This window comes from Bradyrhizobium sp. BR14999 (assembly GCF_056106085.1).
Window position 1 is genome coordinate 6,713,583 of record NZ_CM148536.1, and the last position, 115,343, is coordinate 6,828,925.

At 63.6% G+C, this 115,343-nt stretch carries 103 protein-coding genes and 2 pseudogenes (2 of these 105 cut by a window edge); 33 read left to right on the plus strand and 72 right to left on the minus strand.

What is annotated here, in order from left to right:
• Together ACR9YP_RS31460 and ACR9YP_RS31465 are read left to right on the plus strand one after the other, a co-directional pair.
• Positions 1-505, plus strand: the final stretch of a protein-coding gene (locus ACR9YP_RS31460) for a hybrid sensor histidine kinase/response regulator (RefSeq protein WP_474217816.1). The gene continues 2,189 nt to the left of window position 1, outside the view; only the last 505 of its 2,694 coding nucleotides appear in the window; its start codon lies beyond the left edge, outside the window; the stop codon is at positions 503-505.
• 265 nt (positions 506-770) lie between these two features.
• Positions 771-938 (plus strand): hypothetical protein, encoded by a 168-nt coding sequence (locus tag ACR9YP_RS31465; protein ID WP_438109606.1) that lies wholly within the window; start codon positions 771-773, stop codon positions 936-938.
• 207 nt (positions 939-1,145) lie between these two features.
• Here the strand turns inward: ACR9YP_RS31465 and ACR9YP_RS31470 are convergent, their stop codons facing one another.
• A complete protein-coding gene (locus ACR9YP_RS31470) occupies positions 1,146-1,622 on the minus strand; it encodes a hypothetical protein (RefSeq protein WP_370988683.1) in 477 nt (158 codons plus the stop codon).
• Between the two features lie 212 nt (positions 1,623-1,834).
• Positions 1,835-2,761 carry a LysR family transcriptional regulator gene (locus ACR9YP_RS31475; RefSeq protein WP_438109607.1) on the minus strand — a complete coding sequence of 309 codons (927 nt, stop codon included), beginning with the start codon at positions 2,759-2,761 and terminating at the stop codon, positions 1,835-1,837.
• A gap of 129 nt (positions 2,762-2,890) precedes the next feature.
• On the opposite strand from ACR9YP_RS31475, the gene ACR9YP_RS31480 reads away from it, so the two are divergent.
• Positions 2,891-3,829, plus strand: a complete 939-nt coding sequence (locus tag ACR9YP_RS31480) for a ring-cleaving dioxygenase (protein WP_474217817.1) — start codon at positions 2,891-2,893, stop codon at positions 3,827-3,829.
• Positions 3,826-4,452 (plus strand): alpha/beta hydrolase, encoded by a 627-nt coding sequence (locus ACR9YP_RS31485; protein ID WP_474217818.1) that lies wholly within the window; start codon positions 3,826-3,828, stop codon positions 4,450-4,452. The genes ACR9YP_RS31480 and ACR9YP_RS31485 overlap by 4 nt, the downstream gene beginning before the upstream one ends.
• Before the next feature lie 41 nt (positions 4,453-4,493).
• On the opposite strand, the gene ACR9YP_RS31490 is transcribed toward ACR9YP_RS31485, so the two are convergent.
• The 6 genes from ACR9YP_RS31490 to ACR9YP_RS31515 form a co-directional block, all read right to left on the minus strand.
• The gene (locus ACR9YP_RS31490) at positions 4,494-5,468 is read right to left on the minus strand and encodes a magnesium transporter CorA family protein (RefSeq protein ID WP_474217819.1); all 975 of its coding nucleotides are present in this window, start codon (positions 5,466-5,468) and stop codon (positions 4,494-4,496) included.
• Positions 5,469-6,003: 535 nt separating this feature from the next.
• A complete protein-coding gene (locus ACR9YP_RS31495; protein ID WP_474217820.1) occupies positions 6,004-6,810 on the minus strand; it encodes an aldo/keto reductase in 807 nt (268 codons plus the stop codon).
• Positions 6,811-7,062: 252 nt separating this feature from the next.
• Entirely contained in the window at positions 7,063-7,494 is a 432-nt protein-coding gene (locus ACR9YP_RS31500) for an Mth938-like domain-containing protein (protein WP_438109610.1), read from the minus strand.
• Complete coding sequence (amrS, locus tag ACR9YP_RS31505; RefSeq protein WP_438109611.1) at positions 7,491-8,591, minus strand: AmmeMemoRadiSam system radical SAM enzyme; 1,101 nt, start codon at positions 8,589-8,591, stop codon at positions 7,491-7,493. Before amrS ends, ACR9YP_RS31500 begins: the two co-directional genes overlap by 4 nt.
• A gap of 494 nt (positions 8,592-9,085) precedes the next feature.
• On the minus strand, positions 9,086-9,652 hold the full coding sequence (locus tag ACR9YP_RS31510) for a hypothetical protein (protein WP_370988691.1): 567 nt from the start codon (positions 9,650-9,652) through the stop codon (positions 9,086-9,088).
• A gap of 431 nt (positions 9,653-10,083) precedes the next feature.
• Positions 10,084-10,395, minus strand: a complete 312-nt coding sequence (locus ACR9YP_RS31515) for a hypothetical protein (RefSeq protein ID WP_245473470.1) — start codon at positions 10,393-10,395, stop codon at positions 10,084-10,086.
• 169 nt (positions 10,396-10,564) lie between these two features.
• Between ACR9YP_RS31515 and ACR9YP_RS31520 the strand changes: the two genes are divergently transcribed.
• Positions 10,565-11,608, plus strand: a complete 1,044-nt coding sequence (locus tag ACR9YP_RS31520) for a medium chain dehydrogenase/reductase family protein (RefSeq protein WP_438109612.1) — start codon at positions 10,565-10,567, stop codon at positions 11,606-11,608.
• A gap of 194 nt (positions 11,609-11,802) precedes the next feature.
• Here ACR9YP_RS31520 and ACR9YP_RS31525 read toward each other — a convergent pair whose 3' ends face one another.
• Positions 11,803-13,155 (minus strand): transposase, encoded by a 1,353-nt coding sequence (locus tag ACR9YP_RS31525; RefSeq protein ID WP_091880269.1) that lies wholly within the window; start codon positions 13,153-13,155, stop codon positions 11,803-11,805.
• Between the two features lie 323 nt (positions 13,156-13,478).
• Between ACR9YP_RS31525 and ACR9YP_RS31530 the strand changes: the two genes are divergently transcribed.
• Complete coding sequence (locus tag ACR9YP_RS31530) at positions 13,479-14,390, plus strand: SDR family NAD(P)-dependent oxidoreductase (protein WP_438109613.1); 912 nt, start codon at positions 13,479-13,481, stop codon at positions 14,388-14,390.
• A gap of 203 nt (positions 14,391-14,593) precedes the next feature.
• Here ACR9YP_RS31530 and ACR9YP_RS31535 read toward each other — a convergent pair whose 3' ends face one another.
• On the minus strand, positions 14,594-16,033 hold the full coding sequence (locus tag ACR9YP_RS31535; protein WP_474217821.1) for an IS1182 family transposase: 1,440 nt from the start codon (positions 16,031-16,033) through the stop codon (positions 14,594-14,596).
• Positions 16,034-16,469: 436 nt separating this feature from the next.
• On the opposite strand from ACR9YP_RS31535, the gene ACR9YP_RS31540 reads away from it, so the two are divergent.
• Positions 16,470-17,231, plus strand: a complete 762-nt coding sequence (locus ACR9YP_RS31540; RefSeq protein WP_438109614.1) for a class I SAM-dependent methyltransferase — start codon at positions 16,470-16,472, stop codon at positions 17,229-17,231.
• Between the two features lie 610 nt (positions 17,232-17,841).
• On the opposite strand, the pseudogene ACR9YP_RS31545 reads toward ACR9YP_RS31540, so the two are convergent.
• A pseudogene (locus ACR9YP_RS31545) lies at positions 17,842-19,278 on the minus strand (IS1182 family transposase).
• A 146-nt stretch (positions 19,279-19,424) separates the two neighbouring features.
• Here ACR9YP_RS31545 and ACR9YP_RS31550 point away from each other — a divergent pair.
• Positions 19,425-20,738 carry a serine hydrolase domain-containing protein gene (locus tag ACR9YP_RS31550; RefSeq protein ID WP_370990781.1) on the plus strand — a complete coding sequence of 438 codons (1,314 nt, stop codon included), beginning with the start codon at positions 19,425-19,427 and terminating at the stop codon, positions 20,736-20,738.
• A gap of 100 nt (positions 20,739-20,838) precedes the next feature.
• On the opposite strand, the gene ACR9YP_RS31555 is transcribed toward ACR9YP_RS31550, so the two are convergent.
• The 8 genes from ACR9YP_RS31555 to ACR9YP_RS31590 all read right to left on the minus strand — a co-directional run bounded on the left by ACR9YP_RS31555 (position 20,839) and on the right by ACR9YP_RS31590 (position 31,313).
• Complete coding sequence (locus ACR9YP_RS31555) at positions 20,839-22,278, minus strand: IS1182 family transposase (protein ID WP_474217821.1); 1,440 nt, start codon at positions 22,276-22,278, stop codon at positions 20,839-20,841.
• Between the two features lie 199 nt (positions 22,279-22,477).
• Entirely contained in the window at positions 22,478-24,121 is a 1,644-nt protein-coding gene (locus ACR9YP_RS31560; protein ID WP_438109616.1) for an amidase family protein, read from the minus strand.
• A 277-nt stretch (positions 24,122-24,398) separates the two neighbouring features.
• Complete coding sequence (locus ACR9YP_RS31565; RefSeq protein ID WP_438109617.1) at positions 24,399-25,895, minus strand: ABC transporter substrate-binding protein; 1,497 nt, start codon at positions 25,893-25,895, stop codon at positions 24,399-24,401.
• A gap of 54 nt (positions 25,896-25,949) precedes the next feature.
• Positions 25,950-26,960 (minus strand): ABC transporter ATP-binding protein, encoded by a 1,011-nt coding sequence (locus tag ACR9YP_RS31570; RefSeq protein WP_438109618.1) that lies wholly within the window; start codon positions 26,958-26,960, stop codon positions 25,950-25,952.
• Positions 26,957-27,970, minus strand: coding sequence for an ABC transporter ATP-binding protein (locus tag ACR9YP_RS31575; protein ID WP_474217822.1), 1,014 nt, complete (start codon positions 27,968-27,970; stop codon positions 26,957-26,959). The genes ACR9YP_RS31570 and ACR9YP_RS31575 overlap by 4 nt, the downstream gene beginning before the upstream one ends.
• A gap of 2 nt (positions 27,971-27,972) precedes the next feature.
• Entirely contained in the window at positions 27,973-28,860 is an 888-nt protein-coding gene (locus tag ACR9YP_RS31580) for an ABC transporter permease (protein ID WP_438109619.1), read from the minus strand.
• Positions 28,857-29,807 (minus strand): ABC transporter permease, encoded by a 951-nt coding sequence (locus ACR9YP_RS31585; RefSeq protein WP_438109620.1) that lies wholly within the window; start codon positions 29,805-29,807, stop codon positions 28,857-28,859. Before ACR9YP_RS31585 ends, ACR9YP_RS31580 begins: the two co-directional genes overlap by 4 nt.
• Before the next feature lie 84 nt (positions 29,808-29,891).
• Entirely contained in the window at positions 29,892-31,313 is a 1,422-nt protein-coding gene (locus tag ACR9YP_RS31590) for an amidase (protein WP_474217823.1), read from the minus strand.
• Between the two features lie 124 nt (positions 31,314-31,437).
• Here ACR9YP_RS31590 and ACR9YP_RS31595 point away from each other — a divergent pair, with 124 nt between their 5' ends.
• On the plus strand, positions 31,438-32,325 hold the full coding sequence (locus ACR9YP_RS31595; RefSeq protein ID WP_438109621.1) for a LysR family transcriptional regulator: 888 nt from the start codon (positions 31,438-31,440) through the stop codon (positions 32,323-32,325).
• A gap of 7 nt (positions 32,326-32,332) precedes the next feature.
• Here ACR9YP_RS31595 and ACR9YP_RS31600 read toward each other — a convergent pair whose 3' ends face one another.
• The 15 genes from ACR9YP_RS31600 to ACR9YP_RS31670 form a co-directional block, all read right to left on the minus strand.
• Complete coding sequence (locus tag ACR9YP_RS31600) at positions 32,333-33,268, minus strand: carbohydrate kinase family protein (RefSeq protein WP_474217824.1); 936 nt, start codon at positions 33,266-33,268, stop codon at positions 32,333-32,335.
• A gap of 5 nt (positions 33,269-33,273) precedes the next feature.
• Complete coding sequence (locus tag ACR9YP_RS31605; protein ID WP_474217825.1) at positions 33,274-34,917, minus strand: FGGY-family carbohydrate kinase; 1,644 nt, start codon at positions 34,915-34,917, stop codon at positions 33,274-33,276.
• Positions 34,918-34,954: 37 nt separating this feature from the next.
• On the minus strand, positions 34,955-35,728 hold the full coding sequence (locus ACR9YP_RS31610; RefSeq protein WP_438109623.1) for an SDR family NAD(P)-dependent oxidoreductase: 774 nt from the start codon (positions 35,726-35,728) through the stop codon (positions 34,955-34,957).
• Positions 35,729-35,758: 30 nt separating this feature from the next.
• On the minus strand, positions 35,759-36,766 hold the full coding sequence (locus tag ACR9YP_RS31615) for an ABC transporter ATP-binding protein (RefSeq protein WP_091892392.1): 1,008 nt from the start codon (positions 36,764-36,766) through the stop codon (positions 35,759-35,761).
• A 15-nt stretch (positions 36,767-36,781) separates the two neighbouring features.
• Positions 36,782-37,612, minus strand: a complete 831-nt coding sequence (locus ACR9YP_RS31620) for a carbohydrate ABC transporter permease (RefSeq protein ID WP_128934841.1) — start codon at positions 37,610-37,612, stop codon at positions 36,782-36,784.
• A 1-nt stretch (position 37,613) separates the two neighbouring features.
• A complete protein-coding gene (locus ACR9YP_RS31625; protein WP_370990770.1) occupies positions 37,614-38,486 on the minus strand; it encodes a carbohydrate ABC transporter permease in 873 nt (290 codons plus the stop codon).
• An 88-nt stretch (positions 38,487-38,574) separates the two neighbouring features.
• A complete protein-coding gene (locus ACR9YP_RS31630; RefSeq protein WP_091892386.1) occupies positions 38,575-39,888 on the minus strand; it encodes an ABC transporter substrate-binding protein in 1,314 nt (437 codons plus the stop codon).
• A 317-nt stretch (positions 39,889-40,205) separates the two neighbouring features.
• Positions 40,206-41,156 carry a sugar-binding transcriptional regulator gene (locus tag ACR9YP_RS31635; protein WP_370990769.1) on the minus strand — a complete coding sequence of 317 codons (951 nt, stop codon included), beginning with the start codon at positions 41,154-41,156 and terminating at the stop codon, positions 40,206-40,208.
• Between the two features lie 7 nt (positions 41,157-41,163).
• The gene (locus ACR9YP_RS31640; RefSeq protein WP_474217826.1) at positions 41,164-41,829 is read right to left on the minus strand and encodes an HAD family hydrolase; all 666 of its coding nucleotides are present in this window, start codon (positions 41,827-41,829) and stop codon (positions 41,164-41,166) included.
• A gap of 76 nt (positions 41,830-41,905) precedes the next feature.
• Positions 41,906-43,822 carry a nitric oxide reductase activation protein NorD gene (locus ACR9YP_RS31645; protein ID WP_438109626.1) on the minus strand — a complete coding sequence of 639 codons (1,917 nt, stop codon included), beginning with the start codon at positions 43,820-43,822 and terminating at the stop codon, positions 41,906-41,908.
• Positions 43,823-43,832: 10 nt separating this feature from the next.
• Entirely contained in the window at positions 43,833-44,642 is an 810-nt protein-coding gene (locus tag ACR9YP_RS31650; RefSeq protein WP_438109627.1) for a CbbQ/NirQ/NorQ/GpvN family protein, read from the minus strand.
• Between the two features lie 62 nt (positions 44,643-44,704).
• Positions 44,705-46,051 (minus strand): cbb3-type cytochrome c oxidase subunit I, encoded by a 1,347-nt coding sequence (locus ACR9YP_RS31655; RefSeq protein WP_128947426.1) that lies wholly within the window; start codon positions 46,049-46,051, stop codon positions 44,705-44,707.
• Between the two features lie 41 nt (positions 46,052-46,092).
• Positions 46,093-46,545, minus strand: a complete 453-nt coding sequence (locus ACR9YP_RS31660; protein WP_091892374.1) for a c-type cytochrome — start codon at positions 46,543-46,545, stop codon at positions 46,093-46,095.
• 115 nt (positions 46,546-46,660) lie between these two features.
• The gene (locus tag ACR9YP_RS31665; RefSeq protein ID WP_438110839.1) at positions 46,661-46,921 is read right to left on the minus strand and encodes a cytochrome C oxidase subunit IV family protein; all 261 of its coding nucleotides are present in this window, start codon (positions 46,919-46,921) and stop codon (positions 46,661-46,663) included.
• Positions 46,921-47,499 carry a cytochrome c oxidase subunit 3 family protein gene (locus tag ACR9YP_RS31670; RefSeq protein WP_474217827.1) on the minus strand — a complete coding sequence of 193 codons (579 nt, stop codon included), beginning with the start codon at positions 47,497-47,499 and terminating at the stop codon, positions 46,921-46,923. Before ACR9YP_RS31670 ends, ACR9YP_RS31665 begins: the two co-directional genes overlap by 1 nt.
• Positions 47,500-47,670: 171 nt before the next feature.
• Between ACR9YP_RS31670 and ACR9YP_RS31675 the strand changes: the two genes are divergently transcribed.
• Together ACR9YP_RS31675 and ACR9YP_RS31680 are read left to right on the plus strand one after the other, a co-directional pair.
• Positions 47,671-47,826 carry a hypothetical protein gene (locus tag ACR9YP_RS31675; protein ID WP_091892367.1) on the plus strand — a complete coding sequence of 52 codons (156 nt, stop codon included), beginning with the start codon at positions 47,671-47,673 and terminating at the stop codon, positions 47,824-47,826.
• A 144-nt stretch (positions 47,827-47,970) separates the two neighbouring features.
• The gene (locus tag ACR9YP_RS31680; RefSeq protein WP_091892363.1) at positions 47,971-48,396 is read left to right on the plus strand and encodes a cupin domain-containing protein; all 426 of its coding nucleotides are present in this window, start codon (positions 47,971-47,973) and stop codon (positions 48,394-48,396) included.
• A 158-nt stretch (positions 48,397-48,554) separates the two neighbouring features.
• On the opposite strand, the gene mmsB is transcribed toward ACR9YP_RS31680, so the two are convergent.
• From mmsB to ACR9YP_RS31760, 16 genes are all read right to left on the minus strand, one after another.
• Complete coding sequence (gene mmsB, locus ACR9YP_RS31685; RefSeq protein ID WP_091892361.1) at positions 48,555-49,745, minus strand: multiple monosaccharide ABC transporter permease; 1,191 nt, start codon at positions 49,743-49,745, stop codon at positions 48,555-48,557.
• Positions 49,742-51,319, minus strand: a complete 1,578-nt coding sequence (gene mmsA / locus ACR9YP_RS31690) for a multiple monosaccharide ABC transporter ATP-binding protein (protein WP_438109629.1) — start codon at positions 51,317-51,319, stop codon at positions 49,742-49,744. The genes mmsB and mmsA overlap by 4 nt, the downstream gene beginning before the upstream one ends.
• A 177-nt stretch (positions 51,320-51,496) precedes the next feature.
• Complete coding sequence (gene chvE / locus ACR9YP_RS31695; protein ID WP_091892357.1) at positions 51,497-52,567, minus strand: multiple monosaccharide ABC transporter substrate-binding protein; 1,071 nt, start codon at positions 52,565-52,567, stop codon at positions 51,497-51,499.
• A 71-nt stretch (positions 52,568-52,638) separates the two neighbouring features.
• Positions 52,639-53,517 carry an SMP-30/gluconolactonase/LRE family protein gene (locus tag ACR9YP_RS31700; RefSeq protein ID WP_438110841.1) on the minus strand — a complete coding sequence of 293 codons (879 nt, stop codon included), beginning with the start codon at positions 53,515-53,517 and terminating at the stop codon, positions 52,639-52,641.
• A complete protein-coding gene (locus tag ACR9YP_RS31705; protein WP_474217828.1) occupies positions 53,517-54,593 on the minus strand; it encodes an aldose epimerase family protein in 1,077 nt (358 codons plus the stop codon). Before ACR9YP_RS31705 ends, ACR9YP_RS31700 begins: the two co-directional genes overlap by 1 nt.
• Positions 54,594-54,595: 2 nt before the next feature.
• Entirely contained in the window at positions 54,596-55,522 is a 927-nt protein-coding gene (locus tag ACR9YP_RS31710; RefSeq protein WP_438109631.1) for a Gfo/Idh/MocA family protein, read from the minus strand.
• Positions 55,519-56,295 (minus strand): FadR/GntR family transcriptional regulator, encoded by a 777-nt coding sequence (locus tag ACR9YP_RS31715; protein WP_091892349.1) that lies wholly within the window; start codon positions 56,293-56,295, stop codon positions 55,519-55,521. The genes ACR9YP_RS31710 and ACR9YP_RS31715 overlap by 4 nt, the downstream gene beginning before the upstream one ends.
• Positions 56,292-57,272: a galactofuranose ABC transporter, permease protein YjfF gene (gene yjfF, locus ACR9YP_RS31720; RefSeq protein ID WP_438109633.1), complete on the minus strand. Its 981-nt coding sequence runs from the start codon at positions 57,270-57,272 to the stop codon at positions 56,292-56,294. The genes ACR9YP_RS31715 and yjfF overlap by 4 nt, the downstream gene beginning before the upstream one ends.
• Positions 57,269-58,261, minus strand: a complete 993-nt coding sequence (locus ACR9YP_RS31725) for an ABC transporter permease (protein ID WP_438109634.1) — start codon at positions 58,259-58,261, stop codon at positions 57,269-57,271. The genes yjfF and ACR9YP_RS31725 overlap by 4 nt, the downstream gene beginning before the upstream one ends.
• Entirely contained in the window at positions 58,258-59,802 is a 1,545-nt protein-coding gene (locus ACR9YP_RS31730; protein WP_438109635.1) for a sugar ABC transporter ATP-binding protein, read from the minus strand. Before ACR9YP_RS31730 ends, ACR9YP_RS31725 begins: the two co-directional genes overlap by 4 nt.
• 123 nt (positions 59,803-59,925) lie before the next feature.
• A complete protein-coding gene (ytfQ, locus tag ACR9YP_RS31735; RefSeq protein ID WP_091892341.1) occupies positions 59,926-60,891 on the minus strand; it encodes a galactofuranose ABC transporter, galactofuranose-binding protein YtfQ in 966 nt (321 codons plus the stop codon).
• 544 nt (positions 60,892-61,435) lie between these two features.
• Entirely contained in the window at positions 61,436-62,608 is a 1,173-nt protein-coding gene (locus tag ACR9YP_RS31740) for a fumarylacetoacetate hydrolase family protein (RefSeq protein ID WP_438109636.1), read from the minus strand.
• A 101-nt stretch (positions 62,609-62,709) separates the two neighbouring features.
• The gene (locus ACR9YP_RS31745; protein WP_474217829.1) at positions 62,710-63,687 is read right to left on the minus strand and encodes a HEAT repeat domain-containing protein; all 978 of its coding nucleotides are present in this window, start codon (positions 63,685-63,687) and stop codon (positions 62,710-62,712) included.
• Between the two features lie 2 nt (positions 63,688-63,689).
• Entirely contained in the window at positions 63,690-63,923 is a 234-nt protein-coding gene (locus ACR9YP_RS31750; protein ID WP_007593252.1) for a 4Fe-4S dicluster domain-containing protein, read from the minus strand.
• A 32-nt stretch (positions 63,924-63,955) separates the two neighbouring features.
• Complete coding sequence (locus tag ACR9YP_RS31755; RefSeq protein ID WP_438109637.1) at positions 63,956-65,698, minus strand: fumarate reductase/succinate dehydrogenase flavoprotein subunit; 1,743 nt, start codon at positions 65,696-65,698, stop codon at positions 63,956-63,958.
• 102 nt (positions 65,699-65,800) lie between these two features.
• Positions 65,801-66,574, minus strand: a complete 774-nt coding sequence (locus tag ACR9YP_RS31760) for a ferredoxin--NADP reductase (RefSeq protein WP_438109638.1) — start codon at positions 66,572-66,574, stop codon at positions 65,801-65,803.
• Between the two features lie 217 nt (positions 66,575-66,791).
• Between ACR9YP_RS31760 and ACR9YP_RS31765 the strand changes: the two genes are divergently transcribed.
• The 5 genes from ACR9YP_RS31765 (at position 66,792) to ACR9YP_RS31785 (ending at position 71,453) form a co-directional block, all read left to right on the plus strand.
• On the plus strand, positions 66,792-67,088 hold the full coding sequence (locus ACR9YP_RS31765) for a gamma-butyrobetaine hydroxylase-like domain-containing protein (RefSeq protein WP_176945803.1): 297 nt from the start codon (positions 66,792-66,794) through the stop codon (positions 67,086-67,088).
• Positions 67,089-67,299: 211 nt separating this feature from the next.
• Positions 67,300-68,076 (plus strand): Crp/Fnr family transcriptional regulator, encoded by a 777-nt coding sequence (locus ACR9YP_RS31770; protein WP_438109640.1) that lies wholly within the window; start codon positions 67,300-67,302, stop codon positions 68,074-68,076.
• A gap of 181 nt (positions 68,077-68,257) precedes the next feature.
• Positions 68,258-69,679, plus strand: a complete 1,422-nt coding sequence (locus tag ACR9YP_RS31775) for an ABC transporter substrate-binding protein (RefSeq protein ID WP_438109642.1) — start codon at positions 68,258-68,260, stop codon at positions 69,677-69,679.
• Positions 69,676-70,584, plus strand: coding sequence for an ABC transporter permease (locus ACR9YP_RS31780; RefSeq protein WP_474217830.1), 909 nt, complete (start codon positions 69,676-69,678; stop codon positions 70,582-70,584). The genes ACR9YP_RS31775 and ACR9YP_RS31780 overlap by 4 nt, the downstream gene beginning before the upstream one ends.
• On the plus strand, positions 70,581-71,453 hold the full coding sequence (locus tag ACR9YP_RS31785; protein WP_176945797.1) for an ABC transporter ATP-binding protein: 873 nt from the start codon (positions 70,581-70,583) through the stop codon (positions 71,451-71,453). The genes ACR9YP_RS31780 and ACR9YP_RS31785 overlap by 4 nt, the downstream gene beginning before the upstream one ends.
• On the opposite strand, the gene ACR9YP_RS31790 is transcribed toward ACR9YP_RS31785, so the two are convergent.
• The 8 genes from ACR9YP_RS31790 to ACR9YP_RS31825 all read right to left on the minus strand — a co-directional run bounded on the left by ACR9YP_RS31790 (position 71,450) and on the right by ACR9YP_RS31825 (position 79,272).
• Positions 71,450-72,673: an IS110 family RNA-guided transposase gene (locus ACR9YP_RS31790; protein WP_474217831.1), complete on the minus strand. Its 1,224-nt coding sequence runs from the start codon at positions 72,671-72,673 to the stop codon at positions 71,450-71,452. The two genes, ACR9YP_RS31785 and ACR9YP_RS31790, sit on opposite strands and share 4 nt — an antisense overlap.
• Before the next feature lie 307 nt (positions 72,674-72,980).
• Complete coding sequence (locus tag ACR9YP_RS31795) at positions 72,981-74,039, minus strand: YeiH family protein (RefSeq protein ID WP_438109648.1); 1,059 nt, start codon at positions 74,037-74,039, stop codon at positions 72,981-72,983.
• Positions 74,040-74,150: 111 nt separating this feature from the next.
• Entirely contained in the window at positions 74,151-74,369 is a 219-nt protein-coding gene (locus ACR9YP_RS31800) for a hypothetical protein (protein ID WP_091892324.1), read from the minus strand.
• A gap of 166 nt (positions 74,370-74,535) precedes the next feature.
• Complete coding sequence (locus ACR9YP_RS31805; protein WP_438109650.1) at positions 74,536-75,249, minus strand: ABC transporter ATP-binding protein; 714 nt, start codon at positions 75,247-75,249, stop codon at positions 74,536-74,538.
• The gene (locus ACR9YP_RS31810; protein WP_438109652.1) at positions 75,246-76,001 is read right to left on the minus strand and encodes an ABC transporter ATP-binding protein; all 756 of its coding nucleotides are present in this window, start codon (positions 75,999-76,001) and stop codon (positions 75,246-75,248) included. The genes ACR9YP_RS31805 and ACR9YP_RS31810 overlap by 4 nt, the downstream gene beginning before the upstream one ends.
• A 2-nt stretch (positions 76,002-76,003) precedes the next feature.
• On the minus strand, positions 76,004-77,023 hold the full coding sequence (locus ACR9YP_RS31815) for a branched-chain amino acid ABC transporter permease (RefSeq protein WP_370990742.1): 1,020 nt from the start codon (positions 77,021-77,023) through the stop codon (positions 76,004-76,006).
• On the minus strand, positions 77,020-77,922 hold the full coding sequence (locus tag ACR9YP_RS31820) for a branched-chain amino acid ABC transporter permease (protein ID WP_438109654.1): 903 nt from the start codon (positions 77,920-77,922) through the stop codon (positions 77,020-77,022). Before ACR9YP_RS31820 ends, ACR9YP_RS31815 begins: the two co-directional genes overlap by 4 nt.
• A 90-nt stretch (positions 77,923-78,012) precedes the next feature.
• The gene (locus ACR9YP_RS31825; protein ID WP_438109656.1) at positions 78,013-79,272 is read right to left on the minus strand and encodes an ABC transporter substrate-binding protein; all 1,260 of its coding nucleotides are present in this window, start codon (positions 79,270-79,272) and stop codon (positions 78,013-78,015) included.
• A gap of 172 nt (positions 79,273-79,444) precedes the next feature.
• On the opposite strand from ACR9YP_RS31825, the gene ACR9YP_RS31830 reads away from it, so the two are divergent.
• The 3 genes from ACR9YP_RS31830 to ACR9YP_RS31840 are packed head-to-tail and all read left to right on the plus strand — an operon-like array spanning position 79,445 to position 83,483.
• Positions 79,445-80,938, plus strand: coding sequence for an AMP-binding protein (locus ACR9YP_RS31830; protein ID WP_438109658.1), 1,494 nt, complete (start codon positions 79,445-79,447; stop codon positions 80,936-80,938).
• Entirely contained in the window at positions 80,935-81,576 is a 642-nt protein-coding gene (locus tag ACR9YP_RS31835; RefSeq protein WP_091892312.1) for a TetR/AcrR family transcriptional regulator, read from the plus strand. The genes ACR9YP_RS31830 and ACR9YP_RS31835 overlap by 4 nt, the downstream gene beginning before the upstream one ends.
• Entirely contained in the window at positions 81,573-83,483 is a 1,911-nt protein-coding gene (locus tag ACR9YP_RS31840; protein WP_438109660.1) for a flavin-containing monooxygenase, read from the plus strand. The genes ACR9YP_RS31835 and ACR9YP_RS31840 overlap by 4 nt, the downstream gene beginning before the upstream one ends.
• 228 nt (positions 83,484-83,711) lie before the next feature.
• Here the strand turns inward: ACR9YP_RS31840 and ald are convergent, their stop codons facing one another.
• Positions 83,712-84,827 (minus strand): alanine dehydrogenase, encoded by a 1,116-nt coding sequence (gene ald / locus ACR9YP_RS31845; RefSeq protein ID WP_370990738.1) that lies wholly within the window; start codon positions 84,825-84,827, stop codon positions 83,712-83,714.
• A gap of 144 nt (positions 84,828-84,971) precedes the next feature.
• Here ald and ACR9YP_RS31850 point away from each other — a divergent pair, with 144 nt between their 5' ends.
• The 6 genes and pseudogenes from ACR9YP_RS31850 (at position 84,972) to ACR9YP_RS31875 (ending at position 92,354) form a co-directional block, all read left to right on the plus strand.
• Positions 84,972-85,451, plus strand: a complete 480-nt coding sequence (locus tag ACR9YP_RS31850) for an Lrp/AsnC family transcriptional regulator (RefSeq protein ID WP_164934551.1) — start codon at positions 84,972-84,974, stop codon at positions 85,449-85,451.
• 142 nt (positions 85,452-85,593) lie between these two features.
• Entirely contained in the window at positions 85,594-86,085 is a 492-nt protein-coding gene (locus ACR9YP_RS31855) for a (2Fe-2S)-binding protein (RefSeq protein ID WP_438109662.1), read from the plus strand.
• Entirely contained in the window at positions 86,082-87,098 is a 1,017-nt protein-coding gene (locus ACR9YP_RS31860) for an FAD binding domain-containing protein (protein ID WP_438109663.1), read from the plus strand. The genes ACR9YP_RS31855 and ACR9YP_RS31860 overlap by 4 nt, the downstream gene beginning before the upstream one ends.
• A 7-nt stretch (positions 87,099-87,105) precedes the next feature.
• The gene (locus tag ACR9YP_RS31865; RefSeq protein WP_474217832.1) at positions 87,106-89,310 is read left to right on the plus strand and encodes a xanthine dehydrogenase family protein molybdopterin-binding subunit; all 2,205 of its coding nucleotides are present in this window, start codon (positions 87,106-87,108) and stop codon (positions 89,308-89,310) included.
• Between the two features lie 101 nt (positions 89,311-89,411).
• Positions 89,412-91,769, plus strand: a pseudogene (locus ACR9YP_RS31870) (Orn/Lys/Arg family decarboxylase).
• Between the two features lie 6 nt (positions 91,770-91,775).
• Entirely contained in the window at positions 91,776-92,354 is a 579-nt protein-coding gene (locus ACR9YP_RS31875; RefSeq protein ID WP_438109665.1) for a GNAT family N-acetyltransferase, read from the plus strand.
• A 95-nt stretch (positions 92,355-92,449) separates the two neighbouring features.
• Here the strand turns inward: ACR9YP_RS31875 and ACR9YP_RS31880 are convergent, their stop codons facing one another.
• Both ACR9YP_RS31880 and ACR9YP_RS31885 read right to left on the minus strand, forming a co-directional pair.
• Positions 92,450-92,662, minus strand: coding sequence for a hypothetical protein (locus ACR9YP_RS31880; protein WP_164934549.1), 213 nt, complete (start codon positions 92,660-92,662; stop codon positions 92,450-92,452).
• Between the two features lie 174 nt (positions 92,663-92,836).
• Positions 92,837-93,886, minus strand: a complete 1,050-nt coding sequence (locus ACR9YP_RS31885) for a hydroxyacid dehydrogenase (RefSeq protein ID WP_438109667.1) — start codon at positions 93,884-93,886, stop codon at positions 92,837-92,839.
• A gap of 243 nt (positions 93,887-94,129) precedes the next feature.
• Here ACR9YP_RS31885 and ACR9YP_RS31890 point away from each other — a divergent pair, with 243 nt between their 5' ends.
• The 3 genes from ACR9YP_RS31890 (at position 94,130) to ACR9YP_RS31900 (ending at position 95,769) form a co-directional block, all read left to right on the plus strand.
• Positions 94,130-94,696, plus strand: a complete 567-nt coding sequence (locus tag ACR9YP_RS31890) for a thiamine pyrophosphate-binding protein (RefSeq protein ID WP_438109669.1) — start codon at positions 94,130-94,132, stop codon at positions 94,694-94,696.
• 10 nt (positions 94,697-94,706) lie between these two features.
• Positions 94,707-95,315 (plus strand): thiamine pyrophosphate-dependent enzyme, encoded by a 609-nt coding sequence (locus ACR9YP_RS31895; protein WP_438109671.1) that lies wholly within the window; start codon positions 94,707-94,709, stop codon positions 95,313-95,315.
• Positions 95,316-95,391: 76 nt separating this feature from the next.
• Entirely contained in the window at positions 95,392-95,769 is a 378-nt protein-coding gene (locus ACR9YP_RS31900; protein WP_091892286.1) for a VanZ family protein, read from the plus strand.
• Between the two features lie 42 nt (positions 95,770-95,811).
• Here the strand turns inward: ACR9YP_RS31900 and ACR9YP_RS31905 are convergent, their stop codons facing one another.
• From ACR9YP_RS31905 to ACR9YP_RS31925, 5 genes are all read right to left on the minus strand, one after another.
• Positions 95,812-96,195 carry a DUF1236 domain-containing protein gene (locus ACR9YP_RS31905; protein ID WP_130219524.1) on the minus strand — a complete coding sequence of 128 codons (384 nt, stop codon included), beginning with the start codon at positions 96,193-96,195 and terminating at the stop codon, positions 95,812-95,814.
• Between the two features lie 114 nt (positions 96,196-96,309).
• Positions 96,310-97,212 (minus strand): 2-hydroxy-3-oxopropionate reductase, encoded by a 903-nt coding sequence (locus tag ACR9YP_RS31910; RefSeq protein ID WP_438110843.1) that lies wholly within the window; start codon positions 97,210-97,212, stop codon positions 96,310-96,312.
• 194 nt (positions 97,213-97,406) lie between these two features.
• Complete coding sequence (gene hyi, locus ACR9YP_RS31915; protein WP_438109673.1) at positions 97,407-98,192, minus strand: hydroxypyruvate isomerase; 786 nt, start codon at positions 98,190-98,192, stop codon at positions 97,407-97,409.
• A 12-nt stretch (positions 98,193-98,204) separates the two neighbouring features.
• On the minus strand, positions 98,205-99,995 hold the full coding sequence (gene gcl, locus ACR9YP_RS31920; protein WP_474217833.1) for a glyoxylate carboligase: 1,791 nt from the start codon (positions 99,993-99,995) through the stop codon (positions 98,205-98,207).
• A 151-nt stretch (positions 99,996-100,146) separates the two neighbouring features.
• Positions 100,147-101,949, minus strand: coding sequence for an adenine deaminase C-terminal domain-containing protein (locus tag ACR9YP_RS31925; RefSeq protein ID WP_438109677.1), 1,803 nt, complete (start codon positions 101,947-101,949; stop codon positions 100,147-100,149).
• 485 nt (positions 101,950-102,434) lie between these two features.
• On the opposite strand from ACR9YP_RS31925, the gene ACR9YP_RS31930 reads away from it, so the two are divergent.
• Positions 102,435-102,842, plus strand: a complete 408-nt coding sequence (locus ACR9YP_RS31930) for a hypothetical protein (protein ID WP_438109679.1) — start codon at positions 102,435-102,437, stop codon at positions 102,840-102,842.
• A gap of 59 nt (positions 102,843-102,901) precedes the next feature.
• On the opposite strand, the gene ACR9YP_RS31935 is transcribed toward ACR9YP_RS31930, so the two are convergent.
• The gene (locus ACR9YP_RS31935; protein WP_091892272.1) at positions 102,902-103,306 is read right to left on the minus strand and encodes an EF-hand domain-containing protein; all 405 of its coding nucleotides are present in this window, start codon (positions 103,304-103,306) and stop codon (positions 102,902-102,904) included.
• Between the two features lie 485 nt (positions 103,307-103,791).
• Between ACR9YP_RS31935 and ACR9YP_RS31940 the strand changes: the two genes are divergently transcribed.
• Together ACR9YP_RS31940 and ACR9YP_RS31945 are read left to right on the plus strand one after the other, a co-directional pair.
• Entirely contained in the window at positions 103,792-104,532 is a 741-nt protein-coding gene (locus ACR9YP_RS31940; RefSeq protein WP_438109681.1) for a Crp/Fnr family transcriptional regulator, read from the plus strand.
• A 685-nt stretch (positions 104,533-105,217) separates the two neighbouring features.
• Positions 105,218-106,726 (plus strand): amidohydrolase family protein, encoded by a 1,509-nt coding sequence (locus ACR9YP_RS31945; RefSeq protein ID WP_438109683.1) that lies wholly within the window; start codon positions 105,218-105,220, stop codon positions 106,724-106,726.
• 148 nt (positions 106,727-106,874) lie between these two features.
• Here the strand turns inward: ACR9YP_RS31945 and ACR9YP_RS31950 are convergent, their stop codons facing one another.
• The 5 genes from ACR9YP_RS31950 to ACR9YP_RS31970 form a co-directional block, all read right to left on the minus strand.
• Positions 106,875-108,374, minus strand: a complete 1,500-nt coding sequence (locus ACR9YP_RS31950; RefSeq protein ID WP_474217834.1) for a tripartite tricarboxylate transporter permease — start codon at positions 108,372-108,374, stop codon at positions 106,875-106,877.
• Complete coding sequence (locus ACR9YP_RS31955) at positions 108,374-108,859, minus strand: tripartite tricarboxylate transporter TctB family protein (RefSeq protein WP_438109684.1); 486 nt, start codon at positions 108,857-108,859, stop codon at positions 108,374-108,376. The genes ACR9YP_RS31950 and ACR9YP_RS31955 overlap by 1 nt, the downstream gene beginning before the upstream one ends.
• A complete protein-coding gene (locus tag ACR9YP_RS31960; RefSeq protein ID WP_474217835.1) occupies positions 108,856-109,824 on the minus strand; it encodes a Bug family tripartite tricarboxylate transporter substrate binding protein in 969 nt (322 codons plus the stop codon). Before ACR9YP_RS31960 ends, ACR9YP_RS31955 begins: the two co-directional genes overlap by 4 nt.
• A gap of 104 nt (positions 109,825-109,928) precedes the next feature.
• A complete protein-coding gene (locus tag ACR9YP_RS31965; protein WP_438109688.1) occupies positions 109,929-110,762 on the minus strand; it encodes an IclR family transcriptional regulator in 834 nt (277 codons plus the stop codon).
• Positions 110,763-110,983: 221 nt separating this feature from the next.
• A complete protein-coding gene (locus ACR9YP_RS31970) occupies positions 110,984-113,113 on the minus strand; it encodes an acetate--CoA ligase family protein (RefSeq protein ID WP_128934898.1) in 2,130 nt (709 codons plus the stop codon).
• A gap of 351 nt (positions 113,114-113,464) precedes the next feature.
• Here ACR9YP_RS31970 and ACR9YP_RS31975 point away from each other — a divergent pair, with 351 nt between their 5' ends.
• Positions 113,465-114,160, plus strand: a complete 696-nt coding sequence (locus tag ACR9YP_RS31975) for a GntR family transcriptional regulator (protein WP_162250091.1) — start codon at positions 113,465-113,467, stop codon at positions 114,158-114,160.
• A 62-nt stretch (positions 114,161-114,222) separates the two neighbouring features.
• Positions 114,223-115,343, plus strand: partial view of an oxalyl-CoA decarboxylase gene (gene oxc / locus ACR9YP_RS31980; RefSeq protein WP_474217836.1) — the 5' portion only. Its footprint extends 613 nt past the window's final position; 1,121 of the gene's 1,734 nt are visible here — the first part of the coding sequence; its start codon is at positions 114,223-114,225; its stop codon lies beyond the right edge, outside the window.

Consider the following 115,343-nt stretch of genomic DNA (forward strand, 5'->3'; position numbering starts at 1 on the left):
CGACGTGTCCAGCAGCGCCCGCGAACGGCTCGCCGGCGCCGACATCGCCAAGGTCGTCAGCAAGCCGATCCTGATCAACGCGCTGCGCGAGGCGATCGAGGATGATCCGGCGCTGGAGACGACCGCAACACAGCTTGCGGCCGGCGCGTTGATCGATCGGCATTTTCTCGACGACCAGAAAGAACTTTTGGGCCCGGCGCAAATCGAAAAGCTCCACCACTTGCTGGAAACGACGAGCGCAAAGCTGATCGAGGACATAGACAGAGCAGCGACGGCCGGCGATTCCAAGCGGCTGGCGCGATCCGCGCATCAACTCGGCAGTGCCGCCGGCGCGCTCGGACTCGTTCGCCTGTTCGAGCACTGCCGCGACGTCGAGCTGGCGGCGCCCTCAATGTCCCTGCCCGAGTGCGAGGACGCTGCCCGCGAACTCGCCGCGCTTCGAGAGGCGTCGATGCGCGCGCTGAACGATCTGCTCCGGCCGGCCGAGCAGCATTCGGGGAGCTAGCCGACCCCCGGGTCGACTGATCCCGAGTCATCAATCTGACCCTACCTCAGTATGGTCACGTCATACCCGCGCACAATGGCGACAACCAACTACGTCGTGCTAGCTATGAACGCAGAGTGAAAAGCAACGGAACCGGCCCCGCGAGCCGGCAGTTGCAGGACAAGTCCGGCGGCGTAACGCCCGCCGGCCTTTCTCCTGATCGAACGGCGCGATGCCGCTCCAGTACTTGATGTCTACTGTCACAGTTGGCTGCAGAGAGTACGCCATGAGAAACATCGCCGATCTCCTCGTGCGGTTTTGGCAAGGGAGCCAGCCCGCTTCCGATACTCAGGTTGCGGCTGTGGCCGAAAATCGAGATCGATCCAGCATGGCCGATTTTGTCCGCATCCTGCAGGCCTACGATCAGGATCAGTGGGGCGACCGCATCCGTTGACCACGACAGCTGAATTGCACATTGACCTCTGCGAGTCCCGGGCGCGCACCGCTGACGATGGTACGGTCAGCTGGCCAAGCTAGATCAATCTTACGATTCCAGTTGGTCCTTCAGCAGGTCGCCCGGCCGGCAAGGTGCCGCCGGCCGGGCCAACACGCCGCACAAGGGATCAACATCCTTCGTGTGGGGCCTGTGAACATTGCGCTGTCATGAGCCGGGCGTTTTAACGACGAGCTTTATGTTGAGCAGGTTGACGCCTTTGAATGGGTTCGGCGCGCTTTCGATTGTTCCCGTACCCGTGGCGTTCGCATAAGCACCTGTGCCCGACAGGATCGTGTACTCGCCCGTTGATTTGCCGTCTTTGGCCGAGCCGGTGTAGCGCGCGGTAATCGAGCCTTCCTCGAACGTGTAAGTGCTATAGCCGAAGAAGGGGCCCGACCCTTTGAGCAAATCCGAAGTGTTGACGAACTCCTTCACGCCGATACGGCCATCGCTGAAGACGGCGACTCCAAAGAATTTACCGGACACAACCGTCTGTCCTTCGACGTTTGCGGCCTCTATGACCTTGAGGTCGATCGGCTTTGTGACCAGCTTGAACTCGAGCACCCGCTCGCCGGCTACGGCGGTTGACGCCGCGACGGTCAATGCCACGCCAGAAAGGAAAAAGGTGAGAGACTTCCGCATGGGCTCCTCCTGCGCTTGTTGAAATCAAGTCGAGAAGGCCGGCGAGCTACACATCATGCCGCCGCTATTCGCAGCGGCACGAAGAGAGCCCTCGGCGACGCCCCGGCAGCGGCTGACGCTCTCTGGTCCTAAGCGCGAAGTCGGGACGCAAGTATGAGTCCCCAGCGATCGGAAGAAAGTTCAGCTTTCCGTCACGGTATAATAGTATCCGGTCACCTAGCCTCCGCACGTCTGCGTCCGCCGGCTTCGTTCTCGTCGCGGCCAAAACGTTCGACCAGAAAATCGATGAACAGCCGCACCTTCACCGACAAATGCCGCGTCGGCGGATAGACCGCATAGAGCGCGAGTGGCGGCGCGAAATAATTGTCCAGCACCGTCTGCAGCTCCCCCTTCCGCAAGGCATCGACGGCGACGAACTCGGGCAGCAGCGCGAGCCCCCTGCCCTTGATCGCAACGTCGCGCAGCACCTCGGCGTTGTTGACGCAGAGCGACCAGGCCGGCTGGATCCAGTGATCGCCGTCCGCGCCGGTCAGCTTCCACTGATTGCCGGTGAGCAGGAAACCGTAGGTCAGCGAGGCGTGCTCGCGCAGATCCTGCGGATGCTTTGGCGTGCCGTGACGCGCAAGATAATCCGGCGAAGCGCAGATCATGCGCGCGATCGGCATGATCTTGCGCGCGATCAGGCTGGAGGATTCCAGCTCCGCGATCCGCAAAGTGACATCGAAGCCGTCCTGGACGGGATCGAGCAGATCGTCGCTGAGCACGATCTGGAGCTGAAGCTCGGGATAGCGCGCCATGAAATCGGCAAGCACGGGACCTAACCGCATGGTGCCGAACGACATCGGCGCGTTGACGCGGAGCAGCCCCCGCGGAGCCGATTGAGCCTGCGTCACCGCCTGGTCGGCAGCCTCGATCTCCGAGAGGATCACGACCGCGCGCTCGAAATAGCGCTGGCCATTCTCGGTCGGGCTCGCGTGCCGCGTGGTCCGGTTCAGAAGCTGGACGCCGAGGCTCTCCTCGAGGTCGGCGATGTATTTGCTGATCGCCGAGCGCGACAGCCGCAACTGCCGGCCGGCTTCGGCAAAGCTGCCGCTCTCGACCACTTTTACGAAGGCCCGGAGGCTGCCGAGCTTATCCAAGAGCCGGCCCCAGCGATTGTTTCCAAATCATAGACATAGCCGTCATATTTGCATGGATTGTCCCCAATCCAAAGCGGAACGATATTTCCGGCCAGAGCAAGACCGCTCCCCGAATTTTGGAGGACGACAATGTCTGGACTGCACCATGTCACCGCGATCGCCGGCGACCCCATCCGCAATTTTGGCTTTTACACCCGGGACCTCGGCCTGCGCTTCGTCAAGAAGACGGTCAATTTCGACGATCCCGGCACCTACCACTTCTATTATGGCGACGAGACCGGCCGGCCCGGAACCATCCTGACCTTCTTCCCATGGGCGGGCGTTTCGGCAGGCCGTCGCGGCGTCGGCGAAACCCATCAGACCGCCTTCCGGGTGCCGCAGCGCTCGCTTGGGTATTGGACGCAGCGCTTTACCGAGAAGGGCATTCGTTACGAGGCGCTGGAGAAGCGGTTTGGCGAGTCCGTGCTGCCGTTCACCGACCCTGATGGCATGGCGCTCGCGCTGGTTGGCATCCCCGGTGCCGAGAACGAACCCGGCTGGAGCAATGGCGAGGTGCCGGCCGAGCATGCGATCCGCGGCTTCCACGGCGTGACGCTGCTGCTCGACAGCGCGGCGAAGACAGCCGCGGTTCTCACCGACGTGCTCGGCTTCAAGGAGACCGGACGCGAGGGCTCGGTGATCCGCTTCAAGGCGCCGGGCGATGCCGAAGGCAGCGTCGTCGACATCTACGAAGCCAAGGGCTTTTTGCGCGGGCATCAGGGCGGCGGCTCTGTCCATCACATCGCCTTCCGTGCAGCCGACGACGCCGAGCAGGGCAAGATGGCCGAGAGGCTCGTGAACAATCACGGCCTGCACCCGACCGAGCAGAGGGACCGCAACTACTTCCGCTCGATCTACTTCCGCGAACCCGGCGGCGTGCTGTTCGAGATCGCGACCGACATCCCCGGCTTTGCCGTCGACGAACCCGTCGCGACCTTGGGACGCGACCTGAAGCTGCCGAGCTTCCTCGAACAACACCGCAAGCAGATCGAGGGCGTGCTGCCGAACCTGGAAGAGACCGTGTCATGACCGAAAGTGCATTCATCCATCGCTTTGAGCCCGCGGCCAACGCGGGCTCCCCTCCTCTGCTGCTGCTGCACGGCACCGGCGGCGACGAGAACGACCTGCTCGGCCTCGGCCGCATGATCTCGCCCGGCTCCGCCCTGCTCTCGCCGCGCGGCCGCGTGCTCGAACACGGCATGCCGCGCTTCTTCCGCCGCCTCGCCGAGGGCGTGTTCGACGAGGACGATTTGCGCCGCCGCGCGAACGAACTCGGCGACTTCGTCACGGAGGCGCGGCAACGTTACAGCATCGCGGCGCCCGTCGCGGTCGGCTTCTCCAACGGTGCCAACATCGCCGCAGCGCTGTTGCTGCTGAAGCCGGAGGTGCTGGCAGGCGCGATCCTGTTGCGCGCCATGGTGCCACTGTCGGATCCTCCCAAGGCCGCGCTTGGCGGCAAGCCCGTTCTGCTCCTCTCGGGACAGGCCGATCCGATCGTGCCGGCGAGCAATTCAGCCCATCTCGCGGCTCTGCTCTCGCAAGCAGGTGCGAGCGTGACGCACAAGGTCCTGCCGGCAGGCCATCAATTGTCGCAAGCCGACGTGACGCTGGCCCGCGACTGGATCGGCAACATCGACGCCAAGGCAGCATGATCAAACAACGGCGCATCGTTTTCAAACGGTGCGCCGCCGCTTCAATCGAACCAGCCGCGCCGCTTGAACCAGATCAGCGGCAGCACGCCACTGGCAATGATCGCGAGCCAGGCCAGCGGATAGCCGAAGATCCAGTCCAGCTCGGGTATGTGCCTGAAGTTCATGCCCCAGATGCCGACCAGGATGGTCGGCGGCACGCCGACGACGGACACGATCGTCAGGATCTTGAACAGCTCGTTCTGCTGGATGTTGACGAAGCCGAGCACCGCATCGAGCAGCAGCTGGATCTTGTCGGACAGTCGCGTCTCGTAGTCACTGAGCGAAACGACGTCCTTCGACACCGCCTCGAGGCGCTTCTTCGACGCGGCCTTGATCCATTCGCTGCCGACATCGCCGGCAAACGAGGCGATGCGGCCGACGCCGAGCAGGACGTCGCGCGCCTTGGCCAGCCGATCGGCCAGCTCGCCGATGTTTTCCAGGGCCTCGCGCATCCTCCGGCTGGAGCGCACCGGCCGTTGGGTGCGAATCAGCCCGCCCTTGAAGACGCCCCGCGAGAGCCTGTCGACCTTGCCGCCGAGATGCTCGAGAACATCGGCGCCACGCTCGATCATGGCTTCGAGCAGGCTGGTGAACACGCACATGCCGTTCTCCAGGCTGTCGTCGGAGCCGATGCGCTTGCCGACGTCATCGAAGATCGGCAGCTCGGCGAAGCGCACCGTCACCAGCACGCGCGGGCCGATGACGAATCCCACCGGCGTGATCTCCGCCTCGTTGTCCTCGGAGAGCCGGACCGCCGGCGAGCTGAGATAGAGGGTACCGTGGTCGAGGATCAGCCGGCTCGACGCCTCGATCGCGCTGAGGGACTCCTTGGACGGAATACATATCCTGAGCAGCCGTTCGACGAACTGCTTTTCCTCTTCAGTCGCGTTCAAGAGATCAGCCCAGATGACCTCCGAGGGCATTTCCGCGCCGATGCTCTGCCAATCGTCGGATGGCCATCTGTACAGCTTGAGCAAGAACCGAACTCCGTGGCCGCATCGTCATGCCGGATGCCGCATCCGGCCGTCATCCGCCCGGCTAACGCATGAGGGTTCCAAACGTTCAATGTCCTTGCGGCGGCAGCGCCCTCCTCATTGGCCTGGACAGTCCGGCTTTTCGGTTTACTTCTTCATTTTGCCACACACGCTTTGGTAGTATCGAGAAAAGTTATCCTTCCAAATGACTCGACAAAGGGGGGCGGACATCCGGCTGGTCCGGACTTAGTCAGCATGAAAAAATGTCCGTACCTCCTGCTCGGTCCGAAGCGGGCCGGCTTTACTCATCGACGGCGAGGCGAAGCCCTTTGACCCTTCCGCCTTTCGTGCCTGCCTCGCCGCCGCGCCCGGCTACTCGATGGGATTTGACGCGGCGATTCGCGACAAATCGATCGCTGATACGGCTTCCTTCCTGCAACGAAGCGTGCGGCCGTAGAAAGAGCGGCGTATTTGTTGCACTTCCGACAGGGCGTAACACGATGCTCGCATCGGGTCCGAGGGACGAAAGGCGCCGGATTCATGTTCTACGCTTTGCTGAGGCTCGGTCGATCGCATCGAAATCGGCCTCACTCAAGCGCCAACCGAGTGCATCGAGATTGGCCCTGGCGTGATGAGGCTTGGTCGCGCCGGGGATGGGAATCACGTGACTGTCGCGCGCCAACAGCCAGTTCAGGGCGACCTGGCTGATGCTGGCGTCGTGCGCGCCGGCAATATCGGCGAGACACGTCTGCAGCGCTTTCGTGTCCATGCTGTCCGACGGCTGCGTGAGGCGGCCGGACGCAAGCGGAAAATATGCTACGAGTGCCACATCGAGCTCACGGCAAGCTTCGAGCACGCCATTTGTTTCCGCTGCTCGTCGGAGCAGGCTGTAGCTGACCTGATTGGCGGCGAGCGGAACGCCTGCCCTTGCGAGGTGATCGGCGATGCGTCGCATCTGGTCCGCATTGAAATTTGCCACGCCGACCGCGCGTGCCTTGCCGGACTTCACCGCTTCGACCAAACCTTCGGCGAACACTCCCACGTCGATCAAGGGCAGCGGATAGTGAACATAGTAGAGATCGATTGTCTCGAGGCCCAGGCGCGCGAGTGAACCGTCAAGCGCGCTCATCAGGCGGCGCGGAGAGGTTCGGCCCGGAAAGGGAAGGAATTTCGATGCTATCACCGCGCGGGTGGGACCGGCGCGCAAGCAGTCCCCCACAACGCGCTCCGAGAAATAGATCTCAGCCGTGTCGATCATGCACGGGCCGGCATCATGAATGGTCCTGTATGTTTCCAACACGGCCCCACGATCGGCACGCTGCCATTTGTTCGTGCCGATGCCCAAGGGCAGCACATCGATGCCGGTTCGACCCAAAGGGCGCGTACCATGGCGCGTATCATGATCTGCCGGCATCGCTGGACCTCTCACAGAGCGACAGCGCCGTTGGCTGGCTATAGTGTGATGACGCGGGCGTTTCAAGGTACGCCGTCGACTACGGCCGCATCATCTTCCGCGGCTACGTCCGTATCAGGACGACGCAAGCCGGATCAGGCTGGTCTGCCACTATCAACGGAACAGCTTGACCGAGCATTTCTTTCAACAGGTTACATGAAAGAGTCCGATTCTCTTTGCGCGTGAGCGGTTGAACATCCGGATTGCCTCGGGTGTCGGCTTCAACACGACCTCGCAGCCCTTTCTTTCGAAATAGGCTTCAGCTTCCGGTGATAGGTGTACGTTGCCCATCTGACCCGAGCCGATGACGACCTGGTCGCACCCCTTCTCGAAGAGAAATTTTGCCTCATCTTTTGAAAGCACGTGCGAGGTACCATACAGCTTCTTTGATAGCTTCTTTTTCCGCTTCACAATTTCGCCGGAAAGGCGAACGACGACGTCGTGCTCATAAGTCTTTCCATCAATCGTGATCGCGCCAAATATGGTGTTGTCAATCTTCATCGTGGCCTCCTGATCAGAATCCTGCTCCAACACGCAGTATTGAGGCGCCTCGACGCCGGCATCATCCTCACTCAAGAACGTTCCAGTCTGCCGATCCGGATCGGGACGCGCCGCTGCCCCCAGCTGCCGGGGCGTGCCTCGAACAAGCCGGGGATTGCGGTGGAGCAAACACCGCAGCGGCCGTCGCCTGTGAGCCGCCAAGTCGTGATGTCATACCAATCTCGACCGATGATCCGCTCACCACAGCTCGGACAGTACGTGCTTTGGCCTCTCTCGTCATGGACATTCCCGGTGTAGACGAAATGCAGTCCCACCTTGCGCGCGATATCGCGAGCGGTCGTCAGCGTGAAGGCCGGCGTCTGGGGTAGATCCAGCATCTTGTAGTCAGGGTGGAAGGCGGTGAAATGTAAGGGCACGTCAGGTCCCAGCCTTGTCATCACCCATTCGCTCAGCTTTTTCACCTCGTCCGGGCTGTCATTGTGACCCGGGATCAGCAGCGTTGTGATTTCGAACCAGACATTCGTCCCGTACTTCAGATACTCGAGCGTCTCGAGGACGGCGCCGAGATGGCCGGTGCACAGCCGTTTGTAGAATGCCTCGGTGAACGCCTTGAGGTCGACATTGGCGGCGTCCATGAAAGTGTAGAGCTCCTCCCGCGCCGCCGCGTCAATGTAGCCCGCTGTGACCGCCACGTTCTTGATCCCGCGCCGGCGCGCCTCCCTTGCAACGTCCACGGCATATTCGAGGAAGACGACGGGGTCGTTATAGGTGTAGGCGATGGAGCGTGAGCCCGTGGCAATCGCGGCCTCGACAATATCTTCCGGCGAGGCTGCGTCCTGGAGCCGGTCGAGCGCTCGCGCTTTGGAGATGTCCCAGTTCTGGCAGAATTTGCACGTCAGGTTGCACCCGGCAGTACCAAACGACAGCACGGGAGTTCCGGGCAGATAGTGGTTCAGTGGCTTCTTCTCTATTGGATCGACACAGAAACCCGAGGAGCGGCCGTAGGTCGTGAGCACGATCCGGTCATCCTGCCGGCCACGCACGAAGCACAGGCCGCGCTGGCCTTCGTTGAGCCTGCAATAGCGCGGGCAGATGTCGCACTGGATGCGCCCGTCTTCGAGCCGGTGCCAGTAGCGGCCAGGAACGCCTTCCAAACGCTCGGGTTCGGTCACAGCATTCGTCCTGTGGATCGCTGAGCAAACCTCAGATCTTTGCCAACGGGCGTCCGAGCTGCCACGATGTCTGGCCAGGCACGAACGCTCGCGGACGTCGGCTCATTTTATGCCTGATGGGCGGAGATGGTAAGCCGAACCGTTGCGGCGCGCCAAAATACGGCGCCGATGTCGCAGTTGGGTCAATCGCGTCGCTTTTGGCCAGTTTACCGGATGTCTGCTTCTCCCCTGACAGCGGCGGAATAGCGGACATCCCCTAACCGCTGCTTGGGGCCAACATCAGACGTTAATGCCCGCTTTGGTGTGCAGCAGGTTAGTATCGGCAACGCTAAGGGTGCCGCTCAAGCGACGCGGCCTGTTGCATTCTCTCTCTGCCGATGAGTATCGGCAGAAAGACGAGAGCCCGGCTGTTGGGCCGGGCTCCTCGTTTGGTTGGCTGAGCCGCGGGGTGTTCTAGGCACCCTGGCCTCAAAGGGGGCCTCGGTTTATCCGTATTATTTGATCTCCCATGAGGTGTTGTGCGGGATGTCCATCGCAAAATAATCGCCCGGGCCGGCCAGCGCAGGCATCGCGATGCAAGCAAATGGCTCGCTCCCGGAAATCCCCTTATATTTCCCGGTACCGCCGGTGATGATATGGGTGCCGCAATCCATCTTTGGCTGAGACTTGTCGAGGTCGCGGGTATCGAACGTCGAAAAAATCCTGTCCCCATCGACGTCGGTCAGCACGCAGGCGCCATCAATATATTTCTTCTCGCCGGATGCGACGTTGAGCGCCACGCAACGTGCCGACATCTTGTCCAGCATCTTCTCTCCCTTCATATTTTGCGTGGTCCCGACCGCCTCCAGCGTAGTGGCCTTACCAAGTTCGCCGGTGTCGACGCTCATCAATGGCCGAAAAATGAAATGCGTCACGTAGGGAGTAGTCCCCTTCTTTTCAATCGGCTCTCCCGCAACTGCGGCGGGGGCAAAGGACATGAACGCCGCAGCAAAAACTGCTATTTGGGCTAGTCTTAATGCTGCGGTAGATGCGGGGACGATGCTCAGGTTGGTGCAGTTCATTGGTTCCTCCTTAGGTCCAGCGGACGCTTCAGGCTTCTGCCGTAAAGCTGCCGTGAGTTGGGGATGACCTGCGTACGCCTTCTCCTGCAAATATCGAGTTCTGCGTGGGCTCACCGCCAACGCATTCCCGCTCTAATGATCCGAGAAATTCGAATGCTAGCATGAAACGTGGCGGGCGTCAGCATCATGTCTGGAAACGCAGCGTCAACCGTCCTGACCGATTGCGCTCAGTGGAATCCGAGCTCTCGCGTGGCCTTTCGATTGCAACATGGGGGCAAGCAATCGACGCAACCAATTTTCGCAGCCGCCCAAGTCCGAGTTGGGTCACAAGATGACCTTCCGCGGGCGGGACCGCGTGTCCAACAGCCGACATCGACTACGTAGCTAGAGACCGCCCGAGGGCGGTCTCGCATTTGGGCGAAGGCGCTCCGTCAAAGATCGACTTGGACGGCAACATTGGAGCGCACCCAATCCGATTGCCCGGCCTTCAGCCGCTTGGCTTGAAATTCAACGAAGGCCGGATCGGCGCCCAGTGACGCCAGGGTACGCCCATAAGCTTCGACACTATCGAAGCGAGCGACGAAGGCATAGTTCCCGATCTCGCCACCGATCACGGACCAATAGCTGACATCGGCCCCGTGTTTCCTCCAAAGTGACGCGCCGTCCTTTGCCAGCTGTAAGACGGTTGCAAGATCACTACCGGGTCTTGGATGCGAAACGAACTGCATAATGACTGCAGGCATTTTCCCCTCCGATGAGCAATGATGGCGCCAAACAACCGGGTTGGTCATTTGGCTAGAGGAGAATTCCAAAGAGTGCAGCCTCAAGCTTGATCTGGATCAATTCCATTGCTGCGGTCTGGCGGCAGCCTGACCGTTCTGCGCTGAAGGTCGGCATCCAAGGAGATCGGTCATGATGGAGCAGCGCAACCGAGTTGTTCAGGTCAGCCGCTTCGGTGATCCCGAGAGATTGGAGGTGGTGGACGCTCCCCTGCCGACCGCCGGTCCGGGCGAGGTGCGCGTTCGCGTACTCGCGTCGAGCCTCAACTACACCGAGGTGTTGATCAGGCGCCATCTATATCCGCAAACGATGCGCCTCCGGCCGCCGTTCGTAATGGGCTACGACGTGGTGGGGGCAATCGATCAGCTCGGCCAAGGCGTGCACGACTTTCAGATTGGCGATCGCGTGGCCGACATGACGGTAGTCGGGTCAAACGCCGACTATCGCACGCTTCGGGCGAGCAACGTGGCCCGCGTGCCGGTGGATGTGGACGCGGCTGAAGCGGCTGCGCTGATCCTGAGCTGGACGACTGCGCACCAGCTTCTGCACCGCGCGGCCAAGGTCCAGCGGGGCCAACGTGTGCTCGTGCACGGGGCTGCCGGCGCGGTCGGCCAGGCGCTGCTCGTGCTTGGGAGACTGGCCGGCCTCGAGCTGTGGGGCACTGTACGCCGCGAGCACATGACGCTCGTCCACGACCTCGGGGCAACGCCGATCGATTACCAGCATGAGGACTTCACGCTGGTTGTGCCGGGTGGGTTCGACGTCATCGTCGACGGCGTTGGCGAAGACGGCTATCGCCGCTCATACGCGGCGCTCAAACCGGGTGGCCTGCTCTGTGCCATCGGCTTTTCGGCGAGCGTGCAGGCACAGCGTCGAATGCTGCCTATCTTGATGGAGATCGCGCGCCTCTACCTGTGGAGACTGTTGCCCGGCGGCAAGCGAGCCCGCTTTTACTCGGTAAATGCCATGCGGGCGCGACATCCCGCTTGGTTCAAGGAGGACTTGGAGCAACTGTTCGAGCTTCTGGCAACTGGCGCCATCCGGCCGCGCATCGCCGAGCGGATCTCGTTCGAGGAGGTCGCCGATGCTCACCGTCGCCTCGAGGCAGGCGGTCTTGAAGGCAAGCTCGTTCTTTGCCCGGATCTCTCCTCGCGACGCAGCCAGCGCGCTGCCTGAGGCGGCGCGCCGGCACGTTACATCCGCATCTGCGCTCATGAGACACGAAAGAAGGCCGCAGCGGTGCAAGGTCGATTTGCAGCCCTCTGGCTGCCGCAAATATTTCCGCTTCGGGTCGATTCCGTTGAAAAAGGCCGGCAGTATTTCGTTGTAATAGCTCCGTCGCGACGTGGCCGGAACTGCTCTTACTGACCCTATGCGAGCGTCGGGGTGGGCATCGGGATCAGCTTGGCCATCTTTCGAAGGTTTTGGGCGGTGGCTGCGAGGATGAACTCGTCGCGCGCGCCGTTTGGACCTCGTAAACGCAAACGGTCGAGCTTGAGAATGCGCTTGAGGTGCGCGAACAACATCTCGATTTTCTTGCGGAGCCGGCGCGAGGTGCCTCCCTCCCACGATCTCGCGATCTGGCGCGCCATGTCGCGAGCGCCCTCGTAGATCGAGCGGGGCACTCTCCGTGAAGCCTGCTTGGGGCAGCATCGGGGCTTCAATGCGCATCGATCACAATCGCGCTTGCTGGCGAGGTAAAGCATGGTAGCACCATCATTCACCAACGTTCCGGTCGTGGTAAGAATGTTGCCACCAGGGCAACGATAGATGTCCCCAGCATGGTCATAGGTGAAGTCGTCGCGCGAGAAGATCCCGTCTGTGCGGGCCGACTTGTCGAAGACTGTAACGTGCGGCTCGATCCCGTGCTCATAGACCAGCCAGGCGAGCATCTCGGCCGAGCCATAGCCGCTGTCACCGAGCAGCCGGCTCGGATAGAGATCAAACCGCTCCAGCGAGCGCTCAATCATGCGCTTGGCGGCCAATACCTCCGCCTGCCGGATTGCCGTCGTTGCCTCAACATCGACGATGATCGCGTTCTCGATGTCGACCAGATAGTTCGTCGAATAGGCGAAAAACGCTTGGCCGCCGTGCGCCCCCGTCCAGCGCGCCGCCGGATCGGAAGGCGATACGAACTTCGGGGTAACCTCGGTCGCGGCTCCGAAAGCGGCATCATCAAGGCCGGCCAGATACTCATCGATTGCTCGGCTGGCAGCCTCCGGCGGAAGTCCCTTATCGCCTTCGATCCCCTTCTGCCGATTGGCATCGGCCTTGATTAGGCTCGCATCGACTGCAAATCCCTCACCGCCGACCAGTCGTTCCTCGATGCAGCGGCGCAGCACGCTCTCGAACACGCGACGGAAGAGGTCGCTCTGCCGGAAGCGGCCGTGCCTGTTCTTGGAGAATGTCGAATGATCCGGCACCGTCCCGTCCAGACCGAGCCGGCAAAACCACCGGTAGGCCAAATTGAGGTGAACCTCATCGCACAGGCGCCGCTCCGATCGGATGCCGAAGCAGTAACCGATCAGGAGCATCCGGATCATCAACTCGGGATCGATCGAAGGCCGACCGATGCTGCTGTAGAAAGGCGCCAGGTCCCGCCGGACCTGTTCAAGATCGACAAACCTGTCAATCAACCGCAGCAAGTGATCAGTCGGGATATGTCTTTCGAGCGAGAACTCATAGAACAACGCGGTCTGTTCGACTTGCCGATGCCCCATCATGATCTTCAGTCCTGCCAATTAGACAGACTGAATCACTGATATCTCTGCGTCGCAACAGCCGTCTTTTTCAACAGAATCGGTCACGAGCGGAGATTTGGGCCCGTGCCGATCACGTCGGGATCACCTCTGACAGCCGACATCGAGCAAGTTTCGTGGGCGGTCGAGAAGAGCCATAAGCGGACATCAGCGAACTTCCCGAAAGCGGACGCGTTGTCGATTGCGGGGACGTCAATCTGGCTTTGCCAAACGGAGATAGCGCCCCGACAGTTGGTGTCACGGTTGCGCGCAGACGCATTCAATCTTGCCGGAAGGAGGATTGCGAGATGACAGAACGAATTTCGTTGGAGGGAAAGGTCGCGGTTGTGACTGGCGCAGGTCGCGGGCTTGGGCGGGCCTACGTCGAACTTCTCGCCGAACGCGGCGCCCGGGTCGTTGTAAACGACCTGGGGACCGATGTATCGGGGTTCGGGAAGGATTCCACGATCGCGGAACAGGTGGCCGATTGCATTCGATCCCGTGGAGGCGAGGCAATCGCGAATGACAGCAATGTTTCCACCCCTGAAGGTGGCAGTGACCTGATCGCGACGACCATCGAGCATTTCGGGAGAATAGACCTCCTCGTGAACAACGCAGGTATCTGCGGAAGCCAGCTATTCGAGGACGCCACCCTTGACGATTTCGATCACTATTGGCGGGTGCACCTCGGCGGGCCGGTTAATACGGTGAAGGCTGCCTGGCCGTATATGGTCGCACAGCGCTACGGGAAGATCATCTTCACGACGTCAGTCAGCGGCCTGTTTGGATTACGTGGCCAAGCCACCTACGCTGCGGCCAAGTGCGCGGTAGTTGGATTGATGCGCATTCTTGCAATTGAAGGTGCTGAGCATGGGATTCTCGTGAACACCATTTCGCCAGCCGGGTACACGAGGATGCACCCAGCGGCGGTTGCGGATCCCGCTTGGCTGAAGCAGAGCGAAGCCACAATGCCGGTTGCGGCTGTTGCGCCAGCGATGGTCTGGCTGGCAAGCGATAGTTGTTCGGAGACGAACAGGATCTACAACGTGGAAGCCGGAGTAATCCAACGTATCGCTATCGTCATGGGACCTGGCTTCTACGATCCACATCTGACACCCGAGAGCATCGCCGAGAACTACGCAAAGGTCGAATCGATCGAGGGCTTTTTCGAGCCGGGTCCGTTCGAGCCCGGTCAGATACCCGCAACAGCGAAGTCTTGAGGAACGAGGTTACGCCATGGCGACGTTCGACTGTGGCAGACAGCGTTACTCTATGAACCAGTGCGCAAGTCATCAGCGGCCGCGCCGCGGCGGAGCTACACTGGCCGCCGAAAAGCAGACCTGCTGAAGGTCAGCTAAGGGTCTTGGCCGTGTAAAAACGGCTTCAAAGGGCATCGGTCCGGAAGCTAGGAACCGCGCCTGTCTCAGGCCGCGATCGCAGTGATCAGTGGCTTGGCCCCGACGATGTTCATGACCCGTGTAAGATTATAGGCCAAGACCGAGAGTGCCATCTCGGCCGCTACTTTTGGGAGCGTTTTGGTGAGGAAGTGTGTCGCTCCCATGCGGGCCTTCATCGTGCCGAACGGATGCTCGACCGTCTCCCGACGCTGACGCATGGCTTCTGGGTTTGCGTCAAGGCGCTGCTGCACAGCCTCAAGCAGATGCTCGTGCTCCCAGCGTGTAATTCGCCGCTCTGGTCCTGTCGTGCACTGCGATTTGAGCGAACAACTTTGACAGGCAGTGGTCCAGTAGCGCCGCAGCATCTTGCCGTCTTCTTCGTTTGTGTAGCGATACGGCAATCGCTCCCCAGCCGGACAGCGATAGGCGTCCTCCTCTGGCAAATAGGCAAAGTCCTGCTTACCGAAGCGCCCCTCCGATTTGGCACCCGACGTCAGCGGCTTGGGCAGAGTTACGGTGATGCCGGCCTCGTGGCACGCGAGGATCTCCGGGCTGTTGAAGTAGCCGCGATCGGCTACAGCTTCGAGCGTCTCGGTCTCGAGAACAGCCTTCGCCTGCTTGGCCATATTGGCGAGTTGTGCCCGATCTGAGCCGCTGTTCGTCACCTCGTGCGCTACGATCAGATGGTGCTCGGTGTCGACGGCGACCTGCACGTTGTAGCCAACGGTGCCGGAGCCCCGGCCGCTTGTCGCCATCGAACGGCTGTCGGGATCGGTCAACGAGATTTGCTGATCGGGTGACGCAAGCATCTGCTTCTCGTAGACGGCAAGCTTGCCCATTTCCTCCCTCAGCTTCGTCAGCTTCTCGGTTAGCCTCGTCACCTTGGCGGCCAACGCCTCGCTCGGCTCCTGCCGGTCGGCCGTGTCCAGTTGGCTCAGATAGCGCGCGACGCTCTCCTCCAGCTGCGCGCGCCGCCGCTCCACCTTCGCGCGTGTGAAGTTCTTGTCCCGGTTGTTCACAGCTTTGAACTTGCTGCCATCGATGGCGACGCTCGACGTCGCGAGGAGACCCATTTCACGGCAGAGTTCGACGAAGCGTGCGCATACCTTGCGGAGCGCCAGGCCATTGTCTTTGCGGAAGTCCGCGATCGTCTTGTGATCAGGTGCGAGCCGGCCCAGCAGCCACATGGTCTCGACATTGCGTCCGGCCTCTCGTTCGAGCCGCCGGCTCGACTGCACCCGGTTCAGATAGCCGTAGATGTAAAGCTTCAGGAGAACCGAGGGATGGTATGACGGCCGACCGGTCGCCGCCGGCTTCACCCCCTCGAAGCTTAGCTCGGCCAAATCGAGCGCATCGACAAACACGTCGATCACGCGAACAGGGTTGCTCTCGTCAATGAAATCATCGAGGCACTCGGGCAATAGCGTCGATTGCCCACGATCCGCCTCCGCAACGAAGCGCTTCATTCCAGCCCCCCGCAAATCGTGCGGGAATCATATCGCGCGAATCACATCAAGCGCAGCGTTTTCACACAGCCAGGGTCAGAGGCAGCCCTCGGCAGCTTACAAGAGCTTGGTCGGCTCACCTCCCGAAAGCGGCCGTCGCGGCGCTCTGAGCCAAGGTCAGTCCCGGGCCAGAGCAGACATGCGCGCAGCGAAAGAGGCGCCCGAGTTGGCTGCTCTCATGGCTTTCTACTGAGGCAGCGTAGATCGTGCGCAACAGGCGGAGCCTACTAGCGGGCGCGCCGCGATGCAGGCCGCGAAGATCGGCATTGGCGATGAAGCGCAACTTGGTTCCGGTCGAGATTCTCGTTTTGCGCCGGCTCGAGCCGGCGCTGATGGTCGGCCTCCACCTTGCCCATCAGCCGCGCACTGTGTTAATCTATGATAGAAAGGTGCCTCTATGCACGCAGATGTAGTATCAACTCTTTGGACCGACTATCGTTCTCGCGAAATCATCCGAGACCTTCATCCAAACGATCATATGTTCAACGCCGCGGTTCAAGGCTGGACTGATTACATGGGCGTTGGCGTTAGCGCGGTCCAGATCATTTGCTCCGCGCTTCTGACCGGCCCCGCCTACCACCTCGAAAAAGTGCTAGATTTTGGGTGCGGTCATGGCCGAGTAGCCCGTCATTTGCGCGCCTTCCTTCCAAAGGCGGAACTGTATTTTGCAGATATAGACGAAACCGGTTCACGCTTCTGCGCCGATACTTTCGCCGGCAATTACGTTCAATCCCATCACGACTTCGATCAACTCGATCTTCCGAAGGATCTGGACTTGATTTGGGTCGGATCAGTGTTCACGCATCTCGACTATGGCCGCATGAACAAACTGTTCAATGCCCTGATTGGGGCACTCCGGCCGCGCGGCACGTTGATAGCGACCTTCCGCGGAGAATCTCAATATCGCAGAGCGTTACAGGAAACAGACCCTAATCAAAGGCGAAAATGGAAGTCCCTGATTGATCAATACGAGGCCGGTGGAATCGGTTTTGGTTCCTATGGCATCGCCGATGATCCGGAATGGGGACTATCTTTATCTTCCATCAATAGCGTCATCGGTATGGGAAAGCGTCTGCCGAATGTCCGCCTGGTGTCCTACTCCGAAATCGGATGGGCCGCAGCGCATGACGTGGCAGCTTGGTCAATCTCTCCGGTCTAGCTATCCTTTTCGCAAAGCTCCAGTCAGCGCCTGCTTGGCTTCCTGCTGGCAGCGCCTTTGCCATGTTCCGTAATCCGTCCCGGTTGGTTCCTGCCGGCTCGTACTGGATGTTCTGATGGTAGAAATCGACCCGGTCGGCCATAGCGCCGGGCGGCGCCACCTCGAGCTCCAGGTCATCGATGATGGCGCGATAGCCCTCGCGCAGCGCCTGCGTCGGAGAGCCCAGCAACAGTTCATTGTAAGCGGCGCGCGCGACATAGACCGGCCGCGAACCGGAGTCGGAAACATCGGACTTGCGGTATCAACGAGGGCCGCGATTGCTGACGCAGCTCGGCGCGCCGGGCATCGGCCAAGCTTCAAGGCGCGCGCATTGTCGGCTCCCGGATATCGCGCTGTCCGTCCGTCGGCCCTGGGCTTGTCCGATTGTGACCGGATGCACGGACAAGACAAACGTCCGCTCCGGGTCCAGGCCGTGTGAAAATCCGGCAACTTGGGGCGCACCGGCGCATTGCGGCCGCCGAGCTTCTAATTCGGTGGAATCGACCTCCTGTCATCTCGGTGCAACCAGGAGCTTCGTGCAGGCGCTGATTTGGTCGTGCAGAGGCCGGCCTCACGCCTGCATCGCCTCCAGCAATCCGCCTACGCCCACGAGCATCATCACGCGCTTCATGTTGTAGGCGAGCACGTTGAGCGCCATCTCGGTGGCCACCTTTGGCAGCTTTTTCGTGAGAAAGTGCGTTGCTCCCATCCAACACTTCATCGTGCCGAACGGATGCTCCGCTGTCTGACGGCGGACACCCATTGCATTGGGGTTGTGGTCGAGCCGATCCTGAACTTTTTCCAGAACGGCCTCATGCTCCCAGCGTGAGATGCGGCGCTCGGGACCTGTCGTGCACTGAGCTCTTAGCGCGCAGGTCTTGCAGGTGCTTGTCCAATATCGGCGCAGTGTCTTTTCGTCCTCTACGTTCGTATAGTGATAAGTTAGCCGCTCGCCGGCGGGACAGCGATAAACATCATTGGCGGCGACATAGACGAAGTCCTGTTTGCCGAAGCGGCCAGCAGCCTTGGCGCCCGAAGTCATCGGCTTCGGCAACGTCACCGTGATGTCGGCTTCCTCGCAGGCCCTGATCTCCTCGCCATCGTAATAGCCGCGATCTGCCACGACTTCGAGAGTCTCGACAGCCATCTCGTCGCGAGCCTGCCTGGCCATGTTGGCGAGTTGGTGTCGATCGCTGCCCACGTTGGTCACCTCGTGAGCCACAATGAGATGATGCTGCGTATCAACTGCAATCTGCACGTTGTAGCCAACGATCCCGGTGTCCTTGCCACTTGTCGCCATCGAGCGCGCGTCAGGATCGGAGAGCGATATCTGCTTGTCCTCACTCTTTATCATCTCCGCGTTGATCGTGTTGAGCCGGATGGTCTCCTCCTTGAGCTTCTCGATCTTGCCCTTTAGCCGCTCAACCTTCGCCTCCGGCACCGCGTCGCCATGTCGATCGGCGGTCTCAAGCTGAGAGAAATAGCGGGCGATGCTCTCATCGATCCGCTCAAGACGTTTCTTCATCTTGGCCTCGGTGAAGTTCTTGTCCCGCGCATTGACAGCCTTGAACTTTGATCCATCAATGGCGACGCTTGCTGCACTGAACAGATCAAGCTTGCGGCACAGCGCGACGAACTCGCGACAGACCTCACGAATGGCCTTGCCATTGTCCTTGCGGAAGTCCGCGATGGTCTTGAAGTCCGGCGCCAGCTGCCCGGTCAACCAGATCATCTCGATATTGCGCTGGCATTCCCGCTCCAGCCGTCAGCTCGACGGAATCCGATTGAGATAGCCGTAGATGTACAGCTTGAGCATAGTGCTGGGATGGTAACTCGGTCGGCCAGTGTCGAGTGGCTGGACACCGACGAACCCCAGCTTGCCGAGATCGAGACCGTCGACGAACACGTCGACCGCTCGGACCGGATTATCCTCGCTCACATAGTCATCGAGCGACGACGGAAACAGTGTGCTCTGCCCCCGATCCAACCCTTCAACAAAGCGCTTCATCAGATGCCCCGCCAGATCGCCGGGAATCTTATCGCGCGAATCACTACAAACAGAGCATTTTCACACAGCTTGGGCCAATAGGAGACATACCCCTTGAAGTTTCCACCCAATTTGATCTCTACTTACGGGAATCTTTGGGGGACGTCGTGTCGGCGCCGCAATATTCCCGTCGCAAGGCTGTGTCATCGCTGGCCGCTACAGTCGCTTGTGCGTTTGCTGGTCCCGTTCCCGCAACCGCAGAACCAGTTTCCCCCGGCGCGACGCAAGACTGCGCCGGTCCGATTTTCTCCACAACAGGTCCAAACGCCGAGCTTTACGGCGCCAAAGATGGTTATCCTCTTCCCGACATTGCGGAGGCGCGGAGGCAAGGCGACCCTTGGGAGCCAAAATATCGTGTCGGCGCATTCACCCATATCGATCACATCTATCCAACGCGGCTCATCAGGCGAGCTGTGACACCCTGGAAGTTCAAGTGCTCACGGGCAGACGTTTACTACAATTTTCAGGGAAGCAAGTTTTCGCCCCTCGACTACATGTCGCGCAATCCGGCCACTGGCCTGCTGATCGCCAAGGACGACCAGATTATCTTCGAAGGCTATCAGTACGCGCGAACTGATCAAGATCGGTTCGTATCCCAATCGATGGTCAAGACGATAACCGGACTGTTGATCGGGATCGCCATCTCGGAGGGGGCGATTAAGTCGGTCGATGATATCCCCGAAAGTTATGTACCGGGTTTTATTGGCAGCGAGTACGGCAGGACGCCAATTCGCGATCTGCTGCACATGTCCTCAGGGGTCGATTTCGGTGAAACAAGAGACGGAGGACGTGACCTCAATCGCCTGTGGAACGGCATGGGGATCGCGTTCCCGGACTCCAAGTTGGGCACGGTTAAGAGCATTGTGCAATTCAATCAGCGTGTCGCCCCAGCGGGAACGAGATTTTACTACGCGAGCATAGAAGCCGACGTGCTCGGCATGGTGCTTCACGGTGCGGTCAACAAGTCAGCGTCTGACTATCTGCGCGAGAAAGTATGGGAACCGATCGGCGCGGAAGCGGATGCCAATTGGCTGGTAGACGCAGAAGGATTCGAACTGGGGCACTTTGGCTTCAATGCCGTTCTGCGCGATTACGCCCGGCTAGGACGTTTGCTGGCGCATGATGGCGCATGGGATGGCAAGCAGATCGTTCCGACGCAATGGATGATCGATGCGACTACCGTTCGAGCTTTGGATGACTATCTGCGACCGGTCGTGGCGACGAAGAGATTTGGCTACGGTTATCTCTTGTGGCTGTTTCCCGGTGAGAGGCGGCAGTTCGCGTTGTTAGGATTCAAGGGCCAGTATATTTGCGTTGATCCGACCTCTAAGGTCGTCATGGTGCACACTGCAATTGAGGACCCGGTACATCGAGGCGAACCATGGGCTCTATGGTCGGCACTGGTCGATCAGCTAGGCTGATACTAGCTCGGGACAAGCTCGACATCGACCGCTTCGGGTCTTGGCCGTGTAAAAACGGCTTCAAAGGGCATCGGTCCGGAAGCTAGGAACCGCGCCTGTCTCAGGCCGCGATCGCAGTGATCAGTGGCTTGGCCCCGACGATGTTCATGACCCGTGTAAGATTATAGGCCAAGACCGAGAGTGCCATCTCGGCCGCTACTTTTGGGAGCGTTTTGGTGAGGAAGTGTGTCGCTCCCATGCGGGCCTTCATCGTGCCGAACGGATGCTCGACCGTCTCCCGACGCTGACGCATGGCTTCTGGGTTTGCGTCAAGGCGCTGCTGCACAGCCTCAAGCAGATGCTCGTGCTCCCAGCGTGTAATTCGCCGCTCTGGTCCTGTCGTGCACTGCGATTTGAGCGAACAACTTTGACAGGCAGTGGTCCAGTAGCGCCGCAGCATCTTGCCGTCTTCTTCGTTTGTGTAGCGATACGGCAATCGCTCCCCAGCCGGACAGCGATAGGCGTCCTCCTCTGGCAAATAGGCAAAGTCCTGCTTACCGAAGCGCCCCTCCGATTTGGCACCCGACGTCAGCGGCTTGGGCAGAGTTACGGTGATGCCGGCCTCGTGGCACGCGAGGATCTCCGGGCTGTTGAAGTAGCCGCGATCGGCTACAGCTTCGAGCGTCTCGGTCTCGAGAACAGCCTTCGCCTGCTTGGCCATATTGGCGAGTTGTGCCCGATCTGAGCCGCTGTTCGTCACCTCGTGCGCTACGATCAGATGGTGCTCGGTGTCGACGGCGACCTGCACGTTGTAGCCAACGGTGCCGGAGCCCCGGCCGCTTGTCGCCATCGAACGGCTGTCGGGATCGGTCAACGAGATTTGCTGATCGGGTGACGCAAGCATCTGCTTCTCGTAGACGGCAAGCTTGCCCATTTCCTCCCTCAGCTTCGTCAGCTTCTCGGTTAGCCTCGTCACCTTGGCGGCCAACGCCTCGCTCGGCTCCTGCCGGTCGGCCGTGTCCAGTTGGCTCAGATAGCGCGCGACGCTCTCCTCCAGCTGCGCGCGCCGCCGCTCCACCTTCGCGCGTGTGAAGTTCTTGTCCCGGTTGTTCACAGCTTTGAACTTGCTGCCATCGATGGCGACGCTCGACGTCGCGAGGAGACCCATTTCACGGCAGAGTTCGACGAAGCGTGCGCATACCTTGCGGAGCGCCAGGCCATTGTCTTTGCGGAAGTCCGCGATCGTCTTGTGATCAGGTGCGAGCCGGCCCAGCAGCCACATGGTCTCGACATTGCGTCCGGCCTCTCGTTCGAGCCGCCGGCTCGACTGCACCCGGTTCAGATAGCCGTAGATGTAAAGCTTCAGGAGAACCGAGGGATGGTATGACGGCCGACCGGTCGCCGCCGGCTTCACCCCCTCGAAGCTTAGCTCGGCCAAATCGAGCGCATCGACAAACACGTCGATCACGCGAACAGGGTTGCTCTCGTCAATGAAATCATCGAGGCACTCGGGCAATAGCGTCGATTGCCCACGATCCGCCTCCGCAACGAAGCGCTTCATTCCAGCCCCCCGCAAATCGTGCGGGAATCATATCGCGCGAATCACATCAAGCGCAGCGTTTTCACACAGCCAGGGTCACAAGATGACCTTCCGCGGGCGGGACCGCGTGTCCGCATTGTCTGCAAAAGCAGACATCCGATTTTGTCAGTGCATGCCGTCCGGAGCACCTGCGCGCTAACAAGCGCGCAAGGTATGAAGTCTAAAGCGCACTCAACCCTGGCGGCGGCTTGCGCATGTTGGAGGCCTGCTCATAGGCGTAGGCCAGACGCAGCAGCTTGTGCTCGCTCCAGGCACGGCCTGCGAAGGTGACGCCGAGCGGATAGTCCGGCGTGTCCTTGCCGTCGGTCGTCCCCGAGATGAAGCCTCCGGGCACCATGACGCTGGGATAGCCTGCCCTGGCGGCGATCGCGGCGCCTCCGCTGCCGGGGAACAGCACAGCATCGAGTTTGTGCTGGTTCATGTAGGCATCCATGCCGCGGGTCCTGGCGCTGAGCAGGTCCATGGCAAGTGCCGACTTGTACTCGCGTTCGCGTAAGTCGCCTCTGGTGAGGTCGGCGGCGAGGAACAGGTCCTGGCCGAAATGCAGCGCCTTGCCTGCATTCGCCTCGTTGAAGGCCACGATGTCGGTGATAGTCTTGATGGCGGTATTGGTCGCCCAGTCCCTCAGGTAGAGGTTGAGATCTCGCTTCAGTTCGTAGAGGAAGACGATCCGCTGCGTGACTGGATTGCCCTTGTTAGCGCTCAGCGGATTGCGGTTGAGCACGGCCATGATCGTACCTGGTCCGCTCATCCAGCCGGCCGTCGGCATGCTGGCGCGCACGATCACGGCGCCGAGATCCTCCAGCACCTTGATCGCCTTCGCCATCACCTTCGCCCCTTTGGGTGGCAGCTTGCCGTAGAAGGGATCGTTCAGCGGGTCGGCGGGGTCGCTCGGCACGCCGATGCGCGCGCCCTTCATCGCATCCTGCGTCAGGCCGGCGATGTAATCGGCTGGCCGCCGCTGGAGCTCTGTCGCCGTATCGCGCGGGTCCTTCGCCGCCAGCACGTTAAGGAGCAGCGCCGCATCGCGCACGTTGCGCGTCATCGGCCCTGCGGTGTCCAGGCTATGCGCGATCGGCACGATGCCGGCACGGCTGATCAGCCCGACCGTCGGCTTCACGGTGACGAGGCCATTCTGGCTGGCGGGAAACAGCAGCGAGCCCGAGGTCTCGGTGCCGATCGAAGCCGCACACAGCCCGGCCGCCACCGCGACCGCCGAACCCGAGCTCGAGCCGCCCGGGGACACGACCGGGATGCCGCGATCGTCCACCAGCGCAGGCGCGTAAGGATTCTTCACCTGCCCGCCTAGCGAAGAGTAGCCCGCGGGCATGTCGATCGCGAGCATGTTGGAAAACTCGGTCAGGTTCGCCTTGCCCAGGATCACCGCGCCCGCGTCCCGCAGCAGCTTGACGATTGTGGCATCGTCCCGGGCACGTGCGCCTTCCAGCGCCAGCGAGCCCGCCGTCGTCGGCTGTTCGTCGCCGGTCGCAATGTTGTCCTTCACCAGGATTGGAATGCCCGCCAGCGGCCGCTTGGCCGATGGCTTGGTGCCGTCGAGCTTGCCCGCGATCGCGAGCGCATCGGGATTGAGCGCGCGCACGGCGTTGAGTGCGGGCCCGTTGCGGTCGTAGGCCTCGATGCGCGCGAGGTAAGCTTTGGTCAGTGCCGTCGCAGTGACCTGTCCACTGGCCAAGGCCTGAGCGATATCGCTCAGCGATGCATCGACGAGCTTCAGAGGGGTCGGCGCCTCGGCGCCAGGGGCCGCCGCGGCGATGCCAGCATCGCGGCAGGATGGCTTGTTCATGGCGTGCCTCGCCTGACGGCGCGTCCCGAACCATGAGGCCGCGATGATGGCATAATGCCGGTGTTTTGCCCGACGGGTCAATGTCTCAGCGCATAGCGTCGACCTTTGAGCCGCGCAAGGCGTAAACCATTGAGTAAACCATTGAAATGACTACCCCCGGCTACTGTGCATGGGGTTGTTTTTCAGGTTTTTGTTTTGGACCTGCCAAACGATTGGCCTCTCCACGATGGGGAGAGGCCAAAAATTGAAGCGACAGGCTCGACTTGATCGAGCGATCCTACTCCCAGGCCCAGGTCGAGAAATCGTTCTCGTATTGTGGCACGTCCTTCCAGACACCCTTCAGCTTCTTGTTGGTGATGGTGATCAGCTGGGGCTGGTAGAGGTAGGCGGAGACAGCGTCGGTGGCCAGCATGCGCTGGGCGTCGCCGAGCAGTTTTGCGCGGCCAGCCTCGTCGGGTGTCGCGACGATCTGCTTGTAGAGCGCGTTGAACTTCTCGTTGTTGTAGCCGAGGTAGTAGTCCGGCTCGGTGATCTTGACGAGGTCGAACGGCTCGACATGGCTGACGATGGTGAGGTCGAAATTATGCGGACCGTTACCGGCGAACACCTGCGACAGCCACTGCGCCCATTCGACGTTCTCGATCTTGGCGACGATGCCGACCTTGGCGAGCTGGGCTGCGACGATCTCGCCGCCCTGCCGCGCATAGGATGGCGGCGGCAGCTTGAGCGACAATTCGAGCGGCGTGGTGACGCCGGCCTCGCTGAGCAGCTTCTTGGCCTTCTCGGGGTCGTAGGGGTTGATACCGGTGGTGTCGACATAGCCGAGCGCGCCCGGCACGTAGAAGCTGCCGATCGGCGTGCCGAAGCCATCGATGGCGCCGTCGATCATCGCCTTGCGATCGATCGCAGCGAGGATGGCGCGGCGAACGCGGACGTCATCGAGCGGCTTCTTGCGGTGGTTGATCGCGACGATGGTCTTGGCCCTGGAGCCGCCGACCAGCACCGTGAAACGCGGGTCGGCCTTGAACTGGGCGATGGTGCGCTGGGCCGAGACGCGCGGGAACGCATCGACGTCGCCCGAGAGCAGCGCGGCGGTCTGCGCCGCCGGATCGGAGATGAAGCGGATCGTCACCTTCGACAGCTTGACCGCAGCGGCGTTGCGGTAGTCGGCCCATTTGGTCAGGGTGATCGAGGAGCCCTTGGCCCAGGCCCCTAACTGATAGGGCCCGGTGCCGACCGGCTGCGTGACATTGGTGGCTGCGCTCTTCGGCTCGACGATCGAGCCGCTCGCCTGCCCCAGCAGGAATGGCAGGTTCGGCTCCGAATTCTTCAAGGTGATCACGACCGTCTCGGCGTCGGGCGCGGCAACGGACTCGAAGCTCTGGTACAGGCTCTTGTCCTTGTTGGTGCTGGTAGGCACCGCGTTGCGCTCGAACGAGAACTTCACCGCGGCGGAATTGAACGGCTCGCCATTGTGGAATTTGACGCCCTTGCGCAGCTTGAACGTATAGGTCTTCAGGTCGGGCGAAGCGGTCCAGCTCTCGGCCAGCAGGGGCGAGGTGGTGCCATCCTCGTTGATCTTGGTCAGGGTCTCGTAGATGTTGTAGAGCGTGACCTCGGCGATCGCAGCGGCGGCGGCATTGGTGGGATCGAGCCCCGGCGGCTCCAGCGCCATCGCCATGACGACGCTGTCCTTCTTGCTCTGCGCCAGCACCGGCAGCGGCGCCGCGACGAGCGCGGCGGCAAAGGCGACGATCGATAGTTTCCTCAACATGCGTAACTCCCCGGCCATCTCTGTTTCCAGCCTACGCCAATCCTGCCCCGGACACTAACCTTCCATGGCCGCCCGCGGCAACGCCATCACGGCTTCGGCCTTGTGGCAGGCGGCAAGGTGCCCCTCGCCCACCTTGCGTAGCTCAGGCGCCACCTCGCGGCAATGCTGGTCGGCAAGCGGGCAGCGCGCCACATAGGGGCATCCGGCCGCGGCCGCCGCTTGCGAGGCGATCGCCTGGGCTCCGCGCCGCCGCCGGCCGCCGCCGGCGCGCGCCCGCGGCACGGCATCGAGCAGCGCCCGCGTGTAGGGATGGGCGCAGCGCTCGAACAGATCCTCCGGCCGCCCCTGCTCGACGATCCGGCCGAGATACATCACCGCGACCTCGTCGCAGAGATAGTCGACGACGGCGAGGTCATGGCTGATCAGAATGTAGCTGAGGCCGAACTGCTCCTGGAGGTCCTGCATCAGGTTCAGCACCTGCGCCTGCACGGAGACGTCGAGCGCGGAGACGGGCTCGTCCGCCACGATGAGCTTGGGCTGCGTAATCAAGGCACGCGCAATCGCGATGCGCTGGCGCTGGCCGCCTGAGAACTCATGTGGATACTTGTCCATGTCCGCATCGCGCAAGCCGACCTGGCGCAGCACCGCGGCGACGCGTTCGCGGAATTTGGTGCGATCGGCCTCCTCCAGCACGGTGAGCGGCTCGGCGACGATGCGGGCAATTGTCTGGCGCGGATCGAGCGAGCCGTAAGGGTCCTGGAACACCATCTGGAAATCGCGCCTGGCACGGCGCAGCTCGTCGGCAGAAATGCGGTTGAGATCGCGGCCGAGCAGCGCGACCTGGCCCGAGGTGGGCCGCTCCAACGCCATCACCAGTCGCGCGAAGGTCGACTTGCCCGATCCGGACTCGCCGACCACGCCGAGGCTCTTGCCGGCGGCGACCCGCACGTTCACGCCATTGAGCGCGCGCACCTGCCCTGGCGGCCGGAACAGGCTTTCACGCGGCAGCGTGTAACGCTGCACCAGATCCTTCACGTCGAGAAGCGGCTCGGCTGCGGTGATCATGCGGTCAGCGCTCCGACGCGTTCAGCCATCGACACGTCCGTCCTGATGCAGCGCACGAAATGGCCGGGTCCGACGTCCACCATCGGCGGCAGCGCGGCGCGGCACCGATCGATCACCAGCGGGCACCGGTCGGAGAAGGTGCAGCCGGACGGCAGATCGGCGAGCTCCGGCACTGTGCCCGAGATCGTCTTCAGCCGCGTCCCCTTGCGCGCACCGAGCTTCGGCCGGGCGCGGAACAGGCCCTGCGTATAGGGATGCCCCATGCGCCGGAACACCTCGTCGGTCGGCCCGCTCTCGACGACGGTGCCGCCATACATCACCATCATCCGCTGCACGTTCTCGGCGATGACACCGAGGTCGTGCGAGATCAGGATCATCGACATGCCGCGCTCCTCGACGAGATCGGCGATGAGGTCGAGGATCTGGCCCTGGATGGTGACGTCGAGCGCGGTGGTCGGCTCATCCGCGATCAACAGGTCCGGCTCGCAGGCGAGTGCCATGGCGATGGTGATGCGCTGGCGCTGGCCGCCGGAGAACTGGTGCGGATAGGCATCAACGCGCCGTGCGGGATCCGGCAGCCCGACGCGGTCGAGCAAGGCGATCGTCTCGCGCCGCGCCTGCGACGCCGAGTATCTCTTGTGACGCCGCAGCGGCTCGGCGACCTGATGGCCGATCGTGTGCATCGGATTGAGCGCGGTCATCGGCTCCTGGAAGATCATGCTGATGCGGTTGCCGCGCAGGCGGCAATAATCGGCATCCGAAAGCCCGACGAGCTCGTTGCCATCCAGCTTGATGCTGCCGCTGACGACCGCGCTGTCCGGCAGCAGCCCCATCAGGGAGAGTGCCGTGACCGACTTGCCGCAGCCAGACTCGCCGACGAGCCCGAGCGTTTCGCCGCGATTGAGGGCAAAGCTGACGCCACGCACGGCCTGCGCCGGCCCGCGGCTGGTGTTGAGGCGCACGCCGAGATTGGCGACCTCGATCAGTGGCATGGTTGCGGGATCAGCCATTGTCACCGCTCCCGCGCCAGTCTGGGATCGAGCAGGTCGCGCAGTCCGTCACCAAGCAGGTTGAGACCGAGCACCGCGATGGCGATCGCAGCGCCCGGATAGACCGCGAGCATCGGCGACTGGAACAGCAGCGTCTGCGCATCGTTCAGCATGCGGCCCCATGACGGCTGCGGCGGCTGCGTGCCGAGGCCGAGATAGGATAAAGCGGCTTCGGCGAGAATGGCGAGCGCGAACTGGATGGTGACCTGCACGATCAGGATCGACAAGATGTTGGGCAGGACGTGCTCGATGGTGATGCGGAAGCGCCCCTTGCCCGCGGCGCGCGCGGCCAGCACGAATTCGCGCGCCCAGATCGCGTTGGCCGAACCGCGGGTCAGCCGCGTCAGTGTCGGAATCTGGAAGATTCCGATCGCGACGATCGAAGTCACCATGCCCGGCCCGACCACCGCGGCGAGCATGATCGCAGAGAGCACGGCCGGAAAGGCGAAGCTGAAATCGGCGAAGCGCATGATGATCTCCTCGGTCCAGCCGCGCCTGGCCGAGGCGATCAGGCCGAGGCAGACGCCGAAGCTGAGACCGATGCTCACCGCGATGATGCCGACCATGATGGTCGAACGCGCGCCGGCAAGCAGCAGCGAGACGATATCGCGACCGAAGGAATCGGTGCCGAGCCAGTGCGATGCCGACGGCGGCCGGAGTTTCGAGGCTATGTCGATCTCATAGGGCGACCACGGCGTCCACACCAGCGACAGCAGCGCGGACGCGAGCACCAGCAGGCTCAGTGCGCCGCCGAGCACGAAGCTGCGATGACGCAGTGCGCGGCGCCAGAACGTCCGGGCAGGCAGCGGCCGCATTGCAACCGGCGCGTCAATGGTCAGGGGCGCGCTCACAGGTCGTGGACCTTGATACGGGGATCGATGAAGGCATAGAGCACATCGACCACGAAATTGACGATGACGACCATGGCAGCGAGCAGCATCACGCAGTTGCGCACCACGATCAGGTCGCGGTTGGCGATCGATTGGAAGATCAAGCGGCCGAGGCCCGGCAGGTAGAACACGTTCTCGATCACGATGGTGCCGGCGAGCAGATTGGCGAATTGCAGCCCCATCACGGTCATCACGGGGATCATGGCGTTGCGCAGCACGTGGCGCCACAGCACCTCGCGCTTGCCGAGCCCTTTCGCACGTGCCGTGCGGACGAAGTCCTCACGCAGCACCTCGAGCACGGCCGAGCGGGTGACCCGCGCGAGGATCGCGGCCTGTACCACCGCAAGCGAGATCGCCGGCAGCAGCAGCGACTTGATGCCGGGCCAGACGCCATCGTCCCAGCCGGCAAAGCCGCCCGCCGAGAGCCATTGCAGCCGCACCGAGAACAACAGCACCAGAAGGATTGCGAACCAGAAGTTCGGCAGCGCGATGCCCACCTGCGTCAGCGACATCACGCCGACGTCGCCGAGCTTGTTGTGGTTGGCGGCGGTAAAGATGCCGGCGGAGAGCGCCAGCGTCACCGTGACCGTCATGGCCATGATCGCGAGCGGAATGGTCAGCACCAACCGCTCCGCGATCAGGCTCGCGACCGACGTGCCGTAGACATAGGAGCTGCCGAGATCGCCGACGAGGAGGCCTTTGATCCATTGCAGATAGCGAACCGCCAGCGGCTGATCGAGCCCGAGCTTGATAGTGAGCGCGCGGACGGCGTCCGGCGAGGCATCGGCGCCCATCAGCATCTGCGCGGCGTTGCCGGGCAGCGCGTCGAGCACCAGGAAGATGATCAGCGAGGCGCCGACCAGCGTCGCCAGCAAGGTCAACAGACGTCGGAGGACAAAGACGCTCATGCGTGCTCGGCTTCAGGGCTCACCCGCGGCACGATCAACATGTCTGGCCGCCGGAGGCAAGCTCTTTGCTGCATGCCCATCTCCTCAGGCCGGCCAGCGGGACAGAAGGTCGCTTGAAGCCTCGAACAGCGCGCTCACGCGCAGCAATTCGGCGTCGCCGCGGAAGCGGCCGACGAGCTGAAGCCCGATCGGCAGGCCGTCGCGGCCGAAACCGCAGGGCAGGCTGACGGCGGGATGCCCGGTCATGTTGAAGGGCATGGTCCAGGGGAACCAATGCGGCCGGACGCTGTCGAAATGCGCCCCGTCGATCTCGATGGTGCCGAACAGGTCCTGGTCGATCGGCAGCGCGGTGCGCGTCAGTGTCGGCATCGCCAGCAGGTGCCCGCGCGCAAGCAACGATTGCACCCGGCGGAACAGCGCGGTGCGCGCGAACATCGCCTCCTGATAGTCTACGCCGCTGACCTCGGTTGCGAGCGCAAGCTGCTTGAGAAAGGCCTCGCTCAGCTCGTCCTTGTGCTCGGCCGCGAGCTTTGCAAAGCGCGTGCGCCAGACCGTATGGTTGATGGCGCGCCAGATCGGCTCGATGTCGAAACCGTCGCCGGAGAATTCTTCGAGCTCGGCACCGAGCTCCGCCAGCCTGTCGAGGCTCGCCTTGAAGCCGGCCGCGACGTCCGATGACACCGGGCGCCCGGGCGGGGAAGCACAGAACAGGATCTTCTGCCCGCGCAGGTCGCCGCGCGGGGCGGCGCTGCCGATGAAATCAGGTACCGGGACGCCGATCGACCAGGGGTCGCAAGAATCCTCACCGGCCATCGCTTGCATCATCAACGCGGTGTCGGCGACGGTACGGGTGGTCGGCGTGACATAGGTCTGGTTGCCGAACACGTCCAGCGCCTGGCTGTGCGGGACGACGCCGTTGCTCTGCTTCAGCCCGACCACGCCATTGCAGGCTGCCGGAATCCGCGTCGAGCCGCCGCCGTCGGTCGCGATTGCAAGTGGCGCGATGCCGCTCGCCACCGCCACCGCCGCGCCGCCGCTGGAGCCGCCGGAGGAACGCTCCGCACTCCACGCATTACGGGTGCGGCCGAACAACGGCGAATCCGTCAGGCACTTGCTACCGAATTCCGGCGTCGTGGTCTTGCCGATCAGGATCGCGCCCTCGCTGCGCAGCCGCGCAACGGCGACGGCATCCTCGGTCGGCACGTTGTCCTTGTAGGGAACGGCGCCGAAGGTGGTCTTCACGCCTTTGGTGTTGACGATGTCCTTGACGCTGACGGGGATGCCGTGCAGTAGGCCGAGGGGCTCGCCGGCCATCACCTTGCGCTCGGCTTCGCGCGCAGCTGCGATCGCCTCGTCACCGCACAGCGTGATGAAGCAGTTCAATGCGGGCTGAAGCGCCTCGGCGCGCGCAAGAACCGCGCGGACGATCTCGACCGGCGAAATCCGCTTTCCGGCGACGAGGCCGCGCAGCTCGGTTGCGGACAAGAGACAAGGATCGCCGTTCATCGTCAAATCGCTCCGAAGCGTGGGCCGCCGTTGGCCCAAAGACATTGACAGCGAGAATGACAGTTTTGTTAACTCGCCGTCCAATACGATTTTTGTCGTCAAGCCATACGCTTTCGGTATGCCAATGGATCTTCGCCGGCTCCGCTATTTCGTCGCCGTCGCCGAGGCGCGCAGCATCGGCAAGGCGGCTGAGCGGCTCCGGATGGCGCAGCCGCCGCTCTCGGTCCAGATCCGCAAGCTCGAGGCCGAGATCGGCGCGCCGCTGTTCCGCCGCGGCACCCGCGGCATGGACCTGACCGAGGCGGGTCAGGCGCTGCTGGCGCGCGCCAGCGAAGCGCTCGCCCTTGCGGCCGACGGGGCCGAAGCCGCGCGCGCGGTTGCTTCGGGACGGCGCGGGCGGCTGTCGGTGGGCTACATGTTCGTGTTGGCGAATGCGATGCTGCCGCGGCTCATCCCCGAGCTCCGCCGCGCAGTTCCCGGCGTCGACCTCGGCTTCGCCGAGCTCAGCGCCTCGACGCGTGAGGCCCGCGTGCTCGACCGCAGCGTCACGGTGGCGCTGTGCATGCCGGCAATCAATCATCCTGAGATCCAGGTGGCACGGATCGGTGCGCAGCCCTTCATGCTGGCCATGCCGATCCGCTCGCCACTCGCCCGTCTGAGCTCCGTGCCAATGGCCCGCCTGCAGGGCCGTCCGCTGATCGCGCTCCCGCATCCGGACCATGGGCCCGCCTCCTCCGCCGTCGTGCCCCTGTTGCGTCGGCACCAAGTCGTGATGCCGATCGCCAGCCGGGTGGAGACGGTGCATTCGGCGATGAGCCTGGTTCTGGCCGGCGAAGGTCTCGCTATCCTGCCGGCCTGCGCGCAGCTCGGCGCGCCACGCGGCATCGTGTTCAGACGACTGCGTGACGTCACCGACTCCCTCGACATCGCAGTCTGTTGGCGGCGGGATTCCCAGAGTCCGCTGATCGGAACCTTCCTCAAATGTGCCGAGAAGGCCGTCGCGCGGATGTGAGGCCGCGCTACAAGCTCCAACTCACCTCAAAGCTCCAGGGCGGATCGGCGCCCGGGCGGGTGCAGGTCAGGCCGGCGCAATTGGCGGCGAAGGACAGCGCGCGGCGGAGCTCGTCGGCCCTGATGTCCTTTAGGGTTTGCCGGGCAATGCGACCCTGCTTGTGCAAGGCGAACAGCAGCGCGGCCTGAAAGCTGTCGCCGGCCCCGATGGTGTCGGCCACCTCGATCTTTGGCGCGGCGACCTCAATCTGCCCTGCGCCCGCGTGCCAAGCGACCGCGCCGTCGTTGCCGCGGGTGATGACGACGAGGCTCGTACCCTGCCCCAGCAGCGCGCTCGCGCGTTGTTGATATGGCTCGTCCCCGAAGAGATAGGCAAAGTCAACGTCCGACATCTTGATGAGATCGGCGCTGGCAGCGAAGCCGGCCATGCGCGCGAGATAGGCTGGCTTGTCCTTGACCAGATTGGGGCGGCAGTTCGGATCGAAGGAGATGGTCGACGACGCCCGCGCGTCCGCGATCAGGGCCTTCGTCTCGGCCGCGCCCTGGTCGTTGACCAGCGTGGTCGAACCGACATGAAGGGCTTCGACCTTATCGAACGGAATCGATCCGCGCCGATAGCTCCAGTTCCGCGTTGCAGTCCCGGCATCATAGAACGCATAATGTGACTCGCCCGCGACGATGCGGACGAAAGCGAGCGTGGTCTGGTGATCGCTGCGGGTGGCGAAGCTGAGCTCCACATGCGAGGCCGCGGCATGATCGGCAATCATCCGCCCGAACAGATCGGTCGAGACGCCGCCGACGAAGCCGGTCGGTGCGCCCAGCCGGGCCATGCCGATTGCGACGTTGAGACAGGAGCCGCCGACCGCCGGCATCACTGCCTCGCGGCCGTCGGCATTTTGCGTCGGCACGAAATCGATCAGCGCATCGCCGCAGGCAATCAGCATCCGTTTCAACCTCTCGCGATGTCGCGCATCGCCGTGCGGCTGCCGCGATCGACCTCGCGCAGCAGCTTGTAGACCTCGCGCTTGCGGGCGTGAAACGCCGCCATGTCGGGCGCGGTCGGCTCGCTCTTGCGTCCCAGCGCCGACATCTTTGCCATGGTCTCGCCGATCGAGACATAGGCGCCGCCGGCCACCGCGCCGAGCATCGCGGCGCCCAGCAGCACCGGCTCTTTCGTCTGCGGCAGCGCAACCGTGAGGCCGGTCGTATCGGCCATGATCTGCCGCACTAGCGGGCTGCGGCTGGCGCCGCCGCCCATGATCATGATGCTGGAGCGCACGCCGTGCGCGGCAAAGGCCTCGATCACCTCGGCCAGCCCATAGGCGAGCCCGCAGAGACCGGCGACGAACAGCCGCTCCATCGAAGCGATATCGGTGTCGAGATCGAGGCCGGCGATCACGGCGCGCGTATCAGGGTCGGCGTAGGGCGAGCGGTTGCCGATGAATTCGGGCAGCACATGGACGTCGCGGGCGAGCAGCGCGGCGCGGCTGGCATCGCCTGCGCGCGCGATGATGCGGCGCTCGAGGAAGTCGATGAGGTCGAGGCCCTCGTTGCGCGCAGCCGCGCTGGCCTTACCAAACCCCGGATGCGATTTGAGGAGGTGATCGATCGCCGCGCCCGCGGCCGACTGGCCGCCCTCGTTGAGCCAGAAGTCCGGCACCATGCCGGAGTAATAAGGCCCCCACACGCCGGGCACGAAGCACGGTTCCTTGGTGGTCGCCATGATACAGGCCGAAGTCCCCATGATGTAGGCGAGGCGATCGCACGCGTCGGTCGCCCCGCCCGAGCCGTCGCGGCCGCCGATTGCGCCGATGCCGCCGGCATGCGCATCGATCAGCGACGCGCCGACCGGTATGCCCGGCGACAGGCCGAGATCAGCCGCAGCAGTCGGGGTGAGACCTGCACCGAGCCGCGTGCCGGGGGCAACGATCTCGGTGCCGATGCGGGCATATGTCTCGGCCACGAAATCCGACAGCCCGATGCGCTTGAAGAACGGCGCGCTCCAGCCGCCGTCATGCGCGAGGTAGTTCCACTTGCAGGTGACGGTGCAAGTCGAGCGCTGGAGCGAGCCGGTCGCGCGCCAGGTCAGGTAATCCGCCAGATCGAAGAAGTGACCAGCAGCGTCGAAACTCGCGCGAAGATGCCGCTTCAGCCACAGCAGCTTAGGCATCTCCATCTCGGGCGAGATCGAACCGCCGACATAGCGCAGCACGGCATCCTCGGTCTCGTTGATTAGCCGCGCCTCAGCGGTGGCGCGATGGTCCATCCAGACGATGACGTTGCGCTGCTTGTCGCCGGAGCCGCTGACCGTGAGTGCCTCGCCTTGCCTATCGAGGACGACCAGCGAACAGGTGGCATCAAAACCGATACCGCCGACGCTGTTGGGCGTGATACCAGCTTCCGTCACCGCTGCGCGTACCGATATCGCGCAGGCGTCCCAGATGTCCTGGGACGACTGCTCGACGATATCGCCGGCCTCGTGCCAGATCCGGATCGGGTGCCGCGCCATCGCGAGCAGCGTGCCCGCCTCGTCAAACACCCCTGCCCGCGTGCTCGTGGTCCCTACATCAACGCCGATATACGCTCGCGGCATTGTCGCTCCCGGTCGCTTCGTCAGTCTTGACGCAAGCCTACCAGCAAGTGTAGCCGCCATCTACCAGCACGATGCTGCCGGTCATCAGGCTTGCGGCCTCGGACGAGAGGAACAGCACGACGGAGGCGATCTCTTCGACCTGCCCCATCCGGGCCATCGGGGTTCCACCGATCCAGGCGTCGTACATTTTCGGGTTGCTCTTCACGAAGGCGTTCAGCGGCGTCTCGATATAGGTCGGCGCCACCGCGTTGACCCGGATGCCGCGCGCGCCCCATTCGGCGGCGAGCGACTTGGTGAGATGGTGCACACCGGCCTTGGAGGCGTTGTAGAAGCATTGCTCCTGCGGCTTGTTGACGATGAAGCCGGACATCGAGCCGACATTGACGATGGCACCGCTCTTGGCCTTCAGCATATGCTTGCCGAACTCGCGGCAGCACCAGAAGGTGCCGTTGAGATTGACGTCGATGACGTTGAGCCAGTGCTCGTCGGTCACGGTCTCCGCCGGGGTCTCGCTGCGCGCGATGCCGGCATTGTTGACGAGGATGTCGACCTTGCCGTGGCGGGCGACGAGGTCGTTTGCGACCTCCGCCACACGCTTGGTATCGGTGACGTCCATGATCGCGGTCTCGATGTCGTAGCCCTTAGCCTTGAGGCTGGCCTTTGCGCTGTCGGCGACCTTGCTGTCGCGATCGCCGATGACGACCCTAGCGCCGGCCTCGGCCAGCGCTTCGGCGCAGGCGAGCCCAATGCCCTGCCCGCCACCGGTGATGAACGCGGTCTTGCCGTTCAGCTTGAATTTTTCCAGGTACATGGTGATCTTCCGTTTTTTTGCCGTTTCTTCTCAGCCTCGAAGCGCGTTGCCGCCCTGGTCGAAGCGATGGATGCGCGCAGGGTCCGGCACCAGCGACACGCGATCGCCGGCGTGCAGGCTCAATTCGCCGATGTAGCGCGCCGTCAGCATGCCGAGCGGGCCGGCATCGACATAAAGAAAAGTGTCGCTACCGAGATGCTCGGCCACCGCGATCGTGCCCTGCCAGCCGCCGGCACCGTCGCGCTCGATCTTGAGGTGCTCCGGCCGCACACCGATCGTCACGGCCCCCTTCTGCAAGGCCGGCTCACCGGTGACGAAATTCATCTTGGGCGAGCCGATGAAGCCGGCGACGAAGAGATTGGCCGGCCGCTCGTAGAGATCCAGTGGCGAGCCATATTGCTCGATCTTGCCGCCGTTGAGCACGACGATCTTGTCGGCCATGGTCATGGCCTCGACCTGGTCGTGGGTGACGTAGATCGCGGTGGTGCCGAGCTGCTTCTGCAGCCGCGTCACCTCGATGCGCATCTGCACGCGCAGCGCCGCATCGAGGTTGGAGAGCGGCTCGTCGAACAGGAACGCCTTGGGCTCGCGCACGATGGCCCGCCCGATCGCGACGCGCTGGCGCTGGCCGCCGGAGAGTTCGCGCGGCTTGCGATCGAGATACGGCGTGAGATTCAGCGTCGCGGCCGCCGCCTCCACCTTGCGGTTGATCTCGTCCTTGGCAAGGCCGGCCATCTTCAGGCCGAAGCCGATATTGCCGCGCACGCTCATATGCGGATAGAGCGCGTAGGACTGGAACACCATCGACAGCCCGCGCTTGGCCGGCGGCGTGTCGACGACGTTCTTGCCGTCGATCAGGATCTTACCGCCGGAGACGTCCTCGAGCCCGGCGATCAGCCGCAGCAGCGTGGTCTTGCCGCAGCCGGAGGGACCGACGAACACCACGAAGGAGCCGTCGGCGATGTCCAAATCGGCGCCTTTGATGATGTGCACGGGGCCGAAGGATTTCTGCACGTCCTGAAGTGTGATCTGACCCATGATCCGGCAGCCCCTCTACTTCACCGCGCCGAAAGTGAGCCCGCGCACGAGCTGCTTCTGGCTGAACCAACCGAGGACGAGAATGGGCGCGATCGCCAGCGTCGAGGCCGCCGACAGCTTTGCCCAGAACAGCCCTTCCGGGCTCGAATAGGAAGCGATGAACGTGGTGAGCGGCGCGGCGTTCGAGGTCGACAGGTTGAGCGTCCAGAACGCCTCGTTCCAGGCCAGGATCAGGTTGAGCAGCAAAGTCGAGGCGAGCCCCGGGATCGCCATCGGCGTCAGCACGTAGACGAGCTCGCGGCCTATTGTTGCGCCGTCCATGCGCGCGGCCTCCAGGATATCGCGCGGGATCTCCTTGAAATAGGTGAACAGCATCCAGATCACGATCGGCAAATTGCCGAGGCACAGGATGAAGACGAGGCCGATGCGGGAATCGAGCAGGCCGAAGAACTTGTAGATCAGGTAGATCGGCACCAACACACCGACCGGCGGCATCATCTTGGTCGAGAGCATCCAGAGCAGGATGTCCTTGGTGCGCTTGGTCGGCGAGAACGCCATCGACCAGGCCGCGGGAATGGCGATCAGGAGCGCAATCAGCGTCGAGCCGCCGGCGATGATGATCGAGTTCATCGCGTGGTGGAAATAGTCGCTGCGCTCCTGCACCGTCGCGTAGTTTTCCGTGGTCCAATGGAAGAACAGGAAGGATGGCGGGACGGCGAAGGCCTCGAGCTCGGTCTTGAAGCTCGCCAGCACCATCCACAGGATCGGGAAGAAGATCAGAAATCCGAACAGCCAGGCCGCTGCCGTCGATATCGCCACCCGCCGCGTCGTCGCCATCCGTGCCATGTCAGGCCTCCAGGTTGCGGCCAACGATGCGGACCAGGAAGAAGGCGACGACATTGGCGATCACCACCGCAACGAGGCCGCCCGCGGAGGCGCTGCCGACGTCGAACTGGATCAGCGCCTGCGAATAAATCAGGAAGGCGATGTTGGTGGTCTGCAAGCCCGGCCCGCCGCCAGTGGTGACAAAGATCTCGGCGAACACGGTGAGCAGGAAGATGGTCTCGATCAGGATCACCACCGTGATGGGGCGCGCGAGGTGCGGCAGGGTGATGTAGATGAAGGTCGAGACGGCGCTGGCGCCATCCATCTCGGCGGCCTCCTTCTGCTCCTCATCGAGTGATTGCAGTGCAGTAAGCAGGATCAGCATCGCGAACGGCAGCCATTGCCACGTCACGATCAGGATCACCGCAAACAGCGGCATATCGTTGAACCAGTCGATCGGTGTCAGGCCGAAGAGCGAAGCGAGCCAGGCGAACAATCCCGACACCGGGTGCATCAACAGGTTCTTCCAGACCAGCGCGCTCACCGTCGGCATCACGAAGAACGGCGCAATCACCATCAGCCGGACGAAATTGCGCCCGATCACGGGCTGGTCCATCAGCAGTGCCAGGGGAATGCCGAGCAGGATGGTCAGCGCCAGCACGGAGCCGACCAGCACCAGGGTGTTCTGGAGCGAGGCAAGGAAGGCCGGATCGGTGAGGAAGTAGCGAAAGTTTTCCAGACCTACGAACGATTCCGAGCCGGGATCGAGCAGGCTGTAATGCAGCGTCGCGAAATAGATCGTCAGCGCGAGCGGGACGATCATCCAGATGAACAGCAGCCCGACGGCCGGCGTCAGGAGCGAACGCGCAAGAAACTGCGTCTGCCGGGTTGCCATCCCTGGCTTCTCCTTTCGGGGAAGAAGGCGGCCATCCATCCGTACGGCGGATGGCCGCCAGTTTGAGCTCAGGAGGGAGAGCTCGGGTTCACTTGATGTAGCCGGCGCGTTTCATCTCGCGCTCGGTGGAGGATTGCGCCGCGGTCAGCGCGGCATCGACCGTCATTGATCCCGCAAGGGCAGCCGAGAACTGCTGGCCCACCTGCGTGCCGATGCCCTGGAATTCGGGGATCGCGGCGTATTGTACGCCGACGTAAGGCACCGGCTTCACCGTCGGCTTGTTCGGATCGGCGGCATCGATCGAGGCCAGCGTCAGCTTGGCGAAGGGAGCGACCTTCAGATAGTCCTGGTTCTGGTAGAGCGAGGTCCGCGTACCCGGCGGCACGTTGGCCCAGCCCTCCTTCGACGCGACGAGCTTGGTGTAGTCCTTGCTCGTGGCCCAGGCGATGAACTTCTCGGCCGCTTCCGTCTTCTTGGAGCCGGCGGGGATCGCGAGATTCCAGGCCCACAGCCAGTTGGCGTTCTTGCCGAGCCCGGTGTTGGGTGCGAGCGCGAAGCCGACCTTGTCGGCGACCTTGGAATCCTTCGGGTTGGTGACGAAGGACGCGGCGACCGTAGCGTCGATCCACATCGCGCACTTGCCGGCGTTGAACAGCGCCAGATTCTCGTTGAAGCCGTTGGAGCTCGCGCCGGGAGGACCGGCTTCCTTCATGAGATTGACGTAGGTGGTCAGCGTCGCCTTCCATTCCGGCGTATTGAACTGCGGCTCCCACTTCTCGTCGAACCAGCGCGCGCCGTAGGAATTGGCCATGGCCGAGAGGAACGCCATGTTCTCGCCCCAGCCGGCCTTGCCGCGCAGGCAAATGCCGTAGACGCCGGCGCTCTTGTCGGTGAGCTTCTTGGCGGCGTCGATGACGAAATCCCAGGTCGGTTTCTCCGGCATCTTCAGGCCGGCCTTCTCGAACAAATCGGTGCGGTACATCACCATCGAGCTCTCGCCATAGAACGGCGCGGCGTAGAGCTTGCCGTCGACGGAGACCGCATCCTTGATCTTCGGCAAGAGGTCGGCGACGTCGTAATCGGCGCCGAGATTGGCAAGCGGCACCAGCCAGCCCTTCTTGGCCCAGATCGGCACCTCATAGGTGCCAATGGTCAGCACGTCGAATTGGCCGCCCTTGGTGGCGATGTCGGTGGTGACGCGCTGGCGCAGCACGTTCTCCTCCAGCGTCACCCATTTCACGGTGATATCGGGGTTCTTCTTGGTGAACTCACCCGTCAGCCCCTGCATGCGGATCATGTCGCCATTGTTGACGGTGGCGATGGTCAGGGTCGTTTCGGCCATCGCGGGGATGGCCAACAGCAGGCAAGACGCGCCGCAGACGGCGCCCAGGACGTGTTTCACGGTGACCTCCCTAGAATCGCGTTTTGAGCATATGCCCACGCGTTGGGCGTATGTTCAGCTCAAGGAAGACGGTTGTCAAGCAGGCGCGCGAGCATTCAGGCAACTTATGAGTGCTGCGGTGCGGGAGGGGGTGCGAGGTGTCGCTTCACTCACAGCTGTCATGCCCCGCGAAGGCGGGGCATCCAGTACTCCGTGTCGTCCATTGGTTTGCCCAAAGCGGGGCCGCGGCGTACTGGATCGTCCGCCTGCGCGGACGATGACAGTGGTGTGGGCGGAGAGAGCGCCCACTTCGCTGACGCGGGAGGAGCGACCTCGCCCTACCGCTCCAAGATCGCCCTTGCCGTCGCCTCGTCCGTGATCAGGCCATTGATCAACCGTCCGTTCAATGCCGCCGCGATCGCCGGCACCTTGGCGGCGCCGACTGCGGCGCCGATCGTCGTGGTGTTGGCCGGGACTTCCGGCGGGATGCTGGTGAGGCGCTTGTTGGTGCCGGATTTGAGCAGGCGGCCCCTGGAATCATAGGCCCAGCCGGTGATCTCGCCGATGGCACCTAACCGCATCATCTCGAACAGTTCGTCGCGCGTGACGAAGCCATCGACATGCACCTGTGCCTTCTGGTCCATCTGGCCGATGCCGACGAGGCGAAGGTCCGCCTTGGCCGCGACCGCCTTCACCTTGGCGATCGGCTCGATGCGGACCATCTTGTTGCGCTCGTCCTCCGACGACATCAGGAACGGCAAGGGCATCGGATAGTGCCGCGCGCCGGTGCGGTCGGCGAGCCGGCCGACGGTGTCGTAGAAGCTCGCCGAGCCATCGGCGGAGATGTTGCCGACCAGCGAGACGATCTGGTGGTTGGGCCGATCGATCGGCGTGACGCGCTCGACCGCGGCGCGTACCGCGCGGCCCGTACCGAGCGCGACGATGACCGGCGTCTCCGAGCGCAGCGTGGAATCGAGCAGGTTGGCGCAACGCTCGGCAATGCCCGCGGTGGCCTGCGGCGCGGCAGGGTCGGCAGGCACCACCTCGCAATGAACGAGATCAAAGCGCTGCTTCAGCCGCGCCGCCAGTTCCATGCAGGCGGCGATGGGATGCTCGAGTCGAAAGGTGATCAGCCGCTCGGCGAGGCACAGCGAAACCAGCCGCTGCGCCGACGCGCGCGAGACCTGGAGCATCTTTGCGATCTCGTCCTGGGTATGACCGGCAATGAAATAGAGCCAGCCCGCGCGCGCGGCGTCGTCGAGCCTTGATTTCTCGTTCTCGGCGGCCATGCGGGCCTTACGCCCCCTTCCAGAAATCGCTCATGCGCCCGAAGACCCGATCGGCCCCGGCGCCCGACAATATAGCGTGCCCGTCCCGGCTGCTGTAATGGCCTCCACCGACAAATCCCCAGACGGTCATGCCGGCCGCCTTGCCGGCCTGCACGCCGCTGACGCTGTCCTCGATCACGAGTGTGCGCGCGGGCGGTATGCGCATCTTCTCGGCCGCGTGGAGGAAAAGGTCGGGCGCCGGCTTGCCGTGCCTGACCATCTGCGCCGTGTAGATGCGGCCGTCGAATAGCGGCTTGAGGCCGGTGACCTCGAGCGAGAGCGATACGCGGTCGATATCGCTCGACGAGGCCACGCAGAACGGCACCGTCAAGTCCGACACCACCGCCCCCACCCCGGGGATCGGTTCCAGCGAAGCGGCAAATGTCTCGAGCACGCGCGACTTCAAGCGCGGCAGGAAGCCGTCCGGCACGATTTGCCCGAGATCGCGATAATGCTGCTCGATCGCCTTGGTGCTGCGCCCGAGAAAGAGCTCGAGCGCCTGCCCCTCACTGAGCGCGAAGCCGAATTCGGCCAGCACTTCGGACAGGCAGCGGCAGCTCAACAGCTCACTGTCGACGAGCACGCCGTCGCAGTCGAAGATGATCAGATCGGGTTTTGGCCGGTCCAGGTCCATCCGGCCATTCGATCATATACCCATCGTATGAGCAATAGCTCAGCCGGAGCAAGCCCTCGGGGGCACTTCCTGTACCTCAATGCGCCACCTGCCGGTAGATCGCCGGCAGCGCCGCCGGCAAACGCTTGATGTTGCCGACGATGGCGTAGCCGCCGCGGCCGAACAGGGTCGGGAAATAGGATTGCGCGGTCGCGTCCACGGTCACGCCGAATGCGGCGATGCCGAGCCGGCGCGCCTCCTGCACGGATTTCCGGGTGTCCTCGACCGCGAGCCGGCCTTCGTAGTGATCGACGTCGTTCGGCTTGCCGTCGGTAAGGACGAGCAGCAGCTTCTTGCGCTGCGGCTGGCGCGCGAGTTCGGCCGCGGCGTGGCGCACCGCGGCGCCGATCCGCGTGTAATAGCCGGGCTTGAGCGCGCCGATGCGGCGCTCCACCGCCCCGCTCATCGGCTCGCCGAAGGCCTTGACTGTCTCGAGCCGCACCCATGAGCGCCGGCGCGAGGTGAAGGTCAGGATGCTGTGGTGGTCGCCGCAAGCCGATAGCCCGTGCGCAAGCACAAGCAGCGCCTCCTTTTCGACATCGAGCACGCGATGACCGTCGACCCAGGCGTCGGTGGAGAGCGAGACGTCGACGAGCAGCGTGACAGCGAGATCGTGCCCCTGCGGGCGCATTGCGACATGGATGCGATCGAGACCACTGCTGCTGCCGGCGCGAAGGTCGCAGCGCGCGCGCACGAGCGCGTCGAGATCGAGGTCGTGGCCGTTGGCCTGGGCGCGCATCAATTCGTGACGCGGACGCAAGACTTCGAAGCGGCGACGCACCTGGCGGATGTGGCGGCGCATGATGTCATCCGCCGTCCAGCTCTCACCTTGTTCGGACGCCGCAGCCGCAAGCACACGGCAATGATCCGGCAGATAGGAGCCGCTGCGATAGTCCCATTCGGGATAGCTCAGGTCCGCGTTCAGGCGCGACGTATCGAGGGCTTCCGGCGGCAGGTCGAGATCGAATTTGAGCCGGCTCGCGGGCTTGCCGCTGCGGCGGCTGAGCGTGATCTCCTCGAGATCGTCGGCCGCCTTCTGCGCATCCTCGTCCTCGCTGTCATCGGCAGGACGATCGACATTGACCATCTCGGCCATGGCGAGGATCTTTTCGAATCGATTGAGCACGAAGGGATCGCGACGATTGGCACCGTCCTCGCGCTCGCGCACCGCAAACCGTCTGCGATCGTCCGACGGCGCAGGTGCCGCGCCCGGCGCGCACTCGTCCTCGCCGGCATGCGCGGGCGAGAGCTCGCGGGTCCAGCAATCGCCCCAGAGTGGGCACGGCAGGATCGAATGATAGCCCGGCGGCGCCTTGTCCGGGAGCGGGCCCGTCCCCATCATCGCTGGCCACAGCTGGCCTGCGGGCGCCTTTCCGGTTCCGAGCAAGGCCAGGACGATCTGTTCCACCTCCCGCTCGACGCGCGGCAGAGGGCGCTGAGGCCGGGCCTCGGCGGTGGCCACAGTGAGCTGCGCGTAATCGGCGACAAGCCCCGGGAATTGCGTGAGCACCCAGACCGCCGTCTCGCTGGCGCGACGCAGCATTAAGAGATCGCGCCTGAGCGGATCCGCCTCCGCGATCGCTTCGACCGGCGCAGCCGCGAACCATGCCGCAAGCCAGCGATAGAGCGATGCATTCAGCGCACGATCGGAAAAGATCGCGATGCGGTCGGGAAGGAAGATGGTCGCAGCGTCGCGGCCCGGCTGCTCGAGGCGCTCGTCGCCGAGGCCGATGCGCTGTCGCCAGCCGAGCCGGTGAGCGGACTTTCGGGCCCCTGCGCTCGCGATCTGCACGCCGGTCTCGCCGCCGAGCGCGCGGAACATCACCGCGAGCCGGCTTTTCATCTCCGTCAGCGTGACAGCCTGATCCTCGTGAACCGGATAGCTCGCGGTGCCGCCAACCATTCTGTGCCAGGCGCGGCCGACCGTCTCCTCCAGTTCGAGGAAATCGAGCATGGCGGTGGCCTCACCCGATCACGGCGCGCGCGACGTCGAGCAGCGCCGCCTTGACGTCGGCATCGTCGGTGAGCGGCTCGATCATGCCGGCGAGCACCGCATCAGCAGTCGGCGTGCCTGCGGCAATCAGCGTCGCGCAATAGACAACGAGCCGGGTCGAGACGCCCTCCTCCAGGTCGTGGCCCCTAAGCGCGCGCAGCCGACCAGCCAGCCCGACAAGCGGCCGCACGCGCTCCGGCGACAGTCCGCTTTCGGCGGACACGACGGCAATCTCCTGCTCGGGCGGCAGGAAGCCGAATTCGATGGCAATGAAGCGCTGCCGCGTCGACGGCTTCAACGCCTTCAGCAGCGTCTGGTATCCGGGATTGTAGGAGACGACGAGCATGAAGCTGTTGGGCGCCGCGATCTCCTCGCCGGTGCGCTCCAGCGGCAGGATACGGCGGTCGTCGGTGAGCGGATGCAGCACGACGGTAACGTCCTTGCGCGCTTCCACGACCTCGTCGAGATAGCAGATGCCGCCCTCGCGCACCGCGCGGGTCAGCGGACCGTCAGTCCACACGGTGTCGCCGCCCCTCAACAGATACCGACCGGTGAGATCTGCGGCGGTGAGATCGTCATGGCAGGCGACGGTGTGCAGCGGCAATCCGAGCCGCGCCGCCATGTGCGCGACGAAGCGCGTCTTGCCGCAGCCGGTCGGTCCCTTCAGCAGCACCGGAAGCTGATGCCGCCAGGCGTGCTCGAACAGCGCGCATTCGTTGGCGCTTGCGACATAGGCCGGCAGCGCGGGCGCCGAGGTCACGGTGTGAAGAGCGGGTTTCATGATGTCTCTCCGGACTTTCCAGGAAGCAGGCGGCCGCGGCGAACCGCGGCCGCCATTTGCATTTACTCGGCAGGCTGCAGCGCGCCGGGGATGACCGGTTGCCTGGCGCGGCCCGGCACCAGCACGGCCCACACGAACATCAGCGCGGAGATCGCCACGAATACGCCGGAGCCGAGCCGGACCCAGTAGAACATCGCGAGCTGGTCCTGCACGTCCATGTAGCCCTGGCCGAGCACGCGCTGGAGATGGACCTGGACCACGCCGGCAAAAGTCAGCGCGAAGGTCATCACCATCATAGCGGTGCACATGATCCAGAAGCTCGCCATGGAGAGCCACTGGTTGTAGGGCGCACGTCCCCTGATCTGCGGGATGGCGTAGGCCATCACCGAAAGGTTCAGCATCACATAGGCGCCGAAGAAGGCGAGATGGCCGTGTGCGGCGGTGACCTGGGTGCCGTGGGTGTAGTAGTTCACCGAGGACAGCGTGTGCAGGAAGCCCCAGACGCCGGCTCCGAGGAACGCCATCACCGAGCAGCCGACCGACCACAGCAGAGCTGCGCGGTTCGGATGCTTGCGACCGGCCTTCCAGGTCATCTGCACCGTGAAGATCACCATGGTGAAGAAGGGGGCGACCTCCAGCGTGGAGAACAGCGAGCCAATCCACTGCCAATAGCCGGGCGCGCCGATCCAGTAGAAGTGGTGGCCGGTGCCGAGGATGCCGGAGAACAGCGCCAGCCCAATGATGACGTAGAGCCACTTCTCGACCACCTCGCGGTCGATGCCGTTGAGCTTGATCATCAGATAGGCCAGCACGGAGGCCATGATGAGCTCCCAGACGCCTTCGACCCAGAGATGCACGACGTACCACCAGTACATCTTGTCGACCGCCAGATTGATTGGATTGTAGAAGGCGAACAGGAAGAAGATCGCAACGCCCCACAGGCCGAACAAGAGGATGTTCGTGACCGTGGTCTTGCGGCCCTTGAGCGCCGTCATCGTCACGTTGAACAGGAACATCAGACAGACGACGACGATGCCGACCTTGATGATGAAGGGCTGCTCGAGGAACTCGCGGCCCTCGTGGTAGTGGAAGAGATAGCCGACCACGGCCACACCTGCCGCGCCAAAAAACATCCAGAACTGGATTTTTGCCAGCAGCGGGCTGTAGAGCTCGGTCTCGGTCTCTTCCGGAAGCAGGAAGTAGGTCGCGCCCATGAAGCCGATCAACGACCACACGATCAGCGCGTTGGTGTGGATCATCCTGACGATGTTGAACGGCAGGAGGGTCGACAGCGTGTTGGGCAGGACGTAGATCGTCCCCGCGAGGAGGCCGAACAGGACCTGCGCGAGGAACAGAGTCAGCGCGCCGTAGAAATACAGCATCGCGACTTTCTGGGTCTGATATTTCATCTCAGGCTCTCTGTGTTTTAGGGATTCACGAGGCGATACGCTCAGCCGGCCTTGTTCGGCGGCCATTCCTGGCGCTTGATCGTAGAGGTCCATTGCAGGAAGTCGGCGAGATCGTTGAGCTCCTGGTCCGTGAGGTTGAACTGCGGCATCTGGCGCCGGCCCGGCGCGCCCGAAGGCTGCGCCTGCATCCAGGCCTTCAGCGTCTCGCGCGCACCCGCCGGGTCCTCGTTGCCGCCCCAGCGATCCCAGACGTTGCCGACTTCGGGAGCGAAATAGGCGCCCTCGCCGAGCAGGGTGTGGCAGTTGATGCAGGAGTTCTTCTCCCAGACATGCTTGCCGCGGGCGACCGACGACGTCAGTGTCGTCGCATCGGTCGAGGTCGTGGCCATGTAGTAATGGCTGTGCGCCGTCAGCCCTATGAAGATGGCGAAGAAAAAGGCCGAGCCGCCGTAGAAGACGTTTCGAGCGGCCGACTTGGTCAGGCGTTCAGCCATTGCCAATCCTTTCCGTTTGATTCCTGCGAAGAAGCGATGCGGTGATTTATTGCCGAACGGCACGGATCACTCTTTGACGAAGCGCAAGGAGCGCGACGATCCGCGAGGCGCCGCGTCAGATCAGGGTGACGACAGCGGATGCGAGCCAGGCGAACAGCACCACGACGAGGACCCAGGCGCTCACGAGGCCGCGCCAGAGCGCCGGCGCGGCCCGAAGATCGAGGAAATCGAGCACGATACGGCGGCCCTTGACGGCCGCGAACGCCAGCAGCAGGGCATTTCCGAGCAGCGGATGCGCCACAAATGATGGGACCAGAATGGTCGCGAGCGCGAGACCGATCAGCGCGATCCAGGTGATGTCGAGACGATCCGGAATCACTGCTGCACCAGATAGATGATCGGGAACATGACGATCCACAGCAGATCGACCATGTGCCAGAAGGCGGTTCCCGTCTCGACCCCCGAGGCTTCGGCACTCCGGGAAACTACGGCCAGGATCACGATGCCAAGGCCGACATGCAGGAGATGAAAGCCGGTGAGGAGAAAGTAGAGGGTGAAGAACGGGCTGGTCTCCAGACCGTTGCCCTGACCGATCTCGCCGGCATATTCGAACAGCTTGATCGCGATGAAGAGAGCGCCAAGCGCCATGGCGCCGAAGAGCCAGCCGCGCGCGGCCGGCCTGCGGCCCGCACGGGCGGCAGCCGTCCCGCGCGCTGCGGCCCATCCGCTGGTCACCAGAACGACGGTGTTGATCCCGGCGAGATGCGCATCGAGGGTGGCCTGACCGGCCGCGAAGATCGCGGGATGAATCGCACGGGCGACGATGAAGGCGCCGAGGAACAGGCCGAAGGCGGCAAGCTCGCTGAAGATCAGCACCCAGATCATGGGATCGCCGGGGAGATCTTCGAGGATTCCCCAGCCAGTTTCTTGTTGCTCGCAGTCCGTCGCCGACATCTGATTTCCAAACCAAAACGTCCAGCCACTACCTCGACGGCGCTGTTCCGACTTTGACGCCGGACAAAGAAGCGGCAGGCCATAGGGTGTTTGCGCTACCGCAACATCCTGGCGGCCCTTCCGCCATAGGGTGGATCAACCCGGCGGTTCCACAAGACGGCAAACGACCAGATGAGCGATGCACAAATCGGCCTGATGACCGCGACCCCCATTATCATCGCGTTTGCCATCGCGCTCCGGCGAATGGGCGTGCTGTCGACCGTGGCGACCGTGTCAGCGGTAAGCCTCTCCGTCGCGATCGCGGCGGTGCTGTTCACGACGCAGTAGTGGCAGGCGCCTCAGCGCGCCGTTGCGGCACTGCACAGCAAGGGCGCCTGCTGCAGGTGGGTCCCGGGCAGTTTCGATTCCTCCGTCTTGGCTTCCTTGCGTCGTGCGCTAATATTGCGCTCCACACGACTGGATGAGTTCGCCATGCCTGAGATCATCAACCTTGGCGCGCTGCAGCTGACGTTCCTACAGAGCAAGGATGACACCGCCGGCGGCCTCGATCTGTTCGAGATGACGCTACAGCCGAACGCGCGCATGCCGATTCCCCATTATCACGATGGCTGGGACGAAACGATCTACGGACTAAGCGGCATCTCGACCTGGCGGATCGACGCAAAGGACATCGACGTGGCGCCGGGCGAAAGCCTCTTCATTAAGCGCGGCGTGGTGCACGGTTTCATCAACCGTTCGCCCCGACCGGCGACCTGCCTGTGCATCCTCAGCCCCGGTGTACTCGGCCCACAATACTTCAAGGAGATGGCGGCCCTGCTATTGGCCGGCAAGCCTGATCCGGCCAAAATGAAGGAAACGATGCTGCGCTACGGGCTGGTTCCGGTGATGCAATCCTGAGGATGAGTGCAGCGCGAGCGGTCGAGTCAGGTGGCCAAAGCGTTCGCTATAGCTCAAAGGGCGATGGCGAAGGCGCGCTCAGCGCCTTCGTCGTAGTCGTTGAAAAGGGTGGGCACCTCGCAAGAGCGCTTCTGCCCACCTTACGAAAATCAGCGAAACTATCGCCGCTGATTATACACGTCGATGCAGACCGCACCGAGCAGCACCAGGCCCTTGATGACCTGCTGGTAGTCGATACCGATGCCGAGGATCGACATGCCGTTGTTCATCACGCCCATGATCATGGCGCCGACCACGGCACCGCCGACGCGCCCCACCCCGCCATAGGCCGAAGCGCCGCCGATGAAGCAGGCGGCGATGACGTCGAGCTCGAAGCCGAGACCGGCCTTCGGGGTCGCGGTGTTGAGGCGCGCGGCGAAGACGAGGCCGGCGAGCGCGGCGAGCACGCCCATGTTGACGAAGGTAAGGAAGGTCAGCCGCTCGGTCTTGATGCCCGATAGGCTTGCCGCCTTGGCGTTGCCGCCGACGGCATAGATCTGCCGGCCGATCACGGTGCGCCGGGTGACGAAGCCGTAGAGCGCGATCAGCGCCGTCATGATGACCAGCACGTTCGGCAGGCCGCGATGCGAGGCGATCAGATAGGTGAAATAGAGCACGGCGCAGGCCAAGAGAACGCTCTTGCCCAGGAAGAACGCATAAGGCTCGACCTCGATGCCGTGCAATTGCTCGCGCGAGCGGCCCTTGGCGCTGGCATAGACCAGGCCGAGCGCGAGCACGGCACCGATCAGCATGGAGGTCGGATGCAGCGTGCCGGCCTCGGGCAGCAGTTCAGGAATGAACCCGGACGACAATTTCTGGAAGGTCGCCGGGAACGGCCCGAGCGACTGGCCCTGCAACACCGCGAGTGCGAGGCCCTTGAACACCAGCATGCCGGCCAGCGTCACGATGAAGGACGGGATCTTGAAATAGGCCACCCAATAGCCTTGCGCGGCGCCGATGGCGGCGCCGACCAAGAGGCAGGCGATGAACGCGAGTGTGAAGTCGATCTTGTAGGTCACCATGAGCACGGCGGCCACCGCGCCGATGAAGCCCGCGACCGAACCGACCGAAAGATCGATATGACCGGTGACGATCACCAGCAGCATGCCCAGCGCCATGACGACGATGTAGCTGTTCTGCAGCACCAGATTGGTCAGGTTGAGCGGCTGCAGCAGCGTGCCGCCAGTGACGACCTGGAAGAACAGCATGATCGCGACCAACGACATCAACATGCCGTAATTGCGCAAATTGTTCTTGATGAAGCTGCCGTGCCGGCGCTCCTCGGGCAGCGACACCGTCTTGTCGGTCATGGCTGCGTTCCTCCCATCTCGACGGCCGCGGGCGCGGCGTTCCCAATTTTTCTTTCGTTGCGCATGATGGCGCGCATGATCTTTTCCTGCGTCGCCTCGGATCCCCTGAACTCCCCGACAAAGGCGCCGTCATTCATCACACAGATGCGGTCGCAGATGCCGAGCAGTTCGGGCATTTCCGAGGAGATCACCACGACGCCACGGCCGGCTTCCGCCAGCTCGTTGATGATACAGTAAATCTCGTACTTGGCACCGACGTCGATGCCCCGCGTCGGCTCGTCCAGGATCAGCACCTTCGGATCTGTCATCAGCCATTTCGACAGCACCACTTTCTGCTGGTTGCCGCCGGAGAGCTGGCCGGTCTCCTGGTAGACGTCGGAGCAGCGGATCCGCATCCGATTGCGGTAGTCGCTGGCGACCTTCAGCTCGGCAATGTCGTCGATCACACGGCCGGGCGCGACCTGGTCGAGGCTCGCCAGCGTGATGTTCTTGCGGACGTCGTCGGCGAGAATGAGGCCGAGCTGCTTGCGATCCTCGGTGACATAGGCAAGGCCGGCGTCGATCGCGGCCGCGACGCTCGGCAGCATCATCTCCCTGCCCTCGAGCCGGAGGCTGCCGCTGATCGTGGTGCCCCAGGAGCGGCCGAACAGACTCATGGCGAATTCAGTGCGGCCGGCCCCCATCAGGCCGGCGATGCCCACGACCTCGCCGCGCTTGACACTGAAATTGACGTTCTTGATCACCTGCCGTTCGGGATGAATGGGGTGATAGACCGACCAGTTCTCGACGGTGAGCACGGGTTCGCCGATCTTCGCGCTGCGCTCCGGGAAGCGGTGAGCAAGATCGCGGTTGACCATGCTGCGGATGATGCGGTCCTCCTGGATCGGCTCGGCATGGCAATCGATGCTGTCGACCGTGCGGCCGTCGCGCAGCACGGTGATGTGGTCGGCGACCTTTGCGACCTCGTTCAGCTTGTGCGAGATCAGGATCGAGCCGATGCCCTGCTCGCGGAACGCCATGAGGCGTTCGAGCAGCGCGGCGCTGTCGGCCTCATTGAGGCTCGCGGTCGGCTCGTCCAGGATCAGCATCCGCACCCGCTTGGAGAGCGCCTTCGCGATCTCGACCAGCTGCTGCTTGCCGACGCCGAGATCGGTGATCAGCGTATCCGGCGATTCTCTCAAGCCGACCTGCGCGAGCAGGTCCCGCGTGCGCCGGTAGACCTCGTCGCGATCGATCACCCCCAACTTCGACGGCGGATGCGACAGGAAGATGTTCTCGGCGATCGACATCAGCGGGATCAGCGCCAGCTCCTGATGGATGATGATGATGCCGAGTGCCTCGGAATCGTTGATGTCGCGGAAGCGCCGCTCCTCGCCTTCGAAGACGATGGTGCCCTCGTAGCTGCCGTGCGGATAGACCCCGCTCAGCACTTTCATCAGCGTCGACTTGCCGGCGCCGTTCTCGCCGACGAGCGCGTGGATCTGCCCGGCGTGAACCGAGAAATTGACATCGCGCAGCGCCTGCACACCGGCAAAGCTCTTGCTGACGTTGCGCATCTCCAGCATGGCGGTCATGGCTTTGGTGTCCCTTGCGTTACTTCGCCTCTCCCCGCGTGCGGGGAGAGGCCGGAATTCGAGTGCAGCTTGAATTCCGGGTGAGGGGGAGTCTCCGCGAGGGCAACTCTCACCGCCCCCGTGGAGAGCCCCCCTAACCCTCTCCCCGCACGCGGGGAGAGGGGAAAGAGAGAGTCCTTACTGGAACTGCGACTTCTTGTAGTAGCCGCTGTCGACCAGCACCTTCTCCCAATTGTCCTTGTAGACCACCACCGGCTTGAGCAGATAGGACGGCACGGTCTTGACGCCGTTCTCGTAGGTCTTGGTGTCGTTGACGGTGACCTGCTTGCCGGCGAGCGCCGCGTCGACCATGTCGGCCGTGACCTTGGCGAGGTCGCGGGTGTCCTTGAAGATGGTCGAGTACTGGTCGCCGCGCAGCATCGCCTTGATCGAGGGCACCTCGGCGTCCTGGCCGGAGATGATCGGCATCGGCTGATCGGCGCTGCCGTAGCCGACACCCTTCAGCGAGGAGATGATGCCGATCGAGATGCCGTCATAGGGCGACAGCACGGCATTGATCTTCTTGTTGCCGTAATAGGCGCTGAGCAGGTTGTCCATGCGGGCCTGCGCGGTGGCGCCATCCCAGCGCAGCGTTGCCACCTTGTCCATGCCCATCTGGCCGGAGACGACGACGAGCTTGCCGCTGTCGATGTACGGCTTCAGCACGCTCATCGCGCCGTTGTAGAAGAAGTAGGCGTTGTTGTCGTCGGGCGAGCCGCCGAACAGCTCGATGTTGAAGGGTCCCTTGCCTTCCTTGAGGCCGAGCCCCTGCTCGATCGACTGCGCCTGGAGCACGCCGACCTGGAAATTGTCGAACGTCGCGTAGTAGTCGACGTTCGGCGTGCCGCGGATCAGGCGGTCATAGGCGATCACGGTGATGCCCTTGGCCTTGGCCTGCTTGAGTACGTCGGACAGCGTGGTGCCGTCGATCGCGGCGATCACCAGCGCCTTCGCGCCCTTGGTCACCATGTTCTCGACCTGCGAGAGCTGGTTCGGAATGTCGTCCTCGGCATATTGCAGATCGGTGTTGTAGCCGCGCTCCTTCAGCACCTTGACCATGTTGTTGCCGTCGTCGATCCAGCGCGCCGAGGATTTGGTCGGCATGGCGATGCCGACTGTCGCCTTCTGCGCGGAGGCGGTGACGCCTGTGGCCATCGTGGCAGCGCCGGCCAGCGCCAGTGCGAGGAACGTCGTCTTCAATTTCAGCATATTTCACTCCCTTTGGGTGTCAGACTGTTTCTTCGTGTCGTCGAGAACGTGGGTGGGCTGCTTCGGATCTCCTATGCGAGCTTGACATCGGGCTCCGCACGACCGCGCGCGGATGCATCCAACAGAAAGGTCTGGCCTGCTTGCGGATCGGCGGCGCGCGCAGCCGCGTCCATGTCCTGCCAGGCGGAGGTGACGAGGAGACGCGACAGATCGGGGCCAACGAAAGCCGGGCAGCTCGCCTGCTTCGCAGGAACGCTCAATGAGCGCAGGCGCTCGCCCTGCGGGGAGTAGACATCGATGCGGCCCGTGCCCCAGCAGGCGTTCCAGATCTGCCCGTCGGCGTCGCACACCGAGCCGTCGAAACCGCCGATGCCGGTGTGGCGAAGCAGCACCTCCGGCTCGCCGCGCGGCAGGCCAGTCGCCGGATTGAGCAGCACCGTGTAGAGCACGGCGCGCACACTATCGGCGAAATAGCCGATCGCGCCGTCCGGCGAGAAGCAGATCGAGTTGGGAATACTGATGCGGGGGAACAGCAGCGAGATCTTGCCGCGATGAAACGCGTAGATGGCGCCCGCCCCTGTTTCCGCGTTGCGTCCCATGGTGCCGATCCAGAACGTGCCGGACTGATGCACGCGCGCGTCGTTGGAACGCGTGGCGGGATTGTCGGCTTCGAGCGGGCAGAGCAGCGTCATCGCGCCGTCGGCAAGCTTGCGGATGTAAAGGCCATCTTCCGCGACGATCAACTGACGCTCGGCATCGATGCGTCCGAGCGCGCTCGCCATCCGGCCGAGCGCGTGGATGCGCACCTCACCGCCGCCGAGCTGCGCCTCGAACAGCAGCCCTTCGCGGATGTCGAACCACCAGGCGGTGTCGGTGGTCGCGTCATAGGTCGGTCCCTCGCCGAGATGGCAAGGGTGGTCCGAGAGCACAGACGTCGGTACTTCTTCCATCATGGCGTCCTCACCGAAAAGCGATAGACCGTGTGATGGCGATAGACCTCGCCGGGTGAAAGCCGCGGGCTCGGGAAATCCGGCCGGTTCGGCGCGTCGGGCCAGATGTGGGGTTCCAGGCACATCGCATCCGACTGCCGGATGAGCTTGCCGCCCTTCCCGGAGATCGTGCCATCGAGATAATTGCCGGAATAGACCTGAAGTCCGGGTTGATCGGTGAACAGCTCCATGATGCGCCCCGAGCGCGGCGCCTCCAGCCGGGCCGCGAAAGCAAGCTTGCCATCACGCGCGAGGCAGTAGGTGTGATCGTAGCCCCTGCCGCTCTGCAATTGCTGATCGCTCTCGCGGATGCGCGCACCGACCGCCCATGCTTCGCGGAAGTCGAACGGCGTACCGGAAACGCTGCGCGGCGGCTCCGGCAGCGGAATGGCGGTGGGATCGATCGCGAGAAAATGCTCGGCGGCGACCGTCAGTCTATGATCAAGGATGGTGGTACCCGACGTCGCACCTTCCAGATTGAAGAAGCTATGGTTGGTGAGGTTGACGATCGTCGGCCGGTCCGTGCGGGCTTCCATGGTGAGCGACAGCTCAGTCGGTCCCGTGATGCGATAGGTCAGACGCACATCGAGCCGGCCGGGATAGTTTTCTTCGCCATGCGGGCTGACATAGGTGAGCATCACGGCGGGCTCGGCGCCCTCGTCGATCTCCGCAATGTCCCAGAGTTTGCGATCGAAGCCATCGAGGCCGCCGTGCAGCGCATTCGGACCGTTGTTGACGGGAAGCTGCACCGTCTCGCCGTCGAGCGAAAACTGTCCCTTGGCGATGCGGTTGGCATAACGGCCGACGGTGGCGCCGAAGAACTTTCGCTCGGCGAGATAGCCCGCGAACGCATCGTGGCCGAGCGCGACATCGTCGTAGCCGCCCTTCGCGTCCGGCGCGATCAGCGCCTGGATCACCGCACCATGGGTGATGATCCGCGCTTCGAAGCCGCCCGCTCCGCGCAGTACGATGCGTTCGACCGCGCGGCCGTCCGGCAGCGTTCCGAAAACGTCTCTTATTATTTTCGAGCCAGCCATTGTCAGTCCACAAATGCTTCGACGATCGTCCGCTTGCCGAGCAGGAAAGCATCGGCGACGAGACGCAATGGCGCCAGATCGACGTCGCTCGCGCAGGTCGCAGCGAGATCGACGAAGCGCCGGTAGAGCTCCCGATATTCCTCATCGGGCGCCTCGGCAACGGTCTTGCCGTCGATCGCCATGCGCCTGCCGCCACCGGACAGAGTCAGCTGGCCCTGATCGGTTTCCACGAGGATATCCCAGCTCTGCGGTCCGGTCTGGCGGAAATCGAACTCGGCGGTGACAGGCAGGCCGCCGATGTCCGTCAGCGTCAGCTTCGCGGCGATCGGCGCCTGGCAGTTGGCGGGAAAGGCCAGCTCGGCCGCCGTGACGAACACCGACTGCGGCAGGACTTTGGTCAGGATCGACAGCGCGTTGATGCCGGGATCGAATACGCCAAGCCCGCCCGGTTCCCAGATCCAGCCTTGCCCGGGATGCCAGACGCGGACGTCTTCCTTCCAGCTGATGTGCACGGAGGTGATGCGGCGTTCGGCGAGCCATTGCCGCGCCGGCTCGACCGCCGGTGCGTAGCGCGAATGCCAGGTCGCAAACAGCGTCCGCTTCGCATCCGCCGCCATCGCGATCAGCGGATCGAGCTCGGCAACGCCGGTGCCGGGCGGCTTCTCCAGCATGACATGCTTGCCGGCGGCGAGCGCCGCGGCCGCCTGGGCACGGCGCACCTGCGGCGGCGTGCAGAGCGACACCGCGTCGATCGGCGGCCCCTTCTCAAGCAACTCCTCGATAGTGGCGAAATGCGGCAGCCCCGGCAGCGAAGCGTTGCGACTGGCGACAGCCGCGAGCGTCGCACCCGGTGTCGCCGCGATCGCACTAAGGTGCTGGTCGCGCGCGATCTTGCCGAAGCCGACGATGGCGATGCGAAGTTCAGTCACGATCTCTCTCCGGATTTCGCAGATGACAACGGCTCGGCCGGCGCGGTTTCGATCACCGCATCCTCGTGGCGGCGCATGCCGTTGTGAATGACGTAGACCATCGCCTCCGACGCGGCGTCGACATCGCCCGCCGCAATGGCATCGACGATCTTCTGATGCCAGAGCAGCACGGTGTCGCGGTCCTCCGACTCGACCGGAGCGCTCAGCAGGAACGAGGCGCGGAGCGCAGCCTCGATGACATGCCCAATCGAGCGCATGAACAGATTGCCGGAGGCACGCGCCACCCCAACATGGAGCGCGAGGTCGGCATCGGCAAAGCCGACGGAGTCGGACGCTTCAAGCCGCATGCGATCCATGCAGCGACGGAGCTCAGCGACGTCCTCGTCGGACCGGTGCATAGCTGCGAGAGCGGCGGCGCGCGGCTCGACGGCCAGACGGATCTCAGCGAGGTCGTTGAGGAAACGCTTGTCGATGCCGGCGTCCAGATGCCAGGCCAGCACGTCGGCGTCGAACATGTTCCAGGCGCCGCGCTCGCGTACGACGGTACCGACCCGCGCCTTGGTGGTGAGCAGGCCCTTGGCGACCAGGGTCTTGACGCTTTCGCGCAGCACCGGCCGCGATACGCCGAACATCGCGATCATCTCGGCATCACCGGGCAGCCGCGTCCCCTCCGCATAGCGGCCGGCGATGATGTCGACGCCGATCGAGCGGGCCACCTCCGCATGGTTGGAGTGGGCCCGCCGCGTCGGGATGACGACGATGCGCGAGGTCATGAGATTGCTCCTGCACTCTTCCTCACCGGTCGTCGTGCAAGCGCGACCAGTCCCTGCTGCAAGGCGATGAAGGCGAACAGCAGCACGCCGGTCGCGATCTTAGTCCACCAGCTCGACAGCGTGCCATCGAAATTGATGTAGGTCTGGATCAAGCCCTGGATCAGCACGCCGAGGAAGGTGCCGATCACCGATCCCTGTCCGCCGGTGAGCAGCGTGCCGCCGATCACGACGGCCGCGATGGTGTCGAGCTCGACGCCGACCGCGGAGAGCGAATAGCCCGCGCTGGTGTAGAAGGAGAAGACAATGCCGGCGGTGCCCGCCAGCAGGCTCGACAGCATGTAGATCTTCACCGTCATCTTGCCGACTGCAACGCCCATCAGGCTCGCGGTCGCCCGGCTGCCGCCGAGCGCATAGACATTGGCGCCGAACCGGGTGATATGCAGCAGCAGGGCGCCGCCGATCACGATCACCAGCATGATGATCGCGATCGCCGTCAGCCGTCCGCCGCCGGGCATCCGCAGCGCGAAGTCCGACACGGTGGAGTAGACCGGCGCGGTGATCGGCACCGATTCCGTCGAGAGCAGGAAGCTCGCACCGCGTGCCAAGAACATGCCGGCCAGCGTGACGATGAAGGGCGGCAGGTCGAAGACATGGATCACGGCGCCCATTGTAGCCCCGAACCCAGCCGAGAGCACCAGGATGGCGGCGAAAGCGACCAGCGGCGGCACGCCCCAGCGCTCGATGGCCAGCGCCACGAACACAGTGGTGAAACCGATCACCGAGCCGACCGAGAGATCGATGCCGCCGGAGATGATGACGAAGGTCATGCCGATCGCGACGATGCCGAGGAAAGCGTTGTCGGTGAGGAGATTGCCGACCACGCGGGTCGAGGCAATGTTGGGGAATTGCATCGCGCAGAGCGCAAAGCCGGCGACCAGCACGATGGCCGTGATGAGGACGGGCGGCAGGCCTTTCATGCTTTGGACCTCCGCAGCCGCGCGGCGATTCCGGCAATGCCGGCGAATTTCGGCGATTGCAGCAACAGCACCGCGAGCACCACCACCGCCTTGACCAGCAAATTGAACTCCGGCGGATAGCCGGACAAGAGGATCCCGGTGTTCATGGTCTGGATGATCAGCGCGCCGAGCACGGCGAGTAACAGGCTGAAGCGGCCGCCGAACAGCGAGGTGCCGCCGATCACCACCGCAAGGATGGCGTCGAGCTCGAGCCAGAGGCCGGCATTGTTGGCATCCGCGCCCATGATGTCGGCGGCTGCGATCACACCGGCGAGCGCGGCGCAGACGCCGCACCAGACATAGACCGACAGGATCATGGCGCGCGTGCTGACGCCGGCGAGCTCGCTTGCCCGCGCATTGCCGCCGGTCGCCTCGATGAGCAGCCCCAGCGCCGAGCCGCGCACCACCGCGCCGGTGAGGATCAGCATGCCCAAGGCGATCGCGACCGGCACCGGCAGGCCGAGCACAGCGCCATTGCCGAGCCAGACCAGATCCGGCGAAGAGAAGGTCACGATGCGCCCCTCGGTGATCAGCTGGGCAATGCCGCGTCCCGCCACCATCAGGATCAGCGTCGCCACGATCGGCTGCATGCCGAGCACGGCGACGAGGAAGCCGTTCCAGAGCCCACAGACGAGCCCGGCACCGAGCGCAGCCCCCAGCACGATCGGCAGACCGTGGCTGTCGGCGAGGCTCGCCGCGATCGCGCCCGAGATCGCCATGACGGCGCCGACCGACAGGTCGATGCCGCGCGTCGCGATTACCAGCACCATGCCGAGCGAGAGCAGCGCCACCGGCGTGCCACGGTTGAGCACGTCGATCAGGCTGCCAAACAGCCGGCCGTCCTGGAGACGCAGGTCGAAGAATTGCGGCGACACCACGCGATCGACCGCCAGGATGACGACCAGCGCAAGGATCTGGGCAAGGCCGCGGCGCGGCAACAGCGCTGTCATGCCCGGCCCTCATGCGCAACGCTGGCGCCGTCGGCGGCGATGGCCGCGAGGATGTTGCCGACATCGATCGCCTCGCCCGCGAGTTCCTCGACATGGGCGCGGTCGCGCAACACGACGACGCGATCGGAATAGGTCACGATCTCATCCAGCTCGGAGGAGATCACGAGCAGTGCGAGGCCGTCGTCGCAGAGCTCGCGGATCAGACGGATGATCTCGGCATGCGCGCCGACATCGATGCCGCGGGTCGGCTCGTCCAACACCAGCAGGCGCGGCGATGTCGCGAGCCAGCGCGCCAGCAGCACTTTCTGCTGGTTGCCGCCGGACAACAGGCCGACCGGACGTTCGGGATCTGCCGGCCGGATGTCGAGCATCTTGACGTAGCGGCGCGCGATCTCGTCCTGCTCGCGGCGCGACAGCGGCCGATGCAGCCCGCGCTTGGCCTGGAGCGCGAGCACGATGTTCTCACGCACGCTGAGCTCGGCGACGATGCCGTCGGTCTTGCGCTCCTCGGGACAATAGCCAAAGCCGTGGCGGACGCCGTCGCGCGGCGATTGGAGCCGCACGGGGGCGCCTTCCACCCTCGCCTGCCCGCGATCGGCGCGTTCGGCGCCGAACACCAGCCGCGCCGTCTCGGTCCGGCCCGAGCCGAGCAGGCCGGCCAGACCGACGACCTCGCCATGGCGCAGCTCGAGATTGAACGGCGCGACATAGCCGGCCTTGCCGTAACCCTCGAAGCTCGCGCAGATCTCGCGCGCCTTGTGTTCGGTGGCAGAAGCCCGCGCGCTGGTGGTCTCGGCCAGCTCGCGGCCAAGCATCATCCGGATCAATTCCAGCCGCGGCAGCGAAGCCGTCTCGCGCTCCCCGACCAGGCGGCCGTTGCGCAAGACCGTGATGCGGTCGGAGATCTCGTAGACCTGGTCCAGGAAGTGACTGACGAAGACGATGCCGATGCCACGCTTTGCGAGCTGGCGCATGATGCCGAAGAGGATCTCGACTTCGTGACGGTCTAGGCTCGCGGTCGGCTCGTCCAGGATCAGCACCCGTGCGGAGAGATCGACGGCCCGCGCGATCGCGGTGACGTGCTGCACGGCGACAGAATAGCTGCCGAGCGGCGCGGCGACATCGATGTCGAGGCCGAAGTCCGCGAGCAAGGCCTTGGCGCGGCAACGCATCTCGCCTTCGCGGACGATGCCGAAACGCATCGGCTGGCGGTCGAGAAACAGGTTCTGTGCCACCGAGAGGTTCGGCAGCAGATTGACTTCCTGGTAGACGGTGGCAATGCCGGTCTGAAGCGCGGCCTTGGCCGAGCGCGGCGCGATTGCCTCGCCACTGATCCTGACGATTCCGGCATCGCGCGGGAACACGCCGGTGACCGCCTTGATCAGCGTGGACTTGCCGGCGCCGTTCTCGCCGAGCAGCGCATGGATCTCGCCGGCGCGAAGCGTGAAGTCGACCTCCTGCAACGCACGCACAGCACCGAAGCTTTTGCTGATCCCGCGCACCTCCAGAAGGGCCGGAGCAGGATCGGGGCTGTTCTCCATGACAACGTCACTCCCGCCAGTGCCCGCTGATGATGCGGTCACCCAGCCTATTCGTTCGCACAGCGATTTCGAAGGGGGTATCACCGGACCACCGAAACATGGCGGTCCGGCGCAGCGCCCGCCTCAGTAACCGAGGCCCTTCTTGCTGTCGTAGATCTTCTGCGGATCGTCGGCAGCGGTATAGAGCTTGGACTCGGTCTGGATCCACTTCGGCGGAACCGTACCCTTGCCCTTGAATGCCGCAATCGCATCGAGCGCCGGACCGGCCATGTTCGGCGTCAGCTCGACGGTCGCATTGGCTTCGCCGGCGGCCATCGCCTTGAAGATATCGGGGACTGCATCGATGGAGACGGTGAGGATCTCCTTGCCTGGCTTGAGGCCGGCTTCCTTCATCGCCTGGATCGCGCCGACCATCATGTCGTCGTTGTGGGCGTAGACCGCGCAGATCGACTTGCCGCCGCCTTCGGCCTTGATGAAGCTCTCCATCACCTCCTTGCCCTTGGCGCGGGTGAAGTCGCCGGTCTGGCTGCGCACCACCTTCAGGTTCGCATGCTTGGCGATGGCGGTGTCGAAACCCTTCTTGCGGTTGGCCGCCACGCTGGCGCCGACCGTGCCCTGCAATTCGACGATGTTGCAGGCCTTAGCCCCGACGGTCTTGGCCAGCCAGTCGCCGGCGACCTCGCCTTCGTGCACGCTGTCGGAGGTGACAGCGGTGAGATAGAGCTCCTTGCCGGAGGGATCGATGTCGCGGTCGAGCAGTACGACCGGGATCTTGGCCTCCTTGGCTTCCTTCAGCACCGAATCCCAGCCGGTCGAGACGACTGGCGCAAGGAAGATCGCATCGACATTCTGCGCGATGAAGGAGCGGATCGCCTTGATCTGGTTCTCCTGCTTCTGCTGCGCGTCGGCGATCTTGAGATTGACCTTTCGCTTGGTGGCTTCCTGCTTGGAGACCGAGGTCTCGGCCGCGCGCCAGCCGGATTCCGATCCGATCTGCGAGAAGCCGATGGTGAGCTCGGCGGCATTCGCCGGCAGGGCGAGCAGCAACGCGGCCGTGGCGCTGGCCGCAAAGAGGGCTTTGAAGGTCATCAGGCGTGTCTCCCAAGATGTTTATCCGGGGCGCCGATGGTAGCATGGCACCCGCAGGCCGGCCTTCGAGGCGGCGGAAGGCACTATTTCACGGAAGAATGGTTCCGTATAGTCATATTATTTGACTATTTGGTGGAAAGCGCGGCGGAACCGGCTGGCCGCATAGATGACACGCACAGCGCGATTTTGTTCCGGGGATACAACGCGGAGATGAAGGAGAAATTGTGGGCAGCGGCAGTGCGCTCCCTTGCCCCGCTTGCGGGGCCGCGATGAGCTTCGCTCGCGCTGAGAGGGTTGGGGTGAGGGGTGTCTCTGCGAAAACTAATGAGAGACGGACTCACAACCTCTCCCCCCGTCATTGCGAGCGCAGCGAAGCAATCCAGAATCTATCCGTGCAAGGACTCTGGATTGCTTCGCTGCGCTCGCAATGACGTGGATAGAGCTCTGCGTATGTCGACCTAATCGACTCGTGGAGAGTCCCCCTCACCCGGAATTTGCTTTCGCAAATTCCGGCCTCTCCCCGCAAGCGGGGAGAGGCGAAGAGCTAGGTCAGCTTCCGCTGCGCGAGATTCTTCATCAGTGCGCCGATGCCGAAGGTCCACGGCTCGCACTCGTCGCTGGTGCGCATGCGGTTGACGAGCTTGCCGAGCTGGGGCGCGGCGATCGTGACGATGTCGTCGCGCTTGTGGGTGAACCCCTGCCCCGGCGCATCGCGGTCCTCGACGGGCGCGAACATCGTGCCGAGGAACAGCACGAAACCATCGGGATATTGATGCACCTTGCCGATGGTCTGCGCAACGAGGTCGGTCGGGTCGCGGCTGATCTTGCTGATCGAGGAATGGCCGTTGAGAACGAAACCGTCTGCGCCCTTCACGTTGAGGCTGATGTCGAGCCTGCGCGCATCATCCAGCGAGAACGTATCGTCGAACAGGCGCAGCAGCGGCCCGATGGAGGACGACGCGTTGTTGTCCTTGGCCTTCGACAGCAGCAGCGCCGAGCGGCCCTCGAAGTCGCGCAGATTCACGTCGTTGCCGAGCGCGCCGCCGACGATCTTGCCGCGGCTCGAGACGAACAGCACGAGTTCTGGCTCGGGATTGTTCCAGGTCGATTTCGGATGCAGGCCGGCATCCATGCCCGTGCCGACCGACGACAATGTCGGCGCCTTGGTGAAGACCTCGGCATCGGGACCGATGCCGACCTCGAGATATTGGCTCCAGGCGTTCTGGTCGATCAGCACCTGCTTTAGATGCATCGCCTGGTCCGAACCGGGCTTGAGCTTCGACAGATCGTCGCCGATCAGCCGCGTCACTTCTTTGCGGATCGCTTCAGCCGAGGCAGGGTTGCCCTTGGCGCGCTCCTCGATCACGCGCTCCAGCATCGAGATCGCGAAGGTGACGCCGGCGGCCTTCAGCGTCTGGAGATCGACGGGTGCAAGCAGCCACGGCTTCTGACGATCGCGCCCATCGGGTGCCGTGTTGGCGACGATGGCCTCGAGATCGCCGATGCGCTCGCCCTTGGTCGAGCTAAGCGCCTTGGCTGGATCGTCCTCTTCGCAGAGCGCGCTGATGGTGGGGAATTTCGCCGTGACGTCGAAGACGCCGTCACCCCGCACGGCGACGACGGCGGGCCCATTCACCTGCGGCAGCCAGACGCGGCCGGCTAGCGTTCCCCGCGTGCCGTCCTCGGGGAGAAGGTCTTTAACCGTCAATGTCGTCATGGCCGCGTCCTCGCTGTTTTTCGGATCGGTCGCGTCATTCGGCGGCCGGTCCCCTTGGCGAAGACCAATAAACGTCTGGCGAGGGAAGTCCAGAGCGGTGGCTATGCCCCCGCCCGCGCCTTTCCCACCGCAATCTGCTGAAGCGCCCAGCGTGCGTTCTTGCGAACATCGGGATCGGGATCATCGGCGATCACGGCCAAGAAGGCTTCGCCGTCGGGATGGGCGATCTCGCCGAGCGCCGCGGCGGCCTCCTTGCGCAAATTGGCCTGGTCGTGATTGACGCAATTGCCGATCGGGCGCACCGCGCGTTCGATCTTCATCTTGCCGAGGCTGCGGATCGCCTTCAGCCGCACCTGCCAGAACTCGTCGGCAAGGCAGGCGACGAGCTGATCGGCCGCGAGCGAACCGTTGACGTTGAGGCCCAGCGTTTCCGCAGCCATCTCCCGCACCATCCAGTCCGAGTCCTTCAACGCACGCGTGATCGTCTCCGCTGCAGGCTTCATCTGCGAGAATGCAAGCGCGCTCACGGCGGCGCGGCGCACATGGGCGTCGGGATCGTTGATCAGCGCCGTCAGCGCGGGGATGGATTCTTCCAGCTTCAGGAAGCCGATCACGCCGATCGCCTGCACGCGCACGGCGGCATCGGAATCCTGGAGTGCTTCCAGCGCCGGCTTCAGTGTGTCCTTGCGACGCAGCTCCTTGAGCGCGCGCAGTGCGCCCATGCGGACGAAGGCGTGGGGATGCCTCACTAGCGGCAGGATGACATCGGCGCAAGCGGGATCCTTGAATTCGGCCATGCTGTCGGCCGCGGCGGCCGCGACGATTCTCTCGGGGTCGACCAGCAGGTTCACCAGCGCGCTCGCGGCTTCCGGCCCGTCGAACTCGCCGAGCGCCATCGCGACCTGCTGGCGCACGCCTGCGTCGGGATCGGCCACCATGTTGGCGAGATGAGCGACCGCGGCGGGATCGCCGGAATGGCCGAGTGCGATGATGGCGACGCGGCGCTCGGCGGGATCGGCCGCCTGGAGCCGCTCATCAGCGTCGTCGAGATCGTCGTAGGACTCGAACGGGCTCGACATGGTCACCTCAACAAATATGGAATGTTGACGGTAACGGCGCCGGTCGGGCAATCCGCCTCGCAGGGCATGCAGTACCAACACTCGTCATAGGCCATGTAGGCTTTGTTGGTCATGTCGCTGATGCGCAGCACGTCGAGTGGGCAGACGTCGACGCACACGGTGCAGCCCTTGTCGGCGATGCATTTGGCGTCGTCGACGACCACCGGAACCGATGTCTGATAGGAAGCGAGAGGCATCGTTATCTCCTGTTGCTTGCTGTGATGAGAGCTCAGGCTGTGGCCCGGATGCGCTGCTTGTCGTAAAGGTCCTTCTCGTCGTCCGCGATCGGCACGACATAGGGTTCCACCGCCCGCTTCTCGCTGGTCATCCTGCCGTCCCGCTTGGACAGCAGCGTATGGCAGAACCAGTTCTCGTTGTCCTTCTCCGGGAAATCGGTGCGCCAGTGATAGAGGCCCCAGCGGCTCTCCTCGCGGTAGAGCGAGGCGTGCGCGGCCATGTCGGCGCAGTCCATGATCGATTGCACCTCGAGCGCGCGGAGCAGCTCGTGCGCGTTGCGCGCGATCATGCGTTGCTGCATATCCTCGCGTGCCTCGGCCAGGCGGCGCATGCCGAGCTCGTATTTGCGGCTGACCTTTGGCGGCTGGAGATAATCGTTGACCAGGCGGCGCGTCTTGTACTCGATCTGGTTCGGCGGAATCCCGTCCTCGCGCTTCGTCGGCGCCATCACACGGTCGCGTTCCCTGGCGACATCCGCAGCATCGAACTCCGCAAAGTCGTGGCTGTCGGCGAATTCCATGGCATCGATGCCGGCGACCGAGCCGTTGGTGAAGGCGCCCAGCATGTAGTTGTGCGGAACGCTCGCCATGTCGCCGGCGGCGTAGAGGCCAGGCACGGTGGTACGGGCATTGTCGTCTACGAACACGCCTGAAGCGCTGTGACCGGAGCAGAAGCCGATCTCGGAAATGTGCATCTCGATCGACTCGCTGCGATAGTCGACCCCGCGCCCCTGCTGGAACAGGCCGCGCGTCGGGCGCTCGACCTTGTGCAGCGTCGACTCGATCTCGGAAATGGTATCGGGGTGGAGGTGCTTGAGCTGGAGGAACACCGGCCCCTTGCCGGACAAGAGTTCGTTGTAGAATTCCAGCATCATCTGGCCGGACCAATAGTCGCATTCGATGAAGCGCGCGCCTTCGTTATTCGCGGTGTAAGCGCCGAAGGGGCCCGCGACATAGGCACAGGCCGGACCGTTGTAGTCCTTGATCAACGGGTTGATCTGGAAGCATTCGAGGTTCGCGAGCGCGGCGCCGGCGTGATAGGCCATGGCATAGCCGTCGCCGGAATTGGCGGCGTTCTCGTAAGTGCCAAACATGTAACCGGAGGTCGGCAGGCCAAGGCGACCGGCAGCACCCATGCACAGGATCACCGCCTTGGCCTTGATCACCAGCATCTCGGCAGTGCGGGTATTGACGCTGACCGCACCGGCGATGCGGCCGTCGGCGGATTTCAAGAGCCGCGTCGCCATGTAGCGGTTGGAGATCAGGATGCGGGCGCGGCGGAGCTGGCGGTACAGCGCCTTCTTCACGGTCTCGCCGTTCGGCATCGGCAGCACATAGGTGCCGATGTGGTGCACCTTCTTGACGGCGTAATCGCCGTTCTCGTTCTTCAGAAAGCGGATGCCGAAACTGTCGAGCTCTTCGATGATCTTGTAGCAGCTCTGCGCGTATTTATAGACCGCCTTCTGGTCGACAATGCCGTCATTGGCGATGGTGATTTCCTTGGTGTACTGCTCCGGCGTCGCGTAACCGGGGATGACGGCATTGTTCAGGCCGTCCATGCCCATCGAGATCGCGCCGGAGCGCTTGACGTTGGCCTTTTCGAGCAGGACGACGTTGGCCTTCGGGTTTTTCAGCTTCGCCTTCAGCGCCGCCATCGGGCCGGCCGTGCCGCCGCCGATCACCAGCACATCGCAGGAAACCTCCGAAAGTCCGTCGACGATCTGATCTAGTGCCATCGCTTGCTCCTGGTTCGCCGATGGTCGGCGCCTTTGCGTCAGATTTGTTCAGGTGACGTCCCGGCGATAGCAATTAGTTGTCGACGGGGTGCGATTTGCGCTTCAGCGCTCGACAAAGGCCTTTTCGATCACGAAATGGCCGGGCTGGCTGTGATTGCCCTCGACGAAGCCGCGCGCCGAGAACATCGCGTGGAGTTCCTCCAGCATCGCCGGGCTGCCGCAGAGCATGATGCGGTCGGTCTGGATATCGAGGCCTGGTAGCCCGATGTCGTCGAACAGTTGGTTCGATGCGATCAGGTCGGTGATGCGGCCGCGATTCCTGAACGGCTCGCGGGTCACGGTCGGGTAATAGACGAGCTTGTCGCCGATCAGCGGTCCGAAAAATTCGTGATTGCGCAGGCCTTCGACGACGTGCTCGCCATAGGCAAGTTCCGAAACCTGGCGGCAGCCATGGGCGAGCACGATGGTCTCGTAGTTCTCGTAGACGTCGGGATCCTTGATAAGGCTTGCGAACGGCGCGAGCCCCGTGCCGGTCGAGAGCAGCAAGAGGCGTTTTCCCGGAATGAGGTTGCCGGTGATCAGCGTGCCCGTCGCCTTGCGACCGACCAGAATGATGTCGCCTTCCCTGATCTTCTGGAGACGCGAGGTCAGCGGGCCGTCGTGCACCTTGATCGAGAAGAATTCGAGCGCCTCCTCGTGATTGGCGCTCGCCATGCTGTAGGCCCGCATCAACGGCTTGCCCTCGACCTCGAGGCCGATCATCGCGAATTGGCCGTTCTGAAAGCGGAAGCCTGGATCGCGCGTCGCAGTAAAGCTGAACAGAGACTCGGTCCAGTGCCTGACTGACAAAACCGTTTCCTTTTGAAATGCGCTCATCCGCCGTCTCTCCTTGGCTCGACTGCGCACAAGGATTCCGAGAGAGAGGGGAATACGGCAACGCGGAAGTGAAATTCCCGGTCGATTAGTTTCACATTTCACGGGTGATGCTTGAATGCAGGCATCGAAGATCGGCGGCCCACGTCTGCGCCGGCAATTAGTTGCTATCGCAGCGGCGCTGCGAAACGTAGAGCAAGGTCGGAGATACGTCATGACCATGACCTTGGTGGCACCGACCGTGGCCGACTATGAAGCAAGCGCCGATCTCGCCTCGCTCCTCGTCCGCACCACGCAGGATGAGGCGATCAGCCTGCCCGCGGAAACTCTCCGCCTCTCCTGCAAATGCGCCCACTGCACCCGCGCCCGGTTCGACGGCCGCTTCCCTAAAACATTTCCGGGCATTGCGATCACCGAGATCGGCGATCTCGGCTACGGGCTGAATATCTCGTTTTCGGATGGACATAACCGGGGGATCTACCCGAAGCCTTATTTGCTGAGCTTGGCGGGGCGTTAAGCCGACGCAGTCTGGAGATAGGCGGGACAGCGGCCACAAACTCCGCTGTCATTCCCCGCGAAGGCGGGGAATCCAGTACGCCGCGGTCTCTCCGTAACTCATTGCTGTCTCTGGAATACTGGGTCGCCCGGTCAAGCCGGGCGACGACAGCCGAGTAAATCTGGCACGGACATTGCTCCTCTTTAGAACGATTTGAACGTTCCGGAGGCAGATGATGTTGCAGGCGGCCAATGCGGTTCGGGGGGCTGTTCCCCCGGCAGTCCGGCCTGCCGGCAGCTCCTCGCTGCTGCTCACCGAGAACCAGCAATGGATCGGCGGCCCGCCGCCGCTGATGGACAAGCTGTCGCCGCGCGAGCGTGAGCTGGTCTTGAAACAAGGCCGCCGAAAAGTGCTCAACCGCGGCCAGACGCTGTTCAGCCAGGGCGGCAAGCATGACGGCATCTGGCTGATCGAGAGCGGCCGCATTCGCGTGTTCTACACCTCCCCGCTCGGGCGCGAGATCACGCTGGCCTACTGGCATGTCGGCAATTTCGTCGGCGGCCCCGAAGTGTTCGAGGGCACCGTTCACCAATGGTCCGGGGTCGCATCCAGCAATTGCAGCGTGGTGCACCTGCCCGGAAAGGAGCTGCGGTCGCTTGCCGTGGAGATCCCCAACCTCGCGATCGGCCTGATCGAGGGCCTGACCTTCAAGGGCAAATGCTATTCGGCATTGGCCCAGATGCTGGGAACGCGCTCGATCACGCAGCGGCTCGCACACCTGCTGCTGCATCTCGTCGAGCTCTATGGCGTCGAGGATGCCGATGGCCGGGTGATTGCGGCCGCCTTCACTCATGCCGACATCGCGCACATGGTCGGCGCCACAAGGCAATGGGTCACGATCAGCCTGAAGCGGATGCAGGAAAAGGGAATCGTGCTGACCAAGCGCTCGCAGATCGTGGTCTGCCGGCCCGACGTGTTGGAGGAAATGCGCGGACACGCGTCCGACTGAATGAGCTTGCGACCAGAGCCGGTGCACACGCAAGCGGCTTTATAGTGCAGGACTGCCCAAGGAGTATGCAATCAGTTTTTCCCGGCAACTAATCGACTGCGGGTGTCATTCCGGATTTGCCCTGTCCGGGCCCTCACCCAATCATGGCAACCACAGCACATCCAACCGAATGAGGATGAGAATGGTCCGCCATCTTCCCACGCTCTCGATCGCGATGTCGATGACGTCGCTGGCGCTTTTGCTCGCGCAGCCGGCCTCGGCGGAAACCGTCACGCTCGGCATCGGAACGCAGGATACCACGACCAATACGGTGACCGCCGGCGTCGTCATCCGGCAGCTGCATCTCCTCGAAAAATACCTGCCGAAGGACGGCAAGTACGCCAACATCAAATTCGAGCTGGAGTGGCAGAATTTCACGTCCGGCCCACCTGTCACGAACGCGATGATGGCGAACAAGCTCCAGATCGGCATGATGGGCGATTATCCGCTGATCGTGAACGGCTTCACCTTCGAGAGCAATCCGGAGAGCAAGAGCCGACTGATCGGCATCGCCGCCTACAGCCTGTCAGGCTCCGGCAACGGCATCGTCGTTCACAAGGACTCGCCTTACTACGATCTCGCCGATCTCAAGGGCAAGCTCGTCAGCGTTCCCTTCGGCTCGGCCGCGCACGGCATGGTGCTGAAGGCGATGCAGGACCGTGGCTATCCCGCTGACTTCTTCCAGCTGGTCAGCCAGAGCCCCGAAGTCGGCTCGACCAACCTCCAGGAGAAGAAGATCGACGCGCATGCCGACTTCGTTCCGTTCGCCGAGCTGCTGCCCTTCCGCGGCTTCGCGCGAAAGATTTTTGACGGCGTCGAGACCAATCTGCCGACCTTCCACGGCATTGTCGTCCGCACCGATTTCGCGGAGAAATATCCGGAAGTCGTCGTCGCCTACTTCAAGGCGGTGATCGCCGCCAACCAGTGGCTGCGCGACGATCCCAAGCTCGCCGCCGAAAAGATCCAGGAATGGACCGGCATCAGCAAGGAAGTCGTCTACATCTTCCTCGGCCCGAGCGGCAACATGACCACCGATCCAACGATCAAGCCGGCGCTGATCGATGCCGCCACCGCCGACGTCAAGGTACTGCAAAACCTCGGTCGCATGAAGGAATTCGATCCGAAGAAGTGGGTCGACGACAGCTACATCCGCAAGGCCTACGCCGAGATGAAGCTCGACTATGACGCGCAGCTTGCGAGCACCAAGAACTACGAGATTTCCGGCGACGATTCTTTCTGCAAGAAGTCGATCGCCGATCCGCGCAAGGCCGGCGAGGTCTGGGTGGATGATGCCGGCATCATGCCCTTCTCGTCCGCAGCCTGCACCCTCGGCGCCTATGCCGACTACAAGGCCAAGGGCAAGAAGATCAATGTCGCCTATGTCTTCGACACCACGCGCGGCATCAAGCTGTTCGCCGACCAGGCTTTCTTCGCGGTCGGCAATGGCGACGTGGCGCCGTTCCTGCTCAAGAAGGATGCCGAGGCCTACGCCGCCAAGATCAGCGGCAAGGTGCTCGGCTTCGATGACGCGGTGAAGGCGGCGGTCGGCGGAGGCAAGACGTGAGCAGTCCCGCCCTCCGCAGACATTCCGAGGACAGCATGCCGGCAACAGCCATTGCAGAGGCGGCTCCCGTGTCCGCCGTCACTCCGCCCGCAACACCCCCTTCGTTCGGCACGCTCGCGCGGCGCTGGTACCGGCTGAATCAGGGCCGGCTTCGCGCAACCGCGATCGGCGTGATTTCGCTGCTCGCCTTCCTGCTGGTCTGGCACCTGCTCACGACCTATCGCGTGGTGTTCTTCGTACGTTTCACCAACGTGCCATCGCCGCTCGCGGTCTATGCGAGCTTCACCAAGGCGATCCACGATCCCAAATTCCTGCTGCACATCCTGCTCAGTTGCCGGCGCATCTTCATCGGCTTCTCGCTCGCGGCGATCGTGGGCGTGCCGCTCGGTCTGATCATGGGTCGTTTCAAGCTGGTGCATGAGGTGATCTTCCCGGTCGCCGAAGTGCTGCGCCCGATACCGGCGATCGCCTGGGTGCCGATGGCAATCATGCTGTGGCCGACCAACGAGCAGAGCATCGTCTACATCACCTTCCTCGGCTCGTTCTTCCCGATCCTCGTCAATACGCTGCACGGCATGTCGCTGGTCGATCCCGTGCTGGTGCGCGCCGCGCAATGTCTCGGTGCACGCGAGCGCTCGATCTTCCGCGAAGTGTATTTTCCGGCTTCGCTGCCGCACATCTTCACCGGCCTCACCGTCGGCATGGGTGTCGCCTGGGTGTCGCTGATCGCTGCCGAGATGATCTCGGGGCAATACGGCATCGGCTACTTCACCTGGGAGGCCTATTCGCTGGTCCAGTATGCCGACATCGCGCTCGGCATGATCGCGATCGGCGTTCTCGGCCTTGGATCGAGCCTGCTCATCAGAGGCGCGGGGCAATTGGTGATGCCGTGGAGGTCGACATGAGCGAGGTGCTTGCGAGCGCGCCGAAGGGCCATATCGAGGTCAAGAACTTCTCCCTCGCCTACGAGACCATCGAGGGAGCGGTGCAGGCCGTGACCGACACGCAGATCCATGTGAAGCCCGGCGAGTTCGTCTCGATCGTCGGGCCCTCCGGATGCGGAAAGTCGACCCTGCTCAATGCGGTCGCCGGCTTCCTCAAGCCGACCACCGGAATCGTCACCGTCGACGGCGAGCCCGTGAACGGCCCCAGCGCCGAGCGCGGCATGGTGTTCCAGCAATATTCGCTGTTTCCCTGGAAGACGGTGCGGGAAAATGTCGAGTTCGGCCTGAAGATGCGCGGCATGCCGCGCTCGCAGCGCGAGCGTGCGGCACGTACGCTGCTCGGACTCGCGGGGTTGGAGGCGTTCGAGAAGCACTATCCGGAAAAGCTGTCCGGCGGCATGAAGCAGCGCGTCGGCATCGTCCGCGCGCTCGCCACGGGGCCGAAAGTGCTGCTGCTTGACGAGCCCTTCGGCGCGCTTGATGCGCAGACGCGCGTCATCATGCAGCAGATCCTCACCAACATGTGGCAGCGGCTGAAGATCTCGGTGCTGTTCGTCACTCACGATATAGACGAGGCGATCTTCCTCTCCGACCGCGTCTACTGCATGACAGCGCGCCCCGGCTCGATCAAGGCGGAGATTCCGATCCCGCTGGAGCGGCCGCGGCAGCAATCGATGATGATGTCGTCGGAGTTTCTGGCTCTGCGCCGCGGGCTGATGTCGCTGATCCGCGAGGAAAGCCTCAAGGCAATGGGCGGCGAGATCAACGACATGGGCATGCAGGGCTTGAACATCGAGCTGCACGGCCACTCGCTGGCGGATGTGATTTAGGCGCAGCGAGCGCTCTCAGTCTCGTAGCAACCATTAGAATGGCTCGTCTGCGCCTGCCATGATGACGCCGTGCTCGCGTCCGTCAAGGCGTGGCCTGGCAACAGACCATGTGAGGTTCGAGCGAGCGACGGCCATCCTTGACGGACGCTGCGCGCGACGTCATGAGGGGCCGTAGGTCGGGACGAAGAAGCGCGTCCCGGTCGAACTAAGAAGCAGAAAGTGATCCTACCGGCGGTTCGCCGCACCACGGCGGTACCGCGGGCCACCACCGTGTTGGCGAAGATCAGCATCTTCCTGGCGCAGGCAACGAGCGCGCGCTTGTGTTCCTTTCCGGCTGCGGTCAGCCTCTGGTAGAGCTGGATCAGCTGCGGGTTCCATCGAAACGATGCAGCCAGTGAAGCCGTATAAAGGGCGCGACGCAGCCGCTTGCGTCCGCCCTCGATATGCCGCACCCCGACCTGGTCGCCGCTGTCGTCGTCATAGGGCGCCAGCCCGGCGAGAGCGACAGCTTGCTCCCGCGTGATCCGGCCGATCTCTGGCAGACGCACCAGGATGGCAACGGCGGTCGGCAGCCCGATGCCGTCGACGCTGTTGATCAGCGCAAGCCTCTTGGCAAGGTCGGGATGCTCGCGGAGCGAGGCGACCAGAGCCTTGAGTGCGGCCCTCTCACGTTGCTCCAGACGAGTGATATCTTTGCGCCAGAGCTGGTTAATCGCCACATTACGGCAGCTCTCGATCCTGTTCTTGAGGCGCGCAATATCCTCGCCGATCTGATCGATCATGGTCAGTTGCTCGGCGAATGGCAGCAACCGAGGATCGGGAGCGGCATGGATCTTCCGCACCGCTGCGGTGCAAGCTGCGATAAGGGCGGCATCGATCTTATCGTTCTTGGCTCGCTGCAAGTGGAATTTGGCATAGCCCCGGACCTGAGCCGGCTGAAACACCACAACCACAAACCCCTTGCGTCGCAGTTCGGCGACGACAGGCTGTTCGTAACCGCCACTCGCCTCGATGCCGATGCGTTTGACGCGATGCTGTCGCAGCCACGTCAGCAAAGCCTCATGGCCTTCCGCCGTGTTCTTCACCTGCAACTGCTCGCCGCGGCCCTCGATCGCCACATCGAGCTTCCGTTTGCCGGTATCGATCCCGGCACAGATCGTGCTATGCTTGGCCATCTTCGTCGATCCCTCCCTTGTTATGCGAACCTTAAGTTCGTTCAACCATTCGGGTCCCGATGAAGTGCCGATCGCGATCTCGCTACGTCAGACAGCCCTCAAGGCTTCGGTGGGTACCGATCCGATCGAACGGCGACCCAGCTCGGGCGGCTACCCGGGCTGGGCCATTCCTCACGGAACGGTTCAATATAACCGATCAGGCTAATACAAGGGTGGGCAAAGCGACTTGTCCGCCGTAGCTCGTAGAGCGAAGGCGGAAGCGTGCCCACCATCTTACTTAGTTGCACGCCGAACCGAGTGGTGGGCACGGCGCTTTCGCGCCTTTGCCCACCCTACGGCAGTTTTTCTCTAATTATTTAAACCAATGCACCAACGCGATGCTGATGCCGAGCAGCAGCATCAAGGACAGCGTCACGGCGGCCGTCACGCGACCGCCGACATTGGCGAGCACGCGCACGTCGACGCCGAGGCCGAGGGCGGCCATGGAGACCACGGTGAGAAAGGCGGTGATCTTCGTCACTGGCCCGACCACCGTGGCCGGCACGATCTCCAGGGAGCGCAGGGTCGCCAGCGCGAGGAAGCCGAGGATGAACCACGGCACCAGGCGAAAGAAGCCGACATTGGTCTTCTTGGCATCGCTGTGCCAGCGCGAGGCAACCAGCGAGAGGCCGACGACGACCGGTCCGAGCATCAATACGCGCATCAATTTCACGAGCGTGCCGATCTGCGTGGAGACGAGTCCGGCCGGCACCGTCGCCGCCAGCACCTGGGGCACCGCATAGACCGTCAGGCCGGCGAGAATGCCGTATTGCGTCGCCGACAACTGCAACAGTGGAATCAACAGCGGCAGGCCCAGCACCATCATCACGCCGAGGATCGCGGTGAAGGAGATCGAGGATGCGATCTCGTCGTTGTTGGCGCCGATGATCGGCGCCACGGCCGCAATCGCCGAATTGCCGCAGATCGAGTTGCCGCAGGCGATCAGGATCGACAAACGCGTCGACAGACCGAGCATGCGGCTGAGGCCGAAGGAGACGCAGAGCGCGATCACGACGACGGCCGCGATCGACGCGAGCAGCGCGATGCCCGAGGCGGCAATGGCGGCGAAACTGATGGAGGCCCCCAACAGCATGACCGCGACTTCGAGGAGCTGTTTGGCGCTGAAAGCGATGCCGGCCTGCCAGCGCGGCGCGGGCTTCCAGAAGCTGCGCAAGGCCATCCCGAGCAGGATCGCCATCACCAGCGCCTCGACATAGGGATGCTCGAACACGCCGAGTTCCGCCCGCTCGAGCAGAGCCGAGACACCGGCGACTAGAACGCAGAGGAGAATGCCGGGGATCAGCGCCGCAATACGGCTCGCGGCGGAGGCCGGCTTGGTCTCGGCCGGGCTGGATGCTTGATTCTGCGACACAAATCTCTCCCAGAGGAGAAAGATTTATACGCAGTGCGCTTCCGTAGGGAAATAAGTTTTCGACATATCAGGCCCGAAGGAAGTTCTATCCTCAGCCCGGAATAATCGGCCTTAGAAGATCAGGCTCTTGGCCAGCGAAGCGACGCGGCTGAAGCCATCATAGATGCCGGGCTCGAAGAAGGCGGCACGGGCAAGCACGATACCCGCAACCAGCGACCAGAACAGGCCGGTGCCGGCCCGCAGCAGGAGCTTTGACGTACGCGAGCGCGGCTGGGTGTCCGTCGCGGACACCAATTGCTCGCCGAAGGGTTCAAATCCGGTACGTTCCATGGCTCTGGCCAACCCATCAAATTCTGATGGGAATGTCGTCTTTTCGGCCTTAAACGGCAATGGAAGCGATTGGCGTTTTTGCCCTCCGGAGAGAAAACTCCTTCCGTCTGGCAACCTCAGGACAATAGTTTTCTTCTTCGGCCTATTTGGACACCAGCGGCCCGGCTTACAGGGCCAGATACCTGCGCCGGATCGCCTCATTGGCCTTCAGCTCGTCGATTCCGGCGGCATAGACGATCTGGCCCTTGTCGATGACGGTGGCGTGGCTCGCCAGCCCCAGGCAGAAATGCATGTTCTGCTCAGCGATCAGCACCGTCGATCCGAGCTGGCGGAGTTGCCGCAATAGCTCCCCGATCCGCTGCACGATGATCGGCGCGAGGCCCTCGCTCGGCTCGTCGAGCAGCAGGAGCGCCGGATTGCCCATCAGCGTGCGCGCGATCGCGAGCATCTGCTGCTCACCGCCCGAGAGGCGCCCGGCGATACGATGGCGCAGCGGCTCCAGAAGCGGGAAGACCTCGTAGATGCGCTTGATCGGCCACTCGTCCTGGCCGTCCGGTCCCTTCTTCTTCCCGATGACGAGATTGTCCTCGACCGTGTGCTCCGGAAAAATCTGACGATCCTCCGGCACGAAGCCGAGGCCGGCGCGCGCGATGGTGTGCGGCTTCAGGCCCGAGATCACCGCGCCGCGCAGGCTGACCCTGCCCCGCCGCGGCGGCGCCAGCCCCATGATCGCCTTCATGGTCGTCGACTTGCCGGCGCCATTGCGGCCCAAGAGCGCCATGGTCTCGCCCTGCCGCACCGACAGGCCGACGCCGAACAGGATCTGGCTGGTGCCATAGTAGACATCGAGATCGGCGACTTCGATGACGGCTGCGCTCATGCGACAGCTCCCGCATGTTCAGTGCCGAGATAGGCGTCAATCACGGCGCTGTTGTTGCGGATCTCGTCGGGCGTGCCAATTGCCAGGATGCGGCCGTAGCAAAGCACCACGATTTTTGGCGCGATCTTGAACACGATGTCCATGTCGTGCTCGATGAAGACAACCGTGATCTTCTGCGTCTCCCAGAGCTCGCGCACCTTGTCGATCATGCGCCAGCGTTCTTCCGGGCCCATGCCGGCGGTGGGTTCGTCCAGCAGCAGCACCTTGGGTTCGAGCACCAGCGCGAGCGCGATATCGAGCAGCTTCTGGTCGCCATGGGACAGGGTCGCGGCGGTTCGATGGCGTTTGCCGGCGAGCCCCAGCAGCTCCATCACGTGCTCGGCGCGGTCGCGCGTCTCGGGCAAAGGAAAGCGCTTGTGCAGCACCGCCGAGGTGCGCTGATCGGCGCTGACGGCGGCGAGCATGGTCTCCTGCACCGTGAGCGAGCGAAAGATGCTTGCGACCTGGAAGGCGCGGCCGATGCCGTGACGGACGATCTCCGGCGGCGAGCGTCCGGCAAGATCCACGCCGTCGAGCAGCACCTGCCCCGCGTCCGGCTTCAGTGCGCCGGTGATCAGATTGAAGAAAGTGCTCTTGCCGGCGCCGTTCGGGCCGATGACCGCGGTGAGCGAGCCATCGGGGAAGTCGAGCGAGACATCGTTGGTCGCCTTCACGCCGCCAAATGATTTTGCGAGGTTGCGGATCTCAAGCATCGCTAGCGCCCCTCGCCTGCATCGCGCCGCTGCGCAAACCATTCGGCGACGAAATCCAAGAGGCCCTTGCGCAGGCCCAGCGCGAAGAACAGGATGACCACACCGAGCACGATGCCGTGATACTCGGTGAAGCGCGTGACGGTGTCGTTGAGCAAGAGCAGCAGCACGGTACCGACCATCGGCCCCAGGAAGGTCGAGACGCCGCCGAGCATGTTGATAAAAATGCCCTCGCCCGAGATGGTCCAATAGGCGAATTCCGGATAGGCGCCGGAGACAAACAGTGCCATCACCATGCCTCCCATTGACGCGAACAGAGCCGCCAGCACGAAGACGGTCAGTTTGGCACGCCAGACGTCGATGCCGAGGAAGCTGGCACGCGCGGCGTTGTCGCGGATCATACGCAGCGTATAGCCGAACGGCGATTGTGCGATCTGGCGCATCGCGAGCAGACCAAGGATCAGCAGCGCGCAGCTCGCGATATAGAGATGGACTTGGTTGGCAAGGTCGATCCCGAGAAACACGGGGCGCGGAATGCCGCCGCGCAGACCCTGGTCGCCGCCGGTGAAGGAGGCCCAGGACAAAATGGTCGAGTGGATCAGCATCTGGAAGGCGAGCGTCACGAAGGCGAAGTAAATCTCCTTCAGTCGCACGCAGATCGCGCCGATGATCGCGGCAACCATTGCGGTGATCGCCAGCGTCGCGACGAAGGCGACGGGAATCGGCACGCCGAGCTTCTGCATGATCAAGCCGAAGCTATACGCGCCAAGGCCGAAGAACATGCCATGACCGAACGATGTCAGGCCGGTGTAGCCGACCAGCAAATTCAGCGACGTCGCAAACAGGCCGTAGGCCGAGCAGCGGATGACGAAGTCGAGCAGCGCCTTGCTGCCGGTGAAGAGCGGCAGGCTCGCCAGCACGATGAAGGCGATCAGCGCGATCAGAACGTCACGATAGCGTTGGACCGCCGCGCCGCTGCGCACTGGCGCAAGCGTTTCGGCGCGTCCGGCCTCCAGCTCGGTCATGCCGCCTCCTTGCCGAACAGGCCGGTAGGCTTGGAGACCAGCACGATCACCATGAAGAGGTACATCAAGCCTTCCGTGAACAAGGGAAAGCCGAGCGAGCCGAACGAACGGATCAGCCCGAGCAGCAGCGCACCGATCAGCGCGCCCAGGATCGAGCCCATGCCGCCGATCACGGTGACGATGAAGGATTCGATCAGCACCGAAAATCCCATCCCCGGCGTCAGCGACCGCACCGGCGCGGCCAGCGCGCCGGCAAGGCCCGCCAGCATGCCGCCGAGCGCGAACACGCCGCCATAGATCAGGCCGGTGTTGATGCCGAGCGCGGACACCATGCCAGGGTTATGTGCGGCGGCGCGGATCACCTTGCCGATGCGGCTGCGCGACAATCCGATGCCGAGCAAGATGGCCGCGACCAGCGCGACGCCGATCAGCAACAAATAATAAGGCGGCACCACGCCACCGGCGAGGAACAGCGGCATCACCTGGAACGCCGACGGCATGCCCATCGACTTGAACTCCGGTCCCCAGATGATGCGCACGACATCGTCGAAGATCAGCACGAACGCATAGCAGACGAGCAGCTGCATCAGCACGTCCGCGCCATAGACGCGGCTCATGAAGACGCGCTCGAAAATCAGGCCGAGGATCGCGGTGCCGGCCGCGCCCGCCAGCATGGCGAGCGCAAAACTGCCGGTGAGCTGATAGGCCGTCATCGCAAAGTAGGCGCCGAACATGTAGAACGCGCCGTGGCTGAAATTGACCACCTTGAGCACGCCGAAGATCAGGGTCAGCCCGACCGCGACGAGAAACAGGAGCATGCCAATGATGAGGCCGCTGGTGGTTTGCGTCACCAGGCAGGCGGAGCTGGAGAGGCAGCCGGCGAGCGCGTCGAGATCCACGGAAGCACTTTCATTGCGGCGCGCCTGATACGGCGCGGAAAACGAAACGAACGTGGCGGAGGTGGTCGCCCATCTCCGCCGCGTGTCATATCAGGTGTAGCCCTTGCTCTTCTTCCACTCGGCCTCTAACTCGAAGATGGTCTTCCAGTCGCCGGCCTTGACCTCGGGAACATAAGGCTCCTGCGGGATGGTGGTGCCCCAGCCGATGGCGTAGCCGACGAGGGTGTGGTCGCCGCCGCGCATCGTCACCGTGCCGTCGGCGCCGAACGGGCACTTGATGGTGAGGCCCTTCAGCACCTCCGCGATCTTCTTGCCGTCGGCCGAGTTCGCCTTCTTGGCGGCTTCCGCCATCAGCATGATGGCGGTGGCGTTTTCCCACGACCAGTTGGTCGGATATTCATTGTACTTGGCTTTGTAGGCATCGCCCCAGGCGGCATTCTCCGGCGTCGCCGGGAATGTCTTGATGTAGCGGTTGCCGGAGTGAATGCCCTTGGGCAGGTTCTTCACCACGGTGAGCGCGGTGTAGTCGGCCATGTTGACCGCGAACACCTCCATCTGGCTGAACATCGCGTAGATATTGGCCTGGTCGATATAGGAGGTGAGATCGCCGCCCCACAGGCAGGAGTACAGCGCCTGCGGTTTGGCCTGCAGGATCTTGGTGACCACCTCGGTGTAGTCGGGCTGGAACAGCTTTGGCCAGGACTCGCTGATGATTTCGACCTCGGGCGCAAAGCGTTTCAGGTAGAGCGTGAATTCCGCCGTGGTGTCGCGGCCATAGGCATAGTCGGGCGAGCAGGTCGCCCACTTCTTCAGGCCTTTTGCCTTGGCGATCGCCGCGGCATAGCTGCCGCCGACGATGGAGTCGTGCACGCCCTGCCGCGCGGTGCGGAAGGCATTGGGAATGTGCTGCTTCGGATCCGCGGTCAATGCCGAGGTCTCGGAATTGGTGTGGATGCAGAACACGCCGAGATCGCGCGCGACCTCGTGCACCGCGAAGGCGCCGGAGGAGGCCTCGGCATCGATCATCAGCTCGCAGCCGTCGGTGTTGACGAGCTCGCGCGCGACGCGGGCGGCTTCCTGCGGCTGGCCCTTGGAGTCGCGGATCACCATCTCGATCTGCCGGCCGGCAAGGCCGCCGCCGGCGTTGACCTTCTCGACCTCGAGCATCACCGCATTGCGCGAAGACGTGCCGAGCTGCGCGACGCGCCCCGACAGAATCGTCGGCATGCCGATCTTGATGGTCTTGGCCTGCGCACGCGCCACCCAGGGCGCGGCAAACGTCATCGCACCGGCGCCCATCAGCGCCAGCGTGGAACGGCGGCTGATCCCCGGCGTGCGGGTTCTCGTCATTTTCCCCTCCCTCTTTCGGGTCGGCGTGTCCTGATCCCTGCCGGAGATCGTCTCGTCTCCGTGTCTCCAAGGATTTCAGAGGGTGGGGGGTGACGTCAAGCCAAAGATGAATTACGAGTCAGAATTCATCAAGAGAGGACATGAGGCCGGCAATCGGCCCAAAATCCGGCAAATGATCAACCTTTCGAGCTTCATCGCCTTTCATGCCCGGCGGACGCCGGACCGGCCCGCGCTGAAATACCGCGGCGAGGAGATCTCCTACGCGGCGTTCGGCGCGCGCATCGGGACGGTCGCCGGCTGGCTCGCCGCGCAGGGCATCGGTGCCGGCGATGTCGTCGCCGTGCTGATGAAGAACAGCGCGGCGTTCCTGGAGCTCGTCTTTGCGACCAGCCATCTCGGCGCGGTGTTCTTGCCGATCAATTTTCGCCTGTCCCGCGACGAGGTCGGCTACATCACCGGCAATGCCGGCGCGCGCCTTCTGGTCGCCGAAGAGGAATTGGCTGCGAATGCAGCGGGCGCGAACATCGTCGTGCTCGACGAGGCCGCACAGCAGAGCATCACCCATCTGGCAGGCGACACGATGGCAGCACCGATGCATGTGCGCCGCCCCTCCGACCTGATGCGGCTGATGTACACCTCGGGCACGACCGACCGCCCCAAGGGCGTGATGCTCACCTACGATAATTTCTACTGGAAGTCCGCCGACCAGACGATCGCGCTGGGCCTCGGCGCCGACACGCGTCTTCTCGTCGTTGGCCCGCTCTATCACGTCGGCGCGCTCGACCTGCCCGGCATCGCCGTGCTCTGGCATGGCGGCTTCATTCGCATCGAGCGCAATTTCGAGCCCGAGGCGGCGCTGGCGGCTATCGCAGAAGACAAGCTCAACGCGGCCTGGTTCGCGCCTGTCATGACCACCGCGATACTCACCTGCCCCACCCGCGACCGCTACGATGTCTCCAGCCTGCAATGGGCGATCGGCGGTGGCGAGAAGACGCCGGAGGCGCGCATCCGCGCCTTCTCCGAATATTTCCGCAATGCGCGCTACATCGACGCCTACGGCCTCACCGAAACCGTCGGCGGCGACACCTTCATGGAGAAAGGCCGCGAGATCGAGAAGATCGGCTCCACCGGTCGCGCCATCGCCCATGTCGAGATCGAGATCCGTGACGAGAACGGCAACGCGCTGCCGCCGAACGTCAATGGCGAGATCTGCCTGCGCGGCCCGAAGATCACCCGCGGCTATTGGAAGGATCCGGAGAAGACGGCGTCCGCCTTCTTCGGCGACTGGTTCCGCAGCGGCGACGTCGGCTATCTCGACGCCGAGGGCTTTCTCTACCTGACCGACCGCAAGAAGGACATGATCATCTCCGGTGGCGAGAACATCGCCTCCTCCGAGGTCGAGCGCGTCATCTACGATTTGCCCGAAGTGCGTGAGGTCGCCGTGATTGGCCTGCGCGATGCGCGCTGGGGCGAGCGGCCGGTCGCGATCGTCGTGCTGACTGAGGGCGCGAGCCTCGACCTCCCTGCCCTTACCGAGCATTGCCGCGCGCGGCTGGCGAGCTTCAAGGTGCCGAAACAGCTCGTCCTCCGTGACAGCCTGCCGCGCAACCCGTCAGGCAAGATCCTCAAGCGCGTGCTGCGCGCCGAGCTGGAGACCTCCGAATGACGCAAGCGACCGCAAAAATAACCAAGCTGAACCGGGTCGAGCGCAACGCCTGGACCAAGCAGAAGATTTTTGAGGCTGCCACTAAGGTGGTCGGCAAGCATGGCTATGCTGAAGCCTCGGTCGCCCGCATTACCGAGGAAGCCGGTGTCGCGCAGGGCACGTTCTACAATCATTTCGAGAACCGCCAGGAGCTGCTGAACCAGCTGCTGCCCAAGATCGGCCTCGACATGGTCGAGTTCATCCGCGCCCGCACCGGCACGGCGCATGCAGCACGGCAGGAGATCGAGCGCTTCGCCGCCTTCTTCGACTTCATCCGCGAGGTGCCTGAGTTCCTGCGTATTCTCAACGAGGCCGAATTCTTCGCACCGACCGGCTACCAGAAGCATCTCGACAACATCTCGACGGCCTATGTCCGCATTTTGCGTCGCGCGCGGCTTGCCGGCGCGATCGAAGATTACAGCGACGAGGAATTCGAAGCGATCGTCCATATGCTGATGGGCGCGCGCGGCTATCTCAGCCGGCGCTACTCCTATTCGGAAGCCGGCGTCACCGCCGTGCCCGACCACGTCATCTCCGCCTATCGCAAGCTGATGACGCGCGGCCTCTTCACTGCCTCCGGAGATCAGGACACGCCATGAACATCTCGTCTCCGCACAAGCCGCTCGACCTCGCCTCGGCCATCGCCGAGGGCGACATCCGCTGCCTTCTGATGGTGCTGGTGCACATGACCGGCGACGAGAAGTGGCTCGAACCGCCCTATTTGCCCAAGCGCGACATCCGCCTCATTCCCGATCCGGAGGCCGGCGTGCCCCGGGACATCCAGGACGAGATCCGCGCCGCCGTCGTCAGGCTCTTCGCCAATGGCACGCCGAAACCCGTGATCACCGATCCTGGCGAGGCGCTGCTGCTGAAGATGATGCGCGCCTGCCTCGGCGAGAATGTCGCGCCGGAATATGCGCCTTTGATGCGGGAGGAGATGGGCTTTGTGCCGCGCGAGGCGCGCTGGACGAAGCGCCCCTCCGACGAAAAGCTTGCCGACCAGCATGTGCTGATCGTCGGCGCCGGCGTCTGCGCCATCGCGCTCGGCGTGGCGCTCGGCCATCTCGGCATCCCCTACACCATCGTCGAGAAGAACGCCGAGCTCGGCGGCACCTGGTGGATCAACCGCTATCCCGGCTGCGGCGTCGACACGCCGAACCATTCCTATTCCTACTCTTTCGGCTCGCGCAACGCATGGACGCGTTATTTCTGCCCGCGTGAGGAGCTGCTCGGCTATCTGCAGAATGTCGCGGACGAATACGGCATCCGCAAGCATCTGCGCGTCAACACCGAGCTGACCTCATCACGCTGGGATGAAGGAAGGCAACACTGGGTTTCGACACTCAAGACCGAGAACGGCGAGGAGACTTTCGAATCCACCGCGCTGGTCTCCGCCATCGGCCAGCTCAACGACCCCTCCCGCGCCTGCTTCAAGGGCGAGGAGAACTTCAAGGGCACGATCCTGCACTCGGCACTATGGTCCGACGATATCGATTTCGAGGGCAAGCATGTCGCCGTGATCGGCACCGGCGCGACGTCGATGCAGCTGGTGCCGTCGATCGCCGGCTGTGTTGCCTCCGTCACCGTCTACCAGCGCAGCGCGCAATGGGCGCGGCCGGTGAAGGGCTATGCCGATCCGATCAGCGAGAGCGCACGCTGGCTGTTGGCGCACCTGCCGTTCTATGTGCAGTGGTACCGTTTCAACATGTTCTGGCGCTATGGCGACGGCCTCTTGCCCTTCTTGCGCAAGGATCCGGCCTGGCCGCATCCGGAGCGCGCCGTCAACAAGGGCAATGACCGGCACCGGCAGGAACTCACTGACTTCATCCTATCCGAGCTACAGAGCCGGCCCGACCTGATCGAAAAATGCGTGCCGACCTATCCGCCCTACGGCAAGCGCATCCTGCTCGACAACAACTGGTTCAAGACTTTGACGCGATCCAACGTGGAGCTCGTCACGGACACCATCGACCATTTCGACCAGAACGGCATCGTCACAGCCGAAGGCAAGCACCGTCCCACCGATATCATCGTGGTTGCCACCGGCTTCAAGGTCACGGAGATGGCCGCGCGCCTCAACATCAGCGGCCGCGCCGGCAAGGATTTGCGCGAGGCCTGGGCCAACGACAATCCGACCGCGTTCCTCGGCCTTACCGTGCCGGGCTTTCCAAACTTCTTCTGCATGCTCGGGCCGAACTCCGGCCCCGCCCACGGCGGCAGCGTCATCTTCCAGTCGGAATGCCAGAGCCGCTACATCTCGGCGTGCCTGGTCGACATGATCGAGCACGACGTTGCCGCCATCGATGTCCGCCAGGAGGTGCTCGACGACTACGTCCGCAAGGTCGACGTCGAGCACGAGGCCATGATTTGGACCCATCCGGGCATGAGCACTTATTACCGCAATGCAAGCGGCCGCGTGTTTTCGGCGATGCCGTGGCGGTTCGTGGACTACTGGCGCATGACCCACGATCCGGATCTGGGCCAGTACAAGCTGACGAAGGTATGACTGAATTGGAGCGGCAACACCGGTGCACCCTCTCCCCTTGCGGGAGAGGGTGGCTTCGCGAAAGCGAAGCCGGGTGAGGGGTTGTCTCCGCGAGACCAACTCTCAATGAATTCGCCGAGACAACCCCTCATCCCGGCGCCATAGCCGAAGCTTCGCTTCGGCGTTCTTGAGAACGACGGCGGAAGGCCGCCTATGCCACCTTCTCCCGCAAGGGGAGAAGGGAAGAAACTACGCCGCCAGCCCGCTCTCCACCGGAGCGAATTCCAAACCTAAGCTTTCCGCCACCGCCTTGTTGGTAATTCGGCCGCGATGCACGTTGAGCCCGTTGCGCAAGTGCGGATTTTCCAGCACCGCGGCAAAGCCCTTGTTCGCGAGCATCAACCCGAACGGCAGCGTCGCGTTGTTCAGCGCCTGGCTCGACGTCACCGGCACCGCGCCCGGCATGTTGGCGACGCAGTAATGCACGACGCCGTCGACCTCATAGGTCGGCTCGGTGTGGGTGGTGGGATGCGAGGTCTCGAAACAGCCACCCTGGTCGATCGCGACGTCGACCAGCACCGCGCCCGGCCGCATCGATGCCAGCATCGCGCGCGTGACGAGCTTCGGCGCGCTGGCGCCCGGCACCAGCACGGCGCCGATCACGACGTCTGCAGCGAACACCTCCTCCTCGACCGACTCGATCGTCGAGAAGCGGGTGCGCACGCGGCCGATAAAGAGATCGTCCAGCTGGCGCAACCGCGGAATCGAGCGATCGATCACCGTGACTTCGGCGCCGAGCCCTGCGGCCATCCGCGCCGCCTGCGTTCCCACCACGCCGCCGCCGAGCACGACCACCCGCGCCGGCTGCACGCCGGGCACGCCGCCGAGCAGCAGCCCGCGGCCGCCGGCCGTCCGCCTGAGCGCGGCGCCGGCGGCCTCGATGGCGAGGCGGCCGGCGACTTCGCTCATCGGCGCGAGCAGCGGGAGGTGACCGCTCGCGTCCGTGACGGTCTCATAGGCGATCGCAGTGCAGCCGGACGCAAGCAACCCCTTGGCCTGCTCCGGGTCCGGCGCAAGATGGAGATAAGTAAACAGGATCTGGCCTTCGCGGAGCTGGGCCCATTCACTTTTCTGCGGCTCCTTCACCTTCACGATCATGTCGGATTTGGCGAAGATTTCGCGGGCACTTTCGGCGATCGCAGCCCCTGCCCGCCGATACACGTCGTCGGGGGCGCCGATGCCGCTGCCTGCGCCAGTCTCGACCGTCACCTGGTGGCCGGCCGCGACATATTCACGGACCGCGCCCGGAGTGAGCCCGACGCGATATTCCTGCACCTTGATCTCCTTGGGAACACCGACGCGCATCTTTCAACCCCTCCTCCAAAGCATTGATTCCGTTCATCATCGTAGCGATGGCGGCAGTTTGGTTTCGTGCAAATATCCGCTAGGTTCGCGCCTGGCGCGCCGGTTTCGGGCGCGGAAATGTCCTTTCACGCTGGAAACAAAACCTTGGCCCTCGACCGGAAAGACCTCGCCATCCTCGCGGAACTCACGACCAATGCGCGGGCCAGCCACACCGAGCTTGCCAACAAGATCGGCTTGTCGAGCACGGCGATGGCGCGGCGGCAGAAGGCGCTGGAGGACGATGGCTACATCCAGGCCTATCAGGCCACGCTCGATCTGGCGCAGTTTGGCCTGACTACGACGGTGCTGGTCCGGATCGCGCTGGAGAGCCAGAGCGACGACGCGCTGAAGGCGTTCGAGGCGGAGGTGGTGAAGTGCCCCTCCGTCGTGCGCTGCTTCCTGATGTCGGGCACAGACGACTACATCCTGATCGTGCTCGCCCGCGACATCCAGGATTTCGAACGCATCCACCGTACCGAGCTGTCGCGCCTGCCGCGCGTCGCGCGGGTGCAATCGAGCTTCGCGCTGCGCGAGATCGTCAACCGCGCCGTGCCGACCGTGGTGTTCGGCGAGGCGAAGCGCTGACCGCTGCGCCGCGGGCGCGCCCAATTCCCGGCAAGGAACCAAGCGGCCGCTTGTCCGTTGCACGCCATTGGCCAGCGGAAGCGATGTGTCCCCGCGTCAGCACGGCTGACGTCTCGGCTCGATCGCCTGCAGGGAGCAGGACATGGGCGATGCCACGCATGAAATTCCAGAACGCACTCCGATTCATCTCATCGTCAATGGTGTCAGTCGCACCCTTGATCTTCTGCCCTGGACCACGCTGCTGGACGCATTGCGTGATCATCTTGCGCTGACGGGTACGAAGAAAGGCTGCGATCACGGCCAATGCGGCGCCTGCACCGTGCTCGTCGACGGTCGGCGCGTCAATTCATGCCTGACGCTCGCCATCATGAAGGATGGCGCCGAGATCACCACGATCGAAGGCCTCGCCAAGGACGGCGCGCTGCATCCCCTGCAACAGGCCTTCATCGATCACGACGCATTCCAATGCGGCTATTGCACGCCAGGACAGATTTGCTCGGCGGCCGGCCTCCTGGCCGAAGGCCACTCCAGGGACGCTGACGAGATCCGGGAATTGATGAGCGGGAATCTCTGCCGCTGCGGCGCCTATCCCAACATCGTGGCTGCGATCGAGCAGGCAATGGGCCGGTCATGAACAACTTCCAGTATTCCCGCGCAAGCGATGTTGCTGACGCCATTCGCCTGCTGGCCGCCGATCCGAGCGCGAAGCTGATTGCCGGCGGCACCAACCTGATCGACCTGATGAAGCAGAATGTCGAGCGGCCCTCCCGGCTGATCGACATTTCCCGCCTGCCGCTCCGCGACATCGAGGAAACGCCCGACGGTGGGCTGCGCATCGGCGCATTGGTGCCGAATTCGGATCTCGCCTACCACCCGGTGATCGAGCAGCGCTATCCCCTGCTCGCCAGCGCCATCCTGGCCGGCGCCTCCGCGCAACTGCGCAACATGGCCTCGGTCGGCGGCAATCTGATGCAGCGAACGCGCTGCGCCTACTTCTACGACACGGCGACGCCTTGCAACAAGCGAAGCCCCGGCTCCGGCTGCTCGGCACTCGATGGCCTCAACCGCAACCACGCAATCCTCGGCACCAGCACGTCCTGCATCGCGACCAATCCATCCGACATGAGCGTGGCGCTGGCCGCGCTCGGCGCGCTCGTGCACATCGCTGGCCCGACCGGTCAGCGCACCATCGCGCTGACCGATTTCCATCGGCTTCCGGACGACAAGCCTCACGTCGATACCAATCTCGGCAGCGGCGAGATCATCACCGCAATCGAGCTGCCGCCGCGCGGCTTTGCGCAGAACTACAGCTATCTGAAGATCCGCGATCGGCTGTCCTACGCCTTTGCCTTGGTCTCGGTTGCGGCCGCGCTCGAACTGGAAGGAAACGCAATCAGCGAAGCGCGCCTGGCGCTCGGCGGCGTGGCCCACAAGCCGTGGCGAAGCCTCGAGGCCGAAGCGGCTTTGCGCGGCCAGGCGGCAACGCCGGACCATTTTGGGCACGCCGCCGATCTGTTGCTGCAGGGAGCAACCGCTCGCTCGCACAACGGCTTCAAGATCGAGCTCGCGCGCCGAGCCGTCGTGCGTACGCTGATGCAGGCCGCAAACGCCACACCGCAATCACAAGCTCACAAGAAGATCGCGTGAGGGCCCGATGAACGCCTATGTCGGAACACCAACCTCCCGCGTCGATGGCCGGGCCAAGGTCACCGGCGCCGCCAAATATGCCGGCGAATTCGCAGCAGACCGCCTCCTCCATGGCTTCGTCGTCGAGGCCACCATTCCGCGCGGGCGCATCGCTCGGCTTGACCCCAGCGAGGCGCTGAAGGTGAAGGGCGTGGTCGACGTGCTCACCCATGCGCATCGCCCGGCGCTCGCCGACAAGGACGAAGCCTGGAAGGACGAGGTGGCACCGGAGAAGGGCTCGCCGTTCCGCCCGCTCTATGACGACAGGATCAAGTTCAACGGCCAGCCGATCGCGTTGGTCGTGGCGGAGGACTGGGAAACCGCCAAATTCGCCGCAAGCCGCGTTCGCATTGAGTACGAGCAGGAGGCGTTTGCGACCGATCTCGAATCCGAACGCGGCAAGGCTGCCAAAGTGGATCAGCCGCACAAGCGGCGCGGTGACGCGGCAGCAGCGCTGACGCGGGCGGCCGTCCATCATGAGGCGGACTATGTCATTCCGAGCGAGCATCACAACCCAATGGAGCTGTATGCGACAACTGCCGTCTGGGACGGCAACGGCAGGCTTACGGTCTATGACAAGACCCAAGGCGTCCAGAACATCCAGAAGTTTCTCTGCAGCGTTTTCGGAAAGAAGCCGGACGACATCCGCGTGCTCTCGCCCTATGTCGGCGGCGCCTTCGGCTCCGGTCTGCGGCCGCAATACCAGGTGGTCTTGGCAACGCTTGGCGCGCTCGCGCTCAAGCGGCCCGTCCGTGTCGTCCTGACACGGCAGCAGATGTACGGCCTGGGCTACCGTCCGATGACCATCGAGCACGTTGCGCTCGGCGCAAAGCCCGACGGCACGCTCGATGCCGTGACCCACGAAGCGATTGCCGTCACCTCGCGGTTTGAGGATTTCTCGCGCAACGATACCGGCTGGGGGGAGCAGCTCTACAAGAGTCCCAACAGCCGCCTCTCCCACAAGCTCGTCCACCTCGACGTCGCCACCCCCTGCGACATGCGCGCGCCGGGCGCGGCATCGGGCGTCTGCGCGCTCGAATGCGCCATGGACGAATTGGCCGTCGCGCTCAAGCTCGACCCGATCGAGCTGCGGCTGAAGTGCTACTCGGATCTCGACCAGAGCGAGAACCTGCCCTACACCAGCAAGCAGTTGCGCGCATGCTACGCCCGCGGCGCAGAAGCCTTCGGCTGGGCCCGGCGCAATCCCGCGCCGCGCTCCATGCGCGACGGCAACGACCTGGTCGGCTGGGGCATGGCGACAGGCGTGTGGGAGGCACTGCAGATGCCAGTCGCCGTCCGCATCGTTCTGACGTCGAACGGCCATGCCGAGGTCTCCTGCGCCGCATCCGACATCGGCACCGGCACCTACACCATCGTGTCGCAGGTAGCGGCCGACGCCCTCGGGCTGCCGATCGAGAACATCAGCGTCAGGCTCGCGGACTCGACCCTGCCGCAGGCGCCGGTGGAAGGCGGCTCGTGGATGGCCGCCTCGAGCGCGCACGCCGTTTTAGGAGCGGCCGAGGAGATTCGCCGGGAACTCGCGCGTCACGCTAAGGCGATGCCTGCCTCGCCACTCGGCAGCGTCGATGCGTCGGACATCATTCTCGTCGACGGAACCGTCGCCAAGGCCGGCGACAGGAACCGTGCCGTCTCGATCGCCGATGCAATGCGCCACAGCAAGCTCGAGCGGATCGAAAGGGAGAAGCTCAACGAGTTCGCCGAGGACAAGTCGCATGCCCGCAACACGCATTCGGCCGTTTTCGCCGAGGTGAAGGTCGATGAGCAGCTCGGCGTCATCCGCGTGACGCGGGTCGTGAGTGCGGTCGCCGCCGGACGCATCCTGAACACCAAGACGGGCCGCAGCCAGATCATGGGCGGCGTGGTCTGGGGAATCGGAATGGCGCTGCACGAGGAGACGGTGATGGATCACCGCTTCGGTCGCATCATGAACGCGAACATCGCCGAGTACCACATTCCCGTGAATGCCGACATTCACGACATCAACGTGATTTTCGTCGATGAGCCGGACGAGCGGATCAACAGGCTGGGTGTCAAGGGTCTCGGCGAGATCGGCATCGTCGGCGTGCCTGCGGCGATTGCGAACGCCGTCTACCATGCCACCGGCAAGCGCATCCGGCGCTTCCCGATCACACTGGACAAGCTAATGGATTGAGCCGCAGACCGCTCGAACCCTCCCGTAGCGCTCAGGCTCTTGTCATCCAACTGTCATCGAATGTGCCGAGAGCTGTATCTCTGCCACATTCGGGACCCGACATGGACTATTTCAAGCGCTTCAACTTCCTGTTCGCCGCACCTGTGTTCGACGCCGACGATCTCGAAGGCGTCCGTTTCAATCAGATCATCGAGGAGATCCAGCGCTCCGGCTTCGAGGTGGTCCGAGCCCGCAAGCTGGAGGATGCCGAGATGGCGGTGCAGACCGATGCCGCGATCGGCTGCATGGTGGTGGACTGGGGCAAGAAGGGCCTCGAGGGCAGACCTCGGCGCTGATCAATCTGATGAGGCGCCGGGGCCTCGATTTCCCCATCATCCTCTTGATCCGTCGCAAGCGGTTCGAGGATTTGCCGGTCGAAGTGCTCGATTTCATCGACGGTTATGTCTTCCTGTCGGAGGAGACGCCGACCTTCATCGCCAAGAACCTGATCAGCCGGCTGAAGCAATATGCCGAGACGCTGAAGACGCCGTTCTTCGGCGCGCTGGTCGACTATGCCGAGGAAGGCAACCAGCTCTGGACCTGTCCGGGGCACAATGGCGGCGTGTTCTACAACCGCAGCCCGATCGGGCGCGTCTTCGTCGAGCATCTCGGCGAATCCGTATTCCGCGACGACCTCGACAATTCCGTGCTCGATCTCGGCGACCTCCTCACCCATGAAGGGCCCGCGCTGCGGGCGCAGAAGGAAGCTGCCCAGATCTTCGGCGCGGAGAAGACTTATTTCGTGCTCAACGGCACCTCGACATCGAACAAGGTCGCGCTCGGCGCACTCGTCACCGACGGCGACCTCGTGCTGTTCGATCGCAACAACCACAAGGCCGCCCATCACGGCGCACTGATGATCAATGGCGGTGTCCCGGTCTACGTGCCGACCATCCGCAACGCCTGGGGCCTGATCGGCCCGATGCGCTGGGACATGCTCGATGAGAAGGCCTTGCGCGAGACGATCCGCAATCACCCGCTGGTCACCGACAAGGACGCCTGGCGCAAGGAGCGGCCGTTCCGTGTCGCCGTGGTCGAGCAGTGCACCTATGACGGCACCATCCACAGCGCCGACATGATCCTGAAGCGCATCGGCCATCTCTGCGAGTACATCCTGTTCGACGAGGCCTGGGCCGGCTTCATGAAATTCCACCCGCTCTATGCCGGCCGCTTTGCCATGGGGCTTGCGAACCTTCCCCCCGAGGCGCCCGGCATCATCGCGACGCAGTCGACCCACAAGCAGCTCGCGAGCTTCTCGCAGGCATCCCAAATCCACATCAAGGACCGCCATATCCGCGGCCAGAAGCGGCGCGTCGAGCACCGCCGCTTCAACGAGAGCTTCATGCAGCACGCGTCCACGTCACCGTTCTATCCGCTGTTCGCCTCGCTCGACGTCGGCGCACAGATGATGAAGGGCCGCTCCGGCGAAGTGCTGTGGGACGACACGATCCGCCTCGGCATCGAGCTGCGCAAGAAGATCCGCGCGATGCGCCGGGAGTTCGAGGAGAAGGAGCAAAATCCGGACCGGCGCTGGTTCTTCGAGCCGTTCGTGCCGGATCGCGTCGCCATTCCCGATGTCAGCCGCCCTGGCGCTGCGCACAACGTCGCGTGGGAAACGCTCTCGACCGACGAACTCGCCACCAATCCCGCGCTGTGGCAGCTCTCCCCCGACAGCACATGGCATGGTTTCCCCGGCCTCACCGAAGGCTTTGCCATGACCGACCCGAACAAGCTGACGCTGCTGACGCCCGGCTTCGACCGCACCACCGGCGCCTATGCCGAGCACGGCATCCCCGCACCGGTCGTCGCGCAATATTTGCGCGAGAACCGCATTGTCCCCGAGAAGAACGACCTCAACTCCCTGCTCTTCCTGCTCACGCCCGGCGTCGAGGCCAGCAAGGCTGGCACGCTGATCTCCGGACTCGTCGCGTTCAAGAAGCTCCACGACGACAATGCGCTTCTGGCCGACGTCATCCCCGAGTTCCATCAGCGGCGGCAGGCACGCTATGCCGGCGTGCGACTGCGCGACCTCTGTGGCGAGATGCACCGCTTCTTCCGCGCCGCCGATGTCAGCGCGCTCCAGGCGCGGCAGTTCATGCCCGAGCACATGCCTGAGATCGCGATGCCGCCCCGCGAAGCCGCGCGTTATCTGTTCCGCAATGACGTGGACTACCTGCCAATCGAAGCGATCGCGGGCCGCATCGCGACCACGCCCTTCGTGGTCTATCCGCCCGGCATCGCCACCATCGTTCCGGGCGAAAGGCTTACGGAACGAGCCAAGCCCATGATCGACTATCTCAAGATGTTCGAGACCTGCTTCAACACATTTCCAGGGTTCGACGTCGAAATCCAAGGCGTCTACAAGGAGATCGATGCGAACGGCCGCATCGGGCTCTATACTTTATGTCGTTGCCGAGTAGGTGCCGATGAACGAAACAGCGATCGCGCGCACAGGGGACGACCAGGTCCAGATCCGCGCCTCACGCGAAAGCGATGTCGAGGCGATGCTGGCGATCTACCGCCATCATGTCCGCGCTGGCGTGCCGCGCGATGTCGAGGGAACCGGCGCGCCCGAGCCGGACGACCTGCGCGACCGACGCAAGAACCTGAAGCAGACCCGCCTGCCGCATCTGGTCGCGACCTATCGCGGCGAGGTGGTCGGCTATGCCTATGCCGTGCTGTTCCGCAAGCGGCCGGCCTATCGCTACACTGCCAAGCATTCCATCTACGTCCACCACGGGCATCTCGGCCGCGGGATCGGACGGCTGCTGCTCCAGGACCTGATCGACGCCTGTGCGGCGGCCGGCTTCCGCCAGATGATCGGCTATATCGATGCCGACAATGCGCCCTCGCTGGCGCTGCACGAGAAGTTCGGCTTCGCGCGCGCCGGCCTGCTCTGCGGCGTCGCCTATCGCCACGGCCGCTGGTCCGATACCGTGATGGTGCAGCGGTCGCTCGGCGCGGGCACGACAGCACCTCCGCCCATCACGGCGCCCGGCCGGTAGAGCATGATCCGGAAAAGTGTGCAGCGGTTTTCCGAAAGGATCATGCTCAAACAATAACCTAAAGCGCGATGACAATCTCATCGCGATTTAGATCTTCATGACGGAAAATCGGCCGGTCTGACCTGAATGCGGTCGGCATGCAGGGACCAATGATGCAACGCCTGGTCCTTGCAGAACTTCGCCTTGGCCCGCTCCTTGGCCTCGTCCTCGTCGGCGGCGTCGATCTCGAGCGTCCCCTGGCAGACCTCGATCTGCCGGCCGTACTGACCGAGCACGTCCTTCATGAACCTGACGACATAAGTTGACATGGGACCTCCTGGTGCCCCCGGTCAGCCCCGGCGGCACTCTAATCCCATTTAGGCCGGACAGGGAAAGGAGATTTTGACGCGGATCAAGGTCGGGACGCTGTTTTCTTCGCTCCGTCATTCCGGGGCGGCTCGCAGGGCCGAGCCTGGAATGACGAGAAGAGAGGGTAGCCGTCCCTACCCCGGCATCACGCCGAACGCCTGCTTGAAGCGCTCCGCATACCGCGGCCAGACCTCGGGATTGATGATGCGCGGCGGGCGCTTGCCGTCCAGCACATCCAGCACCTGCTCGGCGGCGATGCGGCCCATGTTCTGGCGCGCCTCGATCGTCACGCCCGCGGTATGGGGGCTCGCCAGCACGTTGTCGAGCTGGAGCAGCGGATGCTCCGGCGGCGGCGGTTCCTTGGACCAGACGTCGAGGCCGGCGCCGGCGATGCGCTTGTCGCGCAACGCCTGGAGCAGCGCGTCCTCGTCGTGGATGAAGCCGCGCGCCGTGGTGATGAAATAGGCATGCGGCTGCATCAGCGCGAATTCGCGCACGCTGATCATGTTGCGGCTGCCCTTGTTGAGCGGACAGGAGATCGAGACGAAATCGGCGCGGCGCAGGAGCTCGTCGAGCTCGACCTTCTCCCCGCCCCGCTCGGCCATCACCTCGGCCGACAAATAGGGGTCATAGGCCAGCACTTTCATGCCGAGCAGGCCCTTGCACAGCGCGGCGATGCGGCGGCCCACATTGCCGAGGCCGATGATGCCGACGGTCTTGCGCTCGACCTCGTTGCCGACGAGCTCGTTGCGGTTGACGTCGCGCTCGCGGCGCAGCCTGCGGTCCGACTGGATGATGCGCTTGGACAGCGTTAACATCATCGCCAGCGCGTGCTCGGCGACCGAATGGGCGTTGCCGCCGGACTGGTTGACGACCACGACGCCGGCGGCCGTGCAGGCCTCGACGTCGACCGGGTCGAAGCCGGCGCCGTTGCTGGAGACGAGCAGCAAATTCGGCGCGCGCTTCAGGAAAGCGGCATCGACATGGAAATGCGGAGCGAGCTCGTCGCGGGCGGCGCCGACCTGGTAGACATGGGTAGCGCCGAGGAGCGGCGCATAGACGTCTTCGGGGCTGCCGTTCTCGATGCGATCGAGCCGGACGTCGGGCCGTGCCTTGAGGATGTCGATATAGATCGGATTGGCCAAATAATTGGAGTAGACGACACGCTTGCTGTTGACCGACATCAGGACCCTTCCGGCTCTCCAGGGATCAGCAAGGCCAGCGCGGCGCGCCCCCCCTCCCTGCTTCCTCCCACTCTTTCGTTGCCGCACTTATGACATGGCGGTGCCGGCCACGGCAGGCCGTCTGGCGCAGATCACGGTGCCGGCCCGGACATGTTGACAATCCCGCCTGCTGCGTCAAGTTCAGGAGAGCGCCGCGACGGCCGAAGACCAACAAGCATACAACGCGGCTCAAGGGAGAACGCAATGGCGATTGCGGAGCAGCAGACCTCGCCGCAGGCGACGCAAGGGGCCGGCGACAAGAGCTGGCATGACATCGTCCTGCAAACCCTGAAGCGGAACGAGATCAGCCTCGTGCCTTACGTGCCCGATCGGGTGTTGACACCGCTGATCAGGAACCTGCAGGCCGATCCCTTCTTCACCACCTTTGCCACCGCCCGCGAGGAGGAAGCGGTCGGCATCGTCTCGGGCGCCTGGATGGGCGGCCGCCGCGGCGCGGTGCTGATGCAGACCTCGGGTTTTGCGACGCTCGCCAACGTTCTGGCCTCGCTCGCAGTGCCCTACCAGATCCCGCTGATCATGTTCGTATCCGAGCGCGGCACGCTCGGTGAGTTCAATTACGGTCAGTCGCTGGTCTGCCGCACCATGCGCCCGGTGCTGGACTCGCTGGCGCTGGAGCATCACACCATCACCCGGCTCGATGAGCTCGAATTCATCACGGACCGCTCGATCAAGCAGGCCGTCACCACGCAGGCGCCGGTGGCGCTGATCCTGAGCCCGCTGCTCACCGGCGGCAAGGTGTTCGACAAGTGAGGCCGGCGAAATGAGTTCAAATCTGAATGCGCGCAACACCAAGGTGATGAACCGTTTCGACGTCACCTCGCGCCTGATCGCGAAGCTCGGAAACGAGGAAGCGGTGATCGGCGGCATCGGCAACACCAATTTCGATCTCTGGGCCGCCGGCCACCGCCCGCAGAATTTCTACATGCTGGGCAGCATGGGCCTCGCCTTCCCGATCGGACTCGGAGTGGCGCTGGCGCAGCCCGACCGCCGCGTCTTCGCGCTGGAAGGCGACGGCTCGCTGCTGATGCAGCTCGGCGCGCTCTCGACGATTGCAGCCCTGAAGCCGAAGAACCTCACGATGATCGTGATGGACAATGGCATCTACCAAATTACCGGCGCGCAGCCGACACCGGCCGCTGATGTCGCCGACATCGTCGCCATCGCCGTCGGGTCCGGCCTCGCCAACAGCGCCTGGGCTGCAGACGAGGAGGATTTCGAGCGGCTGATCGAGGATGCGATGGCGGCTAACGAGCCGAGCCTGATCGCGGTCCGGATCGACGACAAGCCGGGCGTCGGCACCACCCGGCGCGACCCCGTGCAGATACGGGAACGCTTCATGCACGGCCTCGGCGTGCGCGAGCCACTTTAATATTTCGTCATTAACCACACGTCGATCTGATGGCGGGACTATACGGCCCGGTGCAAATCTGTGCTAAGCGAGCCTGATGTCCCTTTTGGTTCGTTCCTTTGCCTGGCTGCTCGCGGCCGCCGTCACATTCGCAACCCTTGGTCCCCCCGGCCTCCGGCCGCATTCCGACTTCGGCCAGGACGGCGAACATGCGCTCGCCTTTATCCTGGTGGGACTGGCCTTCGGCCTCGCCTATCGGCAGCGACGCCTGCTGACCGCAGCGGCCGCGGTCGTGCTGATCGGCGTGCTCGAACTGATGCAATTTTGGGCACCCGGTCGCCATGCGCGGCTGGAGGATTTTCTGGTCGACGCTCTCACGGCTTGCCTGGGCTTTGTGCTCGCGGCCGCCGCCGATTGGGCCACCGCCCGGCTTCGCGCAAATTCGGTCCTGACGAGCGAAGGCCCCGCGGAGTGACACTCCGCAGGGCCCATTTTATCAGCGCGTAGCTTGCGCAGATCAGTCGATGATCTTGACGACGCGGCGCGTGCGCGGCTCGACGATCACGCGGCGATCATTCACGACCGCGTAGCGATACTCCGTGTAGTTCGGTACCGGGCGCAGCACCACGGTCGGCGGCAACGGCTCGCCAACCACGACGCGCTCGCGGATCACCACGGAATCATCGCGCGGGAGTCCGCCCAGAATCGCATTCGGAATTTCCAAACCTGCGCCAACGGCCGCACCGACGGTGCCGCCGACCATCGCGCCGACCGGGCCGCCGATGTCGCCGCCCGCACGCGCGCCTTCCGCGGCGCCTTGGGCGGTGGTCGATTGAGCAAAGGCTGCGCTCGACGCCAGCAGCGACGCAGCAGCCAACGTAATCGCAAGACGGGTTTTCATGTCCTTACGCCTCCAGTGATTGTTGTGCACCTTCAACCCGCAGGGCCGGAGCATTGTTCCGGTTCCTGACGGCCAAAGACGCGTCAATTCTGGAGACTGTTACCCGGTAACAGTCTAGGCCGCGGCGATCTCATGCCCCGCCATTAGTTCCAGCGCCCGCACCATCGCCGAATGATCCCAGGCCTTGCCGCCATGAGCGGTGCAGGACGAGAACAATTGCTGCGCCACAGCCGTGCTCGGCAGCGAGAGGCCGAGCGCACGCGCGCCTTCGAGCGCGAGGTTGAGATCCTTCTGGTGCAGCTCGATGCGGAAGCCGGGATCGAAATTGCGCTTCACCATGCGTTCGCCATGGACTTCGAGAATCCGCGATGATGCAAAGCCGCCCATCAGCGCCTGCCGCACCAGCGCCGGATCCGCGCCGGCCTTCGACGCAAACAACAGCGCTTCGCTCACCGCCTCGATCGTCAGCGCGACGATGATCTGGTTGGCGACCTTCGTGGTCTGCCCGTCGCCATTGGCCCCGACCCTGGTGACGTTCTTGCCCATCTTGTCGAACACCGGCTTCATGATGTTGAAGGCACGCTCGGGCCCGCCGACCATGATGGTGAGGCTCGCCGCCTTGGCGCCGACCTCGCCACCCGACACCGGCGCGTCCAAATAATCCGCACCGAGCGCCTCGATCTTCTTGGCGAACTCCTTCGTCGCCAGCGGCGAGATCGAGCTCATGTCGACCACGATCTTGCCCTTTGAGATGCCGCTCGCCACACCGTCCTTGCCAAACAGAACGGCTTCCACATGCGGCGTATCCGGCACCATGATGATGACCGCGTCCGCCTCCTCGGCGACCTGCTTACCCGATTTGCAGGCGACGCCACCGGCCGCGATCAGATCGGGCGCGACCGGCGTGGCATCATGCAGGAAAACGCGATGGCCCGCCGCCAGGAGATGGCCGGCCATCGGCCGTCCCATGGTGCCAAGTCCGATGAAGCCGATGTTGGTCATGTCTGTTTCTCTCAGTTGAATTGGCGAAATTTGATCGGCGCGCTCGATGCACCTCTCCCGCTTGCGGGAGAGGTCGGCACGCAGTGCCGGGTGAGGGCTTTATCCGCTTGGGGACTTTCAACGGATATTGGCGAGCCCCATCGCGGAGACACCCTCTCCCCAGCCCTCTCCCGCAAGCGGGAGAGGGAGCCCACTGCCGCCGCGTCTGCTCACGTCTCGAACGTCTGCGCCGCGTGCCACGAGAGTCCTTCCAGCGTCGTGGTGCGCGGCTTGTATTCGCAGCCGATCCAGCCGCGATAGCCGATCGCGTCGAGGTGGCGGAACAGGAAGGGATAGTTGATCTCGCCGGTGCCGGGCTCGTGGCGGCCGGGATTGTCGGCAAGCTGGATGTGGGCGATCTGGGGCAGATATTCCTGCATGGTGCGGGCGAGATCGCCCTCCATGATCTGCATGTGATAGATATCGTACTGGATGAACAGGTTGTTCGACCGCACTTCGGAGATCAGCTGCACCGCCTGCTCGGTGCCGTTGAGGTAGAAGCCGGGAATATCGAGCGTGTTGATCGGCTCGACCAGCAGCTTGATGTTCTCGCGCGCCAGCGTCGAGGCCGCAAAGCGCAAGTTTCCAACCAGCGTCTCGTTGAGCTCGCGCCGGTCGGCATCGGCAGGCGCGATGCCGACCAGGCAATTGAGCTGCTCGCAATCGAGCGCCTTGGCGTAGTCGATGGCGCGGAACACGCCGTCGCGGAATTCGGCGGTGCGTTCGGGCAGGATCGCGATGCCGCGCTCGCCCGCCGCCCAGTTGCCGGCCGGCAAATTGTGCAGCACCTGCGTGAGGCCGTGCGCCTCGAGCTGCTCACGCAGCTGCGCCTTATCGAAATCATAGGGAAAGAGATACTCGACCCCGGAAAATCCCGCAGCCTTCGCAGCGGCGAAGCGGTCGAGAAACGGCATCTCGTTGAAGAGCATGGTGAGATTGGCGGCGAATTTCGGCATGATGCTCTCCCCTTATTCTGCCGGCTGCAACACGCCAGCTCGAGCACTTCCGACCTCGTCGAGCGGCAGATCCAGCACATCCTCGAACTCGACGATGTTGTCGATCTCCGTACCCATCGCGATGTTGGTCACGCGTTCGAGGATGAATTCGACCACCACCGGCACGCGGTGCTTGGCCATCAGTTCGCGCGCCGTCGCGAACGCCGCTTGCGTGTCGTTCGGGTCAGTGACACGGATCGCTTTGCAGCCGAGGCCTTGGGCGACGGCAACATGGTCGACACCGTAGACGCCGATCTCGGGCGCGTTGATGTTCTCGAAAGAGAGCTGGACGTGATAGTCCATGTCGAAGCCGCGCTGGGCCTGGCGGATCAGGCCGAGATAGGAATTGTTCACGACGACGTGGATGTAAGGCAGATTGAATTGCGCGCCGACCGCGAGCTCCTCGATCAAGAACTGGAAGTCGTAGTCGCCGGAGAGCGCGACGATCTCTCGCTCCGGACACGCCGCACGCACCCCGAGCGCTGCCGGCAGCGTCCAGCCGAGCGGCCCGGCCTGCCCCGCATTGATCCAGTTGCGCGGCTTGTAAACGCCGAGGAATTGCGCGCCGGCGATCTGCGACAAGCCGATCACGGTGACATAAGTGGTGTCGCGGCCGAAGGCCTTGTTCATCTCTTCGTAGACGCGCTGCGGCTTGATCGGCACGTTGTCGAAATGGCTCTTGCGCAGCATCGTCTTCTTGCGATCGCGGCAGGACGCGGGCCACGCCTGGCGCTCGCGGAGCCTGCCTGACCGGCGCCACTCCCTGGCGACGGTAACGAACAATTCGAGCGCAGCCTTCGCGTCAGAGACGATGCCGAGATCGGGATTGAACACGCGTCCGATCTGCGTTGGCTCGATATCCACGTGAACGAATTTGCGGCCCTTGGTGTAGGTCTCGACCGAGCCGGTGTGGCGATTGGCCCAGCGATTGCCGATGCCGAGCACGAAATCGGATTCCAGCAGCGTGGCGTTGCCGTAGCGGTGGCTGGTCTGAAGCCCGACCATGCCGGCCATCAGCACGTGATCGTCGGGAATCGCTCCCCACCCCATCAGCGTCGGCACCACAGGCACGTTCGCGATCTCGGCGAATTCCACCAGCAGATCCGAGGCATCGGCGTTGATGATGCCGCCGCCCACGACGATCAGCGGACGCTCGGCAGCATTGAGCATCTCCAGCGCCTTTTCGACCTGCTTGCGCGTCGCAGCCGGCTTGTAAACCGGCAGCGGCTCATAGGTCTCGTCGTCGAACTCGATCTCGGCGAGCTGCACATCGAGCGGCATGTCGATCAGCACCGGGCCCGGGCGGCCGGAGCGCATCACATGAAAGGCCTGGCTGAACACGCGCGGCACCAGTGCGGGCTCGCGCACCGTCACTGCCCATTTGGTCACCGGCTTTGCGATCGATTCGATGTCGACGGCCTGGAAATCCTCCTTGTAGAGCCGTGCCCGAGGCGCCTGTCCGGTGATGCAGAGGATCGGAATGGAATCGGCGATGGCCGAATAGAGCCCGGTGATCATGTCGGTGCCGGCCGGCCCCGAAGTGCCGATGCAGACGCCGATATTTCCGGCCTTGGCCCGCGTATACCCTTCCGCCATGTGCGAAGCGCCCTCGACATGGCGCGCCAGGATGTGGCGGATCGAGCCGCGCTTCTTCAGCGCCGAGTAGAGCGGATTGATCGCCGCGCCGGGAACCCCGAAGGCAGTGGAGATGCCTTCCTTCTCCAGAATACGCACGGCTGCATCGACGGCTCGCATCTTCGCCATATCGGACCTCGCTTGGTTGCGTCAGCGAGCGAGATGATCGGGCGCGCAAGATGCGATCTCAACGAGATCGATTTTATTTTCCACGATGCGGCAGCCGCGGAAAAATCGCGGCGGTCTCAATCGGTTAGATGGAGAAATGCGTGAAAGCGCCTCACTCGAACAGCGGCGCCAGCTCCATCTGCGGCACCAGCACGAGGCCCTTGTCGGTGATGCGAATTTCCGGAATGACCGATAGCGGAATCAAATTGAAGCCCATGTAGGGGATGGTGCAGCCGGCCTCTGCCCATTCCTTCTTGAGCGCCTTGACCTCTTCGGCCACTTCCGTGACGCGCTTGTCCGAGAGCAGGCCCGCAATCGGCAGCGGGACCAGTGCCCTCACCTTGCCGTCGGCCACCACACAGACGCCACCCTGGCGCTCCCTGATCGCCGATATCGCGACCTGCATATCGCCCTCGTCGGTTCCAGCGACGATGATGTTGTGGCTGTCGTGCCCAACGCTGGAGGCAACCGCGCCGCGCTTGAGGCCAAAATCCTTCAACAGGCCATACGCGACGTTGCCGGCGGACTTGCCATGACGCTCGACCACGGTAACGAAACACAGGCCGTAGCGCGCGAACAGCGACGGCCAGTTCTTGGCGGGCTCGATCGCGACCTTCTCGTGGATCAGCGTGATGCCGGGCGGCGCAGTCTTGATCGCATTGACGGTGCAAGGTTTTGCCGGCAGTTCCGGCGTCAGCTTGACCTTTTCGGGCAGTTTCACGGTGGCATAAGCAGCCTTCGGATATTGATAGCGCTGCGACAGCGCCTGATCGAGCCGGGAGGTGATCTTGCCGTGCTCGACCACGAGCTCGCCGCCATACCAGGTGCATTGCGGCTTTAGCTGAGCGTCCATCAGCACGAGATCGGCGCGGCGGCCGCCACCGAGCCCGCCGATATCGCCCTCCATGGCGAAGCGCGTGGCACCATGCAGCGAGCCCATCGACCAGGCCTGCTCCGGCGACATCCCCGCCTTCACGGCCTCGCGCACCACCCAATCGAGGCCGAACAGCAGCAGGTCGTCGGCATCGCGGTCGTCGGTGCACACGGCCGTGCGCTTGTGCGAGGCTCCGAGCTCGGTGATGGTCCGGATTGCCTGCGGCAGCGAATGCCAGGGCGTCGTCGGCGGACCGCCGCGCAGGAAAACCCAGACGCCGGCGTCGAGCAGGTCGTCGGCGATGTCGCGGTCGATCGCCTCGTGCGTGTCGGTGACGCCGCTCGCCGCATACGCCGCGACGAATTCGCGGCCATAGACGTGACCGGACACCGGCCGGCCCCGCTTCAATGCCGCCGCCAGGATGGCGTGGCTGCGTTCGTCGCCCATCGTCACCGGGACAAAATCCATCTTCTCGCCGAGCGCGACCGCCTCGGGCCAACGGTCGAACAGCCCGGCAATCTTGTCCGGCGTGAGGTCGCCGCCCGCTGTCTCCAATTCCGCCGACGTTGCCGGCACTGTGCTCGGCACTGTCAAAAAGATGGAGAGCGGCGCCTCGCGGGCATCCTCGAGCATCGCCTCGACACCGGCGACGTCCATGACGTTGCCGATCTCGTGGCTGTCGCAGAAGATCGTGGTGGTGCCGTTGAGCAGCGCGGCCTCCGCATAGGCGCAGGCCGTCACCATCGAGGATTCGATGTGGATGTGGGGATCGACGAGGCCGGGCGCGATGATGCCGCCGGCCGCGTCATAGAGCGGCACGTCACTCCACACCTTCTTCGCTGCACCGGCCGGCTTCACCGCCGCGATGCGGCCGCCGGTAATCCAGACTTCCCGGCCCGGATGGATACGTTCCGAATAGGTCGAGAGCACCCGCGCGCCGGTGACGATCAGATCCGGCGCGGCGCGTGCGGATGCGACATCGGTGAGGCGCCGCGTCATGCTGTGCAGCGGCGCGACGGAGAAGCGGGTGAGCTTGGTCATCGGGGCTCTCGCGTGGGAATGGGCAGCCCGGCGATGGTTGCCGCCGATGGCGGCGAGGGCAACTCAAATATACGGCACCCGTGCTTACGGATTGGGCAGACGCGCCCCGCCTTCTAATTTCCGCTATGGCATGTACTCATAAATCACGCGCTTAGTTTGGGCGCTCCAGATGTCCGCTCGTCCCTCAACAGTGGCACAAACAGCAGACATAGTTGAAGGTCGCCGATGGGCCAAATTCCGGACATTCGGCCGCAGTGTCTTCGTGCGTCGCCACCTGTCCCCGGATGCGTCAGGTGACGTAGAATATCACTGCCCTTGAGGCGGGACGTGCCGAAATCACCGTCCGGGTAAATGAGCAGCACTGGTGCTATCGGCAGGCACGCTCTCTTAGAGACCGTCCTTTTTTCGGTTTCGCTCCACCGTTCACCACGAACTTTGCGCGCTGCTTATGCAACGGCTCGTTCGGTAATGTCGGGAGAAAAGCGATGAGCAAGGTCGATCGAAGGTCTGCACTGGGATTCGGGTTGGCAGCGGCTTCGGCTGCCATGATCAAGCCAGCCGCCGCGCAAACCGCAGGCTACAAGGATACGACGCCTTGGCCAGGTGTCGTGGTGCGTGAATATGAAGGCGAGACACCATCCCTGATCCCAGGTTTTAAGACCGTCTCAATGCGCGATATCATCATGCAGCCGGGGTCGAAGACCATGGGGCCCCCGATGATGAATGCCATGGTCTGCCATATCACCGAAGGGGAGCTTCGGCTTGACCAGGAGGGAAAGACCTTTACGGGCAAGAAGAATTTTGTCTGGACCTGCAACAAGGACACGAAAGAACAGGCGTACAACGATGGGAGTGTGGTCGCGATTATGCGGATCACGGACCTGAAGGCTTAAGGCTCATTTCTTCGGGGGCGGATGGCGCACGCGACGCGCGCCATCCGCGCCGGAGCCGATCACCTGGTGCCGTGTATGAACACTTGCATCTCCTCCAGGGTCAGCTTGCCATCCTTATTGCTGTCCATTGCCTTGAAAATCCGCTCGTGAGCTGCCTGAAACTCCTGCAGTGAGATGGTCCCATCGCCGTCGGCGTCCATCAGAGCGAACATCATGCGCATCATAAAGGGTGATCCCATCGCGCTCCCACCCATCATGCCGCGCCCCATCATACGTCCTCCCATCATTCCGTGCCCCATCATGCCGCCTTGCCCCATCGTGCTCGCGCCTTCCTGGCCCGTGGGATGGGATTGCATTTGTTGCTGATCTGGCTGGGGTGTCATTCGGTCTTGTGCGATCGCACCGACCGGGCCGTACGTCAGCATGAGAGCAGATATCGTGAGTCCCAGAACGCGCGTGTACATTTCGAACCTCCTCCGAAACGTGTAGCCTGTCTCATTAATTCGGCACGAGTAATATTGATCCTCTGGTCCCAGCCTTCGCCTACGCACCCCGCACACACGACGACCGCGTGCAAGAGCAGCTTCGGGTCAGAATCGGCGGTCTGCACTGCCTGCAAGCTGCTTCCGGTCTACACTAAGCAGCCGACGCTCGGACGAGCTTCGAGCTAGGCAGCATCGGGCCAACGGCGGGAACCCCTTATGATGTTACCCATACCCATTTTGCAATTGTGTCGGCGTGGCGCTCGGATCTAATTGAATGATCCTGCAACAGCAGAATTCGCCTCCGCGTCGCATGTGCTTGGAGTTTCATTTTTGCGGTTAAGAGCTTTCGCATCTGAATTGGATTTCGAGGCGAAAAGCATATGCGAATTCAAACAAAGTTTGAGGTTGTCGCCATATGCCGCTCGAAATGCGATGGGGCGGATGGTTCGCATCGGGCTGCAGCGATGCTTGTAAGCGGAGTTGGTAACCGGCTTCTGGCAGCACTGCCGACCGCGGACCTCGATCTTCTGGTACCCGACCTACAGATGGTAACTCTCGATCGGGAAGAGGTCGTCTCGCGGATGGGGGATCATACCGAGCACGTCCTCTTCCCTCATAGTGGCGCCGTTTCGGTGATGGTCGATATGGCGAATGGGCAGACGGTCGCCAGCGCCGCAATAGGGCGCGAGGGGGCAGTGGGCACTCTTTCCGTGCTGGGGCCGTCCCCTGCGGCCGTTACGGCTATCGTTCGTGCCGAGGGGACGGCCTCGCGGATCCCGGCAGCGCGTTTCCATGCCGCTTTCAGCCGGAGTCCTGCGATCCGGCACGTAGTCCAGCTGCACTTCAAGGCGATGCTGATACAGTTTCAATTGGGCGGGGCTTGCAACGCACTGCATCCCGTCCAAGCCCGCATGGCACGCTGGCTGCTTCAACTTCACGACAGCATCAACCACGACGTCCTGCCTCTCACCCAGGACGCGCTTTCGCAGATGTTGGGTGTACGACGAACGACGGTGACGCTACTGATGCGCAATCTGCGCGCTTCCGGAGCGATCAGATCTGAGCGGCGAGGCGAAATCGAGATCGACTCATCGCGGCTCGCTGCGGTGGCGTGCGAATGTCGCGACACCATGCGGCTCGAACTCGAGAAGATCTTCTCTATGGGTGCAGCGGCATCTCGCGTTTTCGATCTGCCGATCCAGTAGATGAAACGGGCGATGCTAGCCGTTTCGGCGCGTCCGCGTAAAACCGGCGAGCACGATGCTCGAATAGCATCGCCGGATGCGCATCCTTCTGACCGGGCTGCGGCCCAATGCGGTGAGGATCTCCCACCCCAACGTCCGTAACGGGTCAAAAGCGCTGGTCAATGACCCGCCGGCCCAGCAACTCAAGCGCTGAAGCGGTCCATATCGGATGCGCTATTCGAACGCTGCGCGTTGAGGTCGGCTATGGGGTCATGAGCGGCGGTCACCGCAACCATCGTACAACGTCCGGTCCCCCGCAGACGGCCGACATGGCGGCGGCTCGTTCTTTGTTCAGCTTAGGGCCAATAATTGGCGACCACGGACGCGCGCCGACCTATCCGTTTGCACGCAACCAAAGCGGCGCTGGGACAGCGTGACTGTCGGATCACATCGCTTGCGCGAGTAGAAGTTTGAGCATTGAATCAGCGACGACACCCACACCTGCAAGTGGTTTCTCGGGTATGCCTGCCGCTCTCGCAGGATGAAGCGATGCAGAGATTCGCCTGGCTTTGGGCGCGTGATGGCTTCATGCGTAGCTGAACCGGAGAGGTACGCCTAGTCGGTCCTGCCAACTGATTGAGAGTAGCCACACGCGCCTCATGCGCGCACCTAGCGCGGTAGACGGCCAACAAACGGGAGGAGAACAATGAGCACCTGGCTTAGTGAGCGAGAACAGCGTCTCGTCGCGGGCGCGGAGGCGGCATCGGCGGCAACGCCTATCCCGACCCAGATTATCTCCAATGGCGAGTATCTCCCGCCCCCGCAGAGCGATACGCAAAAGAAGGTCGAGGCACGGATCAACGAGCTCGCTGATGTTAACGGCAGGCACCTCGGCTTGAGCCGCAGGCAGTTCTTGCACACGGGCTGCGGCATGGCGGCAGCGTTCCTCGCCATGAACGACATCTACGGCAATGTTTTCCAGGTCGCGCCCGCTGAAGCCCGCGAGCCCGAACTGATGCTGGCCCGCGCGCAGAGCCTTGCGGGCCAATTCATCTTCGACGTCCAGACTCATTTCGTGCGGGACGACTTCGACCATAAGGAGCTGTTGGGGCTGGCGGACTTTGCGAGCCAGCACTGGAATCCGAAGATGAAGGAGGAAGGCGTCTCTTCGCTCGCCCGCTACAAGTTCCAGAACTATGTGAAAGAGATCTACTACGACAGCGACACCAACATGGCGCTCCTGAGCGGCGCGCCCTTCGACGACCCGAGTTGGTGGCTGCTGTCCAATGAGCAGATCGTCAAGGCGCGAGAACTGATCAACGACTTCGCCGGTTCGCGCCGCCTGCTGGCGCATAGCGTCATCACCCCCAAGCAACCCGGCTGGATGGACGAGGTGGACAAGGCAATCGAGGTCTACAAACCGGATTCCTGGAAGTCCTACACGATTGGCGATCCGCTGGCGCCCTCGAAGTTCCCATGGCGGCTCGACGACGAGCAGGTGATGTATCCGTTCTACGAGAAAGCGGTGAAGGCCGGCATCAACACACTGTGCATCCACAAGGGGTTGCTGCCGCCCGATTACGAGAAGTCGTTCGCCGGCGTCTGGGAATATGCAACAGCGTGGGACATCGGAAAAGCCGCGAAGGATTGGCCGCAGATGAACTTCGTGATCTATCACTCGGCGCTGAGGCCGTTCCTCGAGCTACCCGATCACGCGTGGGCGGATTTCGAGCAGACCGGCCGTATCCAGTGGGCCACCGATCTCGCGGAAGTCCCGCAGAAGTTTGGCGTCGCCAACGTCTATGCCGAGCTCGGCACGTCCTTTGCCAACTCGGCGGTGGCGCATCCGAAGTTCTGCGCCGCGCTGATCGGCACGCTGATAAAGGGGATGGGTGTTGACCACGTCATGTGGGGCACCGACTCGGTCTGGTACGGCTCACCACAGTGGCAGATCGAGGCGCTGCGCCGGCTCGAAATCCCCGAGGATATGCAAAAGAAGTACGGCTTTGCGGCGCTTGGCGATGCCAACAGCGCTACCAAGCAGCTGATCTTCGCGGGCAACGCAACCAGATTCTACAAGATCAAGCTGAAATCGGCCGAGAATACCAGGATGCCGGCCTTTTCCGAGGACCGCCTCGCGGCGCTCAAGAACGAGTACACGCAAGCTTCGAAGCAACCGTCGAACCTGCGCTACGGCTACGTTCGCGCCGCCTAGGACCGATGCCAACAGCGTGGGCAAGCTCCGCCGGCAATGGATGCGCGGCCAAATCCGACTTCGGCTCAGGGTCACCAATGCTTTGGCCGATTAGAGATTCCCGCTCGGCCCTCAGGAGCCGACATTACTTTATGAGGACACGCCCTAACTAATCCTCATTCGCCTTGAACCGCCCGAGCCCCTTCAACACGAAGGGCGCCAGCAGCGCGATCAGTGCGACGCCAAGCAGGGTCGCCGAGATCGGGCTCTGAACCAGCGCCATGGGATCGCCGAGGCTGATCGCGAGCGCCCTGCGCAATTGGCTCTCGGCGATCGGGCCGAGGATCAGGCCGACGACGACGGGCGCGATCGGAAAATCGAACCGGCGCATCAAAAAGCCAAACACACCAAAGCCGGCCAGCATCGACAATTCGACCACCGACGGCTTTGCCGCGATGGTGCCCATGGTCGCGAACACGAGGATGCCGGCATAGAGCCACGGCTGGGGGATCGCGAGCAATCGCACCCACAGGCCGACCAGCGGCAGATTGAGCACAAGCAGCATCGCGTTGGCGATGAACAGGCTGGCAATCAGGCCCCACACCAGATCCGGCCGTTCGGCGAACAGCAGCGGGCCCGGATTGAGGCCGTATTGCTGGAAACCCGCCAGCATCATCGCGGCCGTCGCCGACGTCGGCAGCCCGAGCGTGAGCAGCGGCACCAGCGTGCCGGCGGCGGAGGCATTGTTGGCGGCTTCCGGTCCCGCGACGCCTTCGATCGCGCCCTTGCCGAACTCTTCCGGATGTTTCGTGAGCCGCTTCTCAGTCGAATAGGACAGGAAGGTCGGAATTTCCGCGCCGCCTGCGGGCAATGCGCCGATCGGGAAGCCGAACATGGTGCCGCGCAGCCATGCTTTCCACGAGCGCTTCCAATCCTGCTTCGTCATCCACAGCGAGCCGCGCACCGGCTCGAGCTTCTCCTCGGTGTGGTGGCGGCGCGATGCGACGTAGAGCGCCTCGCCCACCGCGAACAGGCCGACCGCAAGCGTCGTCACCTCGACGCCATCGAGCAATTCAGGCACGCCGAACGTAAGCCGCGCCTGACCGGTCAGCTTGTCGATGCCGACGAGACCGAGCGTCAGGCCGATGAACAGGCTGGTCAGGCCTCGGACCGGGGAATCGCCGAAGGTCGCCGACACCGTGACGAAGGCGACGCACATCAGCGCGAAGTAATCCTCGGGGCCGAAGCGCACAGCGAAATCGACCAGCCATGGCGCGAGGAACGCCAGCCCGATGGTCGCGATGGTACCGGCGACGAAGGAGCCGATCGCGGAGGTCGCAAGCGCCGGCCCGCCGCGGCCGGCCTTGGCCATCTTGTTGCCTTCGAGCGCCGTCGCCATCGAGGCGCTCTCGCCGGGCGTGTTAATGAGGATCGCGGTGGTCGAGCCGCCATACATGCCGCCATAGTAGATGCCGGCGAACATGATCAGCGAGCCGCCGGGATCGAGCTTGTAGGTCACCGGCAGCAGCAGCGCGACCGTCAGCGCCGGGCCGATGCCGGGCAGCACGCCCACGGCCGTGCCGAGGAAGACGCCGATCAGCGCATAAAGCAAATTCATCGGCTGGACGGCGACCGCCATGCCATGCGCCAGAGCGGCAAAAGTGTCCATCACAGCAGTCGCTCCAGGGGGCCGGCCGGAAGGCTCAGCGTCAGCAGCCGGTCGAACGCGAGATAAATGAGGGTCGACATCACGAGAGCGATGATGGAATCGACGAGGATGGCACGGCGTCCAAACGCCGCCGACGTCGTGACGAACAGCGCCGAGGTCGCCAGGATGAAGCCGCCGCCGAAGCCGATGATGGCGGTCAGAAGCGCAAGGCCAATGAGGATCAAGACCACCGGCACGGGATCGGAGCTCTCGCGCGCCGGCAAATTTCCGCGCAGCGCGTCGATGAAATTGCCGATCGCAAGCAGCCCAAGGCCGGAGGCGACCACAACCGGCATCGCCTCGGGCCCCATCCCGTACATCGCGGCGGATTGCAGGCCGCGCGCATCCCAGAGCAGGACCGCGGCGAGCACCGCAAGCAATGCAGCGATGACGAGGCCGGCGCGATCGACGCGCCGCGCCGGCTGGACGGGATCGCCTGAGGTCATGATTTGACCAGGCCGACCGATTTCAGCACGTCGGTGACGCGCACCGTTTCCTTTTTCAGGAAGTCGGCAAAGGCATCGCCGCCGAGATAGGCATCCTCCCAGCCCTTCTGCTTGAGAATCTCCTTCCAGGCGTCCGACTTCACCATCTTCTCGACCGCATCGCTAAGTGTCTTGCGCTGCTCCGGCGTGATGCCCGGAGGCGCGACCACCGAGCGCCAGTTTGCGATCACGAGGTCAATGCCTTGCTCCCTAAAGGTCGGGATGTCGCTGCCGGCGATGCGCTTCTCCGAAGTCACGCCGATCGCGCGCAGCTTGCCGGACTTGATCTGCCCTTCATATTCACTCAGCCCGGAAATGCCAGCGGTGACCTTGCCGCCGAGAATGGCGGCGAGCGACTCGCCGCCGCCGGAGAACGGGATGTAGTTGATCTTCTTCGCGTCGGCGCCGACGGCGCCGGCGAACAGCGCCGCCATCACATGGTCGACGCCGCCGGCCGAGCCGCCGGCAAAGGTCACCTTGGCGATATCGGCCTTCACCGCAGCGGCCAGATCCTGCCCGGTCTTGATCGGCGAATTCGCGGGCACCACGATCACCTGGATCTCCTCGGTGAGGCGCGCGATCGGCGTCACCTGGTCCAGCGTGACCGGCGACTTGTTCATGGCGAGCGCGCCCACCATGACGAAGCCGTTGACCATCATCTGGTTGCCGTCGCCCTTGGCCCCGTTGACGAACTGCGCGATGCCGACGCTGCCGCCCGCGCCGGGAACGTTGGTGACCTGCACGCTGCGGGCCACGCCCGAGGCCACCAGCGCCTGCTGCATCGACCGCGCGGTCTGGTCCCAGCCCCCGCCCGGTGCCGCCGGCGCCATCAGCTTGAGCTCGAGCTGTTGGGCAAAAGCCGGATTGGCTGCCGCGAGGGTCAGCGCGACGGCTGCGCCGACAAGGCGCGCGGGAAAGTGAAACATGGGGGTATCTCCAGGCTCGTGCGGACGTTTGCCGCATTGTGTCGTTTGGTCGCATATCAGCCAAAACGGCCGATGCTGTCCAGTGACATCCCCCGGTGGTCCCGTTAGCGGGGCGTCGGGACCGTCCCGCCCAGCGCGGCCGTCAGTTCGGCGGCGACGTCCCGCACGATTTGCCCGATTTCCGGCAACCTCTGGTCGGTCAACCGGCTGGTCATGCCGGAGACCGAAATCGCTGCGAGCGGCTCGGCGCAGTCATTGTAGACGACTGCGGCAACACAGCGCAGGCCCATGCAGGCCTCTTCATCGTCGAGCGCGTAGCCCTGCTTGCGGATCTTTTCGAGCTCCTTGAACAGGTCGCTCGGCCGCACGATCGACTTCTCGGTCAGGCGGGGCATGCCGTGGTGGCGGATGACGGCGCCGACGTCCTCGTCGGAATAGGTCGCGAGCACCGCCTTGCCGACGCCGGAGGTCACCATGGGGACGCGGCCGCCGACCTGGGTCAGCGAGCGCATGATCTCGCGGCTCTCCATGCGGGTCAGCACGATGATGAATTCGTCGTCGACGACGGCGAGATTGGCGGTCTCGCGGGTGAGATCGCGCAGCTTGCGCAAGTAAGGGATAGCCTGCGTGGAGAAATTGCGCCGCCGCGCGAAGCTCGCGCCGACCGTGAAACTGCGCACGCCGACATGCCATTTGGACTCGGCGCGGTCGAACTGCACGAAGCGTCGGCTTTCCAGCGTCGCCAGCAGGCGGTGCACGGTCGAGGCCGACAGACCGGTACGGATCGCGAGATCGCTGAGGCGATAGCCTTCGTCGTCCTCGGCCAGCGTTTCAAGGATCGACAGCGCGCGGTCGACGGACTGCACGCCACCGTCGCGGTCGGCCTCCGATGCCGATCGTGTTTCTTGCGATTTGCGCCGGATCACGTTCTTGCTCATCGCGACCTGCATTTGCCAATCAGACAAGACGCGAGCCGCCTCTTCTCCCTCGCCCCGTTCTTACGGGGCTGCGACGAGCTTCGCTCGCGCTGAGAGGGTCGGGGTGAGGGGCTATCTCCGCAAACACGGTGAGAGACGGACTCGCGGAGAGTCCCCCTCACCCGGAATTTGCTGCGCAAATTCCGGCCTCTCCCCGCAAGCGGGGAGAGGCGAAGACAGCGTTAGAGCAGCCCTGCCCCGCGCGCCCACTTGTACTTGGCGCCCAACACCTCGACCGGCAGCTCGGTCGAATAGGCATAGGCCGGGATGCCGTGCTGGTAGAGATATTCGGCGGCTTCCTCGACTTCGACGTCGCCGGCCAGCGAGGCGACCATGGGCTTCACAAAACCCTTGGCCTCCATCTCCTTCTTCACCTCGACCATGTTGCGGGCGAACACCATCGGCGGGGTGACGATGGTGTGCCAATAGCCGAGGATCAGCGCGTGGATGCGCTCATCCGACAGGCCGAGCTTGACCGTGTTGACATAGGTGATCGGCGGCTCGCCGCCGGTGATATCCACAGGATTTCCGGCCGCCCCGAACGGCGGGATGAACTTGCGGAACGCCGCATCCAGATCCGGCGGCATCGACATCAGCGACAGGCCGTTGTCGACGCAGGAATCCGACAGCAGCACGCCCGAGCCGCCGGCACCGGTGATGATGAGCACGTTCTCGCCCTTCGGCGTTGGCAGCACCGGCACGCCGCGGGCGAATTCGAGCAACTGGCGCAGGGACCGCGCGCGGATCACGCCGGACTGCTTGAACACGTCCTCGTAGATCCGGTCGTTACCGGCGAGCGCGCCGGTGTGCGAGGACGCCGCCTTCGCGCCGGCCGAGGTGCGGCCGGCCTTGAGCACGACGACTGGCTTCTTCTTGGAGACGCGTTTTGCCGCTTCCGCGAAGGCGCGGCCGTCCTTGAGGTCTTCGCAGTGCTGCGCGATCAAATTGGTGTTCGGGTCCTGCTCGAAGAAAGCGAGCAGATCGTCCTCGTCGATATCGGACTTGTTGCCGAGGCCGACGATCGCCGAGACGCCCATCTTGGCCGAGCGCGAGAAGCCGATGATGGCCATGCCAATGCCGCCCGACTGCGACGACAGCGCCGCGTGGCCCTTCACGTCATAGGCAGTGCAGAAGGTCGCGCAGAGATTGGCCGGCGTGTAGTAGAAGCCGTAGATGTTCGGCCCCATCAGGCGGATGTCGTACTTCTTGCCGACTTCGACGATCTCGGCCTGGAGCTCGGGCGCGCCGGCCTCCGCAAAGCCTGACGGGATCAGCACCGCACCCGGAATTTTCTTCTCGCCGCATTCGGTCAGCGCGGCGGCGACGAACTTTGCAGGGATCGCGAACACCGCGACGTCGATCACGCCCGGCACGTCCTTGACGCTCTTGTAGGCCTTGTAGCCGAGGATCTCGGCGGCCTTGGGATGGATCGGAATGATCTCGCCTTTGTAACCGCCGTTGATGAGGTTCTTCATCACGGAGTTGCCGATCTTGCCGTCCTCCGCCGAGGCGCCGATTACGGCGACCGCCTTCGGCTGCATGATGCGGTTCATCGCCGCGACAATCTCTTCGGTCGGGCGCGGCTTCGGCTTGGGCACATAAGCGAAGTCGACGACGATACGGACGTCGGCGGCGGTTGCGCCCTTCGGGGTCGCGAACACAGGGTTGAGGTCGAGCTCGACGATTTCAGGGAAATCGGTGACGAGCTGCGAGACCTTGACGATGACATCGGCCAGCGCCGTGCGGTTCACCGGCTCACTGCCGCGCACGCCCTTCAGGATCTCATGCGCCTGGATGCCGTCGAGCATCGAGAGCGCGTCTTCCTTGGTCGCGGGCGCGAGGCGGAAGGTGATGTCCTTCAAGACTTCGACCAGCACGCCGCCGAGGCCGAAGGCGACCAGCTTGCCGAACGAGCCGTCGGTGATCGAGCCGACGATGACTTCGGTGCCGCCAGCCAGCATCTGCTGCACCTGGACGCCCTCGATCTTGGCGTCCGACTTGTACTTCTTGGCGTTCCCGAGGATGGTCTCGTAGGCCTTCTCGGCCTCCTCGGCCGTCTTGAGGCCGACGATGACGCCGCCGGCTTCGGTCTTGTGGAGGATGTCCGGCGAGACGATCTTCATCACGACCGGGAAGCCCATCGCGGCGGCCATCTTGCCGGCTTCGCCCGCCGACTTGGCCACGCCCTCCTTCGGCACCGGAATGCCGTAGGCGTCGCAGACCAGCTTGCCTTCCGGCGCCGTCAGGCTGGTGCGGTTGTCCGCCTTGACCTGGTCAAGCACCTTGCGGACGGCATCTTTGGAATTGGACATGTGGCTTCTCCCTTGACCTCAGTTCGTTCTTTGCAAAGCGCGCGCGTGGTTAGCGGCTGCCCGTGATGCTTGCCATTCGCCGCGCTCTGTTCCATGCGGCGGAACGGAGTGGCATAAGCCCTGAGACTACTCCGCCGGCTTGGATCAAAAATGGCTGGCGATGGCATTTGGTATGCCAGAAGCCAACTTGTCAAGCCAGTGCACAGCTTAGAACGCCGCAAAAAATAGCCGGCTTGACATTCTGGCATGTGGTATGCCAAAAACTTTCCCGTAAATATTCCTGTAAAAGACGACTCCCACTGGAGGAGATTCGTCGTGTCACAACGGAAACCAACCAAGGCGTTGCCGAACATGGCCGAGGCAGACATCGCAATCGTTCGTATTGCCCCGGAGAGCAGCTTCAAGAACAAGGCGTATGACGCCTTGAAGGAAGCCATCCTCAAGATGGACATCTACTCGACGCCCGAGCCTGTGATGCTCGACGAGCGCGCGCTGTCCGAACGGCTGGGCGTCAGCCGCACACCGATCCGCGAAGCGATCGCGATGCTCGAGCAGGACGGATTCGTGAAGACGGTGCCGCGCCGCGGCATCATGGTGGTGCGCAGGACCAAGAGCGAGATCGTCGACATGATCCGCGCCTGGGCGGCGCTGGAGAGCATGGCCGCGCGCCTCATCACCACCACCGCACGCAAGAAGGACATCACGGCGCTGCGCGACTTCTTCAAGGACTTCGGCAAGGACCGTCTGCCCGAGGATCACGTCGAGGAATATTCGCGCGCCAACATCGCCTTCCACCAGGCGCTGATCTCGCTGTCGGAATCCCCCGTGCTGGTCGATCTCACCAACGACCTGTTGCTGCACGTGCGCGGCTACCGGCAGCTGACCATCGGCCGCAAGGACCGCACCGCGACCTCCCTGCCCGAGCATCTCGGCATCATCGAAGCGCTGGAAGCGCGCGACACCGAGCTCGCCGAGAAGCGCGCCCGCGATCACACCCTTGGCCTTGCCGCTTACGTCGAGGCGCATGGCCAGGAACTGTTCACTTAGCAACGTTCACCAGAAGGGCGAACAACTCGCCCCACTACCTTGAGACCAGGGAGACAAGGCCCATGCTGAATACCGCGACCAAGTCCGAAGCACCGGGCACCGAGCAGGAACTGACGGATGGCTTCCATCTCGTCATCGACGCGCTCAAGCTGAACGGCATCAACACCATCTATAATGTGCCGGGCATCCCGATCACGGATTTGGGCCGCATGGCGCAGGCCGCCGGTATTCGCGTGATCTCCTTCCGCCACGAGCAGAACGCCGGTTACGCCGCAGGCATCGCCGGCTACCTCACCAAGAAGCCCGGCGTCTGCCTTACCGTCTCCGCGCCGGGCTTCCTCAACGGTCTCACCGCGCTCGCCCACGCCACCACCAACTGCTACCCGATGATTCTGGTCTCGGGCTCCTCCGAGCGCGAGATCGTCGACCTCCAGCAGGGCGACTACGAGGAAATGGACCAGCTCGCGATCGCGAAGCCGCTGTGCAAGGCGGCCTATCGCGTGCTGCACGTTCAGGATATCGGCATCGGCTTTGCCCGCGCCATCCGCGCCGCAGTCTCGGGCCGTCCGGGCGGCGTCTATCTCGACCTGCCGGCAAAACTGTTCGGCCAGGTGATGAACGCCGATGCCGGCCAGAAGTCGCTGGTCAAGGTGATCGACGCGGCGCCCGCGCAGATCCCCTCGCCCGCTTCGGTCAAGCGTGCGCTCGACGTGCTGAAGAGCGCAAAGCGTCCGCTCATCATCCTCGGCAAGGGCGCGGCCTACGCGCAGGCCGATGAAGAAATCAAAAACTTCGTCGAGAAGAGCGGCGTGCCCTTCCTGCCCATGAGCATGGCCAAGGGCCTGCTCCCCGACACGCATCCGCAATGTGCCGGCGCGGCCCGCTCGACGGTGCTGAAAGAGTCCGACGTCGTCATGCTGATCGGCGCGCGGCTGAACTGGCTGCTCTCGCACGGCAAGGGCAAGAGCTGGGGCGAAGCGCCGAAGAAGTTCATCCAGGTCGACATCGAGCCGAAGGAAATGGACTCCAACGTCGAGATCGTCGCGCCCGTCGTCGGCGACATCGGCTCGGTCGTCTCCGCCTTCAACCAGGCGATGGGCGCAGGCTGGACCGCCCCGCCCGCCGAATGGACCAAGGCGATTACATCCAAGCGCGAAGAGAACATCGCCAAGATGGCGCCGAA

Coding starts and splice junctions, on each gene's coding strand:
- ACR9YP_RS31465 (WP_438109606.1), top strand. CDS start 771: ATGAGAAACATCGCCGATCTCCTCGTGCGGTTTTGGCAAGGGAGCCAG.
- ACR9YP_RS31470 (WP_370988683.1), bottom strand. CDS start 1,622: ATGCGGAAGTCTCTCACCTTTTTCCTTTCTGGCGTGGCATTGACCGTC.
- ACR9YP_RS31480 (WP_474217817.1), top strand. CDS start 2,891: ATGTCTGGACTGCACCATGTCACCGCGATCGCCGGCGACCCCATCCGC.
- ACR9YP_RS31485 (WP_474217818.1), top strand. CDS start 3,826: ATGACCGAAAGTGCATTCATCCATCGCTTTGAGCCCGCGGCCAACGCG.
- ACR9YP_RS31510 (WP_370988691.1), bottom strand. CDS start 9,652: ATGAACTGCACCAACCTGAGCATCGTCCCCGCATCTACCGCAGCATTA.
- ACR9YP_RS31515 (WP_245473470.1), bottom strand. CDS start 10,395: ATGCCTGCAGTCATTATGCAGTTCGTTTCGCATCCAAGACCCGGTAGT.
- ACR9YP_RS31520 (WP_438109612.1), top strand. CDS start 10,565: ATGATGGAGCAGCGCAACCGAGTTGTTCAGGTCAGCCGCTTCGGTGAT.
- ACR9YP_RS31525 (WP_091880269.1), bottom strand. CDS start 13,155: ATGATGGGGCATCGGCAAGTCGAACAGACCGCGTTGTTCTATGAGTTC.
- ACR9YP_RS31530 (WP_438109613.1), top strand. CDS start 13,479: ATGACAGAACGAATTTCGTTGGAGGGAAAGGTCGCGGTTGTGACTGGC.
- ACR9YP_RS31535 (WP_474217821.1), bottom strand. CDS start 16,033: ATGAAGCGCTTCGTTGCGGAGGCGGATCGTGGGCAATCGACGCTATTG.
- ACR9YP_RS31540 (WP_438109614.1), top strand. CDS start 16,470: ATGCACGCAGATGTAGTATCAACTCTTTGGACCGACTATCGTTCTCGC.
- ACR9YP_RS31555 (WP_474217821.1), bottom strand. CDS start 22,278: ATGAAGCGCTTCGTTGCGGAGGCGGATCGTGGGCAATCGACGCTATTG.
- ACR9YP_RS31560 (WP_438109616.1), bottom strand. CDS start 24,121: ATGAACAAGCCATCCTGCCGCGATGCTGGCATCGCCGCGGCGGCCCCT.
- ACR9YP_RS31565 (WP_438109617.1), bottom strand. CDS start 25,895: ATGTTGAGGAAACTATCGATCGTCGCCTTTGCCGCCGCGCTCGTCGCG.
- ACR9YP_RS31570 (WP_438109618.1), bottom strand. CDS start 26,960: ATGATCACCGCAGCCGAGCCGCTTCTCGACGTGAAGGATCTGGTGCAG.
- ACR9YP_RS31575 (WP_474217822.1), bottom strand. CDS start 27,970: ATGGCTGATCCCGCAACCATGCCACTGATCGAGGTCGCCAATCTCGGC.
- ACR9YP_RS31585 (WP_438109620.1), bottom strand. CDS start 29,807: ATGAGCGTCTTTGTCCTCCGACGTCTGTTGACCTTGCTGGCGACGCTG.
- ACR9YP_RS31590 (WP_474217823.1), bottom strand. CDS start 31,313: ATGAACGGCGATCCTTGTCTCTTGTCCGCAACCGAGCTGCGCGGCCTC.
- ACR9YP_RS31595 (WP_438109621.1), top strand. CDS start 31,438: ATGGATCTTCGCCGGCTCCGCTATTTCGTCGCCGTCGCCGAGGCGCGC.
- ACR9YP_RS31600 (WP_474217824.1), bottom strand. CDS start 33,268: ATGCTGATTGCCTGCGGCGATGCGCTGATCGATTTCGTGCCGACGCAA.
- ACR9YP_RS31605 (WP_474217825.1), bottom strand. CDS start 34,917: ATGCCGCGAGCGTATATCGGCGTTGATGTAGGGACCACGAGCACGCGG.
- ACR9YP_RS31610 (WP_438109623.1), bottom strand. CDS start 35,728: ATGTACCTGGAAAAATTCAAGCTGAACGGCAAGACCGCGTTCATCACC.
- ACR9YP_RS31615 (WP_091892392.1), bottom strand. CDS start 36,766: ATGGGTCAGATCACACTTCAGGACGTGCAGAAATCCTTCGGCCCCGTG.
- ACR9YP_RS31620 (WP_128934841.1), bottom strand. CDS start 37,612: ATGGCACGGATGGCGACGACGCGGCGGGTGGCGATATCGACGGCAGCG.
- ACR9YP_RS31625 (WP_370990770.1), bottom strand. CDS start 38,486: ATGGCAACCCGGCAGACGCAGTTTCTTGCGCGTTCGCTCCTGACGCCG.
- ACR9YP_RS31635 (WP_370990769.1), bottom strand. CDS start 41,156: ATGGCCGCCGAGAACGAGAAATCAAGGCTCGACGACGCCGCGCGCGCG.
- ACR9YP_RS31640 (WP_474217826.1), bottom strand. CDS start 41,829: ATGGACCTGGACCGGCCAAAACCCGATCTGATCATCTTCGACTGCGAC.
- ACR9YP_RS31645 (WP_438109626.1), bottom strand. CDS start 43,822: ATGCTCGATTTCCTCGAACTGGAGGAGACGGTCGGCCGCGCCTGGCAC.
- ACR9YP_RS31650 (WP_438109627.1), bottom strand. CDS start 44,642: ATGAAACCCGCTCTTCACACCGTGACCTCGGCGCCCGCGCTGCCGGCC.
- ACR9YP_RS31655 (WP_128947426.1), bottom strand. CDS start 46,051: ATGAAATATCAGACCCAGAAAGTCGCGATGCTGTATTTCTACGGCGCG.
- ACR9YP_RS31660 (WP_091892374.1), bottom strand. CDS start 46,545: ATGGCTGAACGCCTGACCAAGTCGGCCGCTCGAAACGTCTTCTACGGC.
- ACR9YP_RS31670 (WP_474217827.1), bottom strand. CDS start 47,499: ATGTCGGCGACGGACTGCGAGCAACAAGAAACTGGCTGGGGAATCCTC.
- ACR9YP_RS31675 (WP_091892367.1), top strand. CDS start 47,671: ATGAGCGATGCACAAATCGGCCTGATGACCGCGACCCCCATTATCATC.
- ACR9YP_RS31680 (WP_091892363.1), top strand. CDS start 47,971: ATGCCTGAGATCATCAACCTTGGCGCGCTGCAGCTGACGTTCCTACAG.
- mmsB (WP_091892361.1), bottom strand. CDS start 49,745: ATGACCGACAAGACGGTGTCGCTGCCCGAGGAGCGCCGGCACGGCAGC.
- mmsA (WP_438109629.1), bottom strand. CDS start 51,319: ATGACCGCCATGCTGGAGATGCGCAACGTCAGCAAGAGCTTTGCCGGT.
- chvE (WP_091892357.1), bottom strand. CDS start 52,567: ATGCTGAAATTGAAGACGACGTTCCTCGCACTGGCGCTGGCCGGCGCT.
- ACR9YP_RS31700 (WP_438110841.1), bottom strand. CDS start 53,517: ATGGAAGAAGTACCGACGTCTGTGCTCTCGGACCACCCTTGCCATCTC.
- ACR9YP_RS31705 (WP_474217828.1), bottom strand. CDS start 54,593: ATGGCTGGCTCGAAAATAATAAGAGACGTTTTCGGAACGCTGCCGGAC.
- ACR9YP_RS31715 (WP_091892349.1), bottom strand. CDS start 56,295: ATGACCTCGCGCATCGTCGTCATCCCGACGCGGCGGGCCCACTCCAAC.
- yjfF (WP_438109633.1), bottom strand. CDS start 57,272: ATGAAAGGCCTGCCGCCCGTCCTCATCACGGCCATCGTGCTGGTCGCC.
- ACR9YP_RS31725 (WP_438109634.1), bottom strand. CDS start 58,261: ATGACAGCGCTGTTGCCGCGCCGCGGCCTTGCCCAGATCCTTGCGCTG.
- ACR9YP_RS31730 (WP_438109635.1), bottom strand. CDS start 59,802: ATGGAGAACAGCCCCGATCCTGCTCCGGCCCTTCTGGAGGTGCGCGGG.
- ytfQ (WP_091892341.1), bottom strand. CDS start 60,891: ATGACCTTCAAAGCCCTCTTTGCGGCCAGCGCCACGGCCGCGTTGCTG.
- ACR9YP_RS31740 (WP_438109636.1), bottom strand. CDS start 62,608: ATGACGACATTGACGGTTAAAGACCTTCTCCCCGAGGACGGCACGCGG.
- ACR9YP_RS31745 (WP_474217829.1), bottom strand. CDS start 63,687: ATGTCGAGCCCGTTCGAGTCCTACGACGATCTCGACGACGCTGATGAG.
- ACR9YP_RS31750 (WP_007593252.1), bottom strand. CDS start 63,923: ATGCCTCTCGCTTCCTATCAGACATCGGTTCCGGTGGTCGTCGACGAC.
- ACR9YP_RS31755 (WP_438109637.1), bottom strand. CDS start 65,698: ATGGCACTAGATCAGATCGTCGACGGACTTTCGGAGGTTTCCTGCGAT.
- ACR9YP_RS31760 (WP_438109638.1), bottom strand. CDS start 66,574: ATGAGCGCATTTCAAAAGGAAACGGTTTTGTCAGTCAGGCACTGGACC.
- ACR9YP_RS31765 (WP_176945803.1), top strand. CDS start 66,792: ATGACCTTGGTGGCACCGACCGTGGCCGACTATGAAGCAAGCGCCGAT.
- ACR9YP_RS31770 (WP_438109640.1), top strand. CDS start 67,300: ATGATGTTGCAGGCGGCCAATGCGGTTCGGGGGGCTGTTCCCCCGGCA.
- ACR9YP_RS31775 (WP_438109642.1), top strand. CDS start 68,258: ATGGTCCGCCATCTTCCCACGCTCTCGATCGCGATGTCGATGACGTCG.
- ACR9YP_RS31785 (WP_176945797.1), top strand. CDS start 70,581: ATGAGCGAGGTGCTTGCGAGCGCGCCGAAGGGCCATATCGAGGTCAAG.
- ACR9YP_RS31800 (WP_091892324.1), bottom strand. CDS start 74,369: ATGGAACGTACCGGATTTGAACCCTTCGGCGAGCAATTGGTGTCCGCG.
- ACR9YP_RS31805 (WP_438109650.1), bottom strand. CDS start 75,249: ATGAGCGCAGCCGTCATCGAAGTCGCCGATCTCGATGTCTACTATGGC.
- ACR9YP_RS31810 (WP_438109652.1), bottom strand. CDS start 76,001: ATGCTTGAGATCCGCAACCTCGCAAAATCATTTGGCGGCGTGAAGGCG.
- ACR9YP_RS31815 (WP_370990742.1), bottom strand. CDS start 77,023: ATGACCGAGCTGGAGGCCGGACGCGCCGAAACGCTTGCGCCAGTGCGC.
- ACR9YP_RS31825 (WP_438109656.1), bottom strand. CDS start 79,272: ATGACGAGAACCCGCACGCCGGGGATCAGCCGCCGTTCCACGCTGGCG.
- ACR9YP_RS31830 (WP_438109658.1), top strand. CDS start 79,445: ATGATCAACCTTTCGAGCTTCATCGCCTTTCATGCCCGGCGGACGCCG.
- ACR9YP_RS31835 (WP_091892312.1), top strand. CDS start 80,935: ATGACGCAAGCGACCGCAAAAATAACCAAGCTGAACCGGGTCGAGCGC.
- ACR9YP_RS31840 (WP_438109660.1), top strand. CDS start 81,573: ATGAACATCTCGTCTCCGCACAAGCCGCTCGACCTCGCCTCGGCCATC.
- ald (WP_370990738.1), bottom strand. CDS start 84,827: ATGCGCGTCGGTGTTCCCAAGGAGATCAAGGTGCAGGAATATCGCGTC.
- ACR9YP_RS31855 (WP_438109662.1), top strand. CDS start 85,594: ATGGGCGATGCCACGCATGAAATTCCAGAACGCACTCCGATTCATCTC.
- ACR9YP_RS31860 (WP_438109663.1), top strand. CDS start 86,082: ATGAACAACTTCCAGTATTCCCGCGCAAGCGATGTTGCTGACGCCATT.
- ACR9YP_RS31865 (WP_474217832.1), top strand. CDS start 87,106: ATGAACGCCTATGTCGGAACACCAACCTCCCGCGTCGATGGCCGGGCC.
- ACR9YP_RS31875 (WP_438109665.1), top strand. CDS start 91,776: ATGAACGAAACAGCGATCGCGCGCACAGGGGACGACCAGGTCCAGATC.
- ACR9YP_RS31880 (WP_164934549.1), bottom strand. CDS start 92,662: ATGTCAACTTATGTCGTCAGGTTCATGAAGGACGTGCTCGGTCAGTAC.
- ACR9YP_RS31885 (WP_438109667.1), bottom strand. CDS start 93,886: ATGTCGGTCAACAGCAAGCGTGTCGTCTACTCCAATTATTTGGCCAAT.
- ACR9YP_RS31890 (WP_438109669.1), top strand. CDS start 94,130: ATGGCGATTGCGGAGCAGCAGACCTCGCCGCAGGCGACGCAAGGGGCC.
- ACR9YP_RS31895 (WP_438109671.1), top strand. CDS start 94,707: ATGAGTTCAAATCTGAATGCGCGCAACACCAAGGTGATGAACCGTTTC.
- ACR9YP_RS31900 (WP_091892286.1), top strand. CDS start 95,392: ATGTCCCTTTTGGTTCGTTCCTTTGCCTGGCTGCTCGCGGCCGCCGTC.
- ACR9YP_RS31905 (WP_130219524.1), bottom strand. CDS start 96,195: ATGAAAACCCGTCTTGCGATTACGTTGGCTGCTGCGTCGCTGCTGGCG.
- hyi (WP_438109673.1), bottom strand. CDS start 98,192: ATGCCGAAATTCGCCGCCAATCTCACCATGCTCTTCAACGAGATGCCG.
- gcl (WP_474217833.1), bottom strand. CDS start 99,995: ATGGCGAAGATGCGAGCCGTCGATGCAGCCGTGCGTATTCTGGAGAAG.
- ACR9YP_RS31925 (WP_438109677.1), bottom strand. CDS start 101,949: ATGACCAAGCTCACCCGCTTCTCCGTCGCGCCGCTGCACAGCATGACG.
- ACR9YP_RS31930 (WP_438109679.1), top strand. CDS start 102,435: ATGAGCAAGGTCGATCGAAGGTCTGCACTGGGATTCGGGTTGGCAGCG.
- ACR9YP_RS31935 (WP_091892272.1), bottom strand. CDS start 103,306: ATGTACACGCGCGTTCTGGGACTCACGATATCTGCTCTCATGCTGACG.
- ACR9YP_RS31940 (WP_438109681.1), top strand. CDS start 103,792: ATGCTTGTAAGCGGAGTTGGTAACCGGCTTCTGGCAGCACTGCCGACC.
- ACR9YP_RS31945 (WP_438109683.1), top strand. CDS start 105,218: ATGAGCACCTGGCTTAGTGAGCGAGAACAGCGTCTCGTCGCGGGCGCG.
- ACR9YP_RS31950 (WP_474217834.1), bottom strand. CDS start 108,374: ATGGACACTTTTGCCGCTCTGGCGCATGGCATGGCGGTCGCCGTCCAG.
- ACR9YP_RS31955 (WP_438109684.1), bottom strand. CDS start 108,859: ATGACCTCAGGCGATCCCGTCCAGCCGGCGCGGCGCGTCGATCGCGCC.
- ACR9YP_RS31960 (WP_474217835.1), bottom strand. CDS start 109,824: ATGTTTCACTTTCCCGCGCGCCTTGTCGGCGCAGCCGTCGCGCTGACC.
- ACR9YP_RS31965 (WP_438109688.1), bottom strand. CDS start 110,762: ATGAGCAAGAACGTGATCCGGCGCAAATCGCAAGAAACACGATCGGCA.
- ACR9YP_RS31970 (WP_128934898.1), bottom strand. CDS start 113,113: ATGTCCAATTCCAAAGATGCCGTCCGCAAGGTGCTTGACCAGGTCAAG.
- ACR9YP_RS31975 (WP_162250091.1), top strand. CDS start 113,465: ATGGCCGAGGCAGACATCGCAATCGTTCGTATTGCCCCGGAGAGCAGC.